The sequence below is a fragment of the Paenibacillus athensensis genome, assembly GCF_004514475.2.
GTDB classification, from domain to species: Bacteria; Bacillota; Bacilli; order Paenibacillales; family NBRC-103111; genus Paenibacillus_AL; species Paenibacillus_AL athensensis.
Genome location: NZ_MYFO02000017.1, coordinates 1 through 96,511, shown reverse-complemented (window position 1 = coordinate 96,511; position 96,511 = coordinate 1). Strand labels below are relative to the sequence as shown.

Annotated in this window: 81 protein-coding genes, 2 tRNA genes, 2 pseudogenes, 1 riboswitch and 1 other annotated feature; of the genes and pseudogenes, 14 read left to right on the top strand and 71 right to left on the bottom strand. The window is 57.9% G+C overall.

Translation table 11 applies throughout. From position 1 onward, the window contains the following. From B5M42_RS23025 to B5M42_RS23015, 3 genes are all read left to right on the top strand, one after another. Nucleotides 1-227, top strand: a 227-nt coding sequence (locus B5M42_RS23025; protein WP_230633099.1) for a transposase, incomplete at its 5' end; no start/stop codon positions are given. A gap of 228 nt (nt 228-455) precedes the next feature. Next, nucleotides 456-1,340 carry a TetR/AcrR family transcriptional regulator gene (locus tag B5M42_RS23020; protein WP_167690358.1) on the top strand — a complete coding sequence of 295 codons (885 nt, stop codon included), beginning with the start codon at nt 456-458 and terminating at the stop codon, nt 1,338-1,340. Between the two features lie 335 nt (nt 1,341-1,675). Continuing rightward, nucleotides 1,676-3,055, top strand: coding sequence for a hypothetical protein (locus tag B5M42_RS23015; protein WP_134757612.1), 1,380 nt, complete (start codon nt 1,676-1,678; stop codon nt 3,053-3,055). Between the two features lie 258 nt (nt 3,056-3,313). Here B5M42_RS23015 and B5M42_RS23010 read toward each other — a convergent pair whose 3' ends face one another. The 5 genes and pseudogenes from B5M42_RS23010 to B5M42_RS22990 form a co-directional block, all read right to left on the bottom strand. After that, the gene (locus tag B5M42_RS23010; protein ID WP_230633153.1) at nt 3,314-3,646 is read right to left on the bottom strand and encodes a helix-turn-helix domain-containing protein; all 333 of its coding nucleotides are present in this window, start codon (nt 3,644-3,646) and stop codon (nt 3,314-3,316) included. Nucleotides 3,647-3,667: 21 nt separating this feature from the next. Further along, nucleotides 3,668-4,168 carry a hypothetical protein gene (locus B5M42_RS23005; protein WP_134757614.1) on the bottom strand — a complete coding sequence of 167 codons (501 nt, stop codon included), beginning with the start codon at nt 4,166-4,168 and terminating at the stop codon, nt 3,668-3,670. 306 nt (nt 4,169-4,474) lie between these two features. Continuing rightward, nucleotides 4,475-4,789, bottom strand: a pseudogene (locus B5M42_RS23000) (SRPBCC domain-containing protein); the annotation flags it as partial. Between the two features lie 176 nt (nt 4,790-4,965). Then, a complete protein-coding gene (locus B5M42_RS22995) occupies nt 4,966-6,234 on the bottom strand; it encodes a DNA polymerase IV (protein ID WP_134757618.1) in 1,269 nt (422 codons plus the stop codon). Next, nucleotides 6,194-6,592 carry a hypothetical protein gene (locus B5M42_RS22990; protein ID WP_134757620.1) on the bottom strand — a complete coding sequence of 133 codons (399 nt, stop codon included), beginning with the start codon at nt 6,590-6,592 and terminating at the stop codon, nt 6,194-6,196. Before B5M42_RS22990 ends, B5M42_RS22995 begins: the two co-directional genes overlap by 41 nt. A gap of 240 nt (nt 6,593-6,832) precedes the next feature. Between B5M42_RS22990 and B5M42_RS22985 the strand changes: the two genes are divergently transcribed. Then, nucleotides 6,833-7,165, top strand: coding sequence for a hypothetical protein (locus tag B5M42_RS22985; protein ID WP_134757622.1), 333 nt, complete (start codon nt 6,833-6,835; stop codon nt 7,163-7,165). Nucleotides 7,166-7,338: 173 nt separating this feature from the next. On the opposite strand, the gene B5M42_RS22980 is transcribed toward B5M42_RS22985, so the two are convergent. Continuing rightward, entirely contained in the window at nt 7,339-8,094 is a 756-nt protein-coding gene (locus tag B5M42_RS22980) for a DUF1906 domain-containing protein (RefSeq protein WP_134757624.1), read from the bottom strand. 359 nt (nt 8,095-8,453) lie between these two features. Here B5M42_RS22980 and B5M42_RS22975 point away from each other — a divergent pair, with 359 nt between their 5' ends. Continuing rightward, on the top strand, nt 8,454-8,900 hold the full coding sequence (locus B5M42_RS22975) for a hypothetical protein (protein WP_209280809.1): 447 nt from the start codon (nt 8,454-8,456) through the stop codon (nt 8,898-8,900). 181 nt (nt 8,901-9,081) lie between these two features. Here the strand turns inward: B5M42_RS22975 and B5M42_RS22970 are convergent, their stop codons facing one another. The 4 genes from B5M42_RS22970 to B5M42_RS22955 all read right to left on the bottom strand — a co-directional run bounded on the left by B5M42_RS22970 (nt 9,082) and on the right by B5M42_RS22955 (nt 13,128). Continuing rightward, nucleotides 9,082-9,768, bottom strand: coding sequence for an ABC transporter ATP-binding protein (locus B5M42_RS22970; protein WP_134757625.1), 687 nt, complete (start codon nt 9,766-9,768; stop codon nt 9,082-9,084). Continuing rightward, nucleotides 9,765-11,009: an ABC transporter permease gene (locus tag B5M42_RS22965; RefSeq protein ID WP_134757627.1), complete on the bottom strand. Its 1,245-nt coding sequence runs from the start codon at nt 11,007-11,009 to the stop codon at nt 9,765-9,767. Before B5M42_RS22965 ends, B5M42_RS22970 begins: the two co-directional genes overlap by 4 nt. A 65-nt stretch (nt 11,010-11,074) precedes the next feature. Beyond that, complete coding sequence (locus B5M42_RS22960; protein WP_134757629.1) at nt 11,075-12,454, bottom strand: sensor histidine kinase; 1,380 nt, start codon at nt 12,452-12,454, stop codon at nt 11,075-11,077. Then, on the bottom strand, nt 12,451-13,128 hold the full coding sequence (locus tag B5M42_RS22955) for a response regulator transcription factor (RefSeq protein WP_134757631.1): 678 nt from the start codon (nt 13,126-13,128) through the stop codon (nt 12,451-12,453). Before B5M42_RS22955 ends, B5M42_RS22960 begins: the two co-directional genes overlap by 4 nt. 400 nt (nt 13,129-13,528) lie before the next feature. Between B5M42_RS22955 and B5M42_RS22950 the strand changes: the two genes are divergently transcribed. Further along, a complete protein-coding gene (locus tag B5M42_RS22950; protein WP_134757633.1) occupies nt 13,529-14,944 on the top strand; it encodes a LysM peptidoglycan-binding domain-containing protein in 1,416 nt (471 codons plus the stop codon). Nucleotides 14,945-14,965: 21 nt separating this feature from the next. Here the strand turns inward: B5M42_RS22950 and B5M42_RS22945 are convergent, their stop codons facing one another. Further along, nucleotides 14,966-15,478 carry a 2'-5' RNA ligase family protein gene (locus B5M42_RS22945; protein WP_230633152.1) on the bottom strand — a complete coding sequence of 171 codons (513 nt, stop codon included), beginning with the start codon at nt 15,476-15,478 and terminating at the stop codon, nt 14,966-14,968. A 163-nt stretch (nt 15,479-15,641) separates the two neighbouring features. Between B5M42_RS22945 and B5M42_RS22940 the strand changes: the two genes are divergently transcribed. The 3 genes from B5M42_RS22940 to B5M42_RS22930 all read left to right on the top strand — a co-directional run bounded on the left by B5M42_RS22940 (nt 15,642) and on the right by B5M42_RS22930 (nt 16,069). Continuing rightward, entirely contained in the window at nt 15,642-15,806 is a 165-nt protein-coding gene (locus tag B5M42_RS22940; RefSeq protein ID WP_167690334.1) for a hypothetical protein, read from the top strand. 96 nt (nt 15,807-15,902) lie between these two features. After that, nucleotides 15,903-15,979, top strand: a tRNA-Met gene (locus B5M42_RS22935). 16 nt (nt 15,980-15,995) lie between these two features. Further along, a tRNA-Ile gene (locus B5M42_RS22930) sits at nt 15,996-16,069 on the top strand. A gap of 123 nt (nt 16,070-16,192) precedes the next feature. Here the strand turns inward: B5M42_RS22930 and B5M42_RS22925 are convergent. From B5M42_RS22925 to B5M42_RS22865, 13 genes are all read right to left on the bottom strand, one after another. After that, nucleotides 16,193-16,729 carry a hypothetical protein gene (locus tag B5M42_RS22925; RefSeq protein WP_134757427.1) on the bottom strand — a complete coding sequence of 179 codons (537 nt, stop codon included), beginning with the start codon at nt 16,727-16,729 and terminating at the stop codon, nt 16,193-16,195. A gap of 75 nt (nt 16,730-16,804) precedes the next feature. Beyond that, on the bottom strand, nt 16,805-17,119 hold the full coding sequence (locus tag B5M42_RS22920; protein WP_134757429.1) for a DMT family transporter: 315 nt from the start codon (nt 17,117-17,119) through the stop codon (nt 16,805-16,807). Beyond that, nucleotides 17,120-17,458: a DMT family transporter gene (locus tag B5M42_RS22915; protein WP_134757431.1), complete on the bottom strand. Its 339-nt coding sequence runs from the start codon at nt 17,456-17,458 to the stop codon at nt 17,120-17,122. Between the two features lie 13 nt (nt 17,459-17,471). After that, nucleotides 17,472-18,056, bottom strand: a complete 585-nt coding sequence (locus B5M42_RS22910; protein ID WP_230633151.1) for a TetR/AcrR family transcriptional regulator — start codon at nt 18,054-18,056, stop codon at nt 17,472-17,474. A gap of 287 nt (nt 18,057-18,343) precedes the next feature. Next, the gene (locus tag B5M42_RS22905; protein WP_134757433.1) at nt 18,344-20,074 is read right to left on the bottom strand and encodes a hypothetical protein; all 1,731 of its coding nucleotides are present in this window, start codon (nt 20,072-20,074) and stop codon (nt 18,344-18,346) included. Between the two features lie 39 nt (nt 20,075-20,113). Beyond that, complete coding sequence (locus tag B5M42_RS22900; RefSeq protein ID WP_134757435.1) at nt 20,114-21,370, bottom strand: efflux RND transporter periplasmic adaptor subunit; 1,257 nt, start codon at nt 21,368-21,370, stop codon at nt 20,114-20,116. 33 nt (nt 21,371-21,403) lie between these two features. Next, nucleotides 21,404-24,523, bottom strand: a complete 3,120-nt coding sequence (locus B5M42_RS22895; protein ID WP_134757437.1) for an efflux RND transporter permease subunit — start codon at nt 24,521-24,523, stop codon at nt 21,404-21,406. Nucleotides 24,524-24,867: 344 nt separating this feature from the next. Beyond that, complete coding sequence (locus B5M42_RS22890; RefSeq protein WP_134757439.1) at nt 24,868-26,985, bottom strand: hypothetical protein; 2,118 nt, start codon at nt 26,983-26,985, stop codon at nt 24,868-24,870. A 22-nt stretch (nt 26,986-27,007) separates the two neighbouring features. Beyond that, entirely contained in the window at nt 27,008-28,510 is a 1,503-nt protein-coding gene (locus tag B5M42_RS22885) for an ABC transporter substrate-binding protein (protein ID WP_134757441.1), read from the bottom strand. Next, on the bottom strand, nt 28,507-29,445 hold the full coding sequence (locus B5M42_RS22880) for an ABC transporter ATP-binding protein (RefSeq protein ID WP_134757443.1): 939 nt from the start codon (nt 29,443-29,445) through the stop codon (nt 28,507-28,509). The genes B5M42_RS22885 and B5M42_RS22880 overlap by 4 nt, the downstream gene beginning before the upstream one ends. Nucleotides 29,446-29,448: 3 nt before the next feature. Next, nucleotides 29,449-32,364 (bottom strand): ABC transporter permease, encoded by a 2,916-nt coding sequence (locus B5M42_RS22875; protein ID WP_134757445.1) that lies wholly within the window; start codon nt 32,362-32,364, stop codon nt 29,449-29,451. Next, on the bottom strand, nt 32,364-33,449 hold the full coding sequence (locus B5M42_RS22870; RefSeq protein ID WP_134757447.1) for an efflux RND transporter periplasmic adaptor subunit: 1,086 nt from the start codon (nt 33,447-33,449) through the stop codon (nt 32,364-32,366). The genes B5M42_RS22875 and B5M42_RS22870 overlap by 1 nt, the downstream gene beginning before the upstream one ends. Continuing rightward, a complete protein-coding gene (locus B5M42_RS22865) occupies nt 33,412-34,239 on the bottom strand; it encodes an ABC transporter ATP-binding protein (protein ID WP_134757449.1) in 828 nt (275 codons plus the stop codon). The genes B5M42_RS22870 and B5M42_RS22865 overlap by 38 nt, the downstream gene beginning before the upstream one ends. Nucleotides 34,240-34,516: 277 nt before the next feature. Here B5M42_RS22865 and B5M42_RS22860 point away from each other — a divergent pair, with 277 nt between their 5' ends. Continuing rightward, nucleotides 34,517-35,890: a dipeptidase gene (locus B5M42_RS22860; protein WP_134757451.1), complete on the top strand. Its 1,374-nt coding sequence runs from the start codon at nt 34,517-34,519 to the stop codon at nt 35,888-35,890. 372 nt (nt 35,891-36,262) lie between these two features. Here B5M42_RS22860 and B5M42_RS22855 read toward each other — a convergent pair whose 3' ends face one another. After that, nucleotides 36,263-37,336 carry a 4-hydroxy-tetrahydrodipicolinate synthase family protein gene (locus B5M42_RS22855; RefSeq protein ID WP_230633150.1) on the bottom strand — a complete coding sequence of 358 codons (1,074 nt, stop codon included), beginning with the start codon at nt 37,334-37,336 and terminating at the stop codon, nt 36,263-36,265. A gap of 343 nt (nt 37,337-37,679) precedes the next feature. On the opposite strand from B5M42_RS22855, the gene B5M42_RS22850 reads away from it, so the two are divergent. After that, on the top strand, nt 37,680-38,558 hold the full coding sequence (locus tag B5M42_RS22850; protein WP_134756149.1) for a LysR family transcriptional regulator: 879 nt from the start codon (nt 37,680-37,682) through the stop codon (nt 38,556-38,558). A 120-nt stretch (nt 38,559-38,678) separates the two neighbouring features. Here the strand turns inward: B5M42_RS22850 and B5M42_RS22845 are convergent, their stop codons facing one another. The 10 genes from B5M42_RS22845 to B5M42_RS22800 all read right to left on the bottom strand — a co-directional run bounded on the left by B5M42_RS22845 (nt 38,679) and on the right by B5M42_RS22800 (nt 50,547). Next, nucleotides 38,679-40,136, bottom strand: coding sequence for a stalk domain-containing protein (locus tag B5M42_RS22845; protein WP_167690186.1), 1,458 nt, complete (start codon nt 40,134-40,136; stop codon nt 38,679-38,681). A 192-nt stretch (nt 40,137-40,328) separates the two neighbouring features. Beyond that, nucleotides 40,329-40,535: a putative motility protein gene (locus B5M42_RS22840; RefSeq protein WP_167690188.1), complete on the bottom strand. Its 207-nt coding sequence runs from the start codon at nt 40,533-40,535 to the stop codon at nt 40,329-40,331. Nucleotides 40,536-40,555: 20 nt separating this feature from the next. Continuing rightward, nucleotides 40,556-40,651, bottom strand: a riboswitch (cyclic di-GMP riboswitch). 318 nt (nt 40,652-40,969) lie between these two features. Then, on the bottom strand, nt 40,970-41,611 hold the full coding sequence (gene pyrE, locus B5M42_RS22835; RefSeq protein ID WP_134756155.1) for an orotate phosphoribosyltransferase: 642 nt from the start codon (nt 41,609-41,611) through the stop codon (nt 40,970-40,972). Nucleotides 41,612-41,761: 150 nt separating this feature from the next. Further along, a complete protein-coding gene (gene pyrF / locus B5M42_RS22830) occupies nt 41,762-42,505 on the bottom strand; it encodes an orotidine-5'-phosphate decarboxylase (protein WP_134756157.1) in 744 nt (247 codons plus the stop codon). A gap of 14 nt (nt 42,506-42,519) precedes the next feature. Next, nucleotides 42,520-45,726, bottom strand: a complete 3,207-nt coding sequence (gene carB, locus B5M42_RS22825; RefSeq protein WP_134756159.1) for a carbamoyl-phosphate synthase large subunit — start codon at nt 45,724-45,726, stop codon at nt 42,520-42,522. After that, nucleotides 45,713-46,885, bottom strand: a complete 1,173-nt coding sequence (locus B5M42_RS22820) for a carbamoyl phosphate synthase small subunit (RefSeq protein ID WP_134756161.1) — start codon at nt 46,883-46,885, stop codon at nt 45,713-45,715. Before B5M42_RS22820 ends, carB begins: the two co-directional genes overlap by 14 nt. 79 nt (nt 46,886-46,964) lie before the next feature. After that, entirely contained in the window at nt 46,965-48,245 is a 1,281-nt protein-coding gene (locus B5M42_RS22815; RefSeq protein ID WP_134756163.1) for a dihydroorotase, read from the bottom strand. 127 nt (nt 48,246-48,372) lie between these two features. After that, complete coding sequence (locus B5M42_RS22810; RefSeq protein WP_134756165.1) at nt 48,373-49,281, bottom strand: aspartate carbamoyltransferase catalytic subunit; 909 nt, start codon at nt 49,279-49,281, stop codon at nt 48,373-48,375. Beyond that, nucleotides 49,278-49,832: a bifunctional pyr operon transcriptional regulator/uracil phosphoribosyltransferase PyrR gene (gene pyrR, locus B5M42_RS22805; protein ID WP_167690191.1), complete on the bottom strand. Its 555-nt coding sequence runs from the start codon at nt 49,830-49,832 to the stop codon at nt 49,278-49,280. The genes B5M42_RS22810 and pyrR overlap by 4 nt, the downstream gene beginning before the upstream one ends. A gap of 253 nt (nt 49,833-50,085) precedes the next feature. Next, entirely contained in the window at nt 50,086-50,547 is a 462-nt protein-coding gene (locus tag B5M42_RS22800) for a MarR family winged helix-turn-helix transcriptional regulator (RefSeq protein WP_134756167.1), read from the bottom strand. Between the two features lie 128 nt (nt 50,548-50,675). Between B5M42_RS22800 and B5M42_RS22795 the strand changes: the two genes are divergently transcribed. After that, nucleotides 50,676-52,511 carry an ABC transporter ATP-binding protein gene (locus B5M42_RS22795; RefSeq protein ID WP_134756169.1) on the top strand — a complete coding sequence of 612 codons (1,836 nt, stop codon included), beginning with the start codon at nt 50,676-50,678 and terminating at the stop codon, nt 52,509-52,511. Further along, nucleotides 52,508-54,403 carry an ABC transporter ATP-binding protein gene (locus B5M42_RS22790; protein WP_134756171.1) on the top strand — a complete coding sequence of 632 codons (1,896 nt, stop codon included), beginning with the start codon at nt 52,508-52,510 and terminating at the stop codon, nt 54,401-54,403. The genes B5M42_RS22795 and B5M42_RS22790 overlap by 4 nt, the downstream gene beginning before the upstream one ends. A gap of 400 nt (nt 54,404-54,803) precedes the next feature. Here B5M42_RS22790 and B5M42_RS22785 read toward each other — a convergent pair whose 3' ends face one another. The 4 genes from B5M42_RS22785 to lspA form a co-directional block, all read right to left on the bottom strand. Then, complete coding sequence (locus tag B5M42_RS22785; RefSeq protein WP_134756173.1) at nt 54,804-55,997, bottom strand: macrolide family glycosyltransferase; 1,194 nt, start codon at nt 55,995-55,997, stop codon at nt 54,804-54,806. Nucleotides 55,998-56,080: 83 nt separating this feature from the next. Then, complete coding sequence (locus B5M42_RS22780; RefSeq protein WP_134756175.1) at nt 56,081-57,316, bottom strand: LL-diaminopimelate aminotransferase; 1,236 nt, start codon at nt 57,314-57,316, stop codon at nt 56,081-56,083. Nucleotides 57,317-57,449: 133 nt separating this feature from the next. Continuing rightward, complete coding sequence (locus tag B5M42_RS22775) at nt 57,450-58,400, bottom strand: RluA family pseudouridine synthase (protein WP_134756177.1); 951 nt, start codon at nt 58,398-58,400, stop codon at nt 57,450-57,452. After that, nucleotides 58,375-58,905, bottom strand: coding sequence for a signal peptidase II (lspA, locus tag B5M42_RS22770; RefSeq protein ID WP_134756179.1), 531 nt, complete (start codon nt 58,903-58,905; stop codon nt 58,375-58,377). Before lspA ends, B5M42_RS22775 begins: the two co-directional genes overlap by 26 nt. Nucleotides 58,906-59,014: 109 nt before the next feature. On the opposite strand from lspA, the gene B5M42_RS22765 reads away from it, so the two are divergent. Next, the gene (locus B5M42_RS22765; RefSeq protein ID WP_134756181.1) at nt 59,015-59,746 is read left to right on the top strand and encodes a TraR/DksA C4-type zinc finger protein; all 732 of its coding nucleotides are present in this window, start codon (nt 59,015-59,017) and stop codon (nt 59,744-59,746) included. A gap of 64 nt (nt 59,747-59,810) precedes the next feature. Here B5M42_RS22765 and ileS read toward each other — a convergent pair whose 3' ends face one another. The 32 genes and pseudogenes from ileS to B5M42_RS22605 form a co-directional block, all read right to left on the bottom strand. Further along, on the bottom strand, nt 59,811-62,579 hold the full coding sequence (gene ileS / locus B5M42_RS22760; protein WP_134756183.1) for an isoleucine--tRNA ligase: 2,769 nt from the start codon (nt 62,577-62,579) through the stop codon (nt 59,811-59,813). 50 nt (nt 62,580-62,629) lie between these two features. After that, nucleotides 62,630-62,885: a binding site (T-box leader), on the bottom strand. Nucleotides 62,886-62,974: 89 nt separating this feature from the next. After that, a complete protein-coding gene (locus B5M42_RS22755; RefSeq protein WP_134756185.1) occupies nt 62,975-63,451 on the bottom strand; it encodes a DivIVA domain-containing protein in 477 nt (158 codons plus the stop codon). A 110-nt stretch (nt 63,452-63,561) separates the two neighbouring features. Beyond that, nucleotides 63,562-64,344, bottom strand: coding sequence for a YlmH family RNA-binding protein (locus tag B5M42_RS22750; protein ID WP_134756187.1), 783 nt, complete (start codon nt 64,342-64,344; stop codon nt 63,562-63,564). A gap of 1 nt (nt 64,345) precedes the next feature. Next, entirely contained in the window at nt 64,346-64,585 is a 240-nt protein-coding gene (locus B5M42_RS22745; RefSeq protein ID WP_134756239.1) for a YggT family protein, read from the bottom strand. Nucleotides 64,586-64,650: 65 nt separating this feature from the next. After that, on the bottom strand, nt 64,651-65,073 hold the full coding sequence (locus B5M42_RS22740; protein ID WP_134756189.1) for a cell division protein SepF: 423 nt from the start codon (nt 65,071-65,073) through the stop codon (nt 64,651-64,653). A gap of 27 nt (nt 65,074-65,100) precedes the next feature. Further along, on the bottom strand, nt 65,101-65,784 hold the full coding sequence (locus B5M42_RS22735; protein WP_134756191.1) for a YggS family pyridoxal phosphate-dependent enzyme: 684 nt from the start codon (nt 65,782-65,784) through the stop codon (nt 65,101-65,103). A 91-nt stretch (nt 65,785-65,875) separates the two neighbouring features. Beyond that, on the bottom strand, nt 65,876-67,000 hold the full coding sequence (gene pgeF, locus B5M42_RS22730) for a peptidoglycan editing factor PgeF (protein ID WP_230633148.1): 1,125 nt from the start codon (nt 66,998-67,000) through the stop codon (nt 65,876-65,878). Nucleotides 67,001-67,111: 111 nt separating this feature from the next. Then, nucleotides 67,112-67,411: a YlmC/YmxH family sporulation protein gene (locus tag B5M42_RS22725; protein WP_134756193.1), complete on the bottom strand. Its 300-nt coding sequence runs from the start codon at nt 67,409-67,411 to the stop codon at nt 67,112-67,114. Nucleotides 67,412-67,778: 367 nt separating this feature from the next. Continuing rightward, nucleotides 67,779-68,561 carry an RNA polymerase sporulation sigma factor SigG gene (gene sigG, locus B5M42_RS22720; protein ID WP_134756195.1) on the bottom strand — a complete coding sequence of 261 codons (783 nt, stop codon included), beginning with the start codon at nt 68,559-68,561 and terminating at the stop codon, nt 67,779-67,781. Between the two features lie 213 nt (nt 68,562-68,774). Continuing rightward, nucleotides 68,775-69,497, bottom strand: a complete 723-nt coding sequence (sigE, locus tag B5M42_RS22715; RefSeq protein ID WP_134756197.1) for an RNA polymerase sporulation sigma factor SigE — start codon at nt 69,495-69,497, stop codon at nt 68,775-68,777. A gap of 62 nt (nt 69,498-69,559) precedes the next feature. Beyond that, the gene (gene spoIIGA / locus B5M42_RS22710) at nt 69,560-70,483 is read right to left on the bottom strand and encodes a sigma-E processing peptidase SpoIIGA (RefSeq protein ID WP_134756199.1); all 924 of its coding nucleotides are present in this window, start codon (nt 70,481-70,483) and stop codon (nt 69,560-69,562) included. A 197-nt stretch (nt 70,484-70,680) separates the two neighbouring features. After that, a complete protein-coding gene (gene ftsZ, locus B5M42_RS22705) occupies nt 70,681-71,799 on the bottom strand; it encodes a cell division protein FtsZ (RefSeq protein WP_134756201.1) in 1,119 nt (372 codons plus the stop codon). 70 nt (nt 71,800-71,869) lie between these two features. After that, nucleotides 71,870-73,126, bottom strand: coding sequence for a cell division protein FtsA (gene ftsA, locus B5M42_RS22700; protein WP_134756203.1), 1,257 nt, complete (start codon nt 73,124-73,126; stop codon nt 71,870-71,872). Between the two features lie 234 nt (nt 73,127-73,360). After that, entirely contained in the window at nt 73,361-74,257 is an 897-nt protein-coding gene (locus tag B5M42_RS22695) for a cell division protein FtsQ/DivIB (protein WP_230633147.1), read from the bottom strand. Nucleotides 74,258-74,926: 669 nt separating this feature from the next. Continuing rightward, nucleotides 74,927-76,195, bottom strand: a complete 1,269-nt coding sequence (gene murA / locus B5M42_RS22690) for a UDP-N-acetylglucosamine 1-carboxyvinyltransferase (protein ID WP_134756205.1) — start codon at nt 76,193-76,195, stop codon at nt 74,927-74,929. A 15-nt stretch (nt 76,196-76,210) separates the two neighbouring features. After that, on the bottom strand, nt 76,211-77,116 hold the full coding sequence (murB, locus tag B5M42_RS22685; RefSeq protein ID WP_134756207.1) for a UDP-N-acetylmuramate dehydrogenase: 906 nt from the start codon (nt 77,114-77,116) through the stop codon (nt 76,211-76,213). Between the two features lie 198 nt (nt 77,117-77,314). Further along, on the bottom strand, nt 77,315-78,382 hold the full coding sequence (locus B5M42_RS22680; protein WP_134756208.1) for an undecaprenyldiphospho-muramoylpentapeptide beta-N-acetylglucosaminyltransferase: 1,068 nt from the start codon (nt 78,380-78,382) through the stop codon (nt 77,315-77,317). Nucleotides 78,383-78,388: 6 nt separating this feature from the next. Beyond that, nucleotides 78,389-79,486: a stage V sporulation protein E gene (gene spoVE / locus B5M42_RS22675; protein ID WP_134756210.1), complete on the bottom strand. Its 1,098-nt coding sequence runs from the start codon at nt 79,484-79,486 to the stop codon at nt 78,389-78,391. Nucleotides 79,487-79,548: 62 nt separating this feature from the next. Continuing rightward, nucleotides 79,549-80,943, bottom strand: coding sequence for a UDP-N-acetylmuramoyl-L-alanine--D-glutamate ligase (gene murD / locus B5M42_RS22670; RefSeq protein WP_134756212.1), 1,395 nt, complete (start codon nt 80,941-80,943; stop codon nt 79,549-79,551). Between the two features lie 3 nt (nt 80,944-80,946). Beyond that, entirely contained in the window at nt 80,947-81,882 is a 936-nt protein-coding gene (gene mraY / locus B5M42_RS22665; protein ID WP_230633154.1) for a phospho-N-acetylmuramoyl-pentapeptide-transferase, read from the bottom strand. 178 nt (nt 81,883-82,060) lie between these two features. After that, complete coding sequence (locus B5M42_RS22660) at nt 82,061-83,455, bottom strand: UDP-N-acetylmuramoyl-tripeptide--D-alanyl-D-alanine ligase (RefSeq protein WP_134756216.1); 1,395 nt, start codon at nt 83,453-83,455, stop codon at nt 82,061-82,063. Further along, nucleotides 83,452-84,939 carry a UDP-N-acetylmuramoyl-L-alanyl-D-glutamate--2,6-diaminopimelate ligase gene (locus tag B5M42_RS22655; protein WP_134756218.1) on the bottom strand — a complete coding sequence of 496 codons (1,488 nt, stop codon included), beginning with the start codon at nt 84,937-84,939 and terminating at the stop codon, nt 83,452-83,454. Before B5M42_RS22655 ends, B5M42_RS22660 begins: the two co-directional genes overlap by 4 nt. Nucleotides 84,940-85,047: 108 nt before the next feature. Then, nucleotides 85,048-86,985: a stage V sporulation protein D gene (locus tag B5M42_RS22650; protein ID WP_134756220.1), complete on the bottom strand. Its 1,938-nt coding sequence runs from the start codon at nt 86,983-86,985 to the stop codon at nt 85,048-85,050. Between the two features lie 89 nt (nt 86,986-87,074). Beyond that, nucleotides 87,075-89,330, bottom strand: coding sequence for a penicillin-binding transpeptidase domain-containing protein (locus B5M42_RS22645; protein WP_134756222.1), 2,256 nt, complete (start codon nt 89,328-89,330; stop codon nt 87,075-87,077). A gap of 14 nt (nt 89,331-89,344) precedes the next feature. Continuing rightward, nucleotides 89,345-89,776: a cell division protein FtsL gene (ftsL2, locus tag B5M42_RS22640; RefSeq protein WP_134756224.1), complete on the bottom strand. Its 432-nt coding sequence runs from the start codon at nt 89,774-89,776 to the stop codon at nt 89,345-89,347. A 21-nt stretch (nt 89,777-89,797) separates the two neighbouring features. Continuing rightward, entirely contained in the window at nt 89,798-90,748 is a 951-nt protein-coding gene (rsmH, locus tag B5M42_RS22635) for a 16S rRNA (cytosine(1402)-N(4))-methyltransferase RsmH (RefSeq protein WP_134756226.1), read from the bottom strand. Nucleotides 90,749-90,808: 60 nt separating this feature from the next. Then, nucleotides 90,809-91,246: a division/cell wall cluster transcriptional repressor MraZ gene (mraZ, locus tag B5M42_RS22630; RefSeq protein ID WP_134756228.1), complete on the bottom strand. Its 438-nt coding sequence runs from the start codon at nt 91,244-91,246 to the stop codon at nt 90,809-90,811. A 116-nt stretch (nt 91,247-91,362) separates the two neighbouring features. Further along, nucleotides 91,363-92,508, bottom strand: a complete 1,146-nt coding sequence (locus tag B5M42_RS22625) for a DUF4349 domain-containing protein (RefSeq protein WP_167690193.1) — start codon at nt 92,506-92,508, stop codon at nt 91,363-91,365. A 212-nt stretch (nt 92,509-92,720) separates the two neighbouring features. Then, nucleotides 92,721-93,968: an MFS transporter gene (locus tag B5M42_RS22620; RefSeq protein ID WP_134756232.1), complete on the bottom strand. Its 1,248-nt coding sequence runs from the start codon at nt 93,966-93,968 to the stop codon at nt 92,721-92,723. Between the two features lie 145 nt (nt 93,969-94,113). Continuing rightward, a complete protein-coding gene (locus B5M42_RS22615) occupies nt 94,114-94,593 on the bottom strand; it encodes a MarR family transcriptional regulator (RefSeq protein ID WP_134756233.1) in 480 nt (159 codons plus the stop codon). 506 nt (nt 94,594-95,099) lie between these two features. Then, a complete protein-coding gene (locus B5M42_RS22610) occupies nt 95,100-95,717 on the bottom strand; it encodes a pentapeptide repeat-containing protein (protein WP_134756235.1) in 618 nt (205 codons plus the stop codon). A 14-nt stretch (nt 95,718-95,731) separates the two neighbouring features. Beyond that, nucleotides 95,732-96,511, bottom strand: a pseudogene (locus B5M42_RS22605) (hypothetical protein); the annotation flags it as partial.

Genomic DNA, 96,511 nt, shown 5'->3' with positions numbered 1-96,511 from the left:
TCGCCAAGCTGGATGCAGGCGGGCGCAATGCGATTGAAGGCAAGTTTGGCGAAGGAAAACGAAAATATGGACTGAACCGAATCCGGGCGCGACTCGAGCAAACGAGCGGGACCGTCATCGCCATGCAGTTCCTCGTGATGAACTTGGAACGCCGCTTGCGGCTTTTTTTCGTCTTCATGTTCAACATGCTGCTGAATCGTACCGCCTACAGGCGATTTGCTCTGTAATGTTTCGTTCAGCAAGCCCTAAAATAGGTTTCCGCGCACCGCGCGCGACTCCCCGGAGCACGGTGCCGGCCGTACGGCGGCCGCGTCTGACCTGATGCGCCGGTATAGCCCGGTTATCATGACCGCATGTTCCCTTAAATGAACACAAAGTCACCATTGACTTAATGTTCACTATTATGTACCATGAGTCATACGTTGTCAAGGTTCGTACAAAGGAGCGACTGTAGGATGAGCATGACCAAGCAGGAAATCGTCCGCTCGGCGTCCAAGCTGTTTTCGCTGCGCGGTTTCGGCGCGGTGTCGATACAGGATATCGCCGACGATTGCCGGATCGCCAAGGGATCGGTCTACAAATATTTTCCGTCCAAGGAGGATTTGTTTGGCGAAGTGATGGAGCAGTTTCTGAACCGTTATTTTGCCGAGGCAGAGCGGATGGCGCGGTTGCCGGGGCTGTCGGCGAAGGCGCATTTTGTGCAGCAGTTGGAGTTCCGCTTCCGGTATTTTATGGAGCATAAGCATATTTTGATTGAATACAGCGGTTCGCTTCGGCAAAACGACAAGTTCATTCCGCTGCGCCTGCGCACGCGGGGCCGGCTGATGCAGTGGCACAAGGAGTTGCTGGAGCGCGTCTATGGCGGCCTGGAGCTCGCGCCGTACATCTGGGACCTTGTGTTTGTGTATAAAGCGCTGCTGAAGGAGTTTTTGCAGTGGGTGATGGCGGAGCACGATCCACTGCCGATTGACCGGACCGCGCGTTTCGTGCTGGAGCGGCTCGACGCCGTAGCCGCTCACTTCCAGGCAGCGGGCGGTCAGCCGCTGCTTGGCCCCGCCGACTACGCCCGTTATTTGCATTGGGGCGCAGGCGGCGACTCCGCGGCGGACCGGGCCCGCACCGCCGCGGAGCTATTGGAGCAGCTAAGCGCCGCTGTCGCCGAACTGCCGGTCGGCGGCAGCGAGCAGGCGGAGCTGCTCGAGCTCTTGCGGCTTCTGCGTGTAGAAGCCGCCAAGGAGCGGCCCAGCGGGCCGCTCCTCCGCGCGCTGGTCGCCTACGTCGAGCGCGAACCGCAGCTGCAAAGCCTGGCGGCGCAGCTGCGGAACGTGCTCGCGCTGTAGGCGCGCGCGGGGTTGGCAAAGGCCCGTCTCATCCCTCGGGAGACGGGCCTTTGCTGTGGGTGCGGCGCTGGCAGGCTTCAGCGGCGGATGGACGCTGCGCAGCGGCGCACGCGCACCTGCCGCTCAGCGCACTCGCCACAGTGCCTCCCGGCACGCTTACCCTCACCGCGCTCAGGGCGTCCGCCCCCGGCGCGCCGTGTATCAGATGACCTTGTGCAGCCCGTTTTTCGATTCGCGATATTCCCATCTTTTGCTGGTTGGCGGCAGGTGTTAAAATAGAAGATAGCGAAATAGTTAGAAACCACCGGATCGCCACACGGAAAGGAGCAGCGCCCATGATGCAGCGGATCAGACGCAAAAAAGCAAGGCCGCGCTCAGCGTCAGGACGGTCGGGACGCTCGCGTCCGCAGCTGTCGTTGTCCAGCGCCCAGTCGCTTGGCGTACAAAGCGGCCGCATCGTCTATTTGCAGCGCACGATCGGCAACAAAGCAGTCGGCGCCATCGTCGCCTCGCATTTGAAGCCGCGCGAGCTCGGCCAGCAAAGCCCGACGCAGCTCATTCGCCGCGAAGTCGCCTTCGACGAAAGCAAGCGGTGTTATTTTTCAACCTATGCACCCGAGCTTTCGTTCAGCGAGCACATGGAGGCCCAGGAATTCGACAGCATCATGGATACGCTGAACCGCCACGAAACCTATATCGATATGCCGCTGGGGATGCTGGACCAGCTTCAGCGCCGGCGGCTCCAATCCTTTCGCACGACCGGCTACCCCGCCTGGCTGCCCGACAAATTCAGGGCGCTGCCGATTGTGCAGAAGCGATACCAGACCGTCGCCCACAAAATCGAGCAAAAGCGTCAGGAGCTCGCCAGCATGAACAAGTCGCCGATGAGCATGGGCCGCGCCGATGCGCTGGCCTTATGCGGACTGCTCAAGCGGCACCAGATCAACGGCGCGGCCCGCCTGGAAAAAGCGCTGCAGGACGCCGACGACGGGGACCGGTTATTCGGCTACCTGTTCCAGATCCACGATGCCGTCGAGAAGCTGAGCCAATTGCAGCTAAGCGCCGTGGAGGATATTGAGCCGAGCTCGCGGCCCCGCCAGCAGCCGCAGCCCCGCGCCGATTACCAGAAGATGGAGCGGCTCAAACAGGACGAAGAGCTCAGCTTTTACGCCGCGCAGCTCGATAAACGGGAAAAAGCCTTCATCGATGACAACGTTCGCTACAAGCAACCGGCCACGTCCGATCTGCTCCGCTTGCGCAGCAAATTTTCCAGCGATACCGCCGACACGCTGCTTGGCAACGAGCTGCCGCTGATGGAAGACGGCCAGCCGCTGACCGCGCATTACAGCGGAATCCAGAACAAGCTGCCGGCGCAAACGGACGGTCCGCCTGCAGACAGCTACGCCGCAGCTTCTTCGGGAGCCGGGCTGCAGCCGGCCCCTGCCGCCAAGCAGCCGGCAGCCGCTCCGGCCAAAGCCAACGACAGCAACAGCGCCGGCGTCCCAACGGCTCCGACGCCAGCCGCAGTCAATTACGACGCGATGGCGCAAAAATATGTCAACTATATGACAGCTTACATGCTCTCTCAGGATTTGAACATCCCGCTGCCTTACATTCCGTGGGCCGCGGCCAAGGGCAGCATGACCTTTGACGCCTGGAAGCTTCATCTGCTCGGCATCATGAAGGATTACGCCATTCCGTTTCCTGCATTTTAAGCGAATGCTTGCTTGTCCCAAATACAAAGATGCTTCCAATCCCACTTCTTCGTGGTTTGGAAGCATCTTTTACATTTTACAGAGCTGATATTCATAGATAATCTAGGCGTTTTGAAACACCTTATCGCGCAGACGCTGGCTGTCGTTTTACAAGAAGCCAGCGTGCTGGAGGCGCGCCCGGCGCTCCATCCGATTCCTGGCACGAGCCGTTATGCCGAATGTGGTCAAGACATTCCGACCAGGTCAAGCACTTGCAATTCAATCCGTTGTCCAGAATATGCAGCATCGACTCGATTTGATGTTTGCGCTCTTCCAATTCGGCGCGCTTAGCTGAGCCATCCTCTCCCACGCCTCGGAAAGCGGCGCGCCGGCTTCCAGCCCCTCCAACATCACGACCATTTCTTGGACACTGAATCCGGTCTGCTGGGCGATTTTAATAAAATGAATCCGTTCCAGCAGCTGCTCATCGTAACGGCGCTGACCGTTTCGGCGCACTGGCGGTTCCAGCAAGCCGACCGACTCGTAGTAGCGCAGCGTCGAAGCGTTCACTTCCGCTCGCGCAGCCAATCCCGGTACGAGACATGATCGCACCGGGACTTCCCGCTGCCGCCCTCAGCTCAACGCCGCGCGCACATCCCGCACGAAGCCGTCGCGATACCGCTCGATGCGCGCTGCAACCTCGGCCTTCAGCTCGGCCCGCGTCAGCGCCAGCTCGCCTTCATAACCCCGGCACGCATAACGGTATTGCTGGACGTCAGCATCGCCTCCCGTTCGTACAACCTGCACGTGCCGCTGCTCCATTTCCCGCTGGAGCTCGAGCAGCTTGCCGTTCATTCGCTTCACGATGATCTGTACCGCGACCTCCGCGCACCGGGCCAGCATATGATCGGGCTCCCGGAACGCCTGCGCCGCTTTGACAATCACCTGCTTCGCCAACGGCAGCATGATGTACTCGCGAATCAGCTCCGTATCGCGCTTCTCCGGCCTCGCCGCTATGGCCTGCTCCGCCACCGGCCGCTCGGCCCCTTGGGCGAGCAGCGCCTCCCGATGCTGCGGCAGCATCATCCGGCTCGATTCCCAGAGCCCGTTTCCCGTCAGCTTTTTGCTTTTCATCCTGCTGTGGCCTCCTCTACGTTGTTTACCTACTGGCTGTTGGCCTGCCGTAATCGGTGCCCCCGCCCGCCACATGCGGACCGCATCTGCTGCGAATAGCACCGAAAAAGGAACATATGTTTGTATTTTATTCTACAAAACCGCAGTCTATGCAGCAACGCAATTCTTTTTTCGTCGCCATGCAAGCTGCGTCCCTGTCCTCTCCTACGCCCCCAAACAAAAAATCAAGCGCACACCGACGACATCGGCACGCGCTTGATTCGTTTGCAAATAGAACTTACTCTGCTGAAGTCCGCTCGGCATCAGCTTGAAATTGTTCAAAATCGCCTGCCAGCCCGCTTGCTGCATCTCCACGGCATTCATTCCTTCGGCTTCGAATGATTCGATGACTTTGGTGCTGTTGTCTTGGCGGATAAACGTAATTTCCACTTTTCTGCCGTCGCAATCGTGTACACAATGCACTTGTTGACAACAATCTCGTCGTACACTCCGGCAAAATCAAAACCAAAGCTGCCGTCCTTCGCCTTCCATACGGGAGACAAATTTGCCTCCGACCTGCAGATCGTTTTCGGCAAACGGCGTGTGCCAGTCCTCGGAAGGCGAGTTCCATTTCGTGATGTGCTACTCCTTCCCTTCAAATCTGCCCTCCGAGAAAAAAGAACATTTCTCCAATCAATCGCCATGTCGGCTCATCAACGGTTCCGCTCACTCTGACTCTGTTTTTATATTTTTTTGAAATTCCGTTACAGCCATCTCCGTTAAATATCATCACTTTATTTTACATATTTCATCACCGCTCATTTATAATGCCCGCCGATCAGCTGCGCCCTTCTCGCCGCCTGGCCCGCCGCCGTCAGCGATGACGCCCGGACAAGCGCCGCAGCGCCGAACCGCTCCTTGATTTGATCGGTCACCTGATCCAGCGCGCGCTGGCGCGGCTTATCCTCGAACAGCGAAAGCTGATAGACGCTGTCGTCCGACAGAGCGCTCAGCGCAATGCCGACGCGGCGCACGGGCATGCGGTCCCAATGGCAGTAAAACAGCGTGCGGGCAGCCTCGTACACGTCATCTGTATGGTTCGTCGGGTCGGGCATTTTGCGCTGCCGGGAAAAGCCCGTCGGGTGATCGTAAGGGCTGCACATGCACGCCACCGAAACGACCTGCCCCATCTTGCCCTTGCGCCGGGCGTCGCGGCACACCTCCTCGCACAGCTCGCGGATGACGATATCGACCTCCCCCTCCCGGTAATCGCGCGGCAGCGTAAACATATGCCCGATCTGCTGCTGTCCGCGTTCATAGGTGCGCGGGTCGACCGGACTGTCGTCGAGCCCGTTGGCCGTGCGCCACATCACCTCGGCGTGAATGTCGCTTTGCTTGCCAAAGCGGGCGCGGAACTTCGCCTTGAGCGCCGCCAGCGGCGTGCGGGCGACATCGCCAATCGTCAGCATGCCCATTCGCGCAAAATGCGCCGTCATCCGGCCGCCTACGCCAAACATTTGGCTGACCGGCTGCGGCCACAGCAGCTCGGCGATTTCTGCACGGCGCAAGGTGAACACGCCGTCCGACCGTTTTTTCGCCCAGATGTCGGTAGCGATTTTCGCCATGATCTTGTTCGGTCCGATGCCAATGCGCACCCAAACTCCCGTTTGCTGCAGCACTCTCCGCTGAATCTCGGCGGCAATGGCCGGCGGCTCGCCAAACAACCGGCGGCTGGCCGTCACATCGATAAACTGCTCATCGATCGAAAATACCTCGACCAGATCGGAAAACTCCTTGTAAATGCTTGTGATTTGCAGCGACACTTCAATATAATGCTGCATGCGCGGCCGCATGATCACCAGATCCGGGCATTTCTTGAGTGACTCGCCGAGCCGTTCGGCCGTCGTTACCCCATAACGCTTGGCGATCGGGCAAGCAGCCAAAATAATGCCGGCCCGGCGCTCCGGGTCTCCGGCGACAACAACCGGCTTATTCGCGAGACCGGGATGGTCCGCTTTTTCCACACTGGCATAAAACGATTGGGCGTCAGAGAGAAAGACGACTCTCTCCTGCTTGCTGCTGGTCATGGTGAATTCCTCCCAATTGCCACAGGATGTTCATCAGCTCCGCCTTGATGAGCGGCCGGAGCATGGAGAAGCTTTTTTCGTAACCGCGATGCTTGTACTGGACGTTAACGCCGCCCGCATCCGTTTTGACATTCAACACAAAAATATCCAATTGACGCATGCTGGTCTTGTTTTGTGCCTGCAGGCCGTAAATCGCCCGCTCCACCTCGTCCAAGTGGTACAGCAGATGACGATAGATGAGTTTATCCTTGTGGAGCTTCAGCTCGCCCGCGTCGCGAGCAATCATCCCAAGCAGCATTGGCAGCAGCGCGTATTCCTTGATCAGCTGCAGTTCGTCTTTGGGCGTTGCCGGGGTCACGTTATTCACCTCCTCTTCGCGAAAGAAACAGGAACGTTTGTTTGTATTTTATTCTAAACAGAAATGGATTATGCAGCAACGCAAATGTTTTTTGCGGCGAAACGCAATATAAAAAACGCGCGAACATGACACGTACAGCGAACGTCCCAAACGGCATCGCCAGCCCCTTTTCAAAAAAACAATCACCCTATAATATGGAATATACGTACGAAATTCAGCACACAAGGGAGGGGAACACTGATGAAAAAAATGTCTATCGGCATGTCCATTGTCATTGCCAGCTTATGCCTGATCATCACATGGATACAAATCTGGGCGCCCTACAACATCGCCATGCATGCCCCACGAGAAACGAGCCTCATTGGCATGAAGGCACTGGGCTCCGCGATTGCTGCTTTTCTCAATATGATCGCTACTGCGCTTTCGCCTCTGGTGTGGATCGCCGTTTTTATCGTGTGCCGCGTTTTTCTATTTCGAGATATTCCGTTGAAAACCTGGCATGGCGTGTTTCTTGCAATCGCCACGCTCCCGTTGCTGTTCGTCGGCTCCTTTGTGTTCCGCTGGCCGTATTAGCGGGTGCTCCGCGCAGGCTCTATGACGCAGCATCGGCAGCGAAGGCTCACTAAACAAGGATAGGTGATTCAATTGGAAGCTGGAATAGACCTTCCTCTCCCTGCCCCAACGCAAACAAAGCCGATTTCTGCAAATCGGCTTGCACCTTAATCAACTATGCTCCATTTCTAACCCTAATTCGCCGCCTGACCCGACGCCTTGCGCAGCTCATTGGCCAGCCGATGGATCTCTTCCTTGGCTGCTTCATCCGGCGCAGCCTGATAGGCAGCGCTCAAAAACCCGATGATTTTGTTCGCATCGTCAGCTTGCATCATATAATCGTCCTCCTCTGTGTGAAGTGTATTCCACGAGCCTTCCTCGCCATTCGCATGGTCCAAATCAACCGTGATGCCATTCATCGGCAGACCCAATCCTGCAGGTCCGCAATCGTACTGATAGATATGCGCTCTGGCCGACTGCTTGCCCTGACTCCACGCCTTGGTCTGCCAAGCCCGTGAGCAAGCCTGCGCGTCCAGAACGGCCTCCACGACCGTATACGATCCATATACGCCCGTTGTATACGAAGGCGTCGCCTCCGCGGCCCCGCGAATGTACTCGATGATTGCGGGCAGCTGGGCCTTGCTGGCGTCAAAATCAACCGCAAAATAAATGCAGGAATTCAAGGGCTGTCCAACTTTTTGCGCCACTCCGACAGCCGTCGCGCCATCGGCTCTGCCGGCTGCACGACCGCCCAGCGCCCGATCGGCCGATACCTCAAACACGGACACAATATCCAGACCTGCCGCGTTGATTACCTTGACCTCGGACGCCGTCAGCGCCTTCCAGCCGCTTGGCACCAAATACCGGCACACGAACGCCATGCCATCCCTGGCAAATGCCGCTGCCGCAGCTGCGGTTAACGGCGTCGCGCAATCAAAGCCTTTTCTCATCAAAGACCACCTCACCTTATCTTGTACGATATGCGCGAAAGCGCACAGGAATCACGGCCAATGTGCCGCAATGACCGCTGAAAATCGACGCAGTCCGATCGCCTGATGTACAGATTTTCCAATGAAGGACCGACTCTTGTCAATCATTTGTTTTGCGCGCTTGGCAAGCGGCTGTTTTCCTCAATAAATCCATCCAATTTTACTTATTTTATGTGTATTGTTATGATTCCTCCCAATCGATATGGATGATCATTTTTTCATCCTGTATAATTTTGAATGATTCCCAATATACAGAAAGGAGCTCGCGCCAACATTCCATTATATTTCTAATCCAACTATTCAAAAGGAGCGTGTACATAATGAAAATCAAAAAAATGCTGCTTCATTCCGTCGTGTCGGTGGCTTCGCTGGTCGCGATCTTTTCGGCCACAACCTCCGCCTTCGCCAACCCGATCATTTATGAAAATCCGAAAGGAGCGGGCGGCTACAGCATCACCCAAACGTATTTGAATTTTGACAACTACGGCTTTATGGAGGGCGGCGTGCCGATGGATTGCTGGAAAATCAGCAACGACAGCAGCACCTCCCACACGTTGACGTTCTCTGTGGATACAGCGGGCGCATCGGGCGGTTTTGTCCTCTACGACACCACCTACAGCGGCACCAGCACCTACGTATTCGGGACAAGCGGCATCACTCCCGGCGCGCATACCTACACGGTCACGCTGACGGCGGGACATCAATACACGATGTACGTGCAACCAACCGGAAGCACGACGTACAACTATCATTTCACATGGTCGTAATCTCTTAAAATGTGAAAAAGACGCCGGACAAGCTTGCCGAAAGGCAGCCTGTGGCGTCTTTTTTGTCGTGTCGGCAGCAGCCGAATCTCTTGGGGCCTTGCGGCCCGAACCGGAGGCGTTCGCCCCTTCATACGCACGGCGAATTGTGCGCTCCACCGTTATGCTGCGGAGCCGATCTGCTTCAGACAGCCGATTTCTCCGTCAGCCTGCCCTGCTCCAAATACAGAATCCGGTCGCAAAAGCCCAGCACGCGTTCGTCGTGGGTCACCATCACCGCGCATTTGCCCGCTTCCTTGACTTCGCCGGCCAGCAAGCGCACGACGTCCAATCCCCGCTCCGCATCCAGACTTGCCGTCGGCTCGTCAGCGAGCAGCACCGCCGGATCGTTCATCAGCGCTCTGGCTATGGCCACCCGCTGGCGTTCGCCGCCCGACAGCTTCTCGGGATAAGCGCTGCGCCGATGCTCCAGCCCCAGCTTGTGCAGCAGCTCCCGCGCACGCCGGATTGCCTGCGCCTTCTCCATGCCGCCAAGCTTGGCCACGAGCAGCAACTGCTCCTCCACCTGCAGGAAAGGCAGCAGGTTCGCGCTTTGAAACATAAACCCGAGCTTGTGCAGCCGTAAATCGGCCAGCTCATGCGGGCTTTTGCCGCGTATCGATTCCCCGTCAAGCCGTACATCGCCGCCCGTTGGCGCCAGCAGCGCGCCGGCAATGGACAAAAACGTACTTTTCCCGGAGCCGGAAGGCCCCATCACCGCAACCAGCTCTCCTGCCGCCACCTGCAAATCAAGCCGGTCGAGAATCGTCCGCTGCGTTCCGCCATCGGTAAATGTCTGCGTAATCTGCTGCAATTCCAGATACGTTCTCATGCCGCCGCCCTCCCGATCGCGTCCAGTGCGTCAATCCGGCTGACTTTCCACAGCGATAGCAGCGACCCTGCCAGCGACATCGCCATAAAAGCGCCACAGGTCAGCGCCAGCATAGAAGCCTGCAGCCGGAACGGCATTCCGTCGGGCAGCAGCGCTTCCATCGCTCCGACCAGCAGCAGGCTGGTCAGCAAGCTACCCGCCGACAAAAGCAGCACCTGCAGCACGACGCTTCGGGCCAGATAAGCGTTGCGCGTGCCGATCGCCTTGAGGATGCCGAACAGATGGCTTTTCTGGATCGTTATAACGTAGAAGAAAACAGCCAGCACGAACGCCGAAATCACAAACAGGAATACCCGCATCATCAAAAGCGAACCCTGCTCCTCCTTATAACCCGGAATCGCCGCAACCGCAGCCGCTTTGCTCACCGCCTCCAGCGTCGGCAGCGCTGCGGCAAGCCGCTTCGCTCCGGCGTCGTCCGTCTTCACGGCCAGCGCATTATAGATGGCCGCATCTGCCGCATCGTCGGCTGCAACGCTTGCTGCGCCACCCTTCACGCCGGCGGCCGCGGCATCCGCAGCGACATCTGCTACGCCGGCCGTTGCGCCGGCGGCCGCTTCGCCGGCGGCGCTTGCCGTAGCTCCGGCCCGCGCGCTGCCGGCCGACGCCGCCTGCAACGCGCGCCAATCGCGCTCGCTCATCCAAACCGCGGGCGAATGGCTGAACGATTCGCGGCTCACAAAGCCGCTCACCGTCCACTGCCGGCCCGACGCCTGATCGGTGAGCACCGTCCCGATGCCAACGCCCGAAGCCTTCAGCTTGTCGTCGACAACGACCTGCCCCGCGCTGTCGGCAGCCAGCTTCGCTCCTTCCGTTACCGTCGGCATCAGCCAGCCGTCCGGCTCGACCGCCAGCAGCGTCACATCGAGCTTGCCGGCCGCACCCCCGGCTGTCACCGTCGTCATTCGGACGCCAAGCGGCTGCACGTTGTTAGCTCCCGCCGCGGCGCCGGCTTGCGCCGCTTGCTGACCGCTGACGCGGGAGCGGGTGAAGTGGTGGTCCGCTGCTTTTTCCATCATAAAATGCGTTGCCGTCATATTCTGAATCGAAGCCGCGTTATCGTAAGCCAAGCCTTGCGCAAGCCCGGTCACGAACAAAACCAGAAAAGCGACCAGCAGCAAAATCGTCGCAATCAATGAATACCGCGCTTTGGCGAAGCGCATTTCCCGAAGAGCCAAATACATGACGTTTCCCTCCTTTGTATAGCTCAAGTGTAGGAAACGAACATGAACGGCGCATGAATAGCGGATTACAAATAAGGAAGCGTCACCGTAAATCGCGCGCCTTGACCCGGCACGCTGCTGACCTCAATCCTGCCTTCATGGAGCTGCACAATTTTGCTCACAATCGCCAGTCCAAGGCCCGTACGCCCCGAAGCGCGTTCGCGAGCCCGGTCCGCGCGGTAGAAGCGGTCGAACAGAAACGGCAGATGCTCGGGCGCGATGCCTTCTCCCGTATCCTCCACGATCACAATCGTGTGCGACGGCGTTTGCTGCGCGCTCACCGCGATGCTGCGCCCGGCCGGAATATGATGCGCCGCATTGCCGAGCAAATTCATCCATACCTGCATCAGCAGCACCTCGTCGCCATAGACCAGCGTGGATTCGGGCACGGCCAGCTTGAACAGCAGCTCCTTCTCCTCCAGCTGCCACTGCAACACCTGCGCCGCTTGGCGGATGTGGCTGCGCAAGGAAAAGCGCCGTTTATTGAGCGCCTCCTCCCCTTGCTCCAGCGAAGCAAGCTGGAGCAGCTGCTTGCCCAGCATCGAAAGCCGGCGGCTCTCCGCTTCAATGATGCCGGCGTAATGCTCGCGCTGCTCCTCAGGCAGTCCGCGCTGCGACAGCACGTGAGCAAATCCCTGAATCGACGCCAGCGGCGATTGAATCTCGTGCGACACGTTCGCAACGAACTGCTGACGCGAAAGCTCGACCCGTCCAAGCTCCTGACTCATCGTCGTGAAATGCTCGGCCAGCTGGCCGATTTCATCCCGCCTGCCCGCAGGCAGCCGCAAATTGTACTGGCCTTTGGCAATGCGCTTGGTCGCATCGGTCAGCCGGGTAATCGGCTTGACCAGATAGCGGGTGCTGATGACGAAAAGCAGCACGCTGATAAGCACCGTCAGCAGACCGACCAAGGCAAAAAAAGTCCGCAGCTCGCCGAATTGCAGCAGCACGTCCGGCCGCAGGAACAAAGCATACCGCTGCCCGTCGGCTTGCACGGGAACGCCAACCGTGTTGCTCAGCCGATTATCGAAAAAACCGGAAATGAACGGCTTATTCGGAAATCCGGCGACGCCGTGGTACACCTCGCCGCCCAGCACAAGCGCCACCGCCTGCGCAGGCAAATCACGCTCGCGAAAGCTTCGCCCGTAGTAGCGCCCCTCCCCTTGCCCGTCCGTGACATAAATCTCATAGCCAAGCGCAGCGGCATTCGGCAAATACCGTTCCATGTCCGCCGGCTCCGCTTCGATAAACGCCTTCATCTGCTCAGCGATCGTGACTAGCTTGTCATCGTTATAGGGCTTGAGCTTCAAATGATAATATAAATTCGATGCCAAAAAGCCCAGCGTACTGCTGACAAGAATCACCGCCAACGTGATCAGCAGCACCCGCGAATATAAGGACTTCATTGGCGCTTCACCTCGATCTTGTAGCCGATCCCCCGCACCGTTTGAATGGCAAAATCGTCGGCGTACTCGGCAAATCGCTGGCGAAGCCGCTTGATATGCACGTCCACCGTGCGGTCGTCTCCCGCATAGTCCGCTCCCCACACGAGCCGGATCAGCTCTTCGCGGGAAAACAAGCGTCCCGGATGCTCGGCCAATTGAGCCAGCAGCTCAAATTCCTTCATCGGCAGCAGCCACACCGCCTGACCGTCGGTAACCTCGACATTGTGGCGGTCAATGGTCAGACGATTCATCCGGATCTTGTCGCTCGATGCCCGGTGATAGCGGCGGAACAACGCCTTGACCCGGAACAGCAGCTCCTCCGGCTCAAAGGGCTTGGTCACATAATCATCCGTACCCTGCCGGTAGCCCATCTCCTTATCAACGAGCTGGTCCTTCGCTGTCAGCATAATCACCGGAATGTCGTAGTGACGCCGGATATGCTCGCACAGCTCCAGTCCGTCCATCCGCGGCATCATCACATCAATAATCGCCAAATCAATCGGCTCCCGCTCCAGCATCGCGACGGCTTCGGCTCCGTCCTGCGCTTCATGCACCTTGTAGCCCTCGCGAGTCATCACATAACGCACCAGCGTCCGAATATGCGGATCATCATCCGCCAGCAGCAGACGGTTCATTCCGACAACCTCCCGTACCTTCCCCAGTTTCTTGTTAGCATAGCACAAACTACCTTGGCCAAAAAGATCGCTCCGCTCGTCCAAGCCTCGATAGTTCTAGGATGGCTTCTACGGCGGCTTTCAGGGCTCGTCTACGTGGTTCCTCGGCTCCCCAGCTACGCACGCCGACACCGCCGCGGATCGGCTACCCGGACAGCAAGCGCAAAGCTTGCTAAATCCGCTTTCCGGTGCCTACCCGCAGCGGCACGAGCGATTGCGCGGGCTCCGCAAGCCATTCGTGCCCGCTAAATCGCGCAAAAAACGGGCCGACGCCCGCAAAATAGACATTCGCCCATATCCGGCCCGGCAATAGCGGAATATCGTATCGATAGAAGCCTATAAAGGAAAGCGAGGTTCTCTTGTGCGCATTCATGTTGTACAACAAGGCGAAAGCTTATGGCAAATCGCCGACAATTACGGCGTATCCACCAGTCGCATCATCGACATCAACGGCCTGGAGCAGCCGGACCGGCTGGTCATCGGGCTCGCGCTGCTGATTCCCCCGGCATATCCGGCCTACACAGTCCGCCCGGGCGATACGCTCGGGGCGTTGGCAACGCGTTACGGCGTCAGCGTTGCCGCATTGGCCCGGGCCAACGGTCTGCCCGCTTCGGCGCAGCTGGCAACCGGCCAGACGCTGATCATTCCCGTTCAGCGCCATGCCGTGCAGCCCGGCGAGTCGCTGTGGAGCATTGCGCAGCGCTACGGCGTCTCCGTGCAGGCGTTGGCGCAAACGAACGGCATCGGCAGCCCCTACGTGATTTACGCGGGCCAGACGCTGCGGATTCCCGAGCCGCCCAAGCGAACGATCGACGTCAACGGCTATACGAACGTCTTTGGCGAACCCGCCGCCGAACAGATCCGGCAGGACGGGCCGCATTTGACGTATGTGTGCCCCTTTGGCTACCGCATTCGCGCCGACGGCACGCTGGAGCCGGCCGACGATCAGGCGCTGATCGCTGCCGCCTATGACAACGCCGTCGTGCCGATCCTGTCGATCACCAACTTTTCCGCCACCGAAGCCGGCTCGCAGCTCGCCCACACGATCCTGTCCAGCCCGCAGCTGCAAAACAAGCTGATCGACAGCATCCTCGCCACGATGGAATCCAAGGGCTATCGCGGCTTGAACGTCGACTTCGAGAACGTGCTGCCTGCCGACCGCGAAGCCTACAACGATTTCCTGCGGCTGGCCGTGCAGCGGCTGCATGCCCGCGGCTTTTTCGTCTCGTCGGCGCTCGCGCCCAAAACGAGTGCTGACCAGAAAGGGCTGCTCTACGAAGCCCATGACTACGCCGCACACGGGGCTATCGTCGATTTTGTCGTGCTGATGACGTACGAATGGGGCTACCGGCTCGGCCCCCCGCAAGCGATCTCGCCGCTGAATGAAATCCGCCGCGTGCTCGACTATGCGGTAACGGTCATCCCGCGCAACAAAATCCTCATGGGCTTCCAGCTGTACGCCCGCGACTGGCTGCTGCCGCACGTCAAAGGCCAGCAAGCGGAAACGTTCAGCATGCAGGAAGCCGTTCGCCGGGCCGTCGACCACGGCGCGCCGATCCATTACGATCCGGTTGCGCAAACGCCCTATTACCGCTACACCGACGAGCAGCAGCGCACGCATGAGGTCTGGTTCGAAGACGCCCGCAGCGCGCAAGCCAAATTCGATCTGATCAAATCCTACAATTTGCGCGGCGTCAGCTATTGGGTGCTTGGCTACCCGTTCCCGCAAAACTGGGCGCTGCTGGAGGATAATTTCCGCGTCCGCAAGCTGTTGTAATAAAAAAACAAACGCGGCTTCTCAGCCGCGCAGCAGAAATGTCTGGTGGACCGTCCAAGCCGAATTGTCGGTCTGGTACAGCAAATGCACGCGATCAATCCGCGTCGTCAAATCAAGCTTGCGCTGCTTCAGGCTGGCCAGCACGTCATGCAGCTCGTCGTCGCCCATCTGCTGGCCGATCGTCAGATGCGGCGTGTAATGATACGGCTTGCCCGCTTCGCTCAGCTGCTCTCCGCACAAAGCGCGATGCAGCTCCAGCATCGGCTGCGGGTCGGCGAGCGCCATGTAGATCACCGGATTCGCCGGGTAAAACGAAGAAAAACGGTTAAACCGCATCTCAAACGGAGCCAGTCCCGACGTCACCTGCTCCAGCCGTTTCACGGCCTCGGCCAGCCGGTCGCCGCTCCACTCCTCTTTCTCCCGAACGGTCAAATGCGGCTGGATCAGCTGATAATGCGGGTCGTAGCGCTTGCGGTAGCTGTTGGCAGCGTCTTGCACATCCTTGGAAGGAAAAACAACGATTCCGTATTGCATGACAGATCACCTCGCCGTAAAAATAGTTGCTGCTTCCTATTATACCGCGCCGCGCCTTTTTCTAACAGCTCCGCTGTCTGGGCGCATCCCGCTCATAAAGCGGCGTCGATGTGGATAAGATAGGAATACCGGACCATCAAACACAAATGGAGTGAATGCGCGCATGCATTGGGTCTATTGGGCTAAATTGTACGAAAGCAAGTTCCAGGCCGGCTGCCTCGCCAAGCGGATGGAAGAAGACTGGTGGATTTACGGCTACGAATGCCCGACAGAAATCGAAGTGTACAAATCCCGCAAAGGCCGTTTCGGCGTCCGTTACAGCTTGTAGTCGACGTCGCATCTGCTTTTATGGCAAAAAAATCTTGACTTCCGACCAAATTTCGGTGTATATTTATTTTTGTCGTCACTTTGTACGACATACTGACGCGGGGTGGAGCAGCCCGGTAGCTCGTCGGGCTCATAACCCGAAGGCCGCAGGTTCAAATCCTGCCCCCGCAACCAATTTTATCCCAGATATGGGCCCTTAGCTCAGTTGGTTAGAGCGGTCGGCTCATAACCGATTGGTCGGGGGTTCAAGTCCCTCAGGGCCTATTTCATCAAAATCCTTGTCCTGCAAGGGTTTTTTGCTATTTTTAGGGGATATATCAGGCGGCCGGCGCTGCCCCACTTCACCCGGCCAACGCCGCTCCGCCCAGCCGATGCCCCTCCTTTGTATCACGACTTGCCTTGCGGCAGCTGCTGACGCAGGGCATCGACTTGCTTTTGCAGCTCGATAATGACGTTTTGCCACTCCTGAATGCGCGCTTGGTATTGTGTAATCTGTGCGCCAAACTGGAATTTAAGCGTATCGTCCGTAGCGCGGTCCATCTCAAAGGTGAAATTTTCGATACTTTGTTTCATATTCTGTATGCCCGCCTGCTTGCTTTGAATGTCGCTCTCCAGCTTGCCGATCTGGACCATAAGCTCGGCCTGACGGGCCGCGTCCGGATCGGGCGTCGCCGCTTTGCGCGTCATCACGACTTCACGAGCATCGGTAAACGTCACCTCGTACCCGACAGCTTCGCCGAACGACCGCACCGGCAAATACGTTTTGTCGTTCACGACGATCGCATCGCCGACGCGCACGCCGTCCACCTTGACCGGGAACAGACCCTGCACCACCGCGTTCATCACCTGCTCTACCTCGGCATGAGCCGTCAGGCTTAGCGAAAGCACAAAGCCGACAGCAGCTCCAATCACATATTTCCTCATCAGCCACACCCCTGCAGCGTTTTCTTCCATCATATCATAAATCAGCCAACCGCCGCGCTGCCAAAAAAGCCCGGCTCAAGCAAACAGCTTGAGCCCCACAGCCGCAGCCAGCACCATCGCCATGCAAAGCAGACGCCGCCACTGACGCGATTCGCCGAACAACAGCATCCCGACAGCGGCAGCGCCCACCGTGCCGATTCCGGTCCAGATCGCATAAGCCGTCCCCATCGGCAAGCTGCGAAGCGCAAGGCTGAGAAACAGGAAGCTCAGCGCAACGCCCGCTCCAAACAGCGCAAACGCCCGCACATCGCGGTCGCGCTTGATCCGGTTCATGCCAACGACGCCAACCACCTCAAACACCCCGGCTGCAAGTAAGGCCATCCACGCCATTTAGTTCCCCTCCTCGGCCGCTGCCGTGTCGCCGGTCAGCTTGAGTCCCATTACACCCGCAAGCAGCAGCGCGATCAACAACAGCTTGGTCAGCTTGACCGGCTCCGCGAACCAGACCATTTCCGCCAGCACGGTCCCCGCGGTGCCCAGCCCCGTATAAACCGCATACACCGTGCCGACGGGCAGCTTGGCCGATGCCGCGATAACCAGATAAAACGAAATGCCCAGCGCCGCAAGCGTCAGCGCCCACAACATCCACGTATCGGCATGCTTGAAGCCTGCCACCCAACCGACCTCGAACAAAGCCCCGACGCCAATCCACATCCAACTGCGATTCATGTGTCAACCTCCTCTAGCTGCTTTGCACCCCTCGCCAGTACACATACCAGGAAGCGTCCAGCCTCCGTAACGAGCGCTCTTGGCCGCCATAGAGCATCTCAACGAACATTCCGTCCAAAACAGCGGTAAAAGCAGCCGCGGCCCGCTGTGCGGATACGTCCCGGTGCATCTGCCCACTGCTCGCCGCAGCGGCAAAAAACGGCTCCAGCAGTACCCCCAGCCGATCAAGATGATGATTGCAATAATCGACGATTTCCCGGTGCAAATGAGCCGGCGGAAAAAACGCCATCCGCAAAAAAAACTTCGTATCGTCCTCCCGCTCGTAGCGCTGACGATATCCGTCCAGAAAGCCGTACAGCAGCGACTCCAGCGCCAGCGACCGGCTGCGCTCCAGATACGCCTCGACAAACAGCATTTCCCGGGCTGCCACGTCGCGGAAGACGACCAGAAACATCTCATCCTTGCCCGTAAAATGATTGTAAAGCGACTGCTTCTTGATCCCGACCTCTGCCGCAATATCGGCCAAAGATGCTCCCTCATAACCGCCCCGCGCAAAATGCCGCAGCGCCACTTCCCGAATTTTATCCGAAGTCAACATAACCCCTCCCAAACTGACGACCGTTCGTAAGTTTATTAAACCATAAAGCGAGCAGCGAATCAAGCCCTGCCCCTCGCTCGCAGACATCCGGCTACCGGATTATGCAAGAGGCTTCGACACGCCCCTTGCTGAAAGCAGTCTCCGGCCATGCAAAAAATGCCTCCAACGCCCGCAATTGAAGCGGGGCTGGAGGCATCTTGGGGATCAAACGCCGGGAGCGGAGCGGAAAATGTTGCTTTTGTGAGACGACCTTTCGGTTAGCCGCTTCCCCTCGTTCCATCCCGCTGTCAAAACTGCTTGAACGTCGTCAGCAGACGCTTGGCCTGCTCGTTGTTGTCCGTTGTAAACACCTCGTACACCTTCACCGTCAGCGGCACCTCCAGCTGCGAGGTCGCCGAGCCGATGATGACATCGTTCTCGCCGTTCAGCAAGCGATTTTGGCCGTAAAAGCTTTGCGTCGCACTGCCGATCAGGCTGCCCGTGCTGTTGTACAAGTCAAACTGCAGCTTGCTGCCGTTGGCGTCCGTCAGCACCGCTTTGTCCTGCTTGAGATTCAGGAACAGCTTCAGCCTGTAATTGTACGTGAACGTCTGTTGCGACATGTTCGCCGAGATGTCCCAAGACGTCACCTTGGCTGTGTATGGGTACAAGACCAGCTGATCGGCGGGATCGGCCGCTTGCAGCTCAACCCGGCAGACGCCGAGCAGCGATTTGTAGCTGTAGTCGCCGGCGCTTTGCTTGCTGTAGATCCCAAGCTGCAGCCCTTCGCCGGTTTCCGAAGCCGGCAGCGCAAACGCGTAGCTGACCACATAGGACGCCCCCGGCACGATGCTCGCTGCCGTCGCCTGCTGGCGGCTGCCGCTGTAGATGTACCCGTCCTTGCTGCGCAGCTCGGCAGCAAATGGCGGAACCGGCACCGAGCGGTCGCCCTTGTTCGTCAGCTTGAACTTGGCGACAGCGGTATTGAAGCCGTCCTCGACGTTCGCGCTCATATGCAGCTCGACAAGCGACACATCCATCGACGACGGAATCAGCTTGCTCACGCTGTCGAGCTTCAGCGGATCGCCAAGCTTATAGAGCGGCGCCAACGATGCCAGATCGGCTTCGCCCGCTGCATCCGGCAGCAGGATGCTCAGACGGCCGATGCGGAACGTCTCGTCGCCCCCTTGGCCGCTGAACGTCTCCGGCGTCACAACGGTCAGGCTCGTCAGCGCCGTATCCAGCTCCGTCGGCATAACGACGTGCACGTATTTCTTCTCGCCCGCCTCCAGCGAGACGGACGCCTCGGCGCGGCTTCCCGTATACACCTTGCCGTCCGCTTGACCGTCAAGGCCAAAAGCCGGCACAAGCTGACGCTCCTTCGTCGGATTCGACGCCTCCAGCTGCACCACCGTCGCGACGCCCTTGGCCGTCACTTCCTGGTGCAGATCGACCGGGCGCAGCACGACCGGCGAACGCAGCGCATCAAGCGTAAACGCCTCACCCCATTTGCGGATCGCCGTCACGTTCGTCACGACGCTGTTCGCGCCGTTCCACACCTGATCCGGGCCGACCGCCAGCTTCAGCAGCACCGTCTCGCGCTTCGGATAGACGTCGGTGTCGACATCGACCCAGTTCAGCTCGGTCACGTCCACCTCATCCATGCGGTCCACGGTCGCCAGATAGCTCAGCTCCTGCACGGCCTTGGGCTGGATGGCGCGCACGTTCCGGCTGCTCGGCTGCAGCGTGTACGACACCCCGTCGGCGGTCAGCACCCGCAGCTCCACATCCGGTACCCGCTGCAGCTTGCCCGCCGTGTTGCGCATACGCACAACCGCGCCCAGCCGGCTGGTGTCGCCCGTGCGGTCGTTAAACAAGCTCTTGAGCTCCACATCCATCGAATCGGTCAGCGCATAGCGCACGACAGACGCACCGGCCGCAGGGGCCGGATTGGCCGCCCACGCGGGGGCAGCCACAACCGTCAGCAGCGCTGCCGACAGTACCGCCGTCGTTATTGTTTTTTTCCATGTATGATTCACAGGTTCGTCCTCCTATTGGCAAAAAGGTTCATATACAGATCAGTTGGCCGCTTGTACCTGGTCCTGGTCCTTGAGCTGGTGCTGGCCGGACACGACAATCGTCTCGTCGGCTACGACGCCGGAGAGCACCTCCTGGTTCGCCTCGTTCAATCGGCCGAGCTCAACCTTGCGCTTCTCGACCGTGTTGCCCTTGAGCACGAAAACGAAGGAGTCGCTGCCTTCGCGTACGACGCTCAGCGTCGGCACGACCGGCACGATCTGCTCGCTGTCGCTCGTCAGCACAATTTGCGCCTTGGCTCCCGGCTTCAGCTTGCCGTCGGCATTGGCGACCTCCAGCTCCAAATCGTACGCTTTCGTCTGGCTGTTCATCACGTCCGAGAGGAACGTGACCTTGGCCTCCTGCTTATCGGTCACATCGGGGATGTAAAACACCAGACTCGATTTGCCGCGAACGAGCGCTGCCGCCGTTTCGGTCAGCGTCGACTTGATTTTCACCGGATTGAGCTGCTGCACCTCGCCGGCGCGGAAGCCCGGCGTAATCGTCATTCCGACCTCGGCGGTCAGATCGGTCAACACGCCGGACGCCGGCGCCTTGACCTCCAGATTGCTGAGCGCGCGCACAGCCGAACGGCTGCCCAGCTTCGCCGATTCCAGCTGCATCTCCACCGTAGCCAGCGAGTCCGTATTTTCCAGCGTTTGCAGCTTTTTGCGCTGAATATCGAGATCAAGCTGCATATTGCTCAGCTGCGTCCGGGCTTGATCGAGCTGCGCTTGGGTCGCGTTGCCGGCGTCGTAATCGTTATGCGTGCGGTTGTACGCCTTTTCCAGATCGGACACGGCCGTTTCCAGCTTGACGATCGCATTTTTCAGCTCGGTTTTGCCGTTATCGACGTCCTCGCGCGCCTTTTTCAACTGCGCCTCGGCGCTGCGGATCGACAGATCGCTTTGCTCCTTTTGCAGCTCCACGTCGACCGGATCGAGCCGGAACAGCACATCGCCCTTTTGCACGGCGTCGCCGCGTTTTTTCAAAACCTCGACAATCTCCCCGCCCGCCTTGGCGACGACATCGAGCCGAACCGACGATACCACGTCGCCGACCTGCTCCAGCGGATCGCCGATTTTCTGCTTCTCGACCTTGGCCGTTTTGACCGTTTTCACCTGCTGCTGCGCAGCGGCGGCTTGAGCCTCCGGCGCTGCCGCCGGTTTGGCCGAGCAGCCCGCGACCAGCGCTGCGCTGAGCGCGACGACGCCAAGCCATTTGGCGCCTTGCGTAAGTGTGGTTAGTGATCGTTTCATATCCGGTTTCCCCTTTTCCTCATCCTCGTCGTATTAGTGAAGCCCGGGTGCAGACGGCTCCGATGGAACCGGCCCGGCTGCAACTCCCGATGCGATTTGTTTCAGCAGCTTTTGTTCCTTGCGGCGATACAGCAGCTCGTACATGATCGGTACGATCACCAGTGTCAGCAACGTCGATGTAGTCAAGCCGCCGATGACGACGACCGCCAACCCTTTGGAAATGATCGTGCCCTTCGACAATCCAAGCGCCAGCGGCAAAAGCGCAATGATCGTCGCTCCGGCCGTCATGATGATCGGGCGCAGACGCGTCATCCCCGCTTCAATCAGCGCGTCGCGCACCAGGCTGCCCTGCTCGCGCAGCTGCTGCACGCGGTCGACGAGCACAATCGCATTGGTGACGACGATGCCGATCAGCATCAGGAAGCCGATCAGCGACGTTACGTTGACCGACTCGCCGGTCACGAGCAGGCCGAGCAAGCCGCCAATCGCCGCCAGCGGCAGCGAGAACAGAATCGCGAACGGCGCGCGCGCATTGCCGAACGCCAGCACCATGACTAGGTAAACGATGAAAATCGACGCTGCCATCGCCATGAACATTTCCATGAAGCTTTTGTTGATATCGTCGGAGACGCCCTTCACCTCGCGGCTGACGCCCGGCGGCAGCTCCAGCTTGGCCAGCTCAGCCGACACCTTGTTGCTGACGCCGCCCTTGTCGACGCTGTCGATTTTGGCGCTGACGCTCAGCACCTGATTTTGCATTTCGCGGCTGATGCCAATCGGCGCATCGATCTGGCGGATTTTGGCCACCTCGTTCAACTGGACGTTTTGCCCGGTTGGCGTGCGCAGCAGGAACGCGCCCATTTTTCCCACGGAATCCTTGTACGCCGGGTCCAGCATCACCTTGGTGTTGTAGGTGACGTTATCGAACTTCAAATCGCCCAGCTTTTCCTCGGCAATCCACGCATTGACGGTTTGCAGCACCTGCGCTGCGCTCAGTCCGTACAGCCGCGCTTTATTTTGATCGACGGTGATTTCAACCTCGGTTTTCGATTCGCTCAAGCTGTCCTTGACATCGCTCAGCTCGGGGAATTCCTTCATCTTCGCTTTGACCATATCGGCGGCCTGCCGCAAATAGAGCTGGTCGTCGCCCTTGAGCGAGTAGGAGAAGTCGGAGCCTCCCGAACCGCCCGGACCAAACGTAATCAGCTGCACGTTGACATCGGAGCCTTCCGGCATCATCGCCAATAGCTTCTCCTTATACGTCTTGACCGCTTCCTTGGCGTCCGCTGCTTCCGACACCTCGGTGAACATCACCGTGCGGTACGCATATTTGTCGCTGCTGAAATTGTAGCCGACCAGCGCTTCGTTATATTTGAACATAGGCTGGCCCGCCGGGTCCTTTTCGGCCTTGAGCATCGCTTCGATTTCCTGCGATTTGGCGTTCATCGTCTCCAGCGACGTTTCGCGCGGCATTTTCAGCTCAACCAGCACCTGACGGTCGGTTTCACTATCGGGCATGAACGACATCGCCAAATTCGGAATGCTGATGAAGGCCGAGCCGAGGAAAATGACGACGGCAATCAGCACCGTAATCCAGCGGTGATTCAGCGACCAGAGCAGCACCCGGCGATAGCGCTCGGCCATCGGACCGACGTGATTTTCGTCGTGGGACGGAATTTTTCCGCTTTTCATCACCAGCAGCTTGGCGAGCATCGGGATGACCGTCAGCGCTACGAGCAGCGACGACAGAAGCGCGCACACCAGCGTTATGGCAAACGGACGGAACACCTCGCCGACAACACCGCTGACGAAGGCGATCGGGCCGAAGACGCCAACTGTGGTAATCGTCGAAGACGTAATCGCCGCCGACACCTGGCGCGTCGCCAGCCGAATGACGGATTCATTGCGCTCGTGCGCTTTTTGCAGCTGGCTGTAGATGTTCTCGATCACGACGATGCTGTCGTCGACGACTCGCCCGATCGCAATCGCCATCCCGCCGAGCGTCATGATATTCAGTGAAATGCCAAGCGGAGCCATCACCATCAGTGTAATGAGAATCGACAGCGGAATCGAGACAAGCACGATCAGCGTCATTCGCACGTTGCGCAGGAACAGGAGAATCATCAGCGAAGCGAGAATCGCCCCAAGGCCCCCCTCCTGCACCATGCCGTGTACCGATTCCTTAATCGAGGTCGCACCATTGAGCACAATGTGGAACTTCACGCCGGGCAGGTTCTGCTCCCAGTCGGCCATCAGCTTGTCGGCAGCGTCGGCGAACTCGACCGCGTTGGCCGCTTTCGTTTTGTACAACAGCACGCCAATCGCCGGTTTGTCGTCCAGCCGGGCAATAAACGACGATTCGCTGATCGCTTCGATTTTGGCGATTTGCTTGAGCAGCAGCGTGTCGCCGGTATGCGTCGTCAATTTCATATTGTCCAGACCGTAGATCGTATCCAGCTCGCCCTTGACCCGCACCATTTGCGTATTGCCGTTAAAATCGACCGTTCCTGCCGGACTCGATACGAGCGACGCTTTGATCAGCGCCGACACGTCCGATGGAGCGAGACCGTAGTTGTTGATCGCTGCGGCGTCGAGCTTGATCGTCAGCACCGCCTCCTGATTACCGACCGAATCGACGTGATCGATCCCCTTCAGCCCGTTAAAGCCGGGCAAAATCGTATCCTTGTAAATCTTGTCGAGCTCGGCCTGATTCATGCCGTTTTCTCCGTAAACCGCCATGTAGTACACCGGCTCGGAGGCGAAGCCCGCCGTCAGCACCTTCGGCTTATCGGCGCCCTGCGGCAGCTTGACGTTGGCGATCAGGCTTTCGACGTCCTTCTTGACGTCTTCCGGCTTTTTGCTTTGCTCCAGCTCAATGAAAATTTGTGAAAAATTGTCCTGCGAGCTGGATGTCAAATTTTTCAGCCCGTCGACCCCGGCCACCGCCTTTTCGATCGGCTTCGTAATCTGCTCCAGCACGTCCTTGGGCGGCGCTGTGTACGTCGTGTTGACGATAACGACCGGAAACGAAATATCCGGCATGCTTTCCACCTTGAGCGTCGTCGTGGCATACAGCCCCCCGACCACGAGCAGCAGCATGATAATAAATACTGCCGCCATGTTTTTCATCGAAAACTCGGTAAATTTATGCATCCTCTCTACTCCTCTACCCCGCTATGTACAAAATAAAATCGCCGACTCTTTCAGCATAAACGCCAATTCTTAACATTTTCTAAAGATAGTTGAAAATTTTCTTTACCGGGCTCCTTTCCGCTGCTTTATGTAGTCCCATTATATAATCGCCGGCTGGCAAAAACAGGTGAAGACAGTCACAATCGCAGTCACATGAGGTCATACCGGCGGGCGGCATCATATGACTTCGCCATATGACCGGCACAAGCCCACAAAAGCCCGAACATAAAAAAAGACCCCGCAGGGTCTTCTTCGCTTGAATCGATAAGAAAATGAGAGCTTGTCAGCCGGGCCAACAGGCCGGATCAGTCGCTGGTAATAAACCAGTCGAGCTTCTGGGAAGCGAGCAGCTTGCGCTGGCCCTGGAACTCGTCGTACAGGCTGAGCGTGTAGTTTTTCAAATATTGCAGCTTGAAAATCATATCCGCATCATTCATCGCAATCTTGAATTCCTCGTGCTTGCCGACGCGCAGCTTCGTGCCGTCGTCGCCGTTTTCGTCGTTGGCCGCATCGAAATCCTTGTAATCATACGATTTCTCAAACGTCTTGGTGCCCGCTCCGTCTTCGAATACCAAAACGAGCTTGTGTCCGTCATTATTGACTTCCATCTGCGAATCGCGGGTCAGCTCGTAGTTGAACTTCAGCGTCAACGCGCTCGGGTCAATCGAGGTGCCGATACGGTTGATCGACAGCGTATACGGGAAGATCGATACGCCGAGCAGCTTGTCCTTGACCGCTGTCGTATCCTGCGGCAGCCAGAACGCAACCGGCTTGACGTACGAATCGGCCTTGCTGTCGCCGCTCGTCAGCTTGCCGTCCGTGACCGCTTCGCCGAGCAGCAGATGCATATTGTCGGTAGCCAGCCCCTTGGGCAGCATCGCCGACACCTGCAGCAGCGCTTGGCCGCTCGGGCTGATTTTGCTCGTGACCTCGGCGATCGAAGCCGGGAACACGCTGCCGTCCGCTGTGCGGAAGTGGGCGACCAAATGCGTCAGGTTCGTCTGGCGCTTCTCCAGATTCGTCGCTTCGACCTGGGCCACGAAGACTGAGCTTGTTTTGCCCGGATACGTCGCTGTCCGGCGCACCGCATATTTGGTCTTGCGTCCCGTATCCGGGAGCGTGTAAGCCTCGCCTTGGCTGAAGAAAGGAATCGCCTGCAGCTCGGACTGGCCGGAGAACTCCAGCACGTCGGTCGTCACCGCCTCGCTTTCCTGCTCCTGCAGCACCAGCTTGATCTGCGAGAACTCATACGTATACGGCACCTTGGCCGCAATCTGCAAATTAAGCGAGCCGCCGGCGCCAAGACCGATCACCTTGGCCGTCTGCACCAGCTTGGCTTCGACCTTAACCGCGCCGTCAAGCAGGAAGTAGCCGCTCAGGTTCGGAATCGGCAGCGATTCGTCGCCCTTGTTGCTCAGCGTCAAATCAGCGGTCAGAATGTCCTGATCCTCCCAAGGCAGCCGGTACAGGCCGTTCAGCGAAGCGTTGTAAACGCCGGACTTGCTCGTGAACGAATACTTCTTGCCAATCGAGCCGCCGGACTCCTGCGTCACAGCGGGCAGCTGGAACGTGCCGACTGGCACGTTTAGCTTCAAATCGGCAATCGTATCGGTAATGACCAGTTGCCAGCCGTCGGAGGAGACGGAAACCGGAATCGAGCCGGATAGCTGAATATCCTTGCTTTCCTGCGGATTGATCGTCAGATCCTTGGCGCCCTTGGCCTCCAGCGGATACAGATAGCCTTCCTTCGTGCGGATGGCATACAGATACGCCGGCAGATCGACCGAATGCGAGCCGCTGTTGGACAACGTGAGGTAGACAGTCGGCACGTAATATTTTTCATTTTTATTGCTGACGAGCTTTTTGATCGATGCGGACAGGTCCGTTCCGCTCACGTTAATCAGTGCCGAACCGCCCGCCGGGGCTACGTCGGTATAGGAGGCGGGCACGGCAACCTCGCCGAGCACGCGCTCGAAATTCGGCTGGCTGAAATCCCATTTGATGAACTGCACGACAAGGTCCTGCAGTTGGGTCGAATCGTTGACCGTGGCATAAAATGTGATGTCCATGCTGGCCCCGGGCGCTACGCGGTTTTTATCCTTGTCCGCGGGCAGCAACCGTGCGGAGAATTGGCTGCCGGCTTTGCTTTTCAGCCGCACCCAATAGTCGATGAACTGCAGCTCGCTGCTGCCGCCATTGCGCAGGGTCACGGTAAAGGTGGCCAGCTTGCCGCTGGCTGAAGGCAATACGTGAATGCTCTTCAGCGCAAACGACGAGCTGCCTGTCAGCGCCACCGAGCCGACTGCAACCGCCGGTGAAGCTGCGCCGGCATCGGCCGCATACGCCGGAAGCGCAGCGCCGAGCGCAAGCGATACGGATAAAGCGATTGTCGCCAGACGGCGTTTGGGAATCCTTTTGCTCATAGATTTTTTCTCCTTTTGCTTCTTATTGGGCGGCCGGTACGGCGCTAACCTCCGTGCTGGAGCCCACCGAGTCGAGCGGCATGACGCCAACGCCGCCGTCCGTCGGATTTTCCCTCATTTGCTTGAGCATGGCGTCGCCCTGCGTCTGCCATTCCTTGAGCGCGTCGCGCACCGCCGTTTTACCCTGCAGCACGTTCTGGAACTGCTGGCGGCCGATTTCCTGCACTTGATACAGGTTCGGCAGCTCACGGTACAGCTTCGTGTTGTCGGTCGAAGGCGCAGGCAGCACGTTGTAGAACGCCTCCATGTGGAAATCCTCGCCGTCCTTAGGCTGCAAATATTTCTTGCGGGCCACCAGGTTATAGGAGCTGTGCGATTTCAGGCGCGCCCATTCCTCGCCGTTGATGAACTTGATGAATTTCCAGGCGTCGTCCTGATTTTGCGCCTTGACATTGATGCCCATAATGCCGTTCATGTAGATCGAGCCGCCGACGCCCTTTGCGCTTTCATGCGACGGCATGGTCACAACATCCCATTCGATCGGTGTGTAGCCCTTGTAGTTGGCGGCGTTTTTGTTGGCGTTGATCAGCTGGGAAATCTGCCCGTAGCCGACAATGCCCATTGCCAGACGGCCGCTCATGAAATCGTCGTAGGCGAACGGATTGTCCTGATCGATCTTGCGGTCCATCGGCTTCGACGGATCAAAAATTTCCGGGAAGACGTTGTCCTTTTGCAGCTGGGCCAGCTTGCTCCACACCTGCTCCCATTGATCCGTATCCACCGTCATCTTCTCGCCGTTTTCATCAAACATCTTCAGCTCCAGCGGCGCGGTATACGTCTGCATGCCGTAGAACAGATCCATCTGCGACGACGTGCTGAACGAAAAACCGTTGATGCGGCTGTCGCCTTCGCCCTTGGCCACGAGCTTCGCCAGATCGAATACTTCATCCCAGGTCATGTCGTCCTTGGGGAAATTGGCTCCGGCGTCGGTAAACAGCTTTTTATTGTAAATGAGTGCGGAGGAGCTGAATGTCGGCGCAAGCGCGTACAGCTTGCCGTTGCCTGCTTTCTTTAACCCGTCGATGACAGCCGGCACCATGTCGCTCGTATCGAATTTGTCCTTGGTAATCAGCGGATCGAGCTGGGTCAGCAGGTTGCTGTTGATCACGTCGCCAAGCTGATCGTAGTCGACCATGACGACATCGGGCGGATTGTCGCCTTGCATGACCTCTTTGAGCTTTTCCAGCGGATCAGGGGCCTTCTCGCCCGACTCCAGCGGCTTGCCGTACGGATCGTTCGTTGTCGGAATGATTTCAATCTTAATGTTCGGATTGGCGAATTCGAATACCTCGGTGAACTGCTGGCGGAAATATTCGTCGTCCGGCCCATAGCCGAAGCTGGTGGCAATGCGCAGCACCCGCTCCTCCTCGGTTTGCGGTTTTTCGGTTTTCGTACAGGCAACGGCCAGCGGAGCGACCATAGCCAGCGTTAGCCCTACGGAAAGTAAACGTTTCATGGATTTCATTCGGATGTTCCCTCCAGCGGTTCATTATGGGGTGCGGCTTTGCGTTCTTCGGCGTCATTCAAGCTGCGCGGCGCCTTGATCATGATCGTTTCCCCGTCGAATTCCATCGTCGCTTTGCCGGAAATACGCAGCGCGGCAAGGTATTCTCTGGGGACCTGCAGACGACCGGCGCGGTCGAGCACGACATATTCCTCATGCGCTTGCGCGGAAAGACCGCCGCCAAGCGGCGACGTGCCGTCCCAGGAAGCGATCAGCGGATTGCGGGCGATGAATTCGGTGCTGGTCATGCCGTCGCGAATCGCTACGACCCGTCCGACCTTGCCGGCCATCGACAGGTCGTGGGTGACGATGACAATGGTGACGCCGAGCTCTTTGTTCAGTTGTTGAAAAATCCCCATGATCCGGTCCGCCGTTGCCGTATCGACCGAGCCTGTGGGCTCGTCGGCCAGTAGCAGCTTCGGCCGGTTCGCCAGCGAAATGGCAATCGCCACGCGCTGCTGCTCCCCGCCGGAAAGCTGGTGCAGCTTGTTGTGCATGCGCTCGCCGAGGCCCACCCATTCCAGCAGCTGCTTGGCATAGGCGCGGTCGTAACGGCCGCTCAGCATCATTGGCATTTCTACGTTCTCCAGCGCCGTCAGATACGAAATCAGATTGCGCGCATTATTTTGCCAAATAAAGCCTACGGTGTCGCGCTTGTATTCGACGAGCTGCTTATCGGTAATTTTCAGCAAATCCCAGTCCCCGACCTTGACCTGGCCGGCCGAGGGGCGGTCCAGCCCGCCGAGGATATTAAGCAGCGTCGATTTGCCGCTGCCGCTATTGCCGATAATCGCCATCAGCTCGCCTTGGTCGACCTGAATGTTCAGGCCCTGCAGCGCGACCACCTCAAGATCGTCGGTTTTGTAAATTTTCACAAGCCCTTCGCACGTGATCATCGCTTATTTCTCCTCCCCGAGCTTGACAGCCTGATGGACGCGCAGCCTGCGGATGTGCAGGAACAGCAGCGTCGCGCCGGTCAGCATCATCACCGCAACGACGGCGTACAACTGGTACGTATCCTTCGATTCGAAGACGACGCGGAACGGCGGCACCTGCGTCTTGACGTTCTCCGTCGTCTGCAGGAACGGCAGGAACAGGTAGCTCGTCAGCTTGCCGATGCCGATGCCAAGCGCAATCGACAACCCGGCGGTGAAGATTTGCTCCAGAAGCAGCATACCGGTAAGCTGTCTTCGCGACAAGCCCATCGCCCGCAGCACGCCGAACTGCACGACGCGGCTTGACAGGTTGAAAAACCAGTACAGCAGGTAGCCGATCAACGACACGATGACCGATACGAGGAAGCCGAGGCTCAAAATGCCGAACACCCCGCCACGAGCCGGATGCTTCTTCTGCGTGATCAGCTCGTTTCGTACATCCTTGACGGAAGCGACCGCGATGTTTTTGGCCTGCAGACCATCCAGCACCGGCTTCACCTTGGCGTCCGGCTCCATCTTGAGCCATACCTCATACGGCACGATCGGCGCCTGGTCGTAAATATATTCCAGATTGGCGATGAAAAACGGCGTCTGGTCCGGATACTGGCTGGGCCAATACGGCAAAATGCCGACGACGACAAACTCCACCGGCTGCTGCTGAATCGTAATGGTCAGCAAATCGCCTTCCTTGAGCGCGTTTTTCTCAGCATAGGCCGAAGAAATAATCACAGCCTGCTCGTAAGAGCCCAGCAGATTCAAATAATAGTTCGGGTGCGCAGGGAACAAATCCTGCCGGAACCAGGCCACTTTGGCAAAATCGACATTGTCGATGCCCATAACCATGCCTTGGCCGGTCGATTTGCCGGAGACGACGACATTGCCCTTCGTCATCAGTACGCGGGCCGCCGCCTTCACCCCGTCGAGTCCGCGAAACACCTCGAACGGCGGTTCGACGTAGCGCATGCGGGTCGGCCGGTCCTGACCGGGGTTGCCGCCTCCGCCGCTCCCGCCGCCTCCGTTACCGCCTCCCTGGCCCTGACCGGAGCCTTGGCCCCCGCCGCCCTGACCGCCGGAATTGCCGGCATTCGGATCGGTCGGCACGTCGTCGGAGAAGCCCTCCCATACAGTCTGGACGATGACGTCCGTCCCGTACTGGTACAACGTGCGCTCCGTTGAGTTCAGATCGATCGTCCGCGCTGCCGACGAATTGTACATCCCAAGCCCGAGCGTCAGCACGAGCAGCAGCATCAGCGGATAATACGCCTTGGCCGAGCGGGAAAGCTGGGCGAGCGTCAAATACAGCGGCACCGGGAGGAACGCCCGGCCAAGCCAGCCGAACAAGCGCAGCAGCCACGGGAAGATGCGGAGGAAAAACAGTCCGAATGCAAAAATCGAAAGCGCCGGCACGAAAAACAGCAGCGGATGCACCTGCAGCTGATCGGTCGTCAGCCCCGTCTGGATCGACAGCATCTGGCGCTGGTCGAACAGATACCAGCCGTAAGCGACGAGGCCAAGCAGCGCGATGTCGAGATACCAGCGCTGCCACAGCGGCGCCCGGTCGGAGCGGGCCAGCTGCTGCTTGTAGCTGACGATCGAGGAGCGGGCGAACACGACGGCCGGTATGACGCTGGACATAATCGCGATCAGCACAGCCGCCGCTCCGTACAGCAGCGCTTCCTTCGTCACGCCGACCGGAATCGCCTTGCGGTCGACGAACGTCAGGAAGCCGCTGGACGAGCCGATGCTCTTGGCCATGAACCAGCCGAGCAGCGGCCCGGCGATGAGCGCCACGATGCCCAGCGACAAGCCCTCCAGCAAATAGATGCCGATGATTTGCCGGGTGCTGCCGCCCCGGCTGCGCAGCACGGCAATAACGCTGCGCTGGCGGTCCAGCGACTGGCGGGCGTTCATCACGATGTAGTAGAACACCATCGCGATCATCGGCGCAGCGAGCGTAAACAGCATCACCTGCAGCTGCAGGCTCATCTGCCGGAACTGGCCGAGCATCGGCTGGAACGACAGATCGACCTTTGTATTTTTCAGCTTCTGGTACAGGTTGATGTCAAGCCGCTCCAGCTTGGCGCCCAGCGGCGACAGCTGACTCGTCTGGATCTCGCGCAAATCGAACGCGTAATACCAGTTAGCAAGCTGCAGTGGAATCTTTTTATCAGTCAGAATCGTTTTCTCGAACAAGCCGTCGTTGACGATCAGCGTATTGAGAAGACCTTCCAGACCTTGAAACCAATAAGGATCGTTGTCATTCAGCGGTTTGAACGTGCCGACGATTTTCACCTTGAGCGGCGGCATGCCCGTACCGGAAGGAATCGGATAGTTGAACACGTCGCCGATGTGCATGTCATTGCGGTACAGCGCCTCGTCCAGCACGACCGCTTCAATGACGCCTCCCGCCCCGGCTGCCGTCGATTTGGGCAGCTGCCCGTTCGTCCATTCGACCCGGCTGTCCAGCCCGCTCATCGCGGTTAGCGTCATCGTCCGCCGCTTGCTCGGATCGACCTTGGACGGATCGACCGGCGTCAGCTGCGCGCTTTTGATCGTGTAGCTGCGCGCATACGCCTTGGCGGGAAAACCGATATCCTTGGGTATTTGCTCTTCGATATATGTATTGACGTCGCGCAGGGCGTCCACCCCTGCACGTTCGGACCCAACGGCCTGATAACGGATCAGCAGCGAGCCCGCGGGCAGACCGCTGCTTTCTTCGGCCAGCGACTTGGCGACGACCCGCTTGAGCGCCCCGTCCGCGTACATCGGAATGCTCGTCGTGAAGGCTACGGCCATCACGAGGCCAAGCAGCGTACTGAGCGTCATCCAGCGGGTGTTCCACATTTTGCGGAATAAAAAGCGCAGCATCGGCCCGGTCATTAGCGGCCCACTACTTTCTGTCCCGGCGTCAAGCCTTTGACGATCTCCACTTCCGTCGAGGTCGTCTGTCCGATCTCGACGTCCACTTCGCTTTTGTTGCCCTGTGCGTCAACGACTTGCACATAGTTGCGTCCGGAATAGGAGCGCAGCGCAGCCAGCGGAATCGTCACGGCGTTCTCCTTGCGCTGGGTGATGACCGACACGCTGAGCGGCGTTCCGCGATTGAGCCCCTCCGGCATCTGGTCCAGCTCGACGATCAAATAGTTGTCGATGGAATCCTGACCGTTGCCACCCATACCGTCGCCGCCATTTTGCCCGCTCGTCGGATTCGGCAGCAGCTTCACCTTCCCCTTATGCTGGCCGGCCGCGTTGATATCGACAATCGCTTCCATACCGACGGCCACCTTCTTGGCGTCGTCGGCGCTGATGCTCGCTGCAATCGTCAGCGCGCTCAAATCGGCCAGCGTCACCACCGATTCTTCAGCCTTGGCCAGATCGCCCTTCTTCGCCGTCACGCTGACAATCGTCCCGGCGAACGGCGCGACCAGCTGCGCCTTGCTCACCTGCGATTCGAGCTTGCTCAGCTCTTCGCGTTTAAGCTCGAAGTCGATTTTGGCCTGCTCGATTTGCTCCGGTGTCATCTCGTCGCTTTTGCGCAGCGTCTCGATCATGGTCAGCTCGTCCTTGCGCGTCTGCAGCCGCTTCTGCTTGAGCTGGCTTTCCAGATCGGAGACGTCGAGCTGGGCGATCGGCTGGCCGGCAGCGACCGTGTCGCCGCTTGCGACGAGCAAGGCGCTGATTCTTTTACCGTTCATATCTTCGGAAAAAAACAGTTTTTCCTCCTTGAGCGCCATCAGCCGGCCCGTTCCGCGCACCTTCGTCTCCAGCGTGCTCGTCTTCACTTCATATTCCGGCTTCTTGGACAGCTTCGGCGGATTGATTGTCGGCAGCGCCTCTTCCTCCTGCTCCTTGGGCAGCAGCGAGCAGCCCGAAGCCAGCAAAAGCGCTGCGCCAAGCGCCGTTGCGGCGGCAATTTTCACCGCCCGTTTAGGATACGAATCTACCGTCCACCATCTCATAGACATGGTCAGCAACCTCCAAAATCGTAGGATCATGTGTCGTCATACATATCGTGACTTGCTCGGAGGCGATAATGCTGCGAAACACGGACATAATTTGCGCGCCCATCTGCGAATCCAGCTCGGCGGTCGGCTCGTCGGCCAGCAGCAGCGCCGGGCGATGAGCAATCGCTTTGGCAATCGCCACGCGCTGCTGCTCGCCCCCGGACAGCTCGAACGGACGGTGAAACATCCGCTTGCCGAGCCCGACCAGCTCCAGACAATGCGTGACTCTCGCCTTCCACTCCGAGCGGGGCGTCCCGGCCATGCGCAGCGCCAGCTCGACGTTCTCCCAAGCCGACAGCAGCGGCATCAACGCAAACGACTGGAAAATAAAGCCGATCTGCTGCCGCCGCACCTGCGTCCGCTCGTCGTCGCTGCTGCGATGAAACGCGTGTCCCTGAAAATAAATCTCCCCTTCGTTCGGCTGATCGAGTCCGCCGATCAGGTTGAGCAGCGTCGTTTTGCCCGAGCCCGATCGGCCCTTGAGCATGACGAGCTGTCGCGGCCGCAGCTCCATATCGATGCCCTTGAGCACATCGAGACGTTGTCCGCCGACGTGGAAGGAGCGCGCTACGCCGCTTACGGTCAGCACCGGCGCTGCCGGCGTCCCCGCTTCAGCAAGCGCTTCCGTTTCTGGGAACGACTGCGGACGGGGAGCTTCCGGACCGATGTGTTCCGTTGCTGCAAAGCCGTCAGCGCCAGCCGATTCGCGCTCCGCCAGGACTTGTTGTTTACGGCGAAACCAGCCTGCCATTCGTTAACCTCCCTTGGTATGTACCTCGCTCATGCGAGCTTTCACGAACTAATAGACGTATTCATCATACAAAAGGTTCCAAGGTTGCGTATAAAAATGTGCGAATTTGTCCATACTCGAAACGCTCTCTGAAAATTGTATAATCCTACTAAAATATACTATGAATTGGCGGTTTCTACAACGAACATTCCTTTCCAGCGGGGAAGCAGGCAGGATTTTGCGCCCCGGACGGGGAACCTGTCTGGATGGAACATTTTGCATAAAGGAGCCTGAACGGATGATTGAAACAGTAAACGCGTATTTTCAGCAGCATCGGCAGCGCCATCTGGAGGAGTTGAAGCAATTTCTGCGTTTTCCGAGCGTCAGCGCCTTGAGCGAGCACACGGGCGACATGACGCGCTGCGCGGAGTGGCTGGCCGCGGCGCTGCGCGAAGCCGGGCTGGAGCATGTAGCGGTGATGCCGACGGAGGGCGGCCACCCGGTCGTATACGCTGATTGGCAACACGCCGAGGGTCGGCCTACGGTGCTGATCTACGGACACTACGACGTGCAGCCGGCCGAGCCGCTGGAGCTGTGGACCACGCCGCCGTTCGAGCCGGACATTCGCGACGGCAAGCTTTACGCCCGCGGCAGCACCGACGACAAGGGCCAGCTGCTGCTGCACGTCAAGGCAGTCGAGGCGTTCCTGCGCACAACGGGCAGCCTGCCGGTCAATGTCAAGTTCTGCATCGAAGGCGAAGAGGAAATCGCCAGCCGCCATCTGCCAGCGTTTGTGGAGCAGCACCGCGAGCTGCTGGCCGCCGACATCGTGACGCTGTCCGACACATCGCTGCACGGACCGGATCAGCCGGCGCTGATGTACGGACTGCGCGGACTGGCCGGCGTCGAGCTGGTCGTCGAGGGTGCAAGCAGCGACCTGCACTCGGGGCTGTACGGCGGCGGCGTGCCGAACCCGCTGCATGCGCTCACGCAGCTGCTCGCCACGTTCCACGACGAGAGCGGCCGTGTCGCCGTCGACGGATTTTATGACGGCGTGCTGGAGCTGTCGGAGCGCGAGCGCACAGCGTTCCGCCAGATCGAGCCGGAGGAAAGCCGCTTGCTCGACGAGCTGGGGCTGGACGCGCTGTTCGGCGAAGCCGGTTACAGCTATTTGGAGCGGACGACGGCGCGCCCGACGCTGGAGATTACGTCGCTGAGCGGCGGCTTCCAGGGCGAGGGCATCAAGCCGATCATCCCGCGTCAGGCGTCGGCCAAAATCGCCTGCCGGCTCGTCGCCGCGCAGGTGCCGGAGCGCGTCATGGACGCGCTGGAGGCGCACGTGCAGCGGCACGCCCCGGCCGCGGTGCGCGTCGAGCTGAAGCGGCTGCTGACGGGGAACCCGTTCCTGACGCCGATCGACCATCCGACGATGGTGGCTGCGGCGGCGGCTTACGCCGAGGAATATGGCGTCGAGCCGGTCTATTTGCGCAGCGGCGGCTCGATCCCGATCGTCGAGGTGCTGGGGCGGGTGCTGGATGCGCCGGTTGTGATGCTCGGCTTCGGGCTGCCGGGCGAGAACCTGCACGCGCCGAACGAGCATTTTCATCTGCGCAACTGGGACAAGGGCTTGTCGACGATCAGCCGCTATTGGCTGAAGCTGGCCGAAGGCTAGACAAGCCGGAACGCAAAAACAAACACCTTCATGAGCAAATCCGGCCCCCGTTCACGCCGTTGGGCGAACGGGAGCCGCTCTTGCATGAAGGTGTTTTTTCGCGCTGCGTCGCAAAATGGCCGGTAGCGCACCCGATTGGGCGCATCCGTGATTTTCGACGCGTAGCGCCGGCCTTGCGCGGCCGATCTGCGCCACGGCAGCAGCCGCTTGCACCGCGCTGCATATGCCGCTGAGCCGCGGTGCTATCCTGCCTGCCCGAAGGCGTCGGCAGCTCCGGCGGGCGTCGGTCTCATGCGCCGGACGTCGCGCGGGATAGCCGCTCACATCCGCACCGCGCGCGACTCCCGGAGCGCGGTGCCGGCCGTACGGCTGTCAGACCCGCTGCGCCGCCAGCTCGGCTTGCAGCCGCGCGCTGATGCCCGTCATCGGCAGCCGCATCGCGTCGCTGCCGATGACGCCCTCACGGGCCAGCAGCCATTTCAGCGGCCCGGGGTTCGGCTCGGCGAAGAGCAGGCGGATGAGCGGCAGCAGCTCATCAAAGGCCCGCTTCGCCTCGGCGGTCTGTCCCGCCGCAAAGCTGCGGAACAGACCGGTAAACTGCGCGGTGCGCACATTCGCGGATGCGAGCATGCCGCCGGCTGCGCCGCAGCATAACGCCGCGAACCACTGGCTGTCCTCGCCGCACAGCACCGGCTTTGAGCCCAGCCGCGACAGCTCCGTGACGAGCTGCACGCCCGGCGTACTGTCCTTGATGCCGACAACGCCCTCCAGCTCCAGAATCTCGCGGATCGTATCCACCGGCAAAGCCAGTCCGGTACGGTGCGGGATCTCGTAGACGATCACCGGCAGCCCGACCTCGGCCACCCGCCGAAAATGGGCGACCACGCCCGCCGGCGACGGCCGATTGTAATACGGCGTGACCACCAGCGCCGCATCCGCGCCCAGCTCGGCCGCCCGCGCGGTGCGCCGCACCGTCTCCGCCGTATCGTTCGTGCCTGTGCCGACCACAATCGGCACGGGTCGTATGGCCGAGCCGGTGTGCTGCGTCGTCTGCGCCGTCTGTGCCATCTGCGCACCCTGCTCCGCCTGTACCGCCTGTGCACCCTGCGCATCCTGCCCCGCCTGTACCGCCTGCGCCGTCTGTGCCGTCTGTGCCGCATGCGCCATCTGTGCCGCCTGTGCCGTCTGCGTCGAACGCTCCGCGCGTTGGGCCGCAGCCGCGGCAGCAACAGCCGACTGCGCCTCCGCCAGCAGCAGCGCCACCTCGGCTTGGCTCACTGTCGGCGACTCGCCTGTCGTGCCGTTAATCACCAGTCCGTCCACGCCCGCTGCCAACAGCGCAGCAAGCTGCCGCCTAAAGTCACTCAAAGCAAGCTCCTCCGATACAGCGTCAAACGGCGTTACGATCGGCACATAGACCCCTCTTAGCTCCTCTATCGTCAACATCCCAGCCAACCTCCTTGTCATGTAGGTGCAAAAGTCCGGCAATCGGCCCTAACCCCGATCTTTCCGCACCGCGCGACTGCCGGAGCACAATGCCGACCGCAAGTCCGAACGGCAGCTGTTTAACAGCGGATTCCGCAGGCGGACATACCGGCCGTCGTACGTCCCGCACCGCGCTCCGGGAGTCGAGCACGGTGCAGATTTGGATAAGGCGGTCCTGAACGGTTCCGCTGCCAGCGCTTCACCGGACGTTACAGCTTACTTTAACATGGATTTTTGCATCGGAGTTATCTATAATAAATGATCATATGCATCGAAAATATCGATGATAAAAGGAGGCGCTCCTATGGACCTGGTCTACTTCCGCACCTTTCGCGAAGTCGCCCGCCGCTCCAGCTTCACGCGTGCCGCCGAGCAGCTCGGCTACGCCCAATCGAGCGTCACCGCGCAAATCCAGAAGCTGGAGCGCGAATACGGCGTACCGCTGTTCGAGCGCTTCGGTCGCAAGCTGCGCCTGACGCCGCCCGGCGAAACGCTGCTTGCGCTCGCTTCGCATATGTTGGAGCTCTACGATCAATCCAAGGAACGGATCGCCTCGGAGGTCAGCGGTACCTTAACCGTCGGCACCATCGATTCGTTGGCCGCCTATTACATTCCGCCTTACTTGCAGCAGCTTCGCCAGCAGTTTCCGGCTTTGTCCGTTCAACTGCTTACCGAAAGCGAAGCTTCGCTGATCGCTGCCGTCAAAGACGGCGACTGCGACATCGGCTTGACGCTGGACGCAAGCCCCGCTGACCCGCAACTGGTTTGCATTCCGCTGCGCCGGGAGCCTTTGGTGCTCGTCGCCGCCCCGGGACACCCCCTCGCCGGCATAGACGCGCCAGCTACGCTCGAGCAACTGCAGGGCAGCGAGCTGATCGTAACCGAGCAGAGCTGCATCTATCGCAGTTTGTTCGAAAAGCTCCTCCGCGAGCGCCGCATCGCCTACCGCCTCGTCTTCGAACTGGCCAGCCTGGAAGCGATCAAGCAGTGCGTGCGCAGCGGACTTGGCATCGCCTTGCTTCCGGCCATCGCCGTACAGCAGGAGCTGACGCAAGGCACGCTCTCGGCCATACCGCTCGCCGACGACCTGCACATTGAGCTGCAGCTTGTCCGGCATCCGGGCAAATGGCTGTCGCAGCCGCTCGCCGGCCTGATCGGTATGCTGCAGCAAGAATGTGATTAAACCATACCTCAATAAGCGTTCGTCCAACTCTTCAACGAACAATGCAAAAAGCCGGCTCCCCGCTGAACGGAGTCCGCCGGCCGCAAACAACGCCATACGACAGATCGTTTGCTTATTGAATTATAATACATTCATCAAGACTCGTTGACTTGAACCATCCACTTTCATGATATTAAAGTTCCGCTTAAAATCCAGATCATCCTCATTGGCGGGAGCAAAAAACGAGCTGTAATAAGCAATCCAGTCATCGAATACATAGAAGCTTTCTACCGAATCGTCGGAAAGCACTATAACCTGATTATTGTCGACTGTCATTTTACAGAAAGGAAATGTAGGGGCAGATCGATCAATGAAAAAAATTTCGCCGCGATCATTGATCGTAAACAATTTAACGTTGCTTCTCACCGTTCTCACTGCACCGGAGCTCATATCTTTTTCGTAAAGAGTGGGTAACTGAGTTTCAGGACTTTTCGTTGTGTAGTACATCTTATTGTCATAAACCTGAAGATCCATGCTATCCAAATAGTCCAATTCACCCAACATTTGGGGATCGCTACCATAATCCTCCAGCTTGGATTTGGTAACAATCACATTGAGTCCCGATTCGTGAGCAACTTGTTTATAATAAATGAAACTATCCTTAATGAAAAAGTTTCCCACCTCGTTGGACAAGAGCGTTTCCTGCGTGCCATCAAGATGAATTTTTTTGAAATAACCCGGCGGGGTCGGTTCGAAAGGCGTTTGGGCCCGAACATTTCTCGAATTGTAATAAATCCAGTCGCCCACAACCTGCCAATCAACCACATTCTCATTGAGCAGTATGCCTTCGTCACTGCCATCCGTCTTGATTTGATAGATCACGTCATCCTCGTACGTTGACTCCGTGCTTTGAAAAAGCAGTCGATCTTCGGACAAATACATATAACTCACAGACACCTTATTGCTGAGCTTTTGCAAGTTCGATCCATCCAGCTTGGATTTATACAATCTTGACCTGTCAGTGTAATTTTGGAAATACATCCATTCCCCATCGATAATAACTGTAGAGTATTTGTTCCAGTTCGCAAGCTTGTTCACGCTGTTACGATGAGCAAGCTCAACTGAGTCGTTGGTTGCAGTTACAGGATCAATTGGGTCTGCGGAGTCGGAAATGTGCACCGTCAGCGCGCGACTATCCCACATTACTGTTTTTCCGGCGGCTTCACCAACAAGACGCAGTGGAACGTACGTGACGCCCTCATGGATGACAGGTGACTCGCTGATGGTGATTTCCTGTCCGTTAAGCTTAGCTTTCTTGTTGTTTATTTGGAGTTCAATCGTCAAATCCTCTTTAGTACCAACAACAGTTCGGCTTGCCTCATTCCAGCGGACCGACAAACCAAGTGCTTCGAATATGGCCCGGAACGGCACCATCGTTGTTCCGCTCTCCAAATACGGCGATCCCTCGCCTACTAGCTTGTGACCATTCAAGACAATGAGAATTGACGGCAAACGTGATGCGGCATTCACGATATCCGGCAGGGATAACGCGCAAGCAAGCACGCCAACTGCCAGTAGAAATGTTTTACTTTTTCTCAAGATGTTTGCCTTCCTCTCCAACATAAATCCACGGTAGATTATACCAAGAAAAAACTGGTTGTACAAATTGCAGAACCATACGCTCAGTTGTAAAAACACCGCGACAGCACAATCGTAACGTTCACTCTTTCCATCCGGCAAAAAGAAAACCCGTCTTTCCAAAAGACGGGATATGATTGCGTTCATTTTCAATTATACGCGAACATCAATGCTTTGACCTAAATGCGGGGTAGCCGAAGCGGCAGCTTTGACCTGCTGCTGGGCTTGAGCAAAATCCTGCAGCAGCGTACCGGCTTGACCGGCTTGCGTGTCCTTGACCTTGCTCAGCATCTGAATGCCGATCGCTTGCCGTAACGCATCTCCGCTACCAATAGCGGACAACGCAGCGTTAACGCTCATGCGTATTCCTCCTTCCATCGTTCGGCAGCTGGCTGGCAGCCGGCATCGTTCAACCGATCCGGGAAGCCCCTCTAGCTTTGCGTCTTGCATTTTCATGCAATTTGCCATTTTCGCGATGTGCCGCCTTGAAAGCCCGGCACTATTTCAGTATAGGACTTTGGGACAATTTGGTCAAGACAAAAGCCCTGCCGCGTCCCGCCGCTTCGACGGGGTTCGCAAACAGGGCTGGATCGTTTGGCATCGGCCGCAAGGCGCAGCCACCACCATGCAAGACGATGTTCCCGGTTCATTCGCAAAGACAGCGATGCGAGTAAGCCAAGCTGCAGCCATATACAGCTCTCAAGCACATCTCAGGCAGGCCGCCTGCCACATTTCCGGCTCCGACAGCGTAGCAGGGGCACAGAGCAGCCTTCTAGTTGCGCAGAAACCGGCGCTTACTTGCCGTATTCCGCCGGATTGTCTCTCCAGGAACGCAGCTGGGCAAGGTCGGACTCCTGAATCGTGCCATTCTCGACCGCTACCTCCAGCAGCGCCCCGTAGTTCGAGAGCGTTGCCAGCGGCACGCCGGCCGCTTGGAACGCATCCGTGGCCTTGTCGAGCTGGTACGAGAAAATCGCCAGCACGCCCAGCGGCTCCGCTCCGGCATCCTTCACGGCCAGCGCCGCTTTGATCGAACTGCCGCCCGTCGAAATCAAGTCCTCGATGACGACGACTTTTTGACCGGGCTTGACCGAGCCTTCAATCAGGTTTTCTTTGCCGTGGCCTTTGGCTTTATCGCGAATGTAGATCATCGGCAGCCCCAGCTTCTGGGACACCCATGCCGCATGCGGAATGCCGGCTGTTGCCGTACCCGCAATAACCTCCGCGTCGGGATACCGCTCGCGGATAAGCGAGGCGAAGCCGTCGGCGATCAGCTCGCGGATGTGCGGGTACGACATCGTCAAGCGATTGTCGCAATAAATCGGCGATTTCAAGCCGGACGTCCATGTGAACGGCTGCTGCGGACGCAGCGATACCGCTCCGATCTCCAGCAGGGAGGCGGCAATTTTTCCCGCAATGGTTTCGAGTTGATTCATGACTCTTCTCCGCTCCTTCCTTCTACTTACACCAATATGGGAACACTTCTAAAAGTGCGGTGAAAAAGTGGCCGGACCGTCGATAGCCAGTTGGAACAGCGAGTGGAAACCGCTATCGACCGAAGGCCACTTCCCTTTTTCACCGGGCTTCTAAACGAGCGAATCGATAATCCCTTCCACCGCAGCACGCGGGTCGGCAGCTCCGGTAATCGGCCGCCCGATCACCACGTAATCCGTACCTTGGGCAAAAGCCGCTGCCGGCGTCATCACGCGCGTCTGGTCGGCAAGCTCCGCTCCGGCCGGGCGAATGCCCGGCGTCACCGTTACAAAGCCTGCGCCGCACGCCGCTTTGATCTGCGTAACCTCCAGCGGAGAAGCCACGACGCCTTGCAGTCCGGCCTCCTGGGCCAGACGGGCATAGCGCACGACCGCTTGCTCGACCGTACCCGGCAAGCCGATCTCGTCGTTAAGCACCTGCTGGCTTGTGCTGGTCAGCTGCGTCACACCGATCACCAGCGGCCGCGCCGCACCGGCTCCCAGGCCCGTCAGCGCCTTGTCCACGCCCTCCAGCGCCGCTTCCATCATCAGCTTGCCGCCCGCCGCATGCACGTTAAACACATCGACGCCGAGCCGAGCGATGCTTTCCGCCCCGCCTTTGACCGTGTTGGGAATATCGTGCATTTTCAGATCGAGGAACACGTGGTAGCCCTTGTCCTTCAAGCTGGCGACAAAACCGGGCCCCGCAGCGTAAAACAACTGCATGCCCACCTTCATATAGCAGGGAATGCCGGAAAGCTGCTCCAGCAGCTTCCCTGCACCCTCTGCCGAGGGATAGTCAAGCGCGACCATGATGCGTCCGGCCGCTTCTGCGCGCGTTCTCAAGCTTGTCGTCATCGCGCAGCAGCTCCTTACGAGTAGACCGGCATCGCGCGGGAGGAGAAGTTAATCTCTTCCAGCATATTGACCAGCGCGCGCACCGTATCGAGCGATGTCATACACACCACGCCGTTCTCAACCGCTTCGCGGCGGATACGGAAGCCGTCGCGCTCCGGCGTTTTGCCCTTCGTCAGCGTGTTGACCACGAACTTGGCTTCGCCGCTGCGGATCAGGTCGAGAATGTTCGGCGAGCCTTCGCTCAGCTTGTGCACCGTGTTCACCGGCAGTCCGGCCGCTTCCAGCGCTTTCGCCGTGCCGCCCGTAGCGACGATTTTGTAACCCAGACGGTAGAAGCCCTTCATGATTTCCACCGCTTCTTCTTTATCCTTGTCCGACACGGTGACGACCACGGAGCCGGCCGGCGGAATTTTCATGCCTGCGCCAATCAAGCCTTTGTACAGCGCTTTGGCAAAATTCGTATCGCGGCCCATCACTTCGCCCGTCGATTTCATCTCCGGTCCGAGCGTCGGTTCTACGCGGCGCAGCTTCGCGAACGAGAACACCGGCACCTTGACCGACACGTAGGCGTCTTCGCGCCACAGACCGCTTTCGTAGCCCATGTCGGCGAGCTTTTGGCCCATGATGACGCGGGTCGCAACATTCGCCATCGGAATGTTCGTGACTTTACTGAGGAATGGCACCGTACGAGAGGAACGTGGGTTCACCTCGATCACGTACACCTGCTCGTTGAAGATAACGAACTGGATGTTGACCAGACCGACCACTTGCAGCTCGCGGGCGATTTTCGTCGTGATGTCGACGATTTGCGCCTTGATCTCAGCCGAGACCGTTTGCGGCGGATATACCGCAATCGAGTCGCCGGAGTGAACGCCGGCGCGTTCGACATGCTCCATGATGCCCGGGATGAGCACCGTTTCCTTGTCGCAGATTGCGTCGACTTCGACTTCCTTGCCAAGCATGTAGCGGTCGATCAGCACCGGATGCTCCGGATTGATTTTCACCGCATATTCCATGTAGCTCAGCAGCTCCTCGTCGGAGTAGACGATTTCCATCGCGCGCCCGCCCAGCACGTAGGAAGGACGAACGAGCACCGGATAACCGAATTGGGCAGCCGTGCCGACCGCTTGGTCGACCGAGGTCACCGTGCCGCCCGGCGGCTGAGCGATCTCCAGCTTGCGCAGCAGTGCTTCGAATTTCTTGCGATCCTCGGCAGCGTCGATGCTGGCAAGATCCGAGCCGAGAATGCGAACGCCGGCGCGGGACAGCGGAGCGGCGAGGTTGATCGCCGTTTGGCCGCCGAATTGCACGATAACGCCGATCGGCTGCTCGCGCTCGATCACGTTCATCACATCTTCGAAGAACAGCGGCTCAAAATACAGCCGGTCGGACGTGTTAAAGTCCGTCGATACCGTTTCCGGGTTGTTGTTGATAATGACCGCTTCGTAACCGGCGGCTTGAATCGCCCACACCGCATGAACCGTGGAGTAGTCGAATTCGATGCCTTGACCGATCCGGATCGGACCGGAGCCGAGCACGACGACTTTCTGCTTCGCCGAGTCGGTGACTTCGTCCTCCTGCTCGTAGGTCGAGTAGTAATAAGGCGTCGTCGCTTCGAATTCCGCGGCGCAGGTGTCGACCATTTTATATACAGGCTTGATATTTGCTTTCAGGCGGAACGCGCGCACTTCTGCTTCGACGATCAGCGTCGAGCAGCCGGCCAAGCTGCGGATTTCGGCAATCGCCCGATCCGTGAAGCCTTTGCGCTTCGTTTCAAGCAGCAGCTCCGGCGTAAGCTCCTTGGCGATTTCCGCTTCGAATTTGATCAGCCCTTCGAGCTTGGTCAGGAACCACCAGTCGATCTTGGTCAAATCCTGCAGCTGCTGGATCGTGTAGCCGCGGCGGTATGCTTCGGCGATCAGGAACAAGCGCTCATCGTCCGGCTTTTGCAAACGGAACTCCAGCGTCTCTTGGTCGAGCAGGTCGGTTTCCTTCAGGAACAAGCGGTGTACGCCGATTTCCAGCGAGCGGATCGCTTTGTGGATCGACTCCTCGAACGTGCGGCCAATCGCCATCACTTCGCCGGTCGCCTTCATTTGCGTGCCGAGCTTGCGGTTGGCAGCCGTGAATTTGTCAAACGGCCAGCGCGGGATTTTCGATACAATGTAATCGAGCGTCGGCTCGAAGCAAGCATACGTTTGGCCCGTAACCGGGTTGACGATTTCGTCCAGCGTGTAGCCGATGGCGATTTTTGCCGCCATTTTGGCGATCGGGTAGCCGGTTGCTTTGGAAGCAAGCGCCGAGGAGCGGCTGACGCGCGGGTTTACTTCGATGACATAATATTGGAAGCTGTGCGGATCAAGCGCGAACTGCACGTTGCAGCCGCCTTCGATGTTCAGCGCGCGGATGATTTTCAGCGACGCGGAGCGCAGCATTTGATATTCGCGATCGGACAGCGTTTGGCTTGGCGCCACAACGATCGAGTCGCCTGTGTGTACGCCAACCGGGTCGAAGTTTTCCATGTTACACACGACGATACAGTTGTCGTTCGCATCGCGCATAACCTCGTATTCGACTTCCTTCATGCCGGCGATGCTTTTCTCGACCAGACATTGGCCGATCGGGCTGTAGCGCAGACCGGAAGCGACCGTCTCGGTCAGTTCTTCGACGTTGGCGCAGATGCCGCCGCCCGTACCGCCCAGCGTGTACGCCGGACGCACGATGATCGGGAAGCCGATCTCTTCGGCGAAGGCCAGCGCTTCCGGCAAGGTCGTCACGATGACGCTGTCCGGCACCGGCTGCTCCAGCTCGCGCATCAGGTCGCGGAACAGGTCGCGGTCTTCGGCTTTTTCAATCGCCGTCAGCTGCGTGCCGAGCAGCTTGACGTTTTCGCTTTCCAGCACGCCTGCGCGCGCCAGCTCTACGGCCATGTTCAGGCCGGTTTGACCGCCGAGCGTCGGCAGCAAGCCGTCCGGGCGCTCCTGACGGATGATTTGCGTCACAAAGTCGAGCGTAATCGGCTCGATATATACTTTGTCGGCCATATTCGTATCGGTCATGATCGTGGCCGGGTTGCTGTTGATCAGAACGACTTCCATGCCTTCTTCTTTCAAAGCCTGGCAAGCCTGCGTGCCCGCGTAGTCAAACTCGGCCGCTTGGCCGATCACGATCGGACCGGAGCCGATCACGAGAATTTTTTTGAGTTCTTTATTTTTTGGCATATTGCAATTCTCCCTTCTCGCTTACCGCTGCGGCAGTCGACTGCCAGTCGGCCAGCAATTGCGCTTGGCGCGGCTGTGCCGGATGCTGCTGTTTATAAGAACGGATCATCTCCAGAAAATCGTCGAACAGGTAGCTTGAGTCAAAAGGTCCCGGAGCCGCTTCCGGATGATACTGAACGGAGAAGGCCGGGTACGTCTTGTGCTTCAAGCCCTCGACCGTGCGGTCGTTGTTGTTGATATGCGTCACTTCCAGTTCGGTGCCGGCAATCGATTCCTCTTTCACCGTGTAGCCGTGGTTCTGAGAAGTGATGTAGCAACGGCCGGAAATCAGATCCTTGACCGGATGGTTGCCGCCGCGGTGGCCGAATTTCAGCTTCTCGGTGTCGGCGCCGCAAGCGAGCGCGAACAACTGGTGTCCCAGGCAAATGCCGAAGATCGGGAATTCGCCCAACAGCTGCTTGATCGTGTCGACGGCGTGCAGCACGTCTTTCGGGTCCCCAGGGCCGTTGGACAGCAGGATGCCGTCCGGAGCAAGTCGGCGGATTTGCTCAGCCGTCGCTGTGTGAGGCACGACGACAACGTCGCAATCGCGCTTGCTCAGATCGCGGATGATGCCGCTTTTTGCGCCGAAGTCAACCAGCACGATGCGCTCTTTGTGGCCCGGTGCGCCGAATACGCTTTTGGTGGAGACGCGGGCTACCTGATCGGTGATCAGCTTTTCGCCGCGCAGCATTTCGGTCAGCTCCGCTACCGAGCGGTTCGAGGTCGTGAGCAGCCCCTTCATGACGCCGTGATGGCGGATTTTGCGGGTCAGCATGCGGGTATCGATGCCGCTGATGCCGATAATGCCGTATTCTTTCAAAAGGCTGCCCAGCGTGTATTGCGCTCTCCAGTTGCTCGGCACTTCTTCGTGCTCGCGCACGACGAAGCCGTGGATGAACGGACGCACCGATTCGAAATCATCGCGGATCACACCGTAGTTGCCGATGAGCGGATACGTCATCGTCACGATTTGACCGCAGTAGGACGGATCGGAGAGCACCTCCTGATATCCGGTAATTCCCGTATTGAATACAACCTCGCCGACGGAGTCGCCCTCGCTACCGAATGATTTTCCAGTAAACAGCGTGCCGTCTTCCAGCAACAATCTTGCCTGCATGTTTTTCAGCTCCTTCACTTTTGTCAAACCGCTTATCTTGCTTTTCATCCGAAATCCGGCCCCGCCGCTCTCTTGCGGCTTACGACCAGACGATGTTGCCTGATGCTATCGTTGCGACCGGCCAGCCCTGCAGCTGCCAGCCGATAAACGGCGTGTTTTTGCTTTTCGAAACAATTTCTTCTTTCAACACCTCGCGAGGCGTGTCGAGATCGACGACGGTGAGATCGGCTGCGCTGCCAACCTCAAGCGTGCCGTACGGCAGGCCGAACACTTGGGCCGGCTTGGCCGTCATCCGCTCGACGAGGAAGCCGAGCGTCCATTTGCCTGTGGCTACGAACTTCGAGTACAGGAGCGGGAAGGCCGTTTCAAAGCCCAAAATGCCGAATGGCGCGAGCATCATACCCTTTTCCTTCTCTTCTTCACTGTGCGGCGCATGGTCGGTGACAATGATGTCGATGGTGCCGTCCTCCAGACCTTCGATGACCGCCTGCACATCGCGCGGCGTGCGCAGCGGCGGGTTCATTTTCCAGTTGGCGTCCAGGCCCGGAATGTCTTCATCGGACAGCAGCAGATGATGCGGGCATACCTCTGCGGTGATGCGCACGCCGTTTTGCTTGGCGAGACGAATCAGCCGGACCGACATCTCGGTGCTGACGTGGCAGACGTGATAATGCACGCCCGTCGCTTCGGCCAGAAGTGCGTCGCGGCCGACGTGGATCGCTTCCGATTCGTTCGGGATGCCCTTGAGCCCGTGCTTGCGGGCAAAAGCCCCGTCCGTCACCGGCGCGCCTTCGACCAGCGTGTTGTCTTCGCAGTGCGCGATGATCGGCATGTCCATCGAATGGGCCAAAGCCATCGCGTCCTTCATCATTTGCGCGCTTTGCACGCCGACGCCGTCGTCCGTGAAGCCGACGACTCCCGCTTCCTTCAGCGCAGCAAAATCGGTCAGCTCGCGGCCGAGCTCGTTTTTGGTAATGCTGCCGTAAGGCAACACGCGTACGCCGCCCGCCTCGGCCGCTTTATCGAGGATATAGCGAACTGTCTCCGGCGTGTCGATGACCGGCCGCGTATTCGGCATGCAGGCCACAGTCGTGAAGCCGCCCCGCGCCGCCGAGCGCGTGCCCGTAGCGATCGTTTCCTTATGCTCGAAGCCCGGCTCGCGCAAATGCACGTGCATGTCGATAAAGCCCGGCGCAACCAGCTTGCCTGCGGCGTCGATGACCGTGTGACCGGCCGTATCCGGCGCTGCTCCGTCTGCCTCCAGAACCTTTGCAATCTTGCCGTCTTCGATGAAAAAGTGACGCTTCACACGCTCGTCCAACGCATTGACTGTAAAACCGTTCACTACCCAAATGCCCATTGTATCCTCCTTGGCTTATATCCCGTTTAATACTTTACTTTAAACAGCTTCTATGAAAAACTTGGTGAACATCAGCGGAGCAGGCGGATGATGTTTCCGTATGCGCTGCAAGCTTGTTCACCGTTTTTTATGACAGCGTCCGCTCGATGACGGCCATGCGGATTGGCACGCCGTTGGCGATTTGCGTAAAAATCTTCGATTTCTCGTGCTCGACGATTTCGTCGTCGATCTCGACGTTGCGGTTGACCGGCGCCGGGTGCATGATGATCGCGTGCGGCGCCATGCGGGCAACCCGCTCCGCCGTCAGCCCGTAGTGCTCACGGTATTCCTCGGCCGAGCGCAGCATGCCGTGCTCGTGGCGCTCCAGCTGGACGCGCAGCATCATCACGACGTCGGCGGCGAGCGCCTGCTCGAAGCTCACGTAAGGCGCATGCTCGGCCAGCTCCGGAGCCTGCATATTAACCGGCGCGCAGAACTGCACCTTCGCGCCCATCGTCTGCAGCGCCCACAGGTTGGAGCGCGCTACGCGGCTGTGCAGGATATCGCCGATAATCGACACCGTCAGCCCCTTGAGGTCGCCGAAATGCTTGCGCATCGTGTACAGATCGAGCAGCGCCTGCGTCGGGTGCTCGTTGTTGCCGTCACCGGCGTTGATCAGCGGCACCTTGATGCGCTCGGCCAGCTCGGCCAGCACGCCGATCGGCTTGAGCCGGATCACCCCGGCGTCGATGCCCATCGATTCCAGCGTGCGCACCGTATCGTAGATCGATTCGCCCTTCTGCACGCTGGATTCGGCGGCCGAGAAGTTCAGCACCTCGGCGCCAAGCCGTTTTTGCGCCAGCTCGAAGGAAAAGCGCGTTCTCGTACTATTTTCGAAAAACAGGTTGGCAGTGAATTTCCCTTGCAGGTGGTTCGTCACTTTCGTCGGGTACTGCTCCCAGTAAGCCGCCCGGTCGAGAATGCTCGCAATCTCCGACGCGCTGACCCCTTTCAGTCCCAGAAAATGCTTGGTCGCTCTAGCTTCCACAATGCTCACTCCTGTTTCCCCCTCTGTTGAAGAATAATCACTTCATCTTTACCGTCGATTTCGGACAGCAGCACCTCGATGCTTTCGCTTTTGGAGGTCGGCACGTTTTTGCCGACGTAGTCCGGCCGGATCGGCAGCTCGCGATGTCCGCGATCGACCAGTACGGCAAGCTGAATCATCTGCGGCCTGCCCAGATCGATCAGCGCGTCCATTGCCGCCCTCACCGTTCGTCCGGTGTACAGCACATCGTCGAACAGGATGATCTTGCGGTCCTGAATGTGCAGCGAGCCGCCGCACGGCAAGCCCTCTACCGACTTCACGGAAATCCGGTCGTCGCGGTAGGAGGTGATGTCGATTTCCCCGACGGGAACCGGCTCGCCTTCAATCTCCAGAATCCGCTCCGCGACCCGCTGGGCCAAGTAAATGCCGCGCGTGCGAATACCGATTAGCGTACACGTTTCCACGCCCTTATTCTTTTCCAGGATTTCATGCGCAATCCGTGTCAGAGCCCGGCGAATCGCCATCTCGTCCATGATTGTGTGTACAGCCGTCTCGTTCACTGCCCGCTCCCTCCTTCGCTCAAGAAAAAAACTCCCTGCCGTCGATCGGCAAGGAGTTTGTGCGCGCGAACATAGAACGGCGTTCAGGATGTTTGTCCCGAACTTGCGCACGACAAGCCTGACGGCCCGGGCGCTTTCGTTATACGTTGAATCGATGACCTTGCCAGCCTCTCTGGACTGATTTTAAAGGTGCCTATTAAGTTAGAAAAATTATCCCACTTTCGACACAAGAAGTCAACAAAAAAATAACAAATTACGCGTCTTCTTTGTCGCTATTCGCCAAAAACAATCGCTCCAGCGTTTGCAAAGCGCGGTGAATCTCCTCCAGCTCTTGGTCGCTGGCCGCTTCGACATAGGTCGACAGCGACTTGTCGATCAATTGTACCCGCTGATGCATCATATAAGATTGAACTTCAGGATTCACATACAGTCTGGTGAACCGCTTGTCGTTCGCATCGACTCGCCTTTCAATTAATTGCTTGAGCTCAAGCCGGTCGACGATGCCGGAAATGGTGCTGTGCGCCAGCCCCATCCGCTCCTTCAGCTCCTTCATGGTCAACCCGGGATGATGATGGACGGCGCGTAAAACCGCGACCTGGGCGATCGTGATGCTGCTGGTGCCGTCGTGCTGATCGACGCCGCGCGACAGCGTGTGAAAAAAACGATGCAGCCTACCGATTGCTTCGCGAATTTTTTTGGCGTCTTCCGTTCTCATAGCGTTGTTGTTCTCCTTTACGTACCGTGTAGAACACGACCATATTGACAAAGCTGATTATAACACATACGATATATTTCGTACACGACATATCGCACACGAAATAATTTTGGAGGGGATTTATCCGAATGTTCAAGCTGTTTGGCTATTTGCGGCCGTACAGTGGCCAATTGACGGCGGTCGTCGTGCTGATGCTGCTGCAATCGCTGGCTCAACTGTACCTGCCGACCTTGCTTTCCGACATCGTCGACATCGGGGTCATCCACGGAGATACGGGCTACATATGGAAGGCCGGCGGCTTGATGCTGCTCGTGGCCGCAGGCGCGACCTTGTGCGTCTTTGTGGCCAGCTATCTGTTGTCCCGTTCGGCGGCCGGCTTCGGGGCCTCCCTGCGCTCCGCCGTGTTCGGGCATGTGGAAAGCTTCTCCCTGCAGGAGTTTGACAAGCTGGGAACTTCGTCGCTGATCACCCGCACCACCAACGACATTACGCAGGTGCAGCAGGTTGTCGTCATGATGCGCATGTTCATCGGCGCGCCAACGATGCTGATTGGCGGCGTAATCATGTCCGTCGTCAAGGACGCCCGGCTGGCGATCGTGCTGATTGCCGTCATTCCGGTGCTCGCTGCGGCCATTGCTTTCATTATGATGAAGGGCGTGCCGCTATTCAAAGCCATGCAGCTGAAAATCGACCGGCTCAATCTCGTCTTGCGCGAGCATTTAACCGGCATCCGGGTCATCCGCGCCTTCAATCGCTCGGCGCATGAAACGGCGCGCTTCGATGATGCAAACGTCGATTTCACGCGTACGGCAACCCGGGTCGGCTTGATTGTCGGCACGATGATGCCGGTCATGATGTTGATTTTCAATCTTTCCGTCGTCGTGATCCTCTGGTACGGCGGCTTGCGCATCGATGCCGGCCATATGCAGGTCGGCGATTTGATGGCCTTCATTCAATACGCGATGCAAATTATGTTTTCCATGTTCATGATGACGATGATCTTCATGATGATTCCGCGCGCTTCCGCTTCGGCGACCCGCCTGCGCGAAGTGCTCGGCATGACGCCAAGCATCGTCAACACGGCAGAGCGCCAGGGAACGACAGGCCATACTGCGCAAGAGACTCGTGCAGCATCGGGCCAAAGCGACGTTGCTGACGGCACCGCGGCCGGTGCTGGCCGCTCCGGGGAGGCAGCCGGCGATAGCCTGACAGAAGCCGCGACCGGCCTGATCGAGTTCGACGACGTGAGCTTCCGCTACCCCGGCGCCGAGCAGCCCGCGCTGACCGGCATCAGCTTCCAGGCGAAGCCGGGCGAGGTGACGGCCATCATCGGCGGCACCGGCTCCGGCAAGTCCACGCTGCTGAACCTGCTGCTGCGCTTCTACGACGCCGAGAGCGGCTCGATTCGCGTCAACGGCCAGGACGTGCGCGACGCCGATCTGGAGAGCCTGCGCGAACGGATCGGCTTCGTGCCGCAAAAGGCCGTCCTGTTCTCCGGCACCGTCGCCAGCAACATTCGTTTCGGGCGTGAAGCCGCTACTGACGACGAGGTGCGGGCAGCTGCCGAAACGGCGCAAGCCGCATCCTTCATCGAAGAAATGAAGGATGGCTACGCGTCGGCCGTCACCCAAGGCGGCACCAATCTGTCCGGCGGCCAGAAGCAGCGGCTTGCCATCGCGCGCGCGCTCGTACGCCGCCCGGACATTTACGTCTTCGACGACAGCTTTTCGGCGCTCGACTTCAAGACGGACGCCCGGCTGCGGGAAGCGCTGCGGAAGGAAACGGCGAACGCTACCGTGCTGATCGTCGCCCAGCGGGTCAGCACGATCCGCGACGCCGACCGTATTCTCGTGCTGGAGGAAGGCCGGATCGCCGGTATCGGCACGCATCGCGAGCTGCTCAACAGCTGCGGCGTCTACCGCGAAATCGTCGCTTCCCAGCTGTCGGAGGAGGAGATCGCATGAGTGAACAACGCAAACCCGCAGGCGGGCCGGGCGGCTTCGGCCCAGGACCCGGCGGCCGCCCCTTCGGCGGCGGACCGATCGGCATGCCGCCGCAAAAAGCGAAGAACTTCAAAGGAACACTCAAGCGCTTGTTTGGCTATATGAGGCCCTACCGCTTCCGGCTCGCCTTTGTGCTGCTGATGGCGGTGCTCAGCACCGTGTTCAGCATCGTCAGCCCCAAGCTGATGGGCCATGCCACGACGAAGCTGTTTGAAGGCTCGATGGCCAAGCTCAAGGGCGTGGCCGGGGCAAAGATCGATTTTACCGCCATCGGGCATATCGTCCTTTGGCTGGCTGCGCTATACGTGCTCAGCTCCGTGCTGAGCTACATTCAGCAGTGGGTGATGATCAAGGTGACCCAACGCGTCGTCTACGACCTGCGCAGCCACGTCAGCGAAAAGCTGACCCGTGTGCCGCTGTCGTTTTTCGATAACCGCAGCCACGGCGATATTATGAGCCGGGCCACGAACGATATCGATACGATCAGCTCGACGCTGCAGCAAAGCTTGACCCAGCTGATCACCTCGCTGGTCACGCTGGTCGGCATCATCATCATGATGCTGACAATCAGCCCGATATTGACGCTGGCAACGATTATTACGCTGCCGCTGAGCATTCTGGCCACGCGCATCATCGCCAAGCGCTCGCAGCCGTATTTTATCGGCCAGCAACGCACCCTCGGCGAGTTGAACGGCCACGTTGAAGAAATGTACACCGGACATACCATCGTCAAGGCGTTCGGACATGAACGCAAATCCGTCGACCGCTTTAACGAAATCAACGAACGGCTGTATCAGTCCGGCTGGAAGGCCCAGTTCATCAGCAGTCTGATCATGCCGGTCATGACGTTTATCAGCAACATCGGGTACGTGCTTGTCAGCGTCATCGGCGGCATTCTCGTCACCCAGCAAGCCATTCAGATTGGCGATGTGCAAGCGTTTATCCAATATTCCGGCCAATTCGGCATGCCGATCTCCCAGGCCGCAAACATCGCCAACATCATCCAGTCGACGATTGCTGCAGCCGAACGCGTCTTCGAGCTGCTGGACGAACCGGAGGAAGAACGCGACAAGCCGGATGCAGCGGCGTTGAGCCAGCCCCGCGGCAGCGTGGCCTTTGAAAACGTACACTTCGCTTACAAGCCGGACGCGCCGCTGCTGACCGGATTAAACATCGATGTACGCCCCGGCCAGACAGTGGCGATTGTCGGACCGACCGGCGCAGGCAAAACAACGCTCGTCAATCTGCTGATGCGCTTCTACGAGCTGAGCGGCGGACGCATCGCCATCGACGGCGTCGATATCCGCGATATGCAGCGCTCGCGCATGCGCAGCCTGTTCGGCATGGTGCTGCAGGATACGTGGCTGTTTAACGGCACGATTCGCGACAACATCGCTTACGGTCGCGAAGGCGCAAGCGAAGCGGACATCGTGCGCGCGGCCAAAGCGGCGTATGCCGACCATTTCATCCGCACGCTGCCGGACGGCTACGATACCGTGCTCAATGAAGAAGCCTCCAATCTGTCGCATGGCCAAAAGCAGCTGCTGACGATTGCCCGCGCCATTCTCGCCGATCCGGCCATGCTGATTCTCGATGAAGCGACGAGCAGCGTCGATACGCGGACCGAGCTGTCGATCCAGCGGGCGATGAACGATTTGATGAAGGGCCGCACAAGCTTCGTGATCGCCCATCGCTTGTCGACGATTCGCGACGCCGACCTGATTCTGGTAATGAATCACGGCAGCGTGATCGAGCAGGGCACGCATGAGGAGCTGCTGGCGCTTCACGGCTTCTACGCCGATTTGTACAATAGCCAGTTCGCCGGACAAACCGCAGGGGCCGATGTCGGCTAGTCCTGCCCCCGGTCAGTTCCATCAGCTTGACTGCCGATCCTTACGGATCAGCGCAACCCAAAGAAGGTCAACCTGCCAGCCAGCGGCTGAAACGGGTTGACCTTCTGTTCGTTGTACAAAAGCGCTGCGGAGGCTTCCCTTACCGCCAGCCTCGCTATTGTGAGTGCGGTAGCCTGCTCCTTCCTTGCGATACCCTAAAAGTCCGGTGAACAAGTGGCCGGAGAGTCGATAGGGAGTTGGAACAGCGTCAGCGGTCGCCTTTGTAGGCGGATTTTTACCCCAAACGGGGTCATTCCATCGAAAAATCCGGCTACAACAGCGAGTGGAAACCGCTATCGACCGGAGGACACTGGTTGTTCACCGGACTTCTAAGGGCGCTGCCGCAAACCCGCTACGGCCGTTAAGGGCGCGTAAACGCAGCCAGCTCATCGGCCGCCTGACGATACCCGCCCGCTTCCCGGAAGCTCGCCCCTATGGCGGCAGCCGCATCTCGAAACGCAGCGCTGCCCGCAACCCGGTCGACAGCCTCGCGCAGCCGGGTGACCGACAAGTCCGACATGTCCAGCGCAACGCCCGCACCAAGCCGGGCCACCTGACGGGCAATGACCGGCTGGTCGGCGCTTTGCGGGACGACAACGAGCGGAACCCCGGCATACAGTGCCTCGTGGACGCTGTTCATGCCGCCATGCGTCACAAACAGCCGAACGTGCGGCAGCAGCTCCGTTTGCGGCACATACGGCCGAACGATGAAATTAGCAGGAATGACGCCCAGATCGCTGACCGGCGTCCGGCTGCCAACCGCCATCACAACCGTATGCTCCGTGTCCCCTAGCGCTTCAAAGCAAAGCTTGTAGAAATCGACCGCCTGATTAAACACGGTTCCCAGTGAAATATAAAGGAGGCTTTTACCCTTCACCGCATCCAGCTCCAAGCGCTCCGCCGCGAAGCGCGGCGCAATCGACGGACCGACAAAACGGTACGAAGCGTCAAAGCTCTCCCCCTCGGGCTGAAACGCGCGAGTCGTATACACGAGCGTCAGCGGAGCCGGATTGCAAAACACCTCGTAAGGCGAGCCCACCTGCACCTGATAGCGCTCTTGGATGCCAGCAGCCAAACGCTCAAACTGCTCTTGAATCGGACCGGCGACCTCCGCAGGGACGCTGTCGAAAAACGAAGCCATTTCCCGCTCGAACGAATCCCGCGTTTGTGCAAAGGACGTACAGGAGCAAATCGCCGGCAGCTTGAGCATTTGCGCCAGCAGCCGTCCGCAGCCGAACATCGAGTCGTGGATCAAATAATCGAACCGCTCGCCGGCGAGCTGCTCCAGCACGCTCGGAATCACGATATCGGCCGTATGCAGCAAGCCGTTCACACGCTCCAGCACATACCTGCGGCCCCCGGCAATAAACGCTTGAATGAACCGCTGACCGTCCAGCGTCCGCAAAGAAGCGCCTGCCCGCTCCATCCGCTCGCGAAACGCTTCCACACACACGTACACGACTTCATCGCCGCGCGCAACCAGCTCCTGCACGACGCCAACCGTAGGATTGATATGTCCTTCCGAACCGACATTAATAAACAACACGCGTGCCATAACGTCCCTCCTTTCGACTATGCAAAAAAGCCCACAGCCGGTCCCGGAGGAACCGCACTGCGAGCCCGATCTTGCTGCTAATCTTACAGGCTGAGCGATTTGAAGCGCTCAACCGCTTTTTCCGTATTTTCGCGCGTACCGAAAGCCGTCAGGCGGAAGTAGCCCTGGCCGGACTGGCCGAAGCCGACACCCGGCGTACCGACGATGTGCGCTTCCGTCAGCAGCTTGTCGAAAAACTCCCACGAGCCGAGGCCGTTTGGCGTTTTCAGCCAGATGTAAGGCGCGTTGACGCCGCCGTACACTTCAATCCCTTGTGCGGCGATGCCTTCGCGGATGATTTTGGCATTGGTCATGTAGTAGTCGACCAGACCGGCGATTTGGGCTTTGCCTTCCGCGCTGTAGATCGCGGCTGCACCTTTTTGCGTAATGTAGGAAACGCCGTTGAACTTGGTCGTTTGTCTGCGGTTCCACAGATCGTTGACGACGATTTCATTGCCGTCTTCATCGCGCGCCTTCAGCTCGCGAGGCACCACGGTGTACGCGCAGCGCGTGCCGGTAAAGCCGGCTGTTTTAGACAAGGAACGGAACTCGATCGCGACTTCCTTCGCCCCTTCCACCTCGTAAATGCTGTGTGGAACGTCCTTTTCCTGAATGTAAGCTTCATAGGCGGAGTCGAACAGGATGATCGCGTTGTTCTCGCGTGCGTAGTCGACCCAGACCTTCAGCTCTTCCTTCGTCAACGTCATGCCCGTCGGATTGTTCGGGTAGCACAGGTAGATCAGATCGACCTTTTGCTTGGGCAGCTCCGGCTTGAAGTTGTTTTCTGCCGTGCACGGCAGGTAGACGATGTTATTGTAACGGTTCGTTTCTTTATTGAACGTGCCGGAACGACCGGCCATTACGTTGCTGTCGACATAAACCGGGTAAACCGGGTCCTGAACAGCCACGATGCTATCAAGACTGAAAATTTCCTGAATGTTCGCTACGTCGCATTTCGAGCCGTCGCTGACGAACACTTCGTTTTTGGCAATATCGATGCCGCGGGAAGCGTAATCGTTGTGCGCGATTTGCTCCAGCAAAAAGTCATAGCCCTGCTCCGGGCCGTAGCCACGGAACGTAGCGGCATTGGCCATCTCGTCCACTGCGCCGTGCAGCGAAGTGATAACCGCTTCCGGAAGCGGGCGCGTCACGTCGCCAAGGCCGAGGCTGATGAGCGGAGCGTTCGGATTTTCCGCGATAAATTTCGTTCTTCTTCTCGTTACTTCCGCAAACAAATAGCTGCCTTGCAGCTGCAAGTAGTTCTGATTGATTTTTGCCATTGCTACCACCTTATCTGGAATGAATTTGGTCATCGATCGTTTGTCCGTAGTCAATATACCGTCTAATACTTTATCATGATAACGCTCTGATGAAAAGCAGTGAATGGACCGATTCGCCGAAAATTTGCACTTTCTAGCGGCTGCGAATCCGCTGCAGCAGCTCTTGCATGTCGGGCGGCATTGGCGCCTCGAAAAGCAGCGACTCACCCGTCCGCGGATGGCTGAACCCGAGCACCGCAGCGTGCAGCGCTTGTCCGTCCATCGTCATGCCTTTGCTGCGTCCGTACATCGGATCTCCGACAAGCGGGTGTCCGATGAATTTCATATGAACGCGAATCTGGTGCGTACGGCCGGTTTCCAGCATCAGCTCGACCAGCGTGTAATCGCCAAAACGCTCCAGCACGGCAAAATGCGTCACCGCATGCTTGCTGTTTTTGTCCGTCACCGTATACATCTTGCGGTCGGCCGTATCGCGTCCGATCGGCGCGTCGATCGTTCCCTGATCGTGCGGCACGTTGCCGTGCACGACCGCGACGTATTTGCGGTTGACCGTGTGCGCTTTGAGCTGCTCGGCGAGTCCCGCATGGGCCTTGTCGTTTTTGGCCGCCATGATCAGGCCCGACGTGTCCTTATCGATGCGGTGCACGATGCCGGGACGCAGCACCCCGTTAATGCCGGACAAGTCGCGGCAGTGATGGAGCAGCGCGTTGACCAGCGTGCCGGCATAATGACCGGGCGCGGGATGGACAACGAGGCCGCGCTGCTTGTTGACGACGATGACATCGGCGTCCTCGTAGACAACATCGAGCGGAATCGGCTCAGGCGCCAGCTCCACGTCGGCAGGCTCCGGAATCGTCAGCACGATCCGGTCGTCGGCCGCCAGCTTGTAATTCGGCTTCACCGGCTTGCCGTTCACCGCGGCGCAGCCATCCTTCAGCCAGCCCTGCACCTGGGTGCGCGATACGTCGCCGCCCAGCGCTTCGCTGAGAAACTTATCGATGCGTTCTCCGGCCAGCTCGGCGTCAGCCGTCCACTCCAACGGCTCCGACGCGTCCGGCTCAAGGGAGATCGGGTTTGTGCTCATGAGACGCTCCTTTGCTCTCCTGCCGCCAGCTGATCAGCGAATCGATGAAAATCAGCGCGACCCCGACGCAAATCGCCGAATCGGCCACATTGAAAATCGGGAAATAATAATCGACCGCTTTGCCGAACAAGGAGAATTGAAAATGCAATTGTAAAAAGTCGACGACTTGCCCGAACAAGGCCCGGTCAAAAAAGTTGCCCAGCGCGCCCCCGAGAATGAGCGCCAGCGAAAACGAGAGCAGCTTTTTGTCCTCGCGGATTGTACGCAGGCTGTACCAGATAATACCCGAGACGACGACCAGCGTCACGACGATGAAAAACCAGCGCTGGTTTTGCAAAATCCCGAACGCCGCGCCACGGTTGCGATGCGACGTAATCTGGAAAAATTCCCCGAGCACCGGAATCTGCTCGTCAATCGTCACATATTTGACAATCAGCCACTTGCTCGCCTGATCCAGAATAAACGCGATGAGCGCGTAGAGGTAGAACTTGTAATACTTGAGCACGCGATTCCCTCCTTAGACCTTGAATGCAAGGAATTACCTCACTAAAAAAAGCGGTTGCTCGGAACTATAACGGTAGAGGATACACCTTGTAGAAAGGGGCTGTTACCGCATGAATCATTTGACCAAGCCACAGATACGCGAGCTGAATCTTCAGCTTTTGGAGGAAAAGCTTGATCTGGAGAAGCATTTCGATCTGAACGAGCATTACGGCTTGAGCGAATCCTTCCGGGACAATACCGGCGATCTGTCGATGTACGATAATCATCCCGGGGATCTCGCTACGGAAATCTATGAGCGGGGCAAGGACATCGCATTAAACGAGCATGCTGAGTTCCATTTGATTCAAGTGAACGAAGCGCTCGCTCATCTGGAGCAAGGCGACTACGGACTGTGCGTGCTGTGCGGGGAGCCGATTCCGTTCGAACGGCTGCAGGCGATTCCGACGACGCTCTACTGCAAGGCGCATGTTCCCGATCCGCATATCTCGTACCGCCGCCCGGTCGAGGAAAAGGTGCTGACGCCTCCGTTCGGCCGGTCCAGCCGGCGCGAGCAAAAAGATCAAGTCGAATTTGACGGCGAAGATGCCTGGCAAATCGTGGCCAGCTGGGGCACGTCCAACACGCCAGCAATGGCGGGAAATCCGAATGTCGACGATTACAAGGACATGTACGTTGATGCCGAAGACCATGAGGGCTTTGTTGAATCGTATGAAAATTTCGTCGCCACCGACTTGTACGGTCAAGAGGTCACCATTGTGCGCAGCAAGGCGTATCGCGACTATATCAACAGTGGCGAAGGCGATCCGTTGCTGGAGCCCGACAGGGAAAACGGGGATTTGTAAATCCCCGTCCTTCCGTGGTTGAAACGGTCTGTCCGACTGTCCATGTAACGAAATGATTGAACGCTCACTCGTGATGATGCGCAGTAACGACGTCGTTGCAGCGCACGCACAGAGTCGGGTGTTCTTTACTGTGCCCGACTTCCGGAGTCACTATCCAGCAGCGCTCGCACTTCTCGCCTTCCGCGACGGCAACGCCGATTCCCAATCCCTCGGCCCGGTACAGCGGGTCCGGCAGCGCCGAGCCAGGCTCGTGCACCACGACAGCGGATACGATGAACAATTGGTCCAACTGCGTAAATTGGTCCAGCAGCGCACGGGTCTCGCTGTCGGGGTACAAATGAACGGCAGCGCCAAGCGAGTTGCCGATGACCTTCTCCTTGCGCGCTTCTTCCAGCGCCTTCAGCACCTCGTCGCGAACATCGAGGAAACGGCTCCATTTATCCTCCAACTGCTCATCGAACAGTTGACGTTGTACTTGCGGCAGCTCAGCCAACTGAACGCTTGGCAGCTCCACGCCCGGAATGTATTTCCACACCTCGTCGGCTGTATGCGGAAGGATCGGCGAGATCAGCGTTGTGATCGCAACCAGCGTCTGGTACAAGACGGTTTGCGAAGCTCGGCGGGCGGCTGCATTCGGCGCATCGGCGTAGAGGCGGTCTTTGATGATGTCGAGATAAAACGAGCTGAGCTCTACAGCGCAGAAATGATGAATCGTCTGGTAGACGACATGGAATTCATAGGCATCATAAGCGGCAACAACCTTGTCGATCATCCGGTTCAGACGGATCAGCGCAAAGCGGTCGAGCTCGGACAGCTGTCCGGACGGCACTTGATCGGTCGCGGGGTTGAAATGACTGAGATTGCCAAGCAGAAAGCGCAGCGTATTGCGGATTTTGCGGTACACTTCCGTGATTTGATTCAAAATGTTATCGGAAATGCGCACATCCGCCTGATAGTCGACCGAAGCGACCCACAGCCGCAAAATATCCGCGCCCAGCTTGTTGCACACTTGAGCCGGATCGACCGTGTTACCCAGCGATTTGGACATCTTGCGCCCTTCGCCGTCGAGCGTAAAGCCGTGGCTCAAAATGCCCTTATACGGCGATTTGCCGCGTACGGCAACGCCCGTGATCAGCGACGAGTTGTACCAGCCGCGGTATTGGTCCGAGCCTTCCAGATACAGATCGGCCGGCCATTCCAGCTCAGGCCGCGTTTCCAGCACGCCAACGTGGCTGGAGCCGGAGTCGAACCAGACGTCCATGATGTCCGTTTCCTTGCGGAATTCGTGATGTCCGCATTTCGGACAAGCCGTCCCCGCCGGCAGCAGCTCCTTTTCATCGCGGATAAACCAGGCGTTCGAGCCCTCGGCAGCAAACAGCTGCGCCACATGCTCGATGGTCGTTTCATTGACGAGCGGCTCGTTACAGCTGCGGCAGTAGAAGATCGGAATCGGCACGCCCCACGCCCGTTGACGCGAGATGCACCAGTCGCCGCGCTCGGCGATCATGTTGTGCAGGCGGATTTCGCCCCAATGCGGCGTCCATTTCACCTGCTTGATCTCATCGAGCATTTCCTGACGGAACTTATCGATCGACGCGAACCACTGCTCGGTCGCCCGGTAGATGACCGGCTTCTTCGTGCGCCAGTCATGCGCGTATTGGTGACGGATTTCGCCTTGCTTGAGCAGCAAGCCGGCTTCCTGCAGCTTTTCCATTACCAGTTTGCTGCCCTTCTCATAAAACACGCCCTCAAAGCCCGGCGCCTCTGCCGTAAAATGCCCCTGATCGTCGACCGGACACAAGACGCCGATGTTATAACGTTGGCCGATGGCAAAGTCGTCTTCGCCGTGGCCCGGCGCCGTATGCACGCAGCCCGTACCGGCTTCCAAGGTCACGTGCTCGCCGACCATCACCAGCGATTCGCGGTCATAGAACGGGTGACGGCAGGTTGCGTATTCCAGCTCGCTGCCTTTGACCGTACCCAGCACCAACACGTTGCTCCAGCCGATTTCTTTGGACGCCGTTTCCAGCAGTCCTTGCGCCAGCACATATTTGCCGCCGTCCGCTTCGACAATCGCATAGTCGAATTCGGGATGCAGGCTGATGCCCAGATTCGCCGGCAGCGTCCACGGCGTCGTCGTCCAGATGACGATAGCGGCGTCCTGCGGCAGCTTGCCTTTACCATCCTTGACCGGGAAGGCGACATAGATCGAAGACGATGTTTTTTCCATATATTCGATTTCCGCTTCCGCCAGCGCACTTTCCGAGGAAGGCGACCAGTAGACCGGCTTCAGGCCTTTGTAGATATAACCTTTATCGACCATTTGGCCAAAAACGCGGATTTGCTGCGCTTCATATTCCGGCTGCAGCGTGATGTACGGATTGTTCCAGTCACCGCGAACACCCAGACGCTTGAACTGCGCCTTTTGCTTTTCCACCCATTCGAGCGCATAAGCTTCGCAGTAATTGCGGAACTCGGACACGCTCATCTTTTTGCGGTCGGCCTTGCCGCTGTTCGAGATCGCCTGCTCGATCGGCAAACCGTGCGTATCCCAGCCGGGAACGAACGGCGCGCGGAAGCCCTGCAACGTTTTGAAGCGCACGATAACGTCCTTGAGCACCTTATTCAGCGCATGGCCGATATGAATGTCGCCGTTCGCATACGGCGGTCCGTCATGCAGGATGAACGTCGGACGACCCTGACGGCTTTCCTGCACCTTGGCGTAAATATCGTCCGCTTCCCACTGGGCCTGCAGCTTGGGCTCAGCCTGCGGCAAATTGCCGCGCATCGGAAAATCGGTTTGCAGCAAATTTAATGTTTTGCCATAATCCATCTCACGTCACTCCATTTCTCTACACAAAAAAATAAAACTCCCCATCCCCTGAAAGGGACGAGAAGTTTGCTCGCGGTACCACCCTCGTTAAAAAGCGTCTCCACCCATGCGCGCGTGGCGCTGGGGCAAAACGGCTCTTTCACTCGATCATGGATAACGGCATGACCCGATGCTCTCTACTTGGCTTTACGCGTTCAAGAGACGCTCCTGGATGATATTCGGCACGCTGCAGACACCGGGCTTGCACCAACCCCCGGCTCGCTGAATCTGCGGACACATCCTACTTGTTCCAGTCATCGCTTTGCGATATGTCGATTCATATTAACAGAGAGTATAGCCCATTTGTCAAACAAAAGTCAATACGGGATTCGCCTATGATGCGCGAAGGCTTCTGCCTATTCCTCCGACAAATCCATCTGCATCGAGCTCCAGCCCTCGTTGTTAAGCAGCTCCAGCTGCGCTTCGAGCAGCGCGCGGAAGCGCGTGCGGTAGATCGAAGCCTGCTTCTTGAGCTCTTCGGTTTCCAGCGCGATTTTGCGCGAGCGCACCAGCGCCTCGTTAATTATCCGGTCGGCGTTTTTCTCGGCTTCCTTGAGCACGAGCTGGCCTTCCTTCTTCGCGTTGTTTTTGACCTCGTCCGCTGCTTCTTGGGCGACGATGATCGTTTTGCTCAGCGTTTCTTCGATGTGAACAAAATGATCCAGACGCTCCTGGAGCGTCAGCATCTGGTTCTGCAAATCTTTATTTTCGCGAATCAGCGCCTCGTAATCCTTGATGACCTGATCGAGAAATTCGTTGACTTCGTCTTCATCGTAACCGCGAAACGAGCGGGAAAACTCCTTGTTATGTATGTCCAATGGCGTTAATGGCATTGGTGCACCTCCTGAAAAAGTGGGTCGGGCCGCGTTACCCGGTTTCGTCATCCTTTGATGTTCGACAGAAAACAAGAAAATCCTGCATAGCTCGCGGAAATATTGCTAGTTTATGCATATTTGCCGATTTTCACGCGGATTCTGCCCTTTTTTGTAACGCCCTCCACCTCCAGCACCTTGAAGCGGCCAAAGCCCTGCATCGATACCAGATCGCCTTCCTTCAACGGCTTGCTCGGGTCCTCTTCCTGCTTCCAGTTCACGCGGCAGCGCCCGGCCTGAATCGGCAGCAGCGCCTTCGCCCGGCTCAGCCGGAAGACGTCGCCGACAATCCCGTCCAGCCGCATCGAAGCCACCGACAGCTGCAGCTCCTCCAGCCGAACGGACGCCGTTTGCAGCTGCGCCAGCGGCAACAGCTCGGTCCGCACATGAACGCGGTGCACCTGCGACAAATTCAGATGCAAATAATCGGCGGCATCGGCGGTAACCAGACAGTGACAGCCGCCTTCAATGACATGGATATCGCCGACCTTGTCCCGCTTCATGCCAAGCCCCAGAATGGCGCCCATATAATCGCCGTGCTCCAGCTCCAGAAACTTGCCGTCGCCTGACGATACGGCCAGCACGACGATGCCCATGTCCTCGTCGTCCAGCACGCGATAATCCGGGGCAATCAGCGCGCGCTTGCGCTCCGCCTCCGGATAGCCGCCTTCCCAGCGGCATTGGACGTCGGGATGGCGATTGACCAGCGTAGTCAATATAAAAGCCTGACGCGGATCGAGGAAATCCGTCCGCTTCACAGAATGCTGCTCCGCGGCCCGCTCGACCCATTCCCAGGCTTGGTCTACGAAATGATGTTCATCCGGATGAAAATGGACGTAAACGTCCTTCTGCACATTAAAACACTCCTACGATAAAATGAATGACGGCTAGCAATCCGCCTACAACGAACCTCAGCGCAATCAGCGCCACAATCGGCGACAGATCGATGAATCCCAGCGTCGGAATGATTCTCCGGAACGGGGACAAATAAGGCTCAACGGCCTTGCCGAGCAGCTCGCCGATAAAGCTGTCCCTCGCGCTCGGCACCCAGGACAGCAAGATGTAGCCGATAATCATGAAGTAGTAAATCTCCATTAGCAGATTCAAATAGTAATCCACGTAAAGCACTGGCGCAATCACCTCAATGTCAGGATATGCGTCTAGTCCTCGCTTATTATCTCGGAGATATGGCCATGAATATCTACGGAATCCGGCGTGCACAAGAAAATGTTCGCCCCAAGCTTGGAAATAGACCCATTCAAAGCGTATACCGTTCCGCTCAGAAAATCGACGATGCGGATGGCTTGATCCGGGCGCACCCGCTGCAAATTAACGACGACGGCGCGGCGCGAACGCAAGTGATCCGCAATTTCCTGCGTCTCGTCGTAGGAGCGGGGTTCGCTAAGCACGACGCGCGTATTTTTTTGCGAATGGATGCTGACCACATTGCCCTTGTTTTTATTACGAAGCTCATACGGATTGGTTTCAGGTTCTTCCGCCGTTTCGACGATTCGTTCGCGCTCGACGATTTCCTCTTCTTCCTGCAAGCCCAAAAAATTCATAAACCGATTCATAACGCCCATCCCGCTGTTCCTCCTTTAACGACTGGATTATTCCTTGCCTACGAGCACCGAGCCCAGACGAATCCAGGTTGCGCCCTCCTCGATGGCCACTTCAAAATCGCCGGACATGCCCATTGACAGATGCTTGACCTCATAGGGCAAAACGGCTTGTCCGTTGAGCCGGTCACGCAGGTCGCGGAGTCCGCGAAATACCGGCCTCGCCGCTTCGGGCTCGCTATCGTAAGGCGCCATCGTCATCAGACCTTCAATATGGATATGCTCCAGCCCGCGAAGCTCCTCGGCAAAAGCCGTCAGCTCGTCGGGATGCAGCCCGTATTTCGTTTGTTCCCCCGAAACGTTCACTTGAATGAACGCTCGCACGGTTTGCCCGCGCGCTCCGGCCTGGCGATTCAGCTCCTGCGCCAGCGAGCTGCGGTCCAGCGAATGGATGTAGGCGAATTTGCCGATGACATCCTTGACTTTGTTTGTTTGCAAATGACCGATAAAATGCCATGTGCCCCGCTCGTGCAGCGCCTCCCATTTGGGCTTTACGTCCTGCCAGCGGTTCTCGCCAATATCGAGCAACCCTTCGTCCATCGCCGCTCGCGTTGTCGCCAGCGATACATATTTGGTCACAGCGATCGTCCGCACTTCCTCCCGGCTGCGCCCGGCTCGGGCGCAAGCGGCGGCGATCGACCGCTCGACTGCTTCTATTCGTTCTCGTAAACTCATCGTCCGGCACCTCAATTTCCATCGCTTCGCCCTTACCGGCGGCCCGTTCCCGCAGCTTGACGCCGCCGGAGCAAAGGGGGGATCTTCGCTGTCATTCCAGCGCGATCCAAGCGATCATTCGGCCTGTGGAACCGCCCTCCTTGCGGTGGGAAAAAAATAAATCGGTTCTGCAGCTCGTACATAACTGTGTTACTTCGATACAAGGCGACAAAATTCCTGCTTGTTCTAGCAGATTTCGGTTGAATTCCTGCAAATTCAGCATAAATTTGCCGTTTGGCCGCGGCTGCAGCACGGCGGCTTCCGCTTGCGGGGCCGCTCCGGCGGCAGCCAGCGCCTCGCGCACCCGGTCGGCTACCGTGGCGTCGACCTCGTAGCAGCAGACGCCAATCGACGGCCCGACCGCCGCGCGCAGCTCCTGCGGCCGGCTGCCGAAGGCGCGCGCCATCGCCGACACCGTCGCCTGCGCGATGTTGAGCACGCTGCCCTTCCAGCCAGCGTGCGCAAGCCCCACGACCTGCCGGACCGGGTCGTGAATAAACAGAGGCACGCAGTCGGCAAACTGCGTGCACAGCACCAGGCCGCGCTCCGCGGTGACGAAGGCGTCGGTGCCCTGCACCGCGTCTTCGCGCGTTGCGCGGCCCCGGCCCCGGTGCTCGTGCGTCGCCACGAGCACCTTGGTTCCGTGCACCTGCTCCGCATAGGTGCACGCCGCGAACGGCCGGCCGATGCTCGCGGCCAGCCGTTCGCGGTTGGCCACAACGTCGGCGGGATCGTCGCCGACGTGCAAGCCGCCGTTGAGCGAAGCGAACGGCGGTCTGCTCACGCCGCCGCGTCGCGTCGTGAAGCCGGCGCTCACGCCGGGCCAGCGCAGGCGCAGCAGCTGCGGCAGCTCCGCTTCGCCGGGCTGCCTGCCACCCGCCCGCGGATGGCCTGCCGCGCCATGCGCATCGCTGCTCGCGCCACCCGCCGCCCGCAGCTCCGCTTCGCCCTGCGGCGGCTCCGCCCCGCTCGCCATCGCTCCGCGTCCCGCATGCGCTTCCGCCGCACCGCTCCCGTCGCCGCGTTCCCGCGCGCCGCCGTCTCCCGCCGCTTCGCCCGGCCGCGTCACGCCGCCTGCCGCTTCCCCGCGCCGCATCACGCCGCCCGCTTCCCGGCGCTCTCCCGCTTCTCCGTCTCCCGCTGCTTCCTGCCTTGTATCCAGCACAAACGGTTCCATTATCCGTCTCCCTCCGCTTCATGGCCATGTGCTTCTACTTTAGCATAAAAAGCAAAGACACACGACTTCCGCCGCGCATCGTCGCGCGCAAGGCACCGGTCGTGTGTCGCTTCAACCCCGGTATTGGCGGTTGTACTCGTAGTTGTCTTCCTGCTCGCCCGCCGGCCGGTAGCCCTTCAAGTCGTCCAGCTTGACCAGCACGACGTCCATCCCGATCTTGACGATGTTCTTCCACGGAATGATCACATCCGTCCCGCTGCCGAACAAGCCGAAGAACCGGCTCTGATTCGGCACGACGATCGATTCGATCCGCCCCTGCCGCAAATCCAGATCCAGATCGCTGATTTGCCCCAGCTTTTTGCCATCGACGATGTTGATAACGTCCTTCGTTTGAAAATCCGATATTTTCATGAGGTCGACACCTCGAATCCCGCAAAATTTTCCCTGCCTGGTACTAGTATATGTGGGCTCTCGGCAAAATGTCCTGACCGGGCAAAAATAACCCCGCCCAGCAAGTCCGGCCCGACCGGCCGTTCAACCGCTTGGCGGGGACGGCTCGCTCGGCGTAACCGCATGGCGAGGACAATTGTTGACGCTGGGGACAATCGCCAACGCAACCGCGCGTGACTCCCGATGCGCGACGGCGGCTGTACAGCCGCCGACAGAGCGTGCGAACGGCAATAACGACCTTGCGTCAGCATTTACGCCTTATTCGCTTGCTGGCGTTACGTTTGACCGCCTACGCGCTTAGCACTTTACGCGCTTACGGCTTTACGCCTTATGTCTTGACGTGCTTTTGCATCTGGGAAATGGCCGACTTCTCCAGCCGCGATACCTGAGCTTGGGAAATGCCGATTTCGTCGGCGACCTCCATTTGCGTCTTGCCTTCGAAGAAACGCATCGATAAGATCATTTTTTCGCGCGCATTCAGCTTGCGCATCGCTTCGCGCAAAGCGATTCCTTCGATCCACGACATGTCCTTGTTGCGCTCGTCGCTGATCTGGTCCATCACATAGATCGGATCGCCGCCGTCATGATAAATCGGCTCAAACAGCGAGACGGGGTCCTGAATCGCATCCAGCGCAAAGACGACATCTTCCTTGGGCACGTTCAACGCTTCGGATATTTCATAAATCGTCGGTTCGCGCGAGTTCTGATTCGTCAAGCTGTCGCGCACCTGCAGCGCCTTGTAGGCGATGTCGCGCAGGGAGCGGGACACGCGAATCGGATTGTTGTCGCGCAAATAACGGCGGATTTCGCCAATGATCATCGGCACCGCATAGGTGGAGAACTTGACGTTTTGACTCAAATCAAAATTGTCGATGGCTTTCATTAACCCAATACAGCCGACCTGAAACAGATCGTCCACATACTCGCCGCGGTTATTGAACCGCTGGATGACGCTGAGCACCAGGCGCAGGTTGCCATTCACTAATTTCTCTCTTGCAGCTCGCTCCTGTTTCGTCTGCAGCTCCGCGAACAGCTCGCGCATTTCCGCATTGGTCAGAACAGGCAGTTTGGCGGTATCAACACCACATATCTCGACTTTATTTCGGGTCACCGTGATTACCTCCCAAGGAGAAACATTACTGTTAATTATCCCCGCCGGCCCCTGTTTTATTCGCTGCGGAACGCTGCCCAAGCCACTTGACAAACGCTGTCGAACTTGCTCCCTCCTGTCATTGCTGGCGAAAATCGCTGCGCGCGTCTGCAAATTTTTTTTCGCCCCTCTTGACCCTTGTGGACAAAAAAAAGAGAGGCTGCCCTCTCTTGACTACACCATCTTATTAAACTCCTTGCGCAGCCGTTTGATGATCCGTTTTTCCAGCCGGGAAATGTAGGACTGGGAAATACCCAGCAGATCGGCCACGTCCTTTTGCGTCTTCTCCTCGCCGTCCTGTAGGCCAAAGCGCAGCTCCATGATGATCCGCTCGCGCTCGGTCAGCTTGTCAAGCGCCTTATGCAGCAGCTTGCGGTCGACCTGCTCCTCGATGTTGCGATAGATGGTATCGTTTTCCGTACCCAATACGTCGGACAGCAATAGCTCGTTGCCATCCCAATCGATGTTCAGCGGCTCGTCGAACGACACCTCGGTGCGGATTTTGCTGTTGCGCCGCAGGTACATGAGAATTTCATTTTCGATGCAACGCGATGCATAGGTTGCCAGCTTGATCTTCTTCTCCGGGTCAAACGTGTTGACGGCTTTGATCAGCCCGATCGCGCCGATGGAGACCAAATCTTCGATGTTGATGCCGGTGTTTTCAAACTTCCTGGCTATATAGACAACCAGCCGCAGATTGCGCTCGATCAGCATCGCGCGGATCGCTGCATCTCCCGACGGTAATTTTTCCAGCAAATATTCTTCTTCTTCTCTCGTTAATGGCGGCGGCAGCGCTTCGCTTCCACCTATGTAGTAGATTTCCTCGCCCTTGAGGCCCAAAAACAGCAAAATCCGGTAGTATGCGAGCTGCAGCAGCAATTTCCACTTTACGAGCATGATAGCTTCCTCCTAGTCATTTCGTGAGCGATTTGAATGGCGTAAGTGCGGCATGAACAACGTCAGCCCGCCGTGATCAAGGTCGGATGAATGATGGCGTGATAGGAGCCGTCGCTGCACAGCTTGCCGCCGTCGAGACCGACCAGCACCTTCGAGGCTTCGATCTGCTTGTCATTGTGCGTAATCACCACCTTGTCCGGCTTGATCGCCAGCATGAATTGGGTGCTGCGGTTAACGCCGCGATAAGGAACGAGCCGCAAGCGGTCCTGCCAGACGAACGTATCGTCGGAGCCGATGCCGCTGATGATCTGATCGACGTCGGCGGAGCGGATACGCGCAAGCCATGTCTCGGGCAGCGCCTCGCCCCATTGCGAGGCTTCCATCACCATAACGGGCGTACGCGTCAGCGGATCGTACAGCTGGTTGCCCGTGTCGATCAACCCTTGGCACGTTGCGCGGAAATCGCCGATCTGAATGCACACCTCGGCCAAAAACGTAGTGAACTGCTCGCGCCGCTTGGCGCTTTGCAGAAACGTCCGCAGCCACCATATGACGGCAGCAGCCGCAGCCAATATGAACACCAGCCCGATTTGCAGCTGGAACACCGGCCCCCCGGCGTGCGTGAACAACATGCCGCCCAGCACGTCCGAGGAGGAAGCCAGCACATAATGAAGGCCGAAGATCCCCCCGGCTATGGCAAAATTGACCATAAGAAACGCGCCGAGATTGCGCAAGAAATTTTGCAAGCCGCCAAATCCGAAAGCTGTCATAATCATCCCTGCGCAAAATATACATTTCACAGAAAATGTAAACAGCAAGGACAGCGCCGGAACGAACATCAAGACGACATATGAAGCGCCGATTGCGGCCGATAGAGCCAACCGCCACCAGACTATCGGCAGCTTGCGCGTTTTGGCCGTGACGATCAGCATGGTCGAGTCCATTACAAAGTTCAACAGGAAAATGAGATCCGCATAAACGACCACCCCTCGCCCACCTCCCGTCGGTTCGAAATCAGTATATAAGAATCTTATTTCAAAGTCTGTCTAAACTTGCCAGGCCCTGGACACTTTTTTTGTCAGTTGCTGCAAGGAGGCTTCAGCCCGCGCCACGACGGGCGCAAACAGCAAAAAACCGAAGTCTCGCGCTGGGCGAGCTTCGGTTTATCTTTAAAAGCCTGTCATTATTTGTCGGTGTTGCGGCCGCGATTGCGGAGAAACGTCGGAATATCCAGCTGATCGCTCGAAGGCTGGCTGCCGAACGGACGCAGATTGTTTGTCCGATTGTCGTTGTAGCTCTCAGGCTGACCGGACGAAGGGCGTTTGGCCGGCTGCTGCGTCGGCACCTGCTTGTGTTCAAAGCCGGTGGCGATGACTGTCACCAGAATCTCGTCCTTCAAGCGGTCGTCGATCACCGCGCCGAAGATCATATTGACTTCGACGTCGGAAGCGGAAGCGACGATGTCGGCTGCCTCGTTCACCTCATACAAACTGAGGTTCATGCCGCCGGTAATGTTCATCAGCACGCCGCGCGCGCCTTCAATCGACGTTTCCAGCAGCGGGCTGGAAATCGCCTTCTTGGCCGCTTCGGCCGCGCGATTCTCGCCCGTGGCGACCCCGATGCCCATCAACGCCGAGCCGCGCTCGGTCATGATCGTTTTCACGTCGGCAAAGTCAAGGTTGATCAGGCCCGGTACCGCGATCAAGTCCGAAATGCCTTGTACGCCCTGACGCAAAACGTTGTCCGCTTCACGGAACGCTTCGAGCATTGGCGTCTTCTTATCGACAATTTCGAGCAGCCGGTCGTTCGGAATGATGATCAGCGTATCGACCTTTTCCTTGAGCGCGGCAATGCCTTGCTCGGCTTGCAGCGAGCGCTTGCGGCCCTCGAACGTAAACGGCCGAGTGACTACGCCAACCGTCAACGCGCCGACTTCCTTGGCGATTTCGGCAATGACCGGAGCTGCGCCTGTACCCGTACCGCCGCCCATACCGGCTGTCACGAACACCATATCCGCTCCGCGCAGCGTGTTCAGAATCAATTCTCTGGATTCCTCAGCCGCTTTCTTGCCAACATCCGGGTTCGCTCCCGCACCCAAGCCGCGCGTCAGCTTGTCGCCAATTTGCAGCTTGTGCTCCGATTTGGCCAGATGCAGCGCTTGAGCATCCGTATTCACCGTAATGAACTCGACTCCCTTGACGCCGTTCTCGATCATCCGGTTGACGGCATTGCTGCCGCCGCCGCCGACGCCGATGACTTTGATTTGTGCCAATTGGTCCATGTCCATATCAAATTCAAACATGTAATTGTTGTCCCCCTAACTCTCATTCGCAGCTTGTTCGATCCTGCGTTGATCCTCAAGCCTGAACGGCTTAAATAAATTCGCTGAAAAAGTTTTTGAGCCTCTCCAGCAAACCTGTTTTGTTACTGCCGCCGGAGGTTTTTTTACTTGAGGATTTGGCCGCTGTTTTCTTGGTGAAGCTTGCGCCAGCCTGCCGGGCTTTCAAATATTTGGACACGAACTGAATAATGCCTACGCCGTTCGTAAAAGACGGGTCGCGCACGCCGATGAAATCCGGCACGGCGATGCGTACTGACGTCGCCAGCTCTTCCTGGGCTACCGCCAGCATGCCCGGCATCATGACGGTGCCGCCGGCCAGCACGTAGCCTCCGGTCAAATCGCCGTATCCCAGACGATGGACCTCGCTGCGAATCAGCTGGAAAATCTCCTGCACCCGCGGCTCGACGATGTTCGCCAGATCGACCTGAGAGAACTCCTTGTCCACGTTGCTGCCGATGCGCGTCACCTTGAACACCTGGTCGGGCGCTGCGTCCTGAATCGAAGCACAGCCGAATTTGAGCTTGATGCGTTCGGCAATCTCCATCTGCGTGCGTAGTCCAATCGCGATGTCATTGCTGATGTACTCCCCGCCAATCGGAATGGTCGAAGTCGCCACCATGTTGCCCTGCTCGAATACGGCCAGCGTCGTCGCGCCTGCGCCGATGTCGACCAGCACCGTTCCGATCATTTTCTCGTCCTTGGACAGCACCAGCTGGCCTGCCGCAAGCGACATCAAGATCAGGCCCGCTACCTTTAGTTCGGATTTTTCCACAACCCGAATCAAATTATGTATGCCTGTCTTGGCGCCGGTAATAATCGTCGCGTCGACTTCCAGACGAACGCCGATCATCCCGCGCGGATCGTTAATGCCTTCCTGCCCGTCCACCAAATATTGCTTTGGCACGACTCCGATAATCTCACGCTCTGGAGGCAACGCAATAACCCGGGCGGCCTGGATGACGCGATCGATGTCCTCCTCGCCGATTTCCCGATCCTCGTTCGAGACGGCGACAACGCCGTGGCTCGTCTGCAGCGCGATGTGATTGCCGGTAATGCCGACAAACACCTCGGAAATTTGTACGCCTACCATCCGTTCCGCGTGATCGACGGCACTGCGGATGGAGTTCACCGTCTGGTCAATGTCCACGATCGCGCCTTTGCGAATGCCTTCAGAGTCGGCAGATCCTACTCCAATTATATTAATGGTTCCGTTGACAACTTCCCCAATAATAGCACGAACCTTGGATGTACCGATGTCCAAACTAACAATGATGTCATTGTTGCTCAAGCCCTTGGCACCTCCTGTAAATTGGTAAAAATTTGAGTTGTCCACACATGCCCTTGTACATATTCAACACAATAGCCACATTCCCTCTTTTTTCTACAATTTTTTTATACGTAAAAATCGATCCAATGGTGCGTCTATGTGCAAAAGAGGCTCAAAATAACCATAAAACCAATTTTAACATTAATTTTGGCGGTTGAGTAGTCCATTTTGCTTTTTTGTAAACCATGCAAACGTTTATTCTCCGGCCGCGTCGGCAGGCGTTTCGCCCGAAGCGGTCTTGCCGGAGGCTTGGGCCGAATCGCCCTGCTTGCCGGCCGGTTTGACCGCGTCCTTCGCGCCGCTGCTTGCAGCCGCGTTGTCTTTGCTGCCGGACGCCCCGGGGTCGTCGCTCATTTCAAACGGAGCGTGATTGTCGACCTCCAGCATCCGGATCACGCCGCCGTCGACGTGATTCTCTTGCAGACTGGCAATGTAGGCCGGCAAATTATCGATTTTGTCCGGAAGATAAGCAATCGTCGTGTACACCTCGTATTGCGAGCGCGTGTACATTTTGATTTTATCGGGATACGATTCGGACGGATCGGGCTTAATCTCCGAAATATCGGCCAGCGCGCTCGCCGGCAGCTCGCCGAGCACCTGACAGAGCGCCGCTTTATTCGGATCGCTGTCCGACCAGCCGGTTAGAATCGGCTTATCCAGCGGGAAATCGCCGGATGGCAGCTCCACAACCGCACCGTCGGCGAGCACGGCTTCGGTCTTGCCCTCCGGCGTCAACTGGAACGCCACCTTGGGGAATTCCTTGACCTGAATGTGCACTTGACCGGGAAAATGCTTCGTCACTTCCACATCCTGCACCATCTTCAGCGACTTGACCCGCGCGGCGATATCCGAGCCGCCGATGGCGAAAAAGCGGTCTCCCTCCTTCAGCCCCGCCGCTTGGCGGATCGACTCCGCGTCCAGCAGATCGTTGCCCTCGACCTGAATGACGCTGACACGGCTCAACGAGGATTGAAAGAACAGGATGACAAGCAGTGTGATGAAAAACAGGAACAGGAACGCCAGCAGCTTGCGGCTCGCCCGAGCGCGCGGCTTGGGCTTGGGAAGAGCCGGCATCTTCAAATCGTCGGGCACTTGGGTATCACCTCATAGAAAATAACTTTGGAAGATGGCGCTTTAACTTTGCGCCAATCAACTTTTACTGAACAAATCCATCGCGCAGCTAGACCCGCGGCGACGGCGGCAAGCTGCTCCGGCCAGTCAAGCGCAGCCGCTGCCAGATTTGCTCCGGCCTGCCGGCGAACGGAAGCATGGCCTTTTTGCAACCAACGCAGGAGGAGGCCCAGCAGGGCATGTTTCGCACAAGATGAGTTTGTGAAATTCTAGCAGGAGTTTTTTCATTAGGAAATGCTTCGCAAGAACTATTTTCACAAGATCAAACGGTTGCACATTTAGACCTATATAATAGAAGAAAAATATCGAAAAATCCCGAAAAAGCGCTGACGCGGTCACAACCTGGACCGCATGTAGACGGAGGTCCGGGGAAGGGGCAGCTTGCAGCGGCTGCCCGATTGCGGTTCACAGACAGCCGGCAGCGCGGCCTGCCGGGATCCGTCCGGCGCGACGACCAGCCGACGGGCTTGTCCACAACCGGGCGGACACAAGAAAAACTCCTGTCGGAGTCTTTCAAGGTTGAACGCCTTGAACCGTTTGTCTTGCGTTCACCGGGTATAGCCCGGGCCAAACCCGGAATCCCCTCCTGCAGCGGGCAGGAAGGGAAGGCGGGGCTTCATCAAAGGTCCGTTACTCGCTTGGAACGGGCAGCTGCCGGTGAACCGAAGCGCCCAGCCGGCTTAACATCATCTCGATCCGGTCGTAGCCGCGGTCGATATGATGAATTTGCTGCACAATCGTCGTGCCGTGCGCAGCGAGACCGGCGATAACAAGCGCCGCTCCGGCCCGCAGGTCGGTTGCCTCCACCGTCGCTCCATACAACCGCGGAACGCCGCGAATAAAAGCGGAGCTCAAGTCGACGCGAATGTCCGCACCCATGCGGGAAAGCTCATCGACATGCTTGAAGCGGCCTTCAAAGATCGTTTCTTTCATCACGCTCAGCCCGTCGGCCAGCGACAGCAGCACCATCACCTGCGATTGCAGATCGGTCGGAAATGCCGGATGCGGCGAAGTCACGATTCGCTCTACCGCTTTGGGGCGCGTCGGACAGCTTACATGTATTATATCACCGTCCGTTACGATTTGAACACCTGCGCGTTTGAGCACATGAATCACCGAGGTCAGGTGGGCAGGGTTGACTCGCTCCAGCGTGACGTTGCCCCGGGTCGCCGCAGCCGCAACCAGAAACGTGCCGGCCACGATGCGATCGGGAATGATCCGGTACGCGCCAGAGGTTAGCTCCTTCACGCCGCGAATCGTAATCGTGTCCGTACCTGCGCCGATAATATCCGCGCCCATTGCGTTCAAAAAGTTTTGCAAATCCTGAATTTCCGGCTCGCGGGCCGCATTGTAGATGGTGGTGACCCCTTCGGCGCGGACAGCGGCCATCATGATGTTTTCCGTAGCGCCTACGCTCGGAAAATCCAGCACGATTTCCGCGCCCTGCAAGGTATCGGCGGTACAAACGATTTGATTGGCGGACTCTTCAATCTGAGCCCCTAGAGCTTGAAGTCCTTTCAGGTGCAGGTCGATTTTGCGTTCGCCGATCGCGCAGCCGCCCGGCTGATATACGGTAACGCTGCCGAATCTGGCAAGGAGCGGGCCCATCAGAAAGATCGAGGATCGCATTTGTCCCATCAATTCTTCCGGGATATGAGAGGAATGAGCTGTGGATGTTTGCAGGGTGACTGTGTCGTTTACCTGTTCGGCGCGACAGCCGAGTGCGCGGAGAATCCGCAGCATCGTCTCGATGTCGAGCAGATTGGGGACATTGTGCAACGTGTGTGTGCCGCTGGCCAGGATGCAAGCTGCCAAGATCGGTAATGCGGCGTTTTTTGCGCCGTGTATCTGGATGGCTCCCGTGAGAGGTTTTCCACCTTCGATAACCAGCTTCTCCAAAGTTCCACCTCCGATTTACCTCTCACCCACCACCAATACCTCCGGAACCAGCGAGATGCCGTACTTGTCGAGCACGATTTGCTGGATCTCTTCGATGAGGGTGAGAACGTCCACGGCTGTAGCGTTCCCGGTATTCACGATGAAATTGGCGTGCAGCTCGGAGACCTCCGCGCCGCCGACACGCTTGCCCTTCAGGCCCGCTTCTTCGATCAGCTTGGCGGCAAAGCCGCCTTGCGGATTGCGGAAGACGCTGCCTGCACAGGCCAGCTGCAGCGGCTGCGTGCGCAGCCGGCGATCGCGGTAGGCCGCCATCGCGCCGGCGATTTCCTTGCGGTCGCCTTCGACCAGCTCGAACACCGCCTCGGTGACGATACCCGGCAGCGTATGCAGAACGGAATGGCGATACGCATAGCGCAGGTCGTCTGCTTGCATCGTGACGATTTCTCCGGAATCGAGAATCACTTCAGCCTGCTTGAGTATGCGTGACACGTCAGAGCCATGAGCCCCCGCGTTCATGTAAACGGCGCCTCCCACGGAGCCGGGAATGCCTCCGGCAAACTCCAGGCCCGTCAAACCTGCCTTGGCGGCCAGCACGGACAGCTTGATGAACGAATACGAAGCGCCTGCATAGACGGTAGTGCCATCGAAACGCAAGGTCTCAAGCGTGTCGCCCAGCTTGATGACTGCTCCACGAATCCCCTTGTCGGCGACAAGCAGATTGGAGCCGCGTCCAATGACCGTCCACGGGACTTGGTGCCGGACGAGAATGCGGATGGACGCCGCAATCGCTTCCTTGCTGACGGGGACGATCAGGAGATCGGCAGGACCGCCGATTTTCCATGTCGTATAAGGGGCCAGCTTTTCGTTCAATCGGATTTCTCCGACCTGTGCCGCTTGTAAGTCAGATATGAGCTGCTGCATGGGAACCTCCTTCACAGAACTTCGGGCGGATCGCGTTCCTCCTCTGCCGGATGGCGTTTGAGGAATCGTTTCCCGGCGCGCGGCTCGGGCCTGAGCGGCCGACTGCCGTGCGCTGCCTTGGGTGTCTGTCACGGTTATAGTGTAGTTTATGTAAAATCGGAAAGAGTGTGACTGATGCCCGCCCGCTTTTGTCGCCAGTCAGGCGTGGAGACGGTATTTTTCGATCAGGTCAACGATGGCCGAGGTGGCGTCTGCGCTCAGTTGCGCGCTCATCGCCGTGCGATACTGCTCGCGCGCTGCATAAAGCGCTTCGAGGCGTGCGGCCAAAACGCCACCGTCAAGCGCTTCTTCCTCCAGCACGTCGGCATAGCCGGCTTTGGCGAACGAGCGGGCGTTCAAAATCTGATCGCCCCGGCTGGCCGCCAACGTCAGCGGGATGAGCAGCATCGGCTTTTGCAGCGCGAGAAACTCAAAGATCGACGTCGCTCCGGCGCGGGATACAACCAGCTCCGACATCGCCAGCAAATCGGCCAGCTCATCGGAGACGTATTCGAACTGCTTGTAGCCGCGAACGGCGTGCGCTGCGGACACATTGCCTTTGCCGCACAGATGGACGATCTGGAAATGCTCCAGTAGCCGGGGCAGCTCGTCGCGCAGCGCCTGATTGATCGCTTGCGAGCCAAGGCTGCCGCCCATGACGAGCACGACAGGCTTGCCGCTGTGGAAATCGCACAGCGCCCGCCCCCGGCTGGCGTTGCCGTCCATCAGCCGGTTGCGGATCGGCAGCCCGGTGAGCACGGCCTTGTCGCTCTGCACGTGGGCGAGCGATTCGGGGAACGTCACGCATACCTTGGTCGCCATAGGGATCGACAAGCGATTCGCCAGGCCCGGCGTTATGTCAGACTCATGAATAATGACGGGAATCCGGTTAAGCCGGCTGCCAAATACGACCGGGACGGAAACGAACCCGCCCTTCGAAAAGACGATGGCGGGCTTGAGGCGGCGCAGCAGGCGGTACGAATCGTAGACCCCTTTCAGCACGCGAAAAGGGTCCTTGAAGTTTTTTAAATCGAAATAACGGCGCAGCTTCCCGGACGAAATCGGATAAAACGGAATCTGCTCGCGCTCAATAATCTCTTTTTCAATCCCGGCGGCCGAGCCGATATAGCGGATGTCCCAGCCCTCGTCCTGCAGCTTGGCAATCAGCGCCAGGTTGGGCGTTACATGACCGGCCGTGCCGCCTCCGGTAAAGACGATCGTTTTCATGCCTGTTCACCTCGAATAGCGGGATATGTTAAGTAAAAGTCCAATTGACGTCAGCATCAGTGTCAGCGACGAGCCTCCCGCGCTAATGAGCGGCAGCGTGATGCCCGTCACCGGAAACATGCCGATGACCACACCGATATTGATAATCACCTGCACCGCGATCATGCCGATGATGCCGACTGCGATCAGGCTGCCAAATGTGTCGGGAGCGGTAATCGCCACGCGCATCCCACGCCAGACGAGAATCGTAAACAGCAGCAGCACAAGCGCGCCGCCGATAAAGCCCAGCTCCTCGGCGATGATAGAGAAAATAAAATCGGTCTGCGGCTCTGGCAAATAGCTGTATTTCTGCCGGCTCATCCCGAGACCCAGTCCGACCAGCCCGCCGGGACCAATCGCATACAGCGACTGAATCGCCTGGTAGCCTGCGCCAAGCGGATCCTTCCACGGATCAAGGAAAGCGGTGATCCGCTGCAGCCGGTACGGAGCGGCAATGATCAGCCCGACAAAGCCGGCCAGCCCGACCATGCCCAGATAGCTCAGATGCAGCAGGCGCGCGCCCGAGGTGTAGATGATCAAGAGCGACGCGCCGACAAGCACGACGCCCGTGCCAAGGTCCGGCTGGAGCATGATCATGCCGAAGGCCAGTCCCATAATGCCCAGCGGGGGCAGCAGGCCGCTAGTGAACAGCGTAATTTTACTCTGCTGCTCGGATAACATTTTGGCCAGAAACAAAATCATCCCGATCTTCATGAACTCCGAAGGCTGAATGCCGAACGAACCGATCCCGAGCCAGCTGCGGGCTCCCCCGCGGACGACGCCAATGCCCGGAATCAGCACGATGACCAGCAAGCCGAAACAGATGAACAGGCCGATGCGGGCATGCTTTTTCCAAACGGTATAGTCGACATTCATCATAAAAAACATTGCCACGATGCCCAGCGCAGCAAACAACAGCTGCCGTTTCAAGTAGTACAGGGAATCTCCGAACTCATGGAAGGCGAGCACGGCGCTGGCGCTATACACCATAATAACTCCGATCGTTAAAAGCAACAAGGTGGAAACGATGATCCAAATGTCCGGCGCGGACCGCGCTTTACCCATAACCGACACCTCTTGACGTAAAGTGTTGTGGCGCCCTCCGGACAGCTTGGATGACACCCTACTTAAAGGTTATGCACGGACTCCTTAAACATGCGTCCCCGAATCTCGTAGGACTCGAACATGTCCCAGCTGGCACACGCCGGCGACAGCAGCACGATATCGCCCGGTTCGCTGATCGCAAGGGCAAGCTGCACGGCTTGGGCTACTGCGTCCGCAGCATCCTTAGCAGTATCGACGGTTTTGACGGAAGTAATCCCCGCCAGCTCGGCAACGCGGTTGATTTTGCCGCGCGTTTCGCCCAGCGTGACCAGCCCCTTCACCCGCTCGCGGAAAATCGGCAGCAGCTCCATGTAATCGGACCCGCGGTCGAGCCCGCCGGCAATCAGCACAATGCCCGTATCGAACGCCTCAATCGACTTGATGGAAGCGGCGGGATTCGTTGCTTTCGAATTGTTGTAAAAGGTCACGCCGTCCAGCTCGCGCACGAGCTCCAGCCGGTGCTCCACGCCTCGGAAAGCGCGCAGCACGCCGGCTATCGCTTGCGGCGACACGCCGGCGGTCAAAGCAGCGGCAGCGGCAGCCAGCGCGTTCTCGACGTTGTAGCTGCCGGGAATGCCCATTTCGGACGCCGGCAGAATCGGATGCAGCGCCCCTTCTCGGTCGCGGTAGACGAGCGTCTGCGTGTCCGCCTCAAGATAAACGCCGAACGGCAGCGCCTCCCGCATCGAAAACGGCAGCACCTGCGCCTTGAGCTGCGGCACAAGCGCCCGGCACGCCGCATCGTCCCAGTTGACAATCGCCGTATCCTGCTCCTGCTGGTTGGCAAACAGCTTCGCCTTGGAGCCGACATAGTCGTCCATCGTGCCGTGATAATCCAGATGTGTCTCATAGACGTTCAGCAGCAGCGCAATGCGCGGACGGAAGGTCAACGTACCCTTGAGCTGGAAGCTGCTCAGCTCGACGACCATCCAGTCGCTAGCACTCGCCTCCAGCGCCGCCTCGGTCAAAGCACGGCCGATATTGCCGGCCACGATTGGCGACAGGTTGCCTGCGGCCAGCATTTGACCGATCAGCGTCGTCGTCGTCGTTTTGCCGTTGGAGCCGGTAATCCCGATGATCGGCGCAGCGCAAAAACGGTACGCGACTTCTACCTCGGTCACTACGGGAATGCCGAGCTCTTCCGCCCGGCGAATCGGCTCCACCGTATAGGGGATGCCGGGATTTTTCACCACGAGCGCCACGCCCGGATGGACGAGCGAGCTCGGGTGAAACCCGCAAACAACAGAAATACCCAGAGCCTCCAGTTCGTCGGCTTCAGGGCATGCGCTGCGTTCTTTTTTATCGTTGACGGTGACGATTGCTCCCCACTCGTGAAACAGCTTGGCGACCGCGACACCGCTGCGGGCCAAGCCGAGAATGACTATTTCCTGTCCACGATACTCCCGCGGCTCCTTCATCCTCTACAACACCTCATTCATATATAATCCAAGCGCCGCCAGCACGAGCCCCGCCGCCCAGAACGTAATGACCACGCGCCATTCCGACCAGCCGACCAGCTCAAAATGATGATGGATCGGGCTCATCTTGAACACGCGCTTGCCCCGGGTTTTGAACGATACGACCTGGATGACGACGGATAAAATTTCGATCAAAAAGACCCCGCCGATCACCGCCAGCAGCAGCTCGGCCTTGGTCAGAATCGCCACCGCGACCAGTCCGCCTCCAATCCCGAGCGAGCCGGTATCGCCCATGAACACCTTGGCCGGATGCGCGTTAAAGACGAGAAAGCCAAGCACTGCGCCGACCATCGCCGCCGAGAAAATCGCTGCTGTCGGCTGCGTATTGTTCATCGCAATGACCGTATACGCGCCGAACGCGATTGCGCTCGTCCCGGCCAGCAGGCCGTCGAGACCGTCGGTGAAATTGACGGCATTGGACGCGCCGAGCATAAGAATCGTCATCAGCGGAAAATACAGCCAGCCGAGATTGAATTTGAAATCGGCAAACGGCAGAAACAGCTCCGTGCTGTGCCCTTCCCGCACGAGCAGGAAGCAGACGACCGCAGAGACGACCAGCTGGCCGAGCAGCTTTTGCCGGGCGGTCAGGCCGAGCGAGCGTTTGAAGACGATTTTGATGTAATCGTCGAGAAAGCCGACGAGTCCGTAGCCGAGCGACGCGATCAGCAGGATCAGCAGATCGGTGTTTTTGTCGGCAAACCGCAAGGCGGCAAGCGCCAGCGCCAGCAAAATGATCGTGCCGCCCATTGTCGGCGTGCCTTGTTTTTTCAAATGGCCCTGCGGGCCGTCGGTGCGAATTTGCTGGCCGAATTTCATCCGCCGCAAAATCGGAATGAACAGCGGCCCCATGATCAGCGCGAGCACGAACGCTACGCCCATTGTAAATAAAATTGCGTTTTCCACCTGATTTCCTCCTGCCCGCATATCGCCGGGTTCCATTGATCTTGCGCTGGCCGCACGGCCGGTCTGCCCGCCCTATGCGCCGGCGATTTGCGCCCGCTGGCCTGCTGCACCGCCGTCGGCAGACCGCGTCTGCTGACGCGGCCTGCGGCGGCCGTTAGCGCAGCAGCGCCTGCACGACCTGCTCCAGCCGCATGCCGCGCGAGCCCTTGACGAGCACGACGTCATCGTCGCGGACGAGCGCGGCCAGCTCGGCGGCAAGGCGCTCCTTGTCGTCGAAGGCGCGCACGCGACCCGGCGCGTAAGCCGGGGCCGCCGCTTCGGCGATCAGCGCGCCGAGCCGCCCGAACGTGAAGACGTAATCGACGCGATCCGGCGACAAACTATCGCCGATCTCGCGGTGAAACGCGTCTTCCCGGTCTCCGAGCTCGAGCATATCGCCGAGCACGACGAATTTGCGGCCGTAGCCGGTCAGCTGTCCGGCCAAGGCCAAGGCAGCCCGCATCGATGCCGGGCTGGCGTTGTACGCATCGTTGAGCACGGTCAGCCCCGAAGGGGCCGTCAGCTTTTCGATGCGCATGCTGGTCATCTGCAGCGTCGCAAGACCCGCTGCAGATGACTCCGGCGGCACGCCGCAAGCGTCGGCGACGGCAATCGCCGCCAGCGCGTTGACGACGTTGTGCTCGCCGAGCAGCGGAATATACAGCTGGGGATATTCCGGCGCATTCACAGCAAAAAACGTGCCTTCGGCCGCCAGCTCGATCCGCGTCGGATACAGATCGTTATCCGGTCCCCGGCCGAAGCGCAGCCGCCTCAAGCCCGGCGGCAGCTCGCGCTCAGCGAGCGCGCCTTCAATCAACGGCTCGTCGCCGTTGTAAATAAACAGCGCTCCGTCCGGCAGCCCGGCGGCGATTTCCGCCTTGGCGCGGGCGATGCCCTCGCGCGAGCCAAGCTGCAGCATATGCGACTCGCCGATCATCGTAATGATGGCGATGTCCGGCAGGGCAATGTTCGACAGCAGCTCGATTTCCCCGTATCCGCTCATGCCCATCTCCACGACGGCAAATTCGGTCGTCTCCTCCAGCTGCAGCAAGGTTAGCGGCAGCCCGATATGATTATTCAGGTTGCCCTTCGTCTTGTGCACGCGGTACGTGCCGGACAGCGCAGCCGCAACGAGATCCTTCGTCGTCGTCTTGCCGTTGCTCCCTGTAATACCAATCAGCTTCACCGGCAGCTGAAGCCGGTACGCGCGGGCCAGCTGCTGCAGCGCAGCGAGCGTGTCGCGAACGCGAATCAGCGGCAAATCTTCCGGCGGATGCGGCCGATCGTCCTGCCACAACGCAGCCGCCGCACCGCGGGCCGCAGCTTCGGCGGCGTAGGCGTGACCGTCGAACGTCTCGCCGACGAGCGGCACGAACAGGCAGCCGGCCGCAATCGTCCGCGTATCGGTCGAAACGCCGGCAATCGCAACCGCCGCGTCTTCGCTGCCGGCCAAGCCGACCGCTTCCTCGCCCAACATCGCGCGAATATCCTGTAAAGAACGGCTGATCATCGCTTGGCTCCTTCTATTGCGGCCCGGGCAACCAGACGATCGTCATAATCGTGCTTGACCTTGCCGATAATTTGATACGTTTCATGGCCTTTGCCGGCAATCAGCACAACGTCCTGCGGACCGGCCTTGGCCAGCGCCTTGCGTATCGCTTCCGTGCGGTCGACGATCAGCTCGTAGCGATCCGGCGCAAGCCCCGCTTCGACAATGCCGGGGACGATATCCTGCAAAATCGCCGCCGGATCCTCCGTCCGCGGATTGTCCGAGGTGACGAACAAGTAATCGCTGTACGTCGCCGTCACCTTGCCCATCAGCGGCCGCTTCGTACGGTCGCGGTCGCCGCCGCAGCCGAACACAGTGTACACCTGACCTTCGGCGAAGTCGCGGATCGTCGTCAAGGCATTCTCCAACCCGTCCGGCGTATGGGCATAATCGACCAGCACCAGATAAGGCTGGCCCGCATCGACAACCTCCATCCGTCCGTTCACAACCGTCACACCTTCCAGACTATGCCGGATGCGGTCAAGCGGAACGCCTTCGGCCAAAGTTGAGGCAATCGCCCCCAGCGCGTTGTAGACATTAAACTTGCCGACCAGCTTCATCGAAAACTCCGCTTCGCCCGCAAACGTCACGACGCGAAATCGCGTGCCCTGCGCCGAGATGTGAATATCGGTTGCGCGCACATCGCATTCGTTATAAATACCGTACGTGATCACCTGGGCCGACGTCACGCGGGCATACAGCTCCGACGCCGGATCGTCGGCGTTCAGTACGGCATACTGCCGTTTGGCCGGATCGGCATGGAAATCGTTGCCCAGACGCGAGAACAGAAGCCCCTTGGCTGCCCGGTAATTCTCCATCGTGCCGTGGTAATCGAGATGATCCTGCGTCAGATTCGTAAAAATGCCCGTGCGGAAATGGACGCCCTTCACCCGTCCCAGCTCCAGCGCATGGCTGGACACCTCCATGACGCAATACTCGGCGCCGGCGTCGCGCATATCGCGCAAATGACGCTGCAAATCGAGCGCTTCCAGCGTCGTGCGCTCCATCTCCGTGTAGACGTCGCCGATCTTCATCTGGATCGTGCCCATCATGCCGGTGCGGAAGCCCTGATCGCTGAGTATTTTTTCAATTAAATAAGTCGAGGTTGTTTTTCCGTTCGTGCCGGTCACCCCGATCATCTTCATCTCCTGGCCCGGATAGCCGTAAAAATGTGCGGCGAGCACCGCCATCGCATAACGCGCGTCCTTGACGACGAGCTGCGGCACGTCCAGCGCCAGCACCCGCTCGGTGACCAGCGCCGCCGCTCCCGCCTCGACCGCCTTGGGTGCAAAATCGTGGCCATCGGCAACCAGTCCGGGAATGCAAAGAAACAGATCGCCCGGCCGTACCATGCGGGAGTCAAACTGGATTCCCGTCACCTCCGTGCCACTGTCGCCGTGAATGCGGCTGATCAGCAACGATGAGGCAAGCTCCTGCAGCTTCATGAACATCCCCCCTTGTAAGTAAATCGGCAAAAGCCCAATTGTGTCTATTATGGACAATTTTATGCGCAGAGAAAAGCAAAACATGTCTCAAGCTTAATGATTTTTTGCTTATTGCCCCTCCGGCGGCTCCGAATCGGACAAAAAGATGCGAATGGTCGAGCCGCGATCCACTCGCGTACCCGGCTTGGGCGCCTGGCTGATGACATATTTGCCGCTTCCCGACTTGGCCAGATTGAAGTTCATGTTCAAATCTTCATAAATGTCCTCGACCGTAGCGCCGACGAGATTCGGCACCTCGACGATCGGCGTTTCGCCGTAGCGGTAATCGCGTTCCAGCTGGTCCTTGCTGGGTTCGACCTTCATATAGCGCAGCGCGTCCGCCATAATATTCTTAACCAGCGGCGCAGCAATCAAACCGCCGAATTGCAGACCTTTCGGATCGTCAACGGCCGCATAGACGACCAGCTTGGGATTGTCGGCCGGCGCAAAGCCGATGAACGAAACGATGTGCTCGTCGGCGGAATAGCGGCCGTTGATGACCTTTTGCGCCGTGCCTGTCTTGCCGCCGACGCGGTAGCCGTCGATGAACGCATTGCGTCCGGTCCCTTTGGCCACGACGCTTTCCAGCGCTTCGCGCACCTGCTGGGAGGTCGCTTCAGAAATGACGTTGCGCACCAGCTCCGGCTGGACGGTATTGATGATCTCCCCCGTATCGGGCTTGGAGAACGCTCTGGCGACATGCGGCTTGAACAGCTTGCCGCCATTGACGGCTGCCGACACGGCCGCGACCTGTTGAATCGGCGTTACCGAGACGCCTTGACCAAACGCTGTCGTCGCCAGCTCGACCGGGCCGACGCGGGACGGCTTGAACATGATGCCGTTTTCTTCGCCGCCAAGGTCGATGCCGGTTTTTTTGCCGAAGCCGAATTTATAAATGTAATCAAACAGCGTATCCTTGCCGAGCCGCTGCCCAAGCACGACGAAGCCGGGGTTGCAGGAGTTTTCGACCACTTGCAGGAACGTTTCGCTGCCGTGGCCTCCGCGTTTCCAGCAGCGCAGGCGCGCACCGCCGACTTCGATATAACCCGGATCGAAAAACTGCTCGTTTTTCAAATCGACCTTCTTCTCTTCGAGCGCAGCGGCAAGCGTTATGATTTTGAACGTCGAACCGGGCTCGTAGGTCATCCAGATCGGCAGGTTGCGGTTATACGTTTCGACCGGATAATTGCGGAAATTGCCCGGCTCGTAAGTCGGCCGGCTGCCCAATGCCAGAATTTCTCCGTTATTGGGGTCCATCGCAATCGCAATGACGTCCTTGGCTTGGTACTTGACCATTGCCTGATCGAGCTCCCGTTCGAGAATCGACTGGATGTGGCTGTCGATCGTCAGCTGCAGGTTCAGCCCGTCCTTGGGCTCCACATATTCGTCCGTGGTCCCCTTCATCTGCCGTCCGGCAGCGTCGGCCATGTAGGAAATGCTGCCCGGAATGCCTGTCAGCTCGCTGTTGTATTTCGATTCGACGCCGGTCAGCCCCTGATTGTCGATGCCGGTAAAGCCGAGCACATGCGCCGCCAGCGTCCCGAATGGATAATAACGCTTGTTATCCTCCGATACGACGATGCCGGGCAGATTGAGCGCCCGCACCTCCTGCGCCTTTTCCACCGTCACTTTACGGCCGGCCGGCTGGATGCGGTTGATCCGTTCTTTTTTCGTAATCTGCTTGAAAATGTCATCCTCCGACGCTCCCAGCACCTCAGCCAGCTTGGCCGCTTCGGCGCGGGCGTCGGTCAGCTGCACAGGAATCGCCATAATCGACGGCGTACTGACGTTGTAGGTCAGCGCTACGCCGTTGCGGTCGAGAATCTCCCCGCGCTTGGGCGCAAACGGGATATCCCTCCTCCAGCTCGCTTCGGCCTTGCCGGCCAATTCGGGCCCGATCCACAGCTGCACATAGGCCAGCCGCACGATCAACGCCATAAAAACAAACGTTCCTATCATCAACGCAACAAACAATCGGCGACGAACGGTTACATTCGAAACCCGCATCGGCGTTCGTTCCCCCTTCCCCAACCAGTCAAGATCGTTCCTTTTCATGACTATTCGGGACAAACAGGGGATAGAACAAGCTCAGCTTGTCACTCGTTTTTTTTGTCCTTGCCGGCGCCATCGGCGCCGCCGCCTTTCGCAGCGCTGTCTGCCGGGTCCATCTCCACCGCTTCGCTGAGCGGATGCAACTGCAGCTGGACCATGCGGTCCGCGCCGTCGCCGGATACGTTCATTTGTGTGACATACCCTTCGCCGCTGCTTTGGCACGTCACGCGCAGGAACGAACAGACCTCCAGCGCATCGCGCAACGACTTGCCGCTCATATTCGGCATATCCAGCGCCGCAACGTCCTGCATCGCGACATAAATATGCTGCGACGCCGTCACTTGCGTGCCAGGCTTCGGAAACTGGGCGATCACCTTAGGTCCCTTGCCGATAAAATCCAGGTTCAGCTCGGCGATTTTAGCGATATTTTTGGCCTCGTCCGTGCCCTTGCCGGTCAAGTCCGGCACGGTCAGCTTGGAGGACGGCGCGCTCATCAGCACTGTTTTCTGCTCGCTGGAAGGCACGCCCATGTATTGCAGCGACTGCGAGACAATTTCCTTGAACGCCGGAGCGACCACGTCGCCGCCAAGATGGTAGTTGCCGCCCAGGTCCGGCTGGTCGGCAATCAGCGTAACGAGAATACGCGGATTTTCCGCCGGCGCATAGCCGATAAACGACACGACCCACTGGTCAGGGGCGTAGCCCTTTTTCGGATCGATAACGATGTTGGCCGTGCCGGTTTTGCCGGCGACGCGATAGCCTTCGATATATGCTTTTTTGCCCGTGCCAATCTCTTGGTCCGCGACTACCTGCTCCAGATATTCAGTCACCTGCTTGGCCGTTGAGGCCGGAACAATCTGGCGCACGACCTGCGGCGGGAAGGACTGGACGACCTGGCCGGTTTTCGGATCGAGAATGTCCTTGACGACATGCGGCCACATCAGCTTGCCGCCGTTGGCGATCGCGGCATACGCCGCGGTTTGCTGGATCGCGGTCACCACGACCTTGCCCTGACCGTACGTTGCGGTCGCATATTCGGCCGGGTATTTCATATCAATAATGCCGGGCACTTCGCCGGCGATGTCGATATTCGTTTTGGCGCCGAAGCCGAACTTGTCAATATAGCTGCGCAGCTTGTCGTTGCCGAGCATTTCGTAGCCCAGCTTGACGAACGCCACGTTACTGGAGCGCTTGAGCCCCTCCAGAAATGTAATGCGTCCCCAGCCGACAAAGTTATGGTCATGCAGCGTGCGGCCTGGCACCTTGATCGAGCCGGACTGGTAGAGGTCGTTGGGCTTGAACAGGTTTTCCTGCACGGCGCCGGTCAGCGTGACAATTTTGAACGTCGAGCCGGGCTCGTATTGCGAGGCGACCGCCCGATTCAGGAAATTGCCCTGATCGCCCGTTTCCCAGTACTTGTTCGGATTGAAGTTCGGCATGTTGGCCATGCCGAGCACCTCCATCGTCATCGGATCGACAGCGATCGCCATGAGGCTTTTCGGGTGCCACTTGTCATAGGCTTTGGCCAACGCGCTTTCGATGTAGAACTGGATGTTTTTATCAATGGTCAGCCGCACATTGTTGCCGTCCTGCGCCGGCACGAAATCGACCTTGGAATCGGGCAATTCGACCCCTTTGGCGTCGGTTTCGTAATTCATTTTGCCGGGAACGCCCTTCAAGTAGTCGTCAAGGCGCAGCTCCAGCCCGAGAGCCGGCTGGCCCTCTTTATTCGAGTAGCCGAGCAGATGCGCCGCCAGCGTCTCGCCGGGGTAATACCGCTTCTTGTCCTCGCTCAAGGCGATGCCGACATTGCCTTTGAGCTTGAACTGATCCTGAATGCTGGCAATCAGCTCGCGGACCTTGTCCGCTTTTTCCTTATCGATTTTCCAGCCTTCGTTGCGGATTTCCACATTGACGGCAAAATCGCCGTCATCCTTCTTCCGCGTAGCCCGGTCACGCAGCTTGTCGACCAACTCGGAACGATTGCCGCCCGGCTCCAGCAATATATCGGTCAGCCCTTGCACAATCGCTTCGGCGTTCCGGTCCGCGTCGATGATCTTCGGATTCAACGATACGGTATAAGCAGCGGCATCGACCGCAAGCACCTTGTCGTTACGGTCGACGATGGAGCCGCGCACCGGCGTGAGGATTTTATCCGTTTCCCATACCTGCTCGGCCCGGTTCAGCAGCCATGAAGCGTCGACGACTTGAATCCAGTAGATTTTGACAATGAGCACAACAAAAAGAAGGGTAAAAATCCCTCCAATTAGCAGCGAACGAGCTTTAATTTTTTTTATCATCGGAGTCTGCCTGCCTAGTGGTTGATCGCCACTTTGTTGCTGGCGGTAGACGTTTTCGTTTTCGTGGAGGCTGTCGAAGAACCCGCTTGCTTGGCCGACTGCTCCTCATCGGCGGGACCCAGTCCAAGCTCTGCGGCTTTTTGCTTGAGCGTTTCGGCACTTTGCAGCTTCTCAACCTCTTGTTTAAGCGCGCTGTTTTCGGCTTGAATTTGGCTGATTTCTTTTTGCATCCGCAAAATATTAGCGTTCATTTCATAGATTTGCGCATAACGCCAGATGATGACACCGGCAACGATAACGCAAAGCACGACGGTGAACAAATAGAGCATTTTTTCCTGCACGGGCAGCGATTTGCTGCGGTATACGACCTTTGTCGTTTCTTTGATTTTAACCTTCGGTTTCGTCTTGGGATCAAGCGCCAGGTTGCCTTGGATGTAAGCGGGCATTCGTCATGTTCCTCCTTCGGATCAAAGCTTTTCGGCGATGCGCAGCTTGGCGGAGCGGGAGCGCTGGTTGGCTTCCAATTCCTCGCCGCCGGCAACGATCGGCTTGCGGTTAATGAGCTTCAATGTGCCTTGATTGCCGCACACGCACAGCGGGAAATCAGGCGGGCATGTACATTTGGCCAGATATTTGGCAAAGGTTGTTTTACAGATGCGGTCTTCCAGTGAGTGGAAGGTGATCACCGCGACCCGCCCCCCCGGAGCAAGACAGCGGATGGACTGCTCCAGCGCCGTTTCAAAGGCGCCAAGCTCGTCGTTAACAGCTATGCGCAATGCCTGAAAGCTGCGCTTGGCCGGGTGTCCGCCCGTCCTGCGTGCAGGGGCCGGAATGCCTTCCTTGATCAGCTCGACCAATTCGGCGGTCGTCTCAATCGGTTGCTTGCTCCGGGCCGCTTCAATGACCGAAGCGATACGGCGGGAAAACTTCTCTTCCCCATATTCATATAAAATGCGCGCGATGCGCTCAGCCGGCCATTCATTGACAATGGTCTTCGCAGTCAGCTCCGACGTCCGGTCCATCCGCATGTCCAGCTCGGCCTCCTGATGGTAGCTGAAGCCGCGCTCGGCTTCATCCAGCTGCGGCGACGACACGCCCAGGTCGAATAAAATGCCGTTAACCTGCGGCTTGCCGTCGCGGCAAGCGCGCGGAATGCTCAGGAGCACCTGCTCCAATTCGCGAAAATTACTTTTGACCGTCATGACGCGGTCACCATAGGACGCCAGCACCGATTTGGCATTCGCCAGTGCCGTATCGTCCTGATCGAGCGCAATCAGCAGCCCCTGCTCCCCGAGCCGGGAAGCGATCAACGCGCTATGGCCGGCGCCGCCGAGCGTACAATCGACATAAACGCCGTCCGGTTGTATATGCAGTCCATCGACAGATTCTTCTTTTAAAACGGTAACATGATGAAACAACGTGCGGGTCCTCCCGAATTTTCATGAAAATGCCGCCGGCCGAGCCGACGGGTACACGGTCTACAAGTCAAAGTCAAAATCCACAAGCTTTTCCGCAATCTCGTTAAACGACTGCTCGGATTCATTCGAATAGCTTTCCCAGACGCTTTTGCTCCAAATCTCGACGCGGCTTGAAACGCCGATGACAACGCAATCCTTCTCCAGCTTCGCATGCTCCACCAAATTGCCCGGGATATTCACCCTCCCCTGTTTGTCCAGATCGCATTCAGCCGCACCCGAGAAAAAAAACCGGGTGAACGCGCGTGCGTCCGATTTCATCAGCGGCAGCGCCTTCAGCTTCTGCTCCAGTATCTCCCATTCCTTGCGGGGATACACAAACAAACACTGATCGAGACCGCGTGTGATCACAAAAGCTTCGCCGAGCGCTTCACGAAACCGGGCCGGAATAATCAAACGGCCTTTTTCGTCGATGCTATGCTGGTGTTCTCCCATAAACATAGCACGGCGCCCCCCCTTTCCTCCACTTTGTGCCACTTTCCACCACTTTAGAAAAGGTAATTCGCCAAAACAAAAAGAAATCCTGCAAAGGCTCACAGGATTTCTGAAAATTTTTTTCAATTTTCTTCGGATTGTTCGGATTTGGCCGCCAGATCCGGCTGATTGGCTTGCATCGCGCCGGTTTCCGCCGATTCGACGAGGGCTGCATTCTGCTCCTGACGCTCGCGCCGTGTTTCCAGCATCCGGCTGCGACGGCGTTTGCGCACGACAAACAGTGGAACGCAGACAACCGCAGCGAGCGCAAGTACAGGCAGCGCAGCCGCCAATACCACCAGCAAGCCCTGCAGCACGACGGTCAGCACGTTCAGGCTGGAATGCCAGGCCCGCTCGATGCGTTCGCCAAGCGACGTTTCATTCGGATCGGATAACAACGGCTTCGAGCCGATCTGCTCATACAAACGCAGTTCAACCGTCGAATACGCCACATTTTGATCCAGATAACGCATCCGGCCCTTTAACTGCTCAATTTCCTGCTGCACCCGGGCCAGTTCATTTGAGAAGGCCAGCAAATCATCGGTTTTCGTCGCTTTGTCCATAAAAGAAAGCAGCCGCGCTTCCACCGCTTGCTTCGCCTTCAAACGGGATTCCAGATCGACGTATTCCTCGGTAACGTCCTGCCCGTTCACATTGCGCTTGAGCGCCGGACTGATTTTGGCCAAGCCGTCTAACAGCGGAACGAAGCCGTTGGCTGCCACCTTGATCGTATAATTGCCGCTGCGCGCCTTCGACTCTACGCTTTCGGAAAACTGGAGAATGTAAGCGCCGCTGAGGGCCACCAAATCGCGCAGCTCGGTTTGCGCCTTGTCGTAGTCCGCTACGGGCATGACGAGGTTCGCTTTGTAAATCAGCTTGCGGTTGAAGCCGTCTGCCGCTTCCGCCCCGGTTGCCGCCATGACTGAGCCGCTTGTCGAGGGCTGCTGCTGCGCTGCCGCAGCGGCTGTACCGTCCGCACTCGCTTTCACCAGCGCTTCGTTTCGAGCGTACTGGTCGTCCACCGCCGTGTAGGCTACCGAATCGCTTTGTTTGGCCGAAAATGCCGCGCTATCCGTCATGTGATCGGCTACCGGCGCAGCCGCTTTGCTTTCCGCTGCACTGTCGCTCGAACGCGCGCCGCAGCCTGCGGTCAGCAGCATCAGCGCAACCAGTGCCGTCAGCGTAGCTCTTCGACGCTGCAGCCTGATTTTTTTCTCTTTGTCCCCCATACCTTCAGCCCCCATTGCCAAATTTAGGTGTTACCTCCTTTTGACGGAGCCTCGACGACGAATGTTGCATACGACAGCCAAAGAAATGTATTTAGGGCAAAACACGCTCCTCTCGTCTGATGGCGCTGCGCACGGCATATTCTGCGCAGCAGCCGCAGACGGAACGATTCGCCAGCAGTTAGGCCAGCGATGAGCTTGGCCGAGCACGTGTTTCAAGCTCCTGCTTGCCGATCAACACGGGGTCTTTTGGACAAAACGAGCATCGCTGCTGCGAGCAGCAGCACCCCCATGAGCGCCGGAGTAGCGTGACCGAGCGCTACATAGATTTGGCCGCCGACGATAGGTCCGATCATTCTCGCCAGTGCCTGAATCGACTGACTGCCTCCTTGAACCCTGCCTTGTTCACTGGCATCGACAGACTTGGAGAGCATGCCGTTGAATGAAGGTCCATAGATTGCATCGCCGAAACCGAATATGAACATCCCGACAATTAAAAACAGATCATAACGAAACAGCGCCGAAGCTGCAATCCATCCGTAACCGACCAGCTCAGCAGCCATGCCAAGCATAGCAATCCGTTTGTCGGCATACCTGAGCAACAGCCTCGGCATGATCAAGCCTTGGGCCAGAATATCCTGAATCCCCATCATGGAAAACATCAGACCGATCAACGTAGGCTGCCAACTGAACGTATCCAGCGTAAATTGGGAAAAAATCGCTTGCAGCGAGCCGCTGGGAATCCATAGCAAGAAGGCGGAAATCAGCAATCTTTTCAAGCTTTTCATAGAAAGCAAGCGGACTAGCTGGAGGAACGGGTTCAGCCTCGCCAGCGTGATTTGCTGCAAACGTTGACGTTTGTCCAGACTCTCCGGCATGTAAAGAAGGCCGAAGCCGACATTCAACAAAGTAACGGCTGCGCCCACATACATCGGCGTTGCGTATCCCAGCTTGGCCAGCAGTCCGCCCAAAGATGGGCCAATCACCGTGCCTGCGCCGACGAGTGCGCTCACCCATCCGAAATACCGGGTTCGCTGCGCGGGCGGGATCAGGTCGGCGAAATAAGCAAAAATTGTGCCGATGCTCCCACCTGTCACACCTTCCAGTATGCGTCCGGCAAACAGCACCCATAAAGCTCCTCCGATGCCAAAAACGAAGTATCCAACCGCCGAACCCGTCAAGCAGATCAGCAGCAAGGGACGACGGCCGAACTTGTCGCTCAAAGCGCCCAGCACAGGTGCCGCAAAAAATACGCAAACCGCATACACAGCCGTCAGCAGCGTCACCATCATCGCCTGCTGTGCCGGATTGTCGGTGTAAGGCTGGACAAGGAATGGAACGACAGGTGCGATAATACTGAAGCCGAGCCCGCATAAAAATACGGATACCAGCCCGAAAAATAAAGCTTTTTTGTCTACGCTATGTTCGGTGGGAGCCGGCCGACGCGAATTCCATTTAAACATGGGCTTCCTCCTTCGAGTTTTTTTGATTCCAAGGAAACAAAATCATTGTACGATCACTTTGTTTCCTCGTCAACAAAATATCGACAATAAAAAAGCAGCCTGGTCTCATGAAGAGCCTGGCTGCCCGCGATTTCGTTGTCCTTTTTTAGATCGATTCCGTTTGAATATCTAGTCCCTGCTTCTTGATTTCTTGATCCAAATGCCGATCATACGTTTCCATAAAGCGAAGCATACTGTCGAACTGCTCCTCCGTCACCTGCTCGAAGACAGCTTGGTCCCGTTGTCGAAACTGCCGGTGCAGCTCATCGTGGAGCTGGCTGACCGCTTTCCCTTGCTCCGTAAGCCTGAAATAAATTTCTTTCTTGTTCTCCGGCTTCTGAAAGCTTTCAATCAAACCTTTTTCCAGAAGCTTCTTGGTAATTTTACTAATGGCGCTTCGGGTCATATACAAGGACTCCGCCAGCCTGGTCACATTGGCATCGGAGTGGTTGCCGATGTATTCCATGCAATGCACCTCCGAGGGCTTGTGCCCCTTGAGACGTTCTTCCATCGTCAATTTGTTCAACCACGCCAGCTTGTTAAATAATTCCCGGAAACGCTTGACGACTTGATCCTCCTTGTTCATTACCCGTCCTCCCACGCGTTTGCTGCCTCTTCTTTATTATTTTCAATTTCCGGGGTAATTTCAAGAGGGGTGGCAGGATGTTGGGCGTCAGTAAGGCGAGGGGCGGGAAAAAAAGGCCAACAACAGTATTTTTTACAAGATCATGCAACGTCCATTTACACCTTCTGACCTTCCCAAAACAAAAACAGATCAATCAGGGTGGTCTCTGACCATAATCGACCTGCTTCGCGGATCGGAATAGGGGCTCTCCGAAAAGTCAATTTTTGATTTTTTGAGCCCCACTTGGAGTAGCAAAATACCCCTAAAAAATGACCTCTCTACACATATCTGTGAATTTCGAGGTCATTTTTGGGTTCTTTCTTATAGTGCAATCCCTTTTTGAACGCCCCATTTGATGCTCGTAAAACCAAAATCGAAAAATTTTATACGGGTGTTACATTGGGTTAGATGTGTTATTGATTGAATGATGAGTTCATTCGGCACTGGATAAAATCAAAATCCGACGTCTAATCCTGCTCACCCGTCGCTTGGTCTAAAAGCCATTGTCGTGCTTCTTCATCTCTAAGCATAATCGGGTCTTCAATAGTGCCAATATTAATACTCTTTATGAAAGCTTCGTTTAGCCCTCGAAGCCCTGCCAATCGTGCCCCCTTTAACATGACTCCTTCGAATGTTGCTAATCTCACGTCTGCATTATTTAAGGTCGCTTCTCGAAAATCTGTTTCATCAAAAAGAGCAGCTACTAGATTTGCATCTGAAAAATTTGCTTTAGCAAACACCGATTCAACACATTCACAATCAGCCAATCTCGCACATTTAATATTTGCATTCGTATAATCTGCATAAGATACATTAGATTTACAAAAATCAGAACCTTCTAAATTAGCGAATTTGAAACTCGAAGAGCAGAGTATCGCAGAAGAAATATCTTTATTCTGCAAATCTATACCATCAAAAATACAACCCGTAATCGACGATTGATTTAAAGTGTATTTCGACAAGTCAACATTTCGCAAGTCAACTTCATCTAGGTTCAATTTTTCACCTTGGATTCCAAGGCTGTCAACCCAAGTCTGATGTGATTCTAATTTCTCAATAATTTGATTAAAATTAACTACTGTCATCGTCAACCTCCTGTCTAGGAATACCAAATAATTCTATCAATTATTCCTGCTTTTTGTATGGCCTCTCGTAGCTGGTCAATTTGCTCCGGAATTAAGTTTCTCGTGTCCACAATCACGTTGTAACCTTTTGAAAGTTCTTTATTAATGGATTTCATTCCATTTTCTACAGTAAATGCTCCCTTTTTGGGAGATGTATGACCATTAGGGTAGGATTCGAAGCTTTTAACATCCCATTTAAGCCCCGAAGTGGTATCAATAAATTCAGCTCCCCCATCTCCCTGAGGATCTCTAACAACCCTTCCTAATTTCCCTTGTTTTTCCAAATCTAAACCAATTTCCCTTTCTTTAATTCCTTGCTCTCTAATCGCCCCTCCATGTGAAGGATCGCCTGCTAAATCATCTAACTCTTTTTGAGTTCTACCACCAGTATAACCCGTCCCCTCAGCCGCCCTTTTCGCAGCCAGGTCCTCCATCAGCTTCCGCTCGTTCAGCAAATACTCGTCAATACGCGACGCTTCACGAATCGTCCAGTTCTGCTCAATATTGGCGATGACCCTGCTCCGCAGCATGGCCGCTTCCATCGCCGCTTTTCTCGCTGCCAAAAGACTTTTTACCTCTGCCGCGCCCACAAAAAACTCCGCCACCTGCTCTACACCAAAGCCCAGCATATCCGCTTTCTTGTTCGGATCGCCTTGTGCAAACTGCTCCTTCTTATCCGAAAAGCTTTGCTTGATGCCTTGCCACATCTCCTGTCCTTCCGCTGCCTTTTGCTTCATCGTTTGCAGCGCATCTTG

Bases quoted from the DNA above. Each gene is read 5' to 3' on its own strand.
- B5M42_RS23020 (WP_167690358.1), top strand. From the start codon at position 456: ATGAGCATGACCAAGCAGGAAATCGTCCGCTCGGCGTCCAAGCTGTTT.
- B5M42_RS23015 (WP_134757612.1), top strand. From the start codon at position 1,676: ATGATGCAGCGGATCAGACGCAAAAAAGCAAGGCCGCGCTCAGCGTCA.
- B5M42_RS23005 (WP_134757614.1), bottom strand. From the start codon at position 4,168: ATGAAAAGCAAAAAGCTGACGGGAAACGGGCTCTGGGAATCGAGCCGG.
- B5M42_RS22995 (WP_134757618.1), bottom strand. From the start codon at position 6,234: ATGACCAGCAGCAAGCAGGAGAGAGTCGTCTTTCTCTCTGACGCCCAA.
- B5M42_RS22985 (WP_134757622.1), top strand. From the start codon at position 6,833: ATGAAAAAAATGTCTATCGGCATGTCCATTGTCATTGCCAGCTTATGC.
- B5M42_RS22980 (WP_134757624.1), bottom strand. From the start codon at position 8,094: ATGAGAAAAGGCTTTGATTGCGCGACGCCGTTAACCGCAGCTGCGGCA.
- B5M42_RS22975 (WP_209280809.1), top strand. From the start codon at position 8,454: ATGAAAATCAAAAAAATGCTGCTTCATTCCGTCGTGTCGGTGGCTTCG.
- B5M42_RS22970 (WP_134757625.1), bottom strand. From the start codon at position 9,768: ATGAGAACGTATCTGGAATTGCAGCAGATTACGCAGACATTTACCGAT.
- B5M42_RS22965 (WP_134757627.1), bottom strand. From the start codon at position 11,009: ATGTATTTGGCTCTTCGGGAAATGCGCTTCGCCAAAGCGCGGTATTCA.
- B5M42_RS22960 (WP_134757629.1), bottom strand. From the start codon at position 12,454: ATGAAGTCCTTATATTCGCGGGTGCTGCTGATCACGTTGGCGGTGATT.
- B5M42_RS22955 (WP_134757631.1), bottom strand. From the start codon at position 13,128: ATGAACCGTCTGCTGCTGGCGGATGATGATCCGCATATTCGGACGCTG.
- B5M42_RS22945 (WP_230633152.1), bottom strand. From the start codon at position 15,478: ATGCAATACGGAATCGTTGTTTTTCCTTCCAAGGATGTGCAAGACGCT.
- B5M42_RS22940 (WP_167690334.1), top strand. From the start codon at position 15,642: ATGCATTGGGTCTATTGGGCTAAATTGTACGAAAGCAAGTTCCAGGCC.
- B5M42_RS22925 (WP_134757427.1), bottom strand. From the start codon at position 16,729: ATGAGGAAATATGTGATTGGAGCTGCTGTCGGCTTTGTGCTTTCGCTA.
- B5M42_RS22920 (WP_134757429.1), bottom strand. From the start codon at position 17,119: ATGGCGTGGATGGCCTTACTTGCAGCCGGGGTGTTTGAGGTGGTTGGC.
- B5M42_RS22915 (WP_134757431.1), bottom strand. From the start codon at position 17,458: ATGAATCGCAGTTGGATGTGGATTGGCGTCGGGGCTTTGTTCGAGGTC.
- B5M42_RS22910 (WP_230633151.1), bottom strand. From the start codon at position 18,056: ATGTTGACTTCGGATAAAATTCGGGAAGTGGCGCTGCGGCATTTTGCG.
- B5M42_RS22900 (WP_134757435.1), bottom strand. From the start codon at position 21,370: ATGAAACGATCACTAACCACACTTACGCAAGGCGCCAAATGGCTTGGC.
- B5M42_RS22895 (WP_134757437.1), bottom strand. From the start codon at position 24,523: ATGCATAAATTTACCGAGTTTTCGATGAAAAACATGGCGGCAGTATTT.
- B5M42_RS22890 (WP_134757439.1), bottom strand. From the start codon at position 26,985: ATGAGCAAAAGGATTCCCAAACGCCGTCTGGCGACAATCGCTTTATCC.
- B5M42_RS22885 (WP_134757441.1), bottom strand. From the start codon at position 28,510: ATGAAATCCATGAAACGTTTACTTTCCGTAGGGCTAACGCTGGCTATG.
- B5M42_RS22880 (WP_134757443.1), bottom strand. From the start codon at position 29,445: ATGATCACGTGCGAAGGGCTTGTGAAAATTTACAAAACCGACGATCTT.
- B5M42_RS22875 (WP_134757445.1), bottom strand. From the start codon at position 32,364: ATGACCGGGCCGATGCTGCGCTTTTTATTCCGCAAAATGTGGAACACC.
- B5M42_RS22870 (WP_134757447.1), bottom strand. From the start codon at position 33,449: ATGTCTATGAGATGGTGGACGGTAGATTCGTATCCTAAACGGGCGGTG.
- B5M42_RS22865 (WP_134757449.1), bottom strand. From the start codon at position 34,239: ATGGCAGGCTGGTTTCGCCGTAAACAACAAGTCCTGGCGGAGCGCGAA.
- B5M42_RS22860 (WP_134757451.1), top strand. From the start codon at position 34,517: ATGATTGAAACAGTAAACGCGTATTTTCAGCAGCATCGGCAGCGCCAT.
- B5M42_RS22855 (WP_230633150.1), bottom strand. From the start codon at position 37,336: ATGTTGACGATAGAGGAGCTAAGAGGGGTCTATGTGCCGATCGTAACG.
- B5M42_RS22850 (WP_134756149.1), top strand. From the start codon at position 37,680: ATGGACCTGGTCTACTTCCGCACCTTTCGCGAAGTCGCCCGCCGCTCC.
- B5M42_RS22840 (WP_167690188.1), bottom strand. From the start codon at position 40,535: ATGAGCGTTAACGCTGCGTTGTCCGCTATTGGTAGCGGAGATGCGTTA.
- pyrE (WP_134756155.1), bottom strand. From the start codon at position 41,611: ATGAATCAACTCGAAACCATTGCGGGAAAAATTGCCGCCTCCCTGCTG.
- pyrF (WP_134756157.1), bottom strand. From the start codon at position 42,505: ATGACGACAAGCTTGAGAACGCGCGCAGAAGCGGCCGGACGCATCATG.
- carB (WP_134756159.1), bottom strand. From the start codon at position 45,726: ATGCCAAAAAATAAAGAACTCAAAAAAATTCTCGTGATCGGCTCCGGT.
- B5M42_RS22820 (WP_134756161.1), bottom strand. From the start codon at position 46,885: ATGCAGGCAAGATTGTTGCTGGAAGACGGCACGCTGTTTACTGGAAAA.
- B5M42_RS22815 (WP_134756163.1), bottom strand. From the start codon at position 48,245: ATGGGCATTTGGGTAGTGAACGGTTTTACAGTCAATGCGTTGGACGAG.
- B5M42_RS22800 (WP_134756167.1), bottom strand. From the start codon at position 50,547: ATGAGAACGGAAGACGCCAAAAAAATTCGCGAAGCAATCGGTAGGCTG.
- B5M42_RS22795 (WP_134756169.1), top strand. From the start codon at position 50,676: ATGTTCAAGCTGTTTGGCTATTTGCGGCCGTACAGTGGCCAATTGACG.
- B5M42_RS22790 (WP_134756171.1), top strand. From the start codon at position 52,508: ATGAGTGAACAACGCAAACCCGCAGGCGGGCCGGGCGGCTTCGGCCCA.
- B5M42_RS22785 (WP_134756173.1), bottom strand. From the start codon at position 55,997: ATGGCACGCGTGTTGTTTATTAATGTCGGTTCGGAAGGACATATCAAT.
- B5M42_RS22780 (WP_134756175.1), bottom strand. From the start codon at position 57,316: ATGGCAAAAATCAATCAGAACTACTTGCAGCTGCAAGGCAGCTATTTG.
- B5M42_RS22775 (WP_134756177.1), bottom strand. From the start codon at position 58,400: ATGAGCACAAACCCGATCTCCCTTGAGCCGGACGCGTCGGAGCCGTTG.
- B5M42_RS22765 (WP_134756181.1), top strand. From the start codon at position 59,015: ATGAATCATTTGACCAAGCCACAGATACGCGAGCTGAATCTTCAGCTT.
- ileS (WP_134756183.1), bottom strand. From the start codon at position 62,579: ATGGATTATGGCAAAACATTAAATTTGCTGCAAACCGATTTTCCGATG.
- B5M42_RS22755 (WP_134756185.1), bottom strand. From the start codon at position 63,451: ATGCCATTAACGCCATTGGACATACATAACAAGGAGTTTTCCCGCTCG.
- B5M42_RS22745 (WP_134756239.1), bottom strand. From the start codon at position 64,585: ATGGAGATTTACTACTTCATGATTATCGGCTACATCTTGCTGTCCTGG.
- B5M42_RS22740 (WP_134756189.1), bottom strand. From the start codon at position 65,073: ATGGGCGTTATGAATCGGTTTATGAATTTTTTGGGCTTGCAGGAAGAA.
- B5M42_RS22735 (WP_134756191.1), bottom strand. From the start codon at position 65,784: ATGAGTTTACGAGAACGAATAGAAGCAGTCGAGCGGTCGATCGCCGCC.
- pgeF (WP_230633148.1), bottom strand. From the start codon at position 67,000: ATGGAACCGTTTGTGCTGGATACAAGGCAGGAAGCAGCGGGAGACGGA.
- B5M42_RS22725 (WP_134756193.1), bottom strand. From the start codon at position 67,411: ATGAAAATATCGGATTTTCAAACGAAGGACGTTATCAACATCGTCGAT.
- sigE (WP_134756197.1), bottom strand. From the start codon at position 69,497: ATGCTCGTAAAGTGGAAATTGCTGCTGCAGCTCGCATACTACCGGATT.
- ftsZ (WP_134756201.1), bottom strand. From the start codon at position 71,799: ATGTTTGAATTTGATATGGACATGGACCAATTGGCACAAATCAAAGTC.
- murB (WP_134756207.1), bottom strand. From the start codon at position 77,116: ATGCAGCAGCTCATATCTGACTTACAAGCGGCACAGGTCGGAGAAATC.
- B5M42_RS22680 (WP_134756208.1), bottom strand. From the start codon at position 78,382: ATGAAAACGATCGTCTTTACCGGAGGCGGCACGGCCGGTCATGTAACG.
- spoVE (WP_134756210.1), bottom strand. From the start codon at position 79,486: ATGGGTAAAGCGCGGTCCGCGCCGGACATTTGGATCATCGTTTCCACC.
- murD (WP_134756212.1), bottom strand. From the start codon at position 80,943: ATGAAGGAGCCGCGGGAGTATCGTGGACAGGAAATAGTCATTCTCGGC.
- mraY (WP_230633154.1), bottom strand. From the start codon at position 81,882: ATGGGCGTAGCGTTCGTGCTCGCGCTGATCATGGGGCCGCTGTTCATT.
- B5M42_RS22660 (WP_134756216.1), bottom strand. From the start codon at position 83,455: ATGATCAGCCGTTCTTTACAGGATATTCGCGCGATGTTGGGCGAGGAA.
- B5M42_RS22655 (WP_134756218.1), bottom strand. From the start codon at position 84,939: ATGAAGCTGCAGGAGCTTGCCTCATCGTTGCTGATCAGCCGCATTCAC.
- B5M42_RS22650 (WP_134756220.1), bottom strand. From the start codon at position 86,985: ATGCGGGTTTCGAATGTAACCGTTCGTCGCCGATTGTTTGTTGCGTTG.
- B5M42_RS22645 (WP_134756222.1), bottom strand. From the start codon at position 89,330: ATGATAAAAAAAATTAAAGCTCGTTCGCTGCTAATTGGAGGGATTTTT.
- ftsL2 (WP_134756224.1), bottom strand. From the start codon at position 89,776: ATGCCCGCTTACATCCAAGGCAACCTGGCGCTTGATCCCAAGACGAAA.
- mraZ (WP_134756228.1), bottom strand. From the start codon at position 91,246: ATGTTTATGGGAGAACACCAGCATAGCATCGACGAAAAAGGCCGTTTG.
- B5M42_RS22625 (WP_167690193.1), bottom strand. From the start codon at position 92,508: ATGGGGGACAAAGAGAAAAAAATCAGGCTGCAGCGTCGAAGAGCTACG.
- B5M42_RS22620 (WP_134756232.1), bottom strand. From the start codon at position 93,968: ATGTTTAAATGGAATTCGCGTCGGCCGGCTCCCACCGAACATAGCGTA.
- B5M42_RS22615 (WP_134756233.1), bottom strand. From the start codon at position 94,593: ATGAACAAGGAGGATCAAGTCGTCAAGCGTTTCCGGGAATTATTTAAC.
- B5M42_RS22610 (WP_134756235.1), bottom strand. From the start codon at position 95,717: ATGACAGTAGTTAATTTTAATCAAATTATTGAGAAATTAGAATCACAT.